This window comes from Limnovirga soli (assembly GCF_013106755.1).
Classification (GTDB): Bacteria; Bacteroidota; Bacteroidia; order Chitinophagales; family Chitinophagaceae; genus Limnovirga; species Limnovirga soli.
The window spans coordinates 1-115,343 of the sequence record NZ_WHPF01000011.1 but is presented as its reverse complement, the minus strand read 5'-3'; the positions used below and the strand labels follow the sequence as shown (position 1 = coordinate 115,343).

At 40.2% G+C, this 115,343-nt stretch carries 99 protein-coding genes (1 of these 99 running past the window's edge); 62 read left to right on the top strand and 37 right to left on the bottom strand.

The features are described from left to right. The 8 genes from GD597_RS15705 to GD597_RS15670 all read left to right on the top strand — a co-directional run. A protein-coding gene (locus tag GD597_RS15705; protein WP_171608840.1) for a sialidase family protein crosses the window boundary here: on the top strand, positions 1-1,265 show its 3' portion. The gene continues 1,129 nt to the left of window position 1, outside the view; 1,265 of the gene's 2,394 nt are visible here — the last part of the coding sequence; its start codon lies off the left edge, out of view; the stop codon is at positions 1,263-1,265. Between the two features lie 338 nt (positions 1,266-1,603). Then, complete coding sequence (locus tag GD597_RS15700; protein WP_216368603.1) at positions 1,604-2,077, top strand: PPC domain-containing DNA-binding protein; 474 nt, start codon at positions 1,604-1,606, stop codon at positions 2,075-2,077. Positions 2,078-2,301: 224 nt separating this feature from the next. Then, the gene (locus GD597_RS15695; protein ID WP_171608839.1) at positions 2,302-3,132 is read left to right on the top strand and encodes an amidohydrolase family protein; all 831 of its coding nucleotides are present in this window, start codon (positions 2,302-2,304) and stop codon (positions 3,130-3,132) included. Between the two features lie 10 nt (positions 3,133-3,142). Further along, positions 3,143-3,925, top strand: coding sequence for an L-fucose dehydrogenase (locus GD597_RS15690; protein ID WP_171608838.1), 783 nt, complete (start codon positions 3,143-3,145; stop codon positions 3,923-3,925). Between the two features lie 175 nt (positions 3,926-4,100). Continuing rightward, on the top strand, positions 4,101-5,552 hold the full coding sequence (locus tag GD597_RS15685; protein WP_171608837.1) for an alpha-L-fucosidase: 1,452 nt from the start codon (positions 4,101-4,103) through the stop codon (positions 5,550-5,552). A 224-nt stretch (positions 5,553-5,776) separates the two neighbouring features. Next, a complete protein-coding gene (locus GD597_RS15680) occupies positions 5,777-6,289 on the top strand; it encodes a DUF5063 domain-containing protein (RefSeq protein ID WP_171608836.1) in 513 nt (170 codons plus the stop codon). A gap of 321 nt (positions 6,290-6,610) precedes the next feature. Beyond that, positions 6,611-7,039, top strand: coding sequence for a hypothetical protein (locus GD597_RS15675; RefSeq protein WP_171608835.1), 429 nt, complete (start codon positions 6,611-6,613; stop codon positions 7,037-7,039). A gap of 377 nt (positions 7,040-7,416) precedes the next feature. Beyond that, the gene (locus GD597_RS15670) at positions 7,417-7,875 is read left to right on the top strand and encodes a YciI family protein (RefSeq protein WP_171608834.1); all 459 of its coding nucleotides are present in this window, start codon (positions 7,417-7,419) and stop codon (positions 7,873-7,875) included. Positions 7,876-8,082: 207 nt separating this feature from the next. Here GD597_RS15670 and GD597_RS15665 read toward each other — a convergent pair whose 3' ends face one another. From GD597_RS15665 to GD597_RS15655, 3 genes are all read right to left on the bottom strand, one after another. Beyond that, positions 8,083-9,849, bottom strand: a complete 1,767-nt coding sequence (locus tag GD597_RS15665) for a T9SS type A sorting domain-containing protein (RefSeq protein WP_171608833.1) — start codon at positions 9,847-9,849, stop codon at positions 8,083-8,085. A gap of 193 nt (positions 9,850-10,042) precedes the next feature. Further along, positions 10,043-12,361: a GEVED domain-containing protein gene (locus GD597_RS15660; RefSeq protein WP_171608832.1), complete on the bottom strand. Its 2,319-nt coding sequence runs from the start codon at positions 12,359-12,361 to the stop codon at positions 10,043-10,045. A 703-nt stretch (positions 12,362-13,064) separates the two neighbouring features. Then, complete coding sequence (locus GD597_RS15655) at positions 13,065-15,539, bottom strand: TonB-dependent receptor (RefSeq protein WP_171608831.1); 2,475 nt, start codon at positions 15,537-15,539, stop codon at positions 13,065-13,067. A 111-nt stretch (positions 15,540-15,650) separates the two neighbouring features. On the opposite strand from GD597_RS15655, the gene GD597_RS15650 reads away from it, so the two are divergent. Both GD597_RS15650 and GD597_RS15645 read left to right on the top strand, forming a co-directional pair. Continuing rightward, positions 15,651-16,310: a metal-dependent transcriptional regulator gene (locus tag GD597_RS15650; protein WP_171608830.1), complete on the top strand. Its 660-nt coding sequence runs from the start codon at positions 15,651-15,653 to the stop codon at positions 16,308-16,310. Between the two features lie 494 nt (positions 16,311-16,804). After that, positions 16,805-17,374: a DUF4256 domain-containing protein gene (locus GD597_RS15645; protein WP_171608829.1), complete on the top strand. Its 570-nt coding sequence runs from the start codon at positions 16,805-16,807 to the stop codon at positions 17,372-17,374. Positions 17,375-17,498: 124 nt separating this feature from the next. Here GD597_RS15645 and GD597_RS15640 read toward each other — a convergent pair whose 3' ends face one another. From GD597_RS15640 to GD597_RS15625, 4 genes are all read right to left on the bottom strand, one after another. Beyond that, positions 17,499-20,507, bottom strand: coding sequence for a LamG-like jellyroll fold domain-containing protein (locus tag GD597_RS15640; RefSeq protein ID WP_171608828.1), 3,009 nt, complete (start codon positions 20,505-20,507; stop codon positions 17,499-17,501). A 212-nt stretch (positions 20,508-20,719) separates the two neighbouring features. Then, a complete protein-coding gene (locus GD597_RS22145; protein ID WP_171608827.1) occupies positions 20,720-21,340 on the bottom strand; it encodes a response regulator in 621 nt (206 codons plus the stop codon). A gap of 181 nt (positions 21,341-21,521) precedes the next feature. Continuing rightward, a complete protein-coding gene (locus tag GD597_RS15630) occupies positions 21,522-23,291 on the bottom strand; it encodes a tetratricopeptide repeat-containing sensor histidine kinase (RefSeq protein WP_171608826.1) in 1,770 nt (589 codons plus the stop codon). A gap of 191 nt (positions 23,292-23,482) precedes the next feature. Continuing rightward, positions 23,483-24,898 carry a Gfo/Idh/MocA family protein gene (locus GD597_RS15625; protein ID WP_171608825.1) on the bottom strand — a complete coding sequence of 472 codons (1,416 nt, stop codon included), beginning with the start codon at positions 24,896-24,898 and terminating at the stop codon, positions 23,483-23,485. A 419-nt stretch (positions 24,899-25,317) separates the two neighbouring features. Between GD597_RS15625 and GD597_RS15620 the strand changes: the two genes are divergently transcribed. After that, positions 25,318-28,077, top strand: coding sequence for a T9SS type B sorting domain-containing protein (locus GD597_RS15620; protein WP_171608824.1), 2,760 nt, complete (start codon positions 25,318-25,320; stop codon positions 28,075-28,077). Positions 28,078-28,259: 182 nt separating this feature from the next. On the opposite strand, the gene GD597_RS15615 is transcribed toward GD597_RS15620, so the two are convergent. The 4 genes from GD597_RS15615 to GD597_RS15600 form a co-directional block, all read right to left on the bottom strand. After that, on the bottom strand, positions 28,260-28,508 hold the full coding sequence (locus tag GD597_RS15615; protein WP_171608823.1) for a hypothetical protein: 249 nt from the start codon (positions 28,506-28,508) through the stop codon (positions 28,260-28,262). Between the two features lie 6 nt (positions 28,509-28,514). Continuing rightward, positions 28,515-29,072 (bottom strand): sigma-70 family RNA polymerase sigma factor, encoded by a 558-nt coding sequence (locus GD597_RS15610; protein ID WP_171608822.1) that lies wholly within the window; start codon positions 29,070-29,072, stop codon positions 28,515-28,517. A gap of 87 nt (positions 29,073-29,159) precedes the next feature. Further along, positions 29,160-29,939, bottom strand: a complete 780-nt coding sequence (locus tag GD597_RS15605) for a M90 family metallopeptidase (protein WP_171608821.1) — start codon at positions 29,937-29,939, stop codon at positions 29,160-29,162. A 26-nt stretch (positions 29,940-29,965) separates the two neighbouring features. Further along, on the bottom strand, positions 29,966-31,246 hold the full coding sequence (locus tag GD597_RS15600; protein WP_171608820.1) for a serine hydrolase domain-containing protein: 1,281 nt from the start codon (positions 31,244-31,246) through the stop codon (positions 29,966-29,968). Positions 31,247-31,509: 263 nt separating this feature from the next. On the opposite strand from GD597_RS15600, the gene GD597_RS15595 reads away from it, so the two are divergent. Together GD597_RS15595 and GD597_RS15590 are read left to right on the top strand one after the other, a co-directional pair. Continuing rightward, a complete protein-coding gene (locus GD597_RS15595) occupies positions 31,510-32,532 on the top strand; it encodes an alpha/beta hydrolase (RefSeq protein WP_171608819.1) in 1,023 nt (340 codons plus the stop codon). A gap of 14 nt (positions 32,533-32,546) precedes the next feature. Continuing rightward, positions 32,547-33,242, top strand: coding sequence for a 3-keto-disaccharide hydrolase (locus GD597_RS15590; protein WP_171608818.1), 696 nt, complete (start codon positions 32,547-32,549; stop codon positions 33,240-33,242). A 761-nt stretch (positions 33,243-34,003) separates the two neighbouring features. Here GD597_RS15590 and GD597_RS15585 read toward each other — a convergent pair. The 4 genes from GD597_RS15585 to purD all read right to left on the bottom strand — a co-directional run bounded on the left by GD597_RS15585 (position 34,004) and on the right by purD (position 38,450). Beyond that, complete coding sequence (locus GD597_RS15585) at positions 34,004-34,192, bottom strand: hypothetical protein (protein ID WP_171608817.1); 189 nt, start codon at positions 34,190-34,192, stop codon at positions 34,004-34,006. 297 nt (positions 34,193-34,489) lie between these two features. After that, positions 34,490-35,581, bottom strand: coding sequence for a hypothetical protein (locus GD597_RS15580; protein ID WP_171608816.1), 1,092 nt, complete (start codon positions 35,579-35,581; stop codon positions 34,490-34,492). Positions 35,582-35,591: 10 nt separating this feature from the next. Then, on the bottom strand, positions 35,592-36,863 hold the full coding sequence (locus tag GD597_RS15575; RefSeq protein WP_171608815.1) for a DUF2130 domain-containing protein: 1,272 nt from the start codon (positions 36,861-36,863) through the stop codon (positions 35,592-35,594). A gap of 306 nt (positions 36,864-37,169) precedes the next feature. After that, entirely contained in the window at positions 37,170-38,450 is a 1,281-nt protein-coding gene (purD, locus tag GD597_RS15570) for a phosphoribosylamine--glycine ligase (protein ID WP_171608814.1), read from the bottom strand. Positions 38,451-38,579: 129 nt separating this feature from the next. Between purD and GD597_RS15565 the strand changes: the two genes are divergently transcribed. Then, positions 38,580-40,244 (top strand): peptide MFS transporter, encoded by a 1,665-nt coding sequence (locus GD597_RS15565; protein ID WP_171608813.1) that lies wholly within the window; start codon positions 38,580-38,582, stop codon positions 40,242-40,244. 397 nt (positions 40,245-40,641) lie between these two features. Next, the gene (locus GD597_RS15560; RefSeq protein WP_171608812.1) at positions 40,642-41,100 is read left to right on the top strand and encodes a VOC family protein; all 459 of its coding nucleotides are present in this window, start codon (positions 40,642-40,644) and stop codon (positions 41,098-41,100) included. Between the two features lie 92 nt (positions 41,101-41,192). Here GD597_RS15560 and GD597_RS15555 read toward each other — a convergent pair whose 3' ends face one another. Both GD597_RS15555 and GD597_RS15550 read right to left on the bottom strand, forming a co-directional pair. Further along, positions 41,193-43,181, bottom strand: a complete 1,989-nt coding sequence (locus GD597_RS15555; protein ID WP_171608811.1) for an alpha-amylase family protein — start codon at positions 43,179-43,181, stop codon at positions 41,193-41,195. Positions 43,182-43,300: 119 nt separating this feature from the next. Continuing rightward, entirely contained in the window at positions 43,301-44,269 is a 969-nt protein-coding gene (locus GD597_RS15550; RefSeq protein ID WP_171608810.1) for a glycoside hydrolase family 5 protein, read from the bottom strand. Positions 44,270-44,778: 509 nt separating this feature from the next. Here GD597_RS15550 and GD597_RS15545 point away from each other — a divergent pair. Then, the gene (locus GD597_RS15545; RefSeq protein ID WP_171608809.1) at positions 44,779-46,488 is read left to right on the top strand and encodes a PQQ-dependent sugar dehydrogenase; all 1,710 of its coding nucleotides are present in this window, start codon (positions 44,779-44,781) and stop codon (positions 46,486-46,488) included. A gap of 6 nt (positions 46,489-46,494) precedes the next feature. Here GD597_RS15545 and GD597_RS15540 read toward each other — a convergent pair whose 3' ends face one another. Next, positions 46,495-46,995: a flavin reductase gene (locus GD597_RS15540; protein WP_171608808.1), complete on the bottom strand. Its 501-nt coding sequence runs from the start codon at positions 46,993-46,995 to the stop codon at positions 46,495-46,497. Positions 46,996-47,106: 111 nt separating this feature from the next. On the opposite strand from GD597_RS15540, the gene GD597_RS15535 reads away from it, so the two are divergent. Beyond that, positions 47,107-47,823 (top strand): SDR family oxidoreductase, encoded by a 717-nt coding sequence (locus GD597_RS15535; RefSeq protein WP_171608807.1) that lies wholly within the window; start codon positions 47,107-47,109, stop codon positions 47,821-47,823. On the opposite strand, the gene GD597_RS22210 is transcribed toward GD597_RS15535, so the two are convergent. Beyond that, positions 47,816-47,965: a DUF2256 domain-containing protein gene (locus GD597_RS22210; RefSeq protein WP_394353249.1), complete on the bottom strand. Its 150-nt coding sequence runs from the start codon at positions 47,963-47,965 to the stop codon at positions 47,816-47,818. The two genes, GD597_RS15535 and GD597_RS22210, sit on opposite strands and share 8 nt — an antisense overlap. 278 nt (positions 47,966-48,243) lie before the next feature. On the opposite strand from GD597_RS22210, the gene GD597_RS15525 reads away from it, so the two are divergent. The 11 genes from GD597_RS15525 (at position 48,244) to GD597_RS15475 (ending at position 58,902) form a co-directional block, all read left to right on the top strand. After that, a complete protein-coding gene (locus GD597_RS15525; RefSeq protein WP_171608805.1) occupies positions 48,244-49,122 on the top strand; it encodes a MerR family transcriptional regulator in 879 nt (292 codons plus the stop codon). Between the two features lie 466 nt (positions 49,123-49,588). Beyond that, on the top strand, positions 49,589-50,089 hold the full coding sequence (locus tag GD597_RS15520) for an RNA polymerase sigma factor (protein WP_171608804.1): 501 nt from the start codon (positions 49,589-49,591) through the stop codon (positions 50,087-50,089). Between the two features lie 33 nt (positions 50,090-50,122). Continuing rightward, positions 50,123-51,616, top strand: coding sequence for a phytoene desaturase family protein (locus tag GD597_RS15515; protein WP_171608803.1), 1,494 nt, complete (start codon positions 50,123-50,125; stop codon positions 51,614-51,616). Positions 51,617-51,679: 63 nt separating this feature from the next. Beyond that, entirely contained in the window at positions 51,680-52,516 is an 837-nt protein-coding gene (locus GD597_RS15510) for a phytoene/squalene synthase family protein (RefSeq protein WP_171608802.1), read from the top strand. Positions 52,517-52,634: 118 nt separating this feature from the next. Then, a complete protein-coding gene (gene idi / locus GD597_RS15505; protein WP_171608801.1) occupies positions 52,635-53,159 on the top strand; it encodes an isopentenyl-diphosphate Delta-isomerase in 525 nt (174 codons plus the stop codon). Between the two features lie 4 nt (positions 53,160-53,163). Continuing rightward, positions 53,164-54,699 (top strand): 1-hydroxycarotenoid 3,4-desaturase CrtD, encoded by a 1,536-nt coding sequence (crtD, locus tag GD597_RS15500; RefSeq protein WP_235954318.1) that lies wholly within the window; start codon positions 53,164-53,166, stop codon positions 54,697-54,699. Between the two features lie 135 nt (positions 54,700-54,834). After that, on the top strand, positions 54,835-55,521 hold the full coding sequence (locus tag GD597_RS15495; RefSeq protein ID WP_171608800.1) for a carotenoid biosynthesis protein: 687 nt from the start codon (positions 54,835-54,837) through the stop codon (positions 55,519-55,521). 1 nt (position 55,522) lies between these two features. Beyond that, positions 55,523-55,993 (top strand): sterol desaturase family protein, encoded by a 471-nt coding sequence (locus GD597_RS15490; RefSeq protein ID WP_171608799.1) that lies wholly within the window; start codon positions 55,523-55,525, stop codon positions 55,991-55,993. Positions 55,994-56,142: 149 nt separating this feature from the next. Beyond that, positions 56,143-57,312: a lycopene cyclase family protein gene (locus GD597_RS15485; RefSeq protein WP_171608798.1), complete on the top strand. Its 1,170-nt coding sequence runs from the start codon at positions 56,143-56,145 to the stop codon at positions 57,310-57,312. Positions 57,313-57,408: 96 nt separating this feature from the next. After that, positions 57,409-58,332, top strand: coding sequence for a 1-phosphofructokinase family hexose kinase (locus GD597_RS15480; protein ID WP_171608797.1), 924 nt, complete (start codon positions 57,409-57,411; stop codon positions 58,330-58,332). A 54-nt stretch (positions 58,333-58,386) separates the two neighbouring features. Then, positions 58,387-58,902, top strand: coding sequence for a YceI family protein (locus tag GD597_RS15475; protein ID WP_171608796.1), 516 nt, complete (start codon positions 58,387-58,389; stop codon positions 58,900-58,902). A gap of 110 nt (positions 58,903-59,012) precedes the next feature. Here the strand turns inward: GD597_RS15475 and GD597_RS15470 are convergent, their stop codons facing one another. Continuing rightward, positions 59,013-59,612: a DUF1684 domain-containing protein gene (locus GD597_RS15470; RefSeq protein WP_216368602.1), complete on the bottom strand. Its 600-nt coding sequence runs from the start codon at positions 59,610-59,612 to the stop codon at positions 59,013-59,015. Between the two features lie 28 nt (positions 59,613-59,640). Continuing rightward, positions 59,641-60,177, bottom strand: a complete 537-nt coding sequence (dcd, locus tag GD597_RS15465) for a dCTP deaminase (protein WP_171608795.1) — start codon at positions 60,175-60,177, stop codon at positions 59,641-59,643. A gap of 134 nt (positions 60,178-60,311) precedes the next feature. Here dcd and GD597_RS15460 point away from each other — a divergent pair, with 134 nt between their 5' ends. Both GD597_RS15460 and GD597_RS15455 read left to right on the top strand, forming a co-directional pair. Continuing rightward, positions 60,312-60,959 (top strand): 4'-phosphopantetheinyl transferase family protein, encoded by a 648-nt coding sequence (locus GD597_RS15460; RefSeq protein WP_171608794.1) that lies wholly within the window; start codon positions 60,312-60,314, stop codon positions 60,957-60,959. Positions 60,960-61,084: 125 nt separating this feature from the next. Beyond that, the gene (locus GD597_RS15455; protein WP_171608793.1) at positions 61,085-63,268 is read left to right on the top strand and encodes a penicillin acylase family protein; all 2,184 of its coding nucleotides are present in this window, start codon (positions 61,085-61,087) and stop codon (positions 63,266-63,268) included. 161 nt (positions 63,269-63,429) lie between these two features. On the opposite strand, the gene GD597_RS15450 is transcribed toward GD597_RS15455, so the two are convergent. The 4 genes from GD597_RS15450 to GD597_RS15435 form a co-directional block, all read right to left on the bottom strand. Beyond that, a complete protein-coding gene (locus GD597_RS15450; protein WP_171608792.1) occupies positions 63,430-63,828 on the bottom strand; it encodes a DUF7670 domain-containing protein in 399 nt (132 codons plus the stop codon). A gap of 238 nt (positions 63,829-64,066) precedes the next feature. After that, complete coding sequence (locus GD597_RS15445; protein ID WP_171608791.1) at positions 64,067-64,597, bottom strand: rod shape-determining protein MreD; 531 nt, start codon at positions 64,595-64,597, stop codon at positions 64,067-64,069. 2 nt (positions 64,598-64,599) lie between these two features. Then, the gene (gene mreC, locus GD597_RS15440; protein ID WP_171608790.1) at positions 64,600-65,454 is read right to left on the bottom strand and encodes a rod shape-determining protein MreC; all 855 of its coding nucleotides are present in this window, start codon (positions 65,452-65,454) and stop codon (positions 64,600-64,602) included. 72 nt (positions 65,455-65,526) lie between these two features. Further along, positions 65,527-66,552, bottom strand: coding sequence for a rod shape-determining protein (locus GD597_RS15435; RefSeq protein ID WP_171608789.1), 1,026 nt, complete (start codon positions 66,550-66,552; stop codon positions 65,527-65,529). Positions 66,553-67,136: 584 nt separating this feature from the next. Between GD597_RS15435 and GD597_RS15430 the strand changes: the two genes are divergently transcribed. From GD597_RS15430 to yihA, 3 genes are all read left to right on the top strand, one after another. After that, on the top strand, positions 67,137-68,642 hold the full coding sequence (locus tag GD597_RS15430; protein ID WP_171608788.1) for a redoxin domain-containing protein: 1,506 nt from the start codon (positions 67,137-67,139) through the stop codon (positions 68,640-68,642). Between the two features lie 9 nt (positions 68,643-68,651). Next, positions 68,652-70,580 (top strand): foldase protein PrsA, encoded by a 1,929-nt coding sequence (locus GD597_RS15425; RefSeq protein ID WP_171608787.1) that lies wholly within the window; start codon positions 68,652-68,654, stop codon positions 70,578-70,580. 167 nt (positions 70,581-70,747) lie between these two features. Beyond that, complete coding sequence (gene yihA / locus GD597_RS15420) at positions 70,748-71,362, top strand: ribosome biogenesis GTP-binding protein YihA/YsxC (protein WP_171608786.1); 615 nt, start codon at positions 70,748-70,750, stop codon at positions 71,360-71,362. A 55-nt stretch (positions 71,363-71,417) separates the two neighbouring features. Here the strand turns inward: yihA and GD597_RS15415 are convergent, their stop codons facing one another. Then, positions 71,418-72,674, bottom strand: a complete 1,257-nt coding sequence (locus tag GD597_RS15415; RefSeq protein WP_171608785.1) for a DEAD/DEAH box helicase — start codon at positions 72,672-72,674, stop codon at positions 71,418-71,420. A 497-nt stretch (positions 72,675-73,171) separates the two neighbouring features. Between GD597_RS15415 and GD597_RS15410 the strand changes: the two genes are divergently transcribed. Further along, positions 73,172-74,218, top strand: a complete 1,047-nt coding sequence (locus GD597_RS15410) for a nucleoid-associated protein (RefSeq protein ID WP_171608784.1) — start codon at positions 73,172-73,174, stop codon at positions 74,216-74,218. A gap of 111 nt (positions 74,219-74,329) precedes the next feature. Here the strand turns inward: GD597_RS15410 and GD597_RS15405 are convergent, their stop codons facing one another. After that, positions 74,330-74,689 (bottom strand): hypothetical protein, encoded by a 360-nt coding sequence (locus tag GD597_RS15405; protein WP_171608783.1) that lies wholly within the window; start codon positions 74,687-74,689, stop codon positions 74,330-74,332. Between the two features lie 260 nt (positions 74,690-74,949). Here GD597_RS15405 and GD597_RS15400 point away from each other — a divergent pair, with 260 nt between their 5' ends. The 3 genes from GD597_RS15400 to GD597_RS15390 all read left to right on the top strand — a co-directional run bounded on the left by GD597_RS15400 (position 74,950) and on the right by GD597_RS15390 (position 76,935). Next, entirely contained in the window at positions 74,950-75,183 is a 234-nt protein-coding gene (locus tag GD597_RS15400; RefSeq protein WP_171608782.1) for a DUF3820 family protein, read from the top strand. A gap of 82 nt (positions 75,184-75,265) precedes the next feature. Continuing rightward, complete coding sequence (locus GD597_RS15395) at positions 75,266-75,922, top strand: CAP domain-containing protein (RefSeq protein ID WP_171608781.1); 657 nt, start codon at positions 75,266-75,268, stop codon at positions 75,920-75,922. A gap of 158 nt (positions 75,923-76,080) precedes the next feature. Then, a complete protein-coding gene (locus tag GD597_RS15390; protein WP_171608780.1) occupies positions 76,081-76,935 on the top strand; it encodes a cyanophycinase in 855 nt (284 codons plus the stop codon). 193 nt (positions 76,936-77,128) lie between these two features. Here GD597_RS15390 and GD597_RS15385 read toward each other — a convergent pair whose 3' ends face one another. Together GD597_RS15385 and ileS are read right to left on the bottom strand one after the other, a co-directional pair. Further along, complete coding sequence (locus GD597_RS15385) at positions 77,129-78,034, bottom strand: TraR/DksA family transcriptional regulator (protein ID WP_171608779.1); 906 nt, start codon at positions 78,032-78,034, stop codon at positions 77,129-77,131. A gap of 4 nt (positions 78,035-78,038) precedes the next feature. Continuing rightward, on the bottom strand, positions 78,039-81,377 hold the full coding sequence (ileS, locus tag GD597_RS15380) for an isoleucine--tRNA ligase (RefSeq protein ID WP_171608778.1): 3,339 nt from the start codon (positions 81,375-81,377) through the stop codon (positions 78,039-78,041). A gap of 466 nt (positions 81,378-81,843) precedes the next feature. On the opposite strand from ileS, the gene paaA reads away from it, so the two are divergent. The 9 genes from paaA (at position 81,844) to GD597_RS15335 (ending at position 87,888) form a co-directional block, all read left to right on the top strand. After that, on the top strand, positions 81,844-82,797 hold the full coding sequence (gene paaA, locus GD597_RS15375; protein ID WP_171608777.1) for a 1,2-phenylacetyl-CoA epoxidase subunit PaaA: 954 nt from the start codon (positions 81,844-81,846) through the stop codon (positions 82,795-82,797). Between the two features lie 9 nt (positions 82,798-82,806). After that, positions 82,807-83,193 carry a 1,2-phenylacetyl-CoA epoxidase subunit PaaB gene (gene paaB, locus GD597_RS15370; RefSeq protein ID WP_171608776.1) on the top strand — a complete coding sequence of 129 codons (387 nt, stop codon included), beginning with the start codon at positions 82,807-82,809 and terminating at the stop codon, positions 83,191-83,193. A gap of 47 nt (positions 83,194-83,240) precedes the next feature. After that, positions 83,241-84,020 (top strand): 1,2-phenylacetyl-CoA epoxidase subunit PaaC, encoded by a 780-nt coding sequence (gene paaC, locus GD597_RS15365; protein WP_235954317.1) that lies wholly within the window; start codon positions 83,241-83,243, stop codon positions 84,018-84,020. A gap of 105 nt (positions 84,021-84,125) precedes the next feature. Then, on the top strand, positions 84,126-84,626 hold the full coding sequence (gene paaD / locus GD597_RS15360; protein WP_171608775.1) for a 1,2-phenylacetyl-CoA epoxidase subunit PaaD: 501 nt from the start codon (positions 84,126-84,128) through the stop codon (positions 84,624-84,626). A 170-nt stretch (positions 84,627-84,796) separates the two neighbouring features. After that, the gene (locus tag GD597_RS15355; protein ID WP_171608774.1) at positions 84,797-85,303 is read left to right on the top strand and encodes a GbsR/MarR family transcriptional regulator; all 507 of its coding nucleotides are present in this window, start codon (positions 84,797-84,799) and stop codon (positions 85,301-85,303) included. Positions 85,304-85,403: 100 nt separating this feature from the next. After that, entirely contained in the window at positions 85,404-85,793 is a 390-nt protein-coding gene (locus GD597_RS15350) for a hypothetical protein (protein ID WP_171608773.1), read from the top strand. A 10-nt stretch (positions 85,794-85,803) separates the two neighbouring features. Then, positions 85,804-86,178 (top strand): hypothetical protein, encoded by a 375-nt coding sequence (locus GD597_RS15345; RefSeq protein ID WP_171608772.1) that lies wholly within the window; start codon positions 85,804-85,806, stop codon positions 86,176-86,178. After that, positions 86,160-87,158, top strand: a complete 999-nt coding sequence (locus tag GD597_RS15340; protein ID WP_317170316.1) for a TIGR01777 family oxidoreductase — start codon at positions 86,160-86,162, stop codon at positions 87,156-87,158. The genes GD597_RS15345 and GD597_RS15340 overlap by 19 nt, the downstream gene beginning before the upstream one ends. A 10-nt stretch (positions 87,159-87,168) precedes the next feature. Continuing rightward, positions 87,169-87,888 carry a YqjF family protein gene (locus tag GD597_RS15335; RefSeq protein ID WP_171608771.1) on the top strand — a complete coding sequence of 240 codons (720 nt, stop codon included), beginning with the start codon at positions 87,169-87,171 and terminating at the stop codon, positions 87,886-87,888. A gap of 90 nt (positions 87,889-87,978) precedes the next feature. On the opposite strand, the gene GD597_RS15330 is transcribed toward GD597_RS15335, so the two are convergent. Continuing rightward, a complete protein-coding gene (locus GD597_RS15330; protein WP_171608770.1) occupies positions 87,979-88,566 on the bottom strand; it encodes an ankyrin repeat domain-containing protein in 588 nt (195 codons plus the stop codon). A gap of 154 nt (positions 88,567-88,720) precedes the next feature. Here GD597_RS15330 and GD597_RS15325 point away from each other — a divergent pair, with 154 nt between their 5' ends. The 4 genes from GD597_RS15325 (at position 88,721) to GD597_RS15310 (ending at position 90,896) form a co-directional block, all read left to right on the top strand. After that, entirely contained in the window at positions 88,721-89,122 is a 402-nt protein-coding gene (locus GD597_RS15325; protein ID WP_171608769.1) for a hypothetical protein, read from the top strand. After that, a complete protein-coding gene (locus GD597_RS15320) occupies positions 89,082-89,450 on the top strand; it encodes a CoA-binding protein (protein ID WP_171608768.1) in 369 nt (122 codons plus the stop codon). Before GD597_RS15325 ends, GD597_RS15320 begins: the two co-directional genes overlap by 41 nt. Before the next feature lie 287 nt (positions 89,451-89,737). After that, a complete protein-coding gene (locus GD597_RS15315) occupies positions 89,738-90,535 on the top strand; it encodes a HipA family kinase (RefSeq protein WP_171608767.1) in 798 nt (265 codons plus the stop codon). Next, entirely contained in the window at positions 90,513-90,896 is a 384-nt protein-coding gene (locus tag GD597_RS15310) for a DUF3037 domain-containing protein (protein ID WP_171608766.1), read from the top strand. Before GD597_RS15315 ends, GD597_RS15310 begins: the two co-directional genes overlap by 23 nt. Here GD597_RS15310 and GD597_RS15305 read toward each other — a convergent pair. Both GD597_RS15305 and GD597_RS15300 read right to left on the bottom strand, forming a co-directional pair. Further along, entirely contained in the window at positions 90,877-91,557 is a 681-nt protein-coding gene (locus GD597_RS15305; RefSeq protein ID WP_171608765.1) for a class I SAM-dependent methyltransferase, read from the bottom strand. The genes GD597_RS15310 and GD597_RS15305 overlap by 20 nt on opposite strands. Before the next feature lie 190 nt (positions 91,558-91,747). Beyond that, entirely contained in the window at positions 91,748-93,598 is a 1,851-nt protein-coding gene (locus GD597_RS15300; RefSeq protein WP_171608764.1) for a T9SS type A sorting domain-containing protein, read from the bottom strand. Positions 93,599-94,000: 402 nt separating this feature from the next. On the opposite strand from GD597_RS15300, the gene GD597_RS15295 reads away from it, so the two are divergent. Continuing rightward, the gene (locus GD597_RS15295) at positions 94,001-95,557 is read left to right on the top strand and encodes a M20/M25/M40 family metallo-hydrolase (RefSeq protein WP_171608763.1); all 1,557 of its coding nucleotides are present in this window, start codon (positions 94,001-94,003) and stop codon (positions 95,555-95,557) included. Between the two features lie 152 nt (positions 95,558-95,709). On the opposite strand, the gene GD597_RS15290 is transcribed toward GD597_RS15295, so the two are convergent. Then, positions 95,710-96,744 (bottom strand): 2-oxoacid:ferredoxin oxidoreductase subunit beta, encoded by a 1,035-nt coding sequence (locus GD597_RS15290; RefSeq protein ID WP_171608762.1) that lies wholly within the window; start codon positions 96,742-96,744, stop codon positions 95,710-95,712. A gap of 47 nt (positions 96,745-96,791) precedes the next feature. Beyond that, positions 96,792-97,142: a carboxymuconolactone decarboxylase family protein gene (locus GD597_RS15285; RefSeq protein ID WP_171608761.1), complete on the bottom strand. Its 351-nt coding sequence runs from the start codon at positions 97,140-97,142 to the stop codon at positions 96,792-96,794. Between the two features lie 312 nt (positions 97,143-97,454). Between GD597_RS15285 and gndA the strand changes: the two genes are divergently transcribed. The 4 genes from gndA (at position 97,455) to pgl (ending at position 101,857) form a co-directional block, all read left to right on the top strand. Continuing rightward, a complete protein-coding gene (gene gndA, locus GD597_RS15280) occupies positions 97,455-98,867 on the top strand; it encodes an NADP-dependent phosphogluconate dehydrogenase (protein ID WP_171608760.1) in 1,413 nt (470 codons plus the stop codon). A 31-nt stretch (positions 98,868-98,898) separates the two neighbouring features. Next, positions 98,899-99,348, top strand: coding sequence for a VOC family protein (locus GD597_RS15275; RefSeq protein ID WP_171608759.1), 450 nt, complete (start codon positions 98,899-98,901; stop codon positions 99,346-99,348). A gap of 122 nt (positions 99,349-99,470) precedes the next feature. Further along, entirely contained in the window at positions 99,471-100,997 is a 1,527-nt protein-coding gene (gene zwf / locus GD597_RS15270; protein ID WP_171608758.1) for a glucose-6-phosphate dehydrogenase, read from the top strand. Positions 100,998-101,119: 122 nt separating this feature from the next. After that, the gene (gene pgl / locus GD597_RS15265) at positions 101,120-101,857 is read left to right on the top strand and encodes a 6-phosphogluconolactonase (RefSeq protein ID WP_171608757.1); all 738 of its coding nucleotides are present in this window, start codon (positions 101,120-101,122) and stop codon (positions 101,855-101,857) included. On the opposite strand, the gene GD597_RS15260 is transcribed toward pgl, so the two are convergent. The 3 genes from GD597_RS15260 to GD597_RS15250 form a co-directional block, all read right to left on the bottom strand. After that, positions 101,858-103,576 (bottom strand): T9SS type B sorting domain-containing protein, encoded by a 1,719-nt coding sequence (locus GD597_RS15260; protein WP_171608756.1) that lies wholly within the window; start codon positions 103,574-103,576, stop codon positions 101,858-101,860. A gap of 125 nt (positions 103,577-103,701) precedes the next feature. Beyond that, positions 103,702-105,282 (bottom strand): DUF1501 domain-containing protein, encoded by a 1,581-nt coding sequence (locus tag GD597_RS15255; protein WP_171608755.1) that lies wholly within the window; start codon positions 105,280-105,282, stop codon positions 103,702-103,704. 18 nt (positions 105,283-105,300) lie between these two features. Beyond that, positions 105,301-106,971 carry a DUF1800 domain-containing protein gene (locus GD597_RS15250; RefSeq protein WP_171608754.1) on the bottom strand — a complete coding sequence of 557 codons (1,671 nt, stop codon included), beginning with the start codon at positions 106,969-106,971 and terminating at the stop codon, positions 105,301-105,303. A 384-nt stretch (positions 106,972-107,355) separates the two neighbouring features. On the opposite strand from GD597_RS15250, the gene GD597_RS15245 reads away from it, so the two are divergent. From GD597_RS15245 to GD597_RS15215, 7 genes are all read left to right on the top strand, one after another. Continuing rightward, complete coding sequence (locus GD597_RS15245) at positions 107,356-107,856, top strand: DUF5606 family protein (protein ID WP_171608753.1); 501 nt, start codon at positions 107,356-107,358, stop codon at positions 107,854-107,856. Between the two features lie 204 nt (positions 107,857-108,060). After that, positions 108,061-109,782 carry a M3 family oligoendopeptidase gene (locus GD597_RS15240; protein ID WP_171608752.1) on the top strand — a complete coding sequence of 574 codons (1,722 nt, stop codon included), beginning with the start codon at positions 108,061-108,063 and terminating at the stop codon, positions 109,780-109,782. A 256-nt stretch (positions 109,783-110,038) separates the two neighbouring features. Beyond that, entirely contained in the window at positions 110,039-110,548 is a 510-nt protein-coding gene (locus tag GD597_RS15235) for a MarR family winged helix-turn-helix transcriptional regulator (protein WP_317170314.1), read from the top strand. Positions 110,549-110,575: 27 nt separating this feature from the next. Beyond that, positions 110,576-112,135 (top strand): glycoside hydrolase family 10 protein, encoded by a 1,560-nt coding sequence (locus tag GD597_RS15230; protein WP_171608751.1) that lies wholly within the window; start codon positions 110,576-110,578, stop codon positions 112,133-112,135. A 146-nt stretch (positions 112,136-112,281) separates the two neighbouring features. Then, positions 112,282-112,782: a hypothetical protein gene (locus GD597_RS15225; RefSeq protein WP_171608750.1), complete on the top strand. Its 501-nt coding sequence runs from the start codon at positions 112,282-112,284 to the stop codon at positions 112,780-112,782. A gap of 178 nt (positions 112,783-112,960) precedes the next feature. Then, positions 112,961-113,542 (top strand): hypothetical protein, encoded by a 582-nt coding sequence (locus tag GD597_RS15220; RefSeq protein ID WP_171608749.1) that lies wholly within the window; start codon positions 112,961-112,963, stop codon positions 113,540-113,542. A 623-nt stretch (positions 113,543-114,165) separates the two neighbouring features. Next, entirely contained in the window at positions 114,166-114,681 is a 516-nt protein-coding gene (locus tag GD597_RS15215; protein WP_171608748.1) for an Imm26 family immunity protein, read from the top strand. The last annotated feature ends 662 nt before the right edge of the window (positions 114,682-115,343 follow it).

Here is a 115,343-nt window from a genome sequence, read left to right as displayed (position 1 = left end):
CAGCTTTTGGTGGCGAGTTTATACAATTAGCCGATGCCGGCGTGTACCCGCATAACGGCAATATATGTGTAATTACAGATTGGTACCGGGTAATGAAAACCATGGATGGCGGTAATACCTGGCAGCAAATCTATAGCAAGCCTGCTGCAGATGGCACTTTTAGCAGTGGCGGACTTGACGTTACTACGGCCTATGGTGTGCATGTTGACCCATTTGATAGTAATCATGTTGCGATTAGTTTTACTGATATTGGGTATCATCATTCTTATAATGGGGGTAAAAGCTGGCAACGTAGTGTTAGTGGCGTACCTGCGGCTTGGGTAAATACCTGTTACTGGGTGGTCTTTGACCCTAAAGTAAAAAATAAATTATGGGCAGCATGGTCGGGTATGCACGATATACCACGCGGCAAAATGACCCGCAACCCAGCCTGGAAAACCAATTTTAAAGGGGGCATTTGTGTTTCGGAAGATGGGGGCAATAACTGGGTACCCCAAACCACCGGTATTGGTGATGATGCTTTAACCACCTGCATTGCAATAGATACCAGCTCAGTGTCGGGTAACCGCACCCTGTATGCGGCCATTTACAATAAAGGCATATATAAATCAGTGGATGATGGTAAAACCTGGCAGTTAAAAAACAATGGTATTGAAGCCAATACCTGCGTCTTTAATATTAGCATAGCAGCTAATGGAACACTTTTTATAACAGTAGCCCCCACTCCTGAACATGCAGATGGTAAAAAGGGCATGGCTTATTATTCCGGCGCCGTGTACCGTTCCATCAATGGGGGCGATAGCTGGCAACCATTAAACGTAACATCCCATCCTTTTTTCCCGGTAAATATTACAACCGATCCGGGAAATTCCAATACTATTTATCTGGCCTGCTGGGCCAGTATTGACCTAAGCGATTTGGTGGGTGGCGATATTACAAAGGCCAATGGAGGCAATACAATGATACCTATGAACGGCGGCATCTTTCGCTCAGTGGATGGTGGAAATACCTGGTCGTCCATTTTCGATAAAAACCAATATGTATATGCAGTTACGGTAGATCCTTTTCACAAGGGCAGGTTCTATTGCAATACATTTAATAAAGCGGCTTACCGCAGCGATGATAATGGTAATAGCTGGCAAACCATTAAAGGGTACGATTTTCATTGGGGGCACCGCATTATTGCAGATCCTATTCATCCCGATAAAATATATATCACCACCTATGGGTCTGGTGTATGGCATGGTACGCCAATGGTGCAATAAAATATTACAACATTGTTGGCCGGACACTGGTAATGCTATGCCGCAGCCGTTGCGTCGCACGCTTGTGCGTGCTGTATTTGAATCGGCAGTTTGCAGTTATCTAAACAGCCCAGACTTATTCTGCGGCACAAGTGTGCGACGCAAGTAAAGCTCAGTGTATGCTATTAGTCTGGCTCCTAAAAGTGTTAAACATCTATGTATTTCCCGCAGGTATTAGTTACAAACCAGTCCTTGGCAAAACCAAAGAGGAAGCAATGGCAAAATAGCCCATCCTGTTTTGCTTTAATTATTGAAGTATTGTTTTAGGGTTTATATTGCGCCCTACTAATTGCTGAAACATGAAATATTACTTATTGTTGCTGCTGGCAGTTATTTCACTGCAATGTAATACCACACCCAATATGCAACAAACACCCGTTACCATACACGCCATTAGGTTAAAACCCGGGCAGGACCTGCAACAGGAAATAGATAGCCTGGTTGCCAGAGAACATATTACCGCCGGCTGGATTATGACATGCGTAGGCAGCCTTACCCAAACCAATCTTAGGTATGCCAACCAACCCAATGGCAGCAGCCTGCAAGGGCATTTTGAAATAGTATCTTTAACCGGTACCGTAAGTATTAATGGCTCGCACCTGCACATGAGTATCAGCGATAGCACCGGCACCACCATTGGCGGCCACCTGCTGCCGGGCAATATAATTTATACCACTGCCGAAATTGTAATTGGCCAAAGCCATCAGCATATTTTTACCCGTGAAAAAGATGGCACCACACCATGGGAGGAACTGCAGATTCAAAAACAATAGTCGTAATTTTTTAACAGTCATTATTATGATACCGGCTGTATCGCAGGCAGCAACTGCACTTGCGTCGCACACTTGTACGTTCCTGAACTATGGCAGCAAAAACCAAATAGCATGGCAGTATTACAAAACCAAGACACCCGCGGTAAAATTCGCTGCAAAATGGGTATTTTCAATAATGGTTAAGGCATAAAAAATATGTACTTTGCTATACTAACAGGTAAACCATGAAAATAGACAGTCATCAGCATTTTTGGCAATACAATGCTGTTAAACATAGCTGGATAGACGATAGCATGTCTGTACTGCAAAAAGATTTTTTGCCTGCAGATATTTTTCCGCACCTGCAACAAAATGGTTTTGATGGTTGCGTTACCGTACAATGCGAAACCTCTGCTACAGAAATTACTGATTTGCTGCAATATGCAGCCAGCAATAGTTTTATAAAAGGCGTAGTAGGCTGGGCAGATTTTACTTCCAGCGATATTGCCACACAACTGCAACACTATGCACAGTTTCCGTTACTAAAAGGTTTCAGGCATGTGGTACAAGCTGAGCCTGATGCAGATTTTTTATTGCGCGCCGATTTTTGCAACGGTATCGCTCAGCTGCAGCCTTATGGGTTTACCTATGATATTTTAATTTACCCCCACCAATTTCCTGCAGCACTAAAATTTGTACAACGCTTCCCCAACCAGCTTTTTGTAATTGATCATATTGCCAAACCTTATATCAGCAAACAAACAATAGAACCATGGGCTACCTATATAAAAGCACTGGGCGCCTTTGAAAATGTATACTGTAAAGTATCGGGCATGGTTACCGAAGCCGATTGGCATAATTGGCAACCAGCAGATTTTACACCTTATCTGGACGTAGTATTTGGTGCTTTTGGTACACAAAGAACCATGTTTGGCAGCGATTGGCCGGTATGCAATGTGGCCGGTGGGTACAAAGATATTTGTTCTATTCCCACAGCTTATTTGTCAGGTTTTTCTGCAGAAGAACAAGCAGGCTTTTGGGGTGGTAATGCCAGTAGATTTTATCAGTTAATTTAAATATAGCCATATGGAATTAGGGTTACAAAACAAAGTTATTATTGTTACCGGCGGCGCCAAAGGTATTGGCGAAGGTATTGCACATGTATTGGCCCGGGAAGGCGCTATCCCCGTTATTATTGGCCGCGATAAGGCTGACAATGAACGCACAGTACAACAAATTACTGCTGCCGGTGGACAGGCTTTTCAGGTAGTGGCGGAGTTAACCCGCGAAGCCGATTGTAAAAATGCCGTTGCCGCTGCTATACAACAGTTTGGACGTATTGAGGGCCTGGTAAATAATGCCGGTGTAAACGATGGTGTTAGCCTCGAAAATGGCAGTTACGAAGGTTTTATGCAATCTCTGCACCGCAACCTGGTACATTATTACCTGATGGCACATTATGCATTGCCTTATTTAAAACAAAGCAAGGGGCATATTGTAAATATTAGTTCAAAAACTGCCGAAACCGGTCAGGGCGGCACATCGGCCTATGCCGCCGCCAATGGTGGGCGCAATGCACTAACCCGTGAGTGGGCCGTAGAATTACTGCCCTATGGTATTAGGGCCAACGCGATTATTGTGGCAGAATGTTATACCCCTCTGTACGATTCCTGGATAAAAACATTTAGCAACCCCCAGGAAAAATTAAAACAAATAACCGAGCGCATACCATTGGAAAAACGCATGACCACCGCCGAAGAAATAGCCAATATGGCCGCATTTCTGCTCTCCGAAAAATCGAGCCATACCACGGGGCAGCATTTTCATATAGATGGTGGATATGTACATTTAGACAGGGCCATTCAATAACCAGATTACTATTTTCGTTATGAGCCCAGCAACACAACATAGCTGGTCTTTACTTGCGTCGCACACTTGTACCGCAAAACAACAGGCAACAAAAAATAACAGCTATTTACACCACAGTAGTTGTATGCATCATTGGTAACTTAACTAAAACAATTATCTAACAAACCCAAGCAATATGAAAAAAATACTCTTAACATGTGCTGCAGTAATAGGCTTTTGTGCTGCATTTGCACAGCAGTTTCAGCCCAACTGGGCATCGCTAAACACCCGTAAAATGCCCGCCTGGTTTCAACAGGATAAATTTGGCATTTTTATACACTGGGGTGTATATGCTGTGCCCTCCTATGCACCGGTAATTCCGAATAGCGGCTATAGCTATAGCGAGTGGTACTGGTACCGCCTAAACGAAAAACAAAAAGACTTTAAAGCTTTTCACGATAAAAATTTTGGGGCCGATTTCTTATATCCTCAATTCGAAAAACAGTTTAAGGCAGAATTATTTAACCCCGATCAATGGGCCGATGTATTTAAAAAATCGGGTGCCCGTTATGTGGTACTTACTTCCAAACACCATGAAGGCTATTGCCTTTGGAACAGTGCCGAGGCCGACCGTACCTGGAACCGGCCCTGGAACGCCGTTACCGGTACTCCCCAACGCGATTTGCTGGGCGATCTTACCAACTCCGTAAGAGCTGCAGGTTTAAAAATGGGCTTTTACTATTCCCTGTACGAATGGTTTAATCCGCTTTGGTTAACCGACAAAAAGCGCTATGTAAACGAACATATGATACCCCAGTTTAAAGACCTGGTAAACACCTACAAGCCTTCTATCATTTTCTCTGATGGTGAGTGGGACCTGCCCGATACCGCCTGGCATAGCGAAGAATTACTGGCCTGGCTATTTAACCAGTCGCCAGTGGCAAATGAAGTAGTGGTAGACGACAGATGGGGCAATAATACCCGTAGCAGAAATACAGGTGCCACCTATGCCACATCAGAATATGGCAGCGGTATGGATGCCAGCGTAATTTGGGAAGAAAGCCAGGGCATTGGCCACTCCTACGGCTATAACCGCAACGAAAAGTTGGAAGATTATAAAAGCAGTTACAACCTAATATTAATGCTGGTAGATATTGTTTCCCGCGGCGGTAATTTATTGCTGGATATTGGCCCTACAGCCGATGGCCGCATACCCGTAATTATGCAGCAACGCCTTACCGATATGGGTAACTGGCTGCAAACCAACGGAGATGCCATTTATGGCACCAAAGCCTATAAACAATCCTATCAATGGAGTGCAGGTAAAATGCCCGAGAAAAAAACCGAAAGTTTTATGGCCGGCTACAGCATTGCCGAAATGGTAAAACCACGCCCCAATCTGGCCCATGTAGAAGCATTTTTTACCACAAAGGGCAAAGACCTCTATTGCACTTTACCTGCTTATATGCCACAGTTTACCCTGCGCAATTTTACAGCAGGTGCAGGGGTAACTGCCACCCTTTTGGGCTCCAATAAAAAGCTGGCTTTTAAAAATGCCGGCGGCAATTGCACCATCAATTTATCCAGTTTGCAACCCGGCGATGCACCGGGCCAATTACTGGTAATAAAGCTGGCCAATGCCTTATAAATCTATTGGCCCGGCCAATGAATTGTAATCAGCTTTACTTGCGTCGCACTCTTGTACGGTGGGGTACTTTATTGGGCTTTTATGAAGGCTATTAAAATAGATTGATGTTAAAAAAATACATACTGTATAATTGATAATCAATGATTATCAATTATACAGTAATACGTTTAATAGCATAAATCATGGAATTACCAGCCATATTACATTGACACAACTTGCTTATAATGTTAGTAGACAAAATCGTTCAGACAAAAGACTTTATTACGTTTGTGGACAGTGCCAAAGACTTCTGCACTTTTCTTGAGACACATCAAAGTGACAATTACAAAACGTTCATATCGGATATTCAAAAGCTACTGATTAAACTTTACACTTTTGGTCAAACATTACCCGATTTTGACTTGCCGGACAGAGATGTAGAAGAAACAGATATAACTGATAAAGACATCAGAGATTTACTTTCTTTTATTGCCGACAGATTACGTGACCCGTTTTATTGGGTGGTTTTTGACCCAACAAACCATAACGACACATCATCAGTTTGTGGCGACTTAATTGATGATTTAGGTGACATGTATAAAGACATCAAAACGTTTTTGAAAGACTTTAGCGACCCAGATGACGATGTGAAGCAAAATGCATTATGGCACTTAAAATGGAGTTTTGACAACCACTGGAATGACCATTGTATGAATGCTATTTATGCAATCCATTATTTGTTGAAACATGTCGACTGACACAATATGGCTGGTAACAATCAGTTTGGCGTTATGGCGGGGCGACGAACAAGCCAGCAGCATTTGTTCTTTAATCAGCTTTAATTCCAGGAGACATCATGCTATTGAGCAGTAAAATATGTTTTGTACTTTCTTTATTCGGCTACGGTTGTTGGCTGACGTATTTTAAATACCACCACAAACGCCAAGCCGTCCAACGTTACCAGCAATACAAGCCGACCAATTAATAACGACTGTTTACAATCAAGTTAAGTTAGGCAATCAGTTGTGGCTATACAATCATTTATAGCCCGAAGGTATGATATAAATAAATTTAGGAGGATGAAGAAGGCTATTGCAAATGACAAACAAGTTGACAGAGAAATTGAAAAAGCTATATCAAAATTCTCTCAGCATCTTATGTCTAACGCTAAGTGGGTTCGGCTTATTGACAAACTTGCAAATAGTTTTGATATTGTGAAAAGAGTTGAATTTAAGAAGGTTCAAAACGACCTTGTTGGAGAGCTGTATTTAAATGCTGACACTACTATTGGATTTGACTATTGGCAAAATGGTTTTGAAGGACACAATTCACTTGGTGGGTGGCTGACATTTAAAGAAATAGAATTTCTCATTTTTCCAAGAAATGTTGACAGAGACAACAACATTGTGCAGGACTTAGACCAGATTATGCAATTAGTAATTAGTATTGGGGAGTTTTCAATTGACTTAAATGAAGATAGATTAAAATTAAACTGCTACCAAGATTAAACAACTGCTGGAACATTGCATTTTTGTTATGTCGACGGACAGATGCAGTCTCTTCAACTGTATCCTACATTCAGCTTCTAACCCAGCACAATGTTATTAATTGTGAAATAGAATAAACAATGAATTTTTGTTTTTTTTACTGCTGTTGCCAACCACATTGGAATTTAGTTAATTTACAAGAAAGTTATTCATGTGCATCTGCCGCGTTTTACAAAAACAATAATTCAGGAGATTTTAAATGTACTACATATAATAAAGATTAACGATAGTATTTACCTTCATCTTTTGGCGGATACGCCAACGGTTGCATTAAAAAGGCATTTACAATATATACCCAAATTGAGTAGATAATTATTCATGTTCAAAAATTAAATAAAATGAAATATTTGCTGTTGCTACTTTTAACCATCGCATATTGCGGTACTGGTTTCTGTCAATCATCAAATCCAAATTATGATAAAGTATTAGCAGATTCTTTAGGTGGAGATGATTATGGCATGAAAAGTTATATACTGGTAATACTTAAAACAGGGCCTAATAAAATTGAAGATAAAAAAATCTTAGACAGCCTTTTTAAAGGACATATGGAAAACATAGTACGTTTAGCGGCAAGTGGCAAATTAATTGTTGCGGGGCCTTTAGGAAAAAATGATAAAACCTATAGAGGAATATTTATCCTAAATCTTAAAACAATTGATGAGGCTAAAGCGATATTAGACACAGACCCCACCATAAAAGAAAAAGTATTGGAAGCCGAAATATATAACTGGTATGGATCAGCAGCATTACCAACCTACTTACCCAATCACAATAAAATTGAAAAGAAACAAATGTAGTTGGGTAAGTGGCAGAATGGCGGAGCTTACAAATTGCCGAAACGAAGCTAACTCTTTTTAAAAAAAAATGTATTTGTTGCCCAAGGCTATGTTGTACAAGTGTGCGACGCAAGTAAAACCTTATAGATGCACTGCTGCCCAGTTAAAAAAATATCACCGGCCGCATTTGCAACCGGTGATATTTGGAATTAGCCTTTGGATAAAAGCTTATTGTATAACTACAATTTTCTTTTTGGTGATTGCTGTAGCTGATGATAGTTGTAGCAGATAAGTACCCGGTAATATCTTGCCTGGTAATTGTATGGTGTTATTGGAAGTAGTGCCCTTTACTATGGATTGTCCGCTAATGGTATACAGGTTATAAGTTGCCTTACCAATAATACCTTGCAAAAATAAAGTTCCATTAGCCTTTATGGGGTTTGGATATACATTGATATTATTGGCAGTTGTTGTACGGGCATTATCTATTTGTGGAAAAGCACCGATTGCAAAACATGTTGCAGTAGTAAAATTTTGTACTGCCGAGAATGCAGATATATTGGTGGCAGTGCTATCGCAAATGGTTCTAATTTTCCAATCATATGTAGTGCCACAGCTTAGCCCATTTAGGTTAAGGAAATTTTTATTGCCGGGTACCAGCACTTTTTTCCAACGGGTAATAGAACTTGGTTTTGCCCAAACCTCGTATTGTACGGCACCTGTTACCGGCGCCCAGTTTAATTTGGCTTTTACGGTGGTAATATTGGTAGCGGTTGTACCTGTTGGTGTGGTACACACAAAAGCGGTTGGCTGAACAAATTTGGCTGTATTGCCACCCACTACATACACATTATTATCTGTACCAATATCAAACCCATAAGCAAAGCCGCCCGGAGTTGTTTGTGTCCACGCGGCTACCCCATTGCTGTTTATTTTACAAATAGCCATATCAAATAAAGTGCCTGCAGCCAAATAGGCATTGCCACTTGCATCCAACTGCATTTGCGAATGAAGCAATAATGCCAGTGATGGCCCGTCGGCATCCAAATTGGCCCAAACAACATTACCATTGCCATCATATTTCATAAATGCGGCACCGGCACTACCATCGTTGGGGAAACCGCTGATGATGGGGTTGTTATCGTTACCTACTTCTACCCTGTAGCCCACCATAGTATGAAAGCGTTCCCATAATAAAGTACCTGTTGGAGATAGTTTTTTTATTTCGCCACGGCCATTAAATACATATTCTTCGTGGGTGATATAGGTATTGCCAAAACTATCGCCTGCTGCATCGCCGGTATAGATGCTAAAAACACCGGCATAATTCCAGATATTGTTTCCATTCAGGTCTATTTTGGCAAACCCATTTGCAACTGAACCCCTGCATACTAAAACAATACAATTATCGGGTGTAAATTTAAAGTTCAATGGTGCGCCAATTCCAATATTATCATAGTAGGTCCAGATGGTACTGCCATCGGGTGCAAATTTTTTCACTTTGGTTACAAAGCCTAAAGGCCCTGTGCCGGCGCCTAAAACATAAATATTATTGGCTGCATCTACTATACATTTTTTGGTATAGGAACCATCAAAAGTGGTTTCATATACTTTTCGCCAAAGCAGGTTGCCATTGGTGTCGAATTTCATTAATATACTGGCTGCATTTACCGGATTGGAAAAACCGGATTGAATGGTGCCGGAAACTAAAATGTTGCCCAGATGATCTGTTTCTACCCAGGTAGCAACTTCACGGGTAGTTACATCTGTATTATCATAGGGCACCTGCCAAATGATAGCGCCTGAGGTGTTGCGTTTGGTTAGAGTAATATCACCTGCAGGGTTTGCATCCCAATTGGCGGTATATACATTATTAGCTGCATCTGTTGCAATTGAAACACCACCGGGCTGGTTAACCCATGCCGTACTAACCTGTGCTGATAAACTGAATGCAGCTAGCACAAATGCTGCAATAATGAATAAATACTTTTTCATAAAAACTAATTTAAAAAATGGATGAAGTGTTGTATAGTTATAGTTGTTTTGTTTGTCATGATTATAAAAGCATTGCATTTGCTGCCCACTGCTTTGGCGTACAAGTGTGCGACGCAAGTAAAGCCTTATGGATGCACTGTTGCATGGTTCAAAAAAAATCACCGGCCGCATATGCAACCGGTGATGATATTAATTAGCGTTGTATTATAAGTTTTGATTGTTTAATGTTTGGACCCTGCGTTAACTGCACCATATAAAAACCAGCAGGTAGCGCACTTATATCCAACTTATTGGTGGTTAGTTTTTGTGCCAGCACGGTATTACCAGCTGCATTAAAAATGGTTAGGTAAACAGGAGCGTTACCTGTAAAATTATGTTGTATAGTTATCAGGCTTTTTGCCGGGTTTGGTGCTATGGCAAATATGCCCGGTAATTGCTGTACATTATTGGCGTTATTAAAACTAATAACCGGTGCGGCGGCTATGGCTTTTACGGTAAAGGTGTAATCTTCTGTTTCTCCCGAAGCATAAGTGCCGCAAGCCGGCGGCGCTATTTGGTTTTGCATAGCCACACGCATTCTGTTATTGCCTGGTTTTGCTGTTGCCGGAACAACAAATGATACTGCAAAATCACCAATGCCATTAGCTGGCGTTTCAATTACTTTTTCGCCAACATCGTTAAAATCACCATCCATATTAAAGTCGATCCATACCCTGAAAACCTCATTAAATATTGGGGCAAAATATGAAGCACTTAAAAAGCCATTCACTGTTTCGCCGGGGGCCGCTTTGGTAGAAAGATAGGTAAAGTCTGCATAACCATTATTACTGCCGCTGCCATTATTAATACCATCTACATAACTGCCAAACTGCACATGGGCAATATAATCGGTAGTTCCATCCAAAGCACCGGTAGTACAATAAGGAATACCAGCGGTAGTAAACTGCCTGATGCTTGCATAGCCCGATGGGCCACTGCTGCAAACATTTTCTATACGGTAACTATAGGTGGTGGCGGGTAATAAACCTGTTAATGTATATTTTGGTTTATCTGTAGAAATGGTGATCCATTTGGGTGCGTTGGCTGCCTTGTATTGTATATGATACACCATGGCTTTTGCACTTTTTGCAAAGTTGATGATAGCCGTAGTTTTGGTGATATTACTTACCCGTGCAGTATCACTAATACCACAGGTACCGGTGGTAGTATGATCAAAATAATGCAGCACCGTGGCATAATTAGACCCTAAAGTATAAATGCTGCCATTGCCTGCCAGACTAATGGCCGTGCCACGGCTGGCAGTAGAATCGTATAGTGCTGTCCACGAAATGGTACCATTTGCCAGGTATTTACGGGTAGCCATGGCCAAATACCCGGGGAAGGGTTTTCCACTTGGTTTATAACCGGTAACAAACAGCTCGCCCTTAGTATTTCCTACCAGATTGTTGGCGGCCACATCGTAAGAACTATTGGTATCTGTTTTACTCCATTGCAATGCGCCGCTGCTCATATTTACTTTCATTACCAGCCAGTCTGCCGCGCCTCCAAAATATCCATAGCCCGATATACCTAATTCGTTGGTACCTGTTCTGCAAAGGCGGTAGCCTACTTCAGTAGTGGCAAAATTATACTTGTACCGGGCCGTTTGTGCACCATTGCTATTGTATTGCATTAAAACAATATCCAATCCGCTGGTGGGGCTTACTTCATTGTAATTGCCGGTAAGAATATAGGCATTGCCGTTATCGTCCAGTTCAACATCTTGTCCACCACGTTCAGTGGTAGTGGCACGCCATTGTTCATTGCCCAGGGTATCAAACATTACAGTAGCAACATTACCAAAATAAGCTGCTGATGAACCGGTTAATACCACCTGATTATTTTTTAAACGCATAGATAAAAAGCCGCCAGCGCCACCGCCGGTGCTGGTACTGTTCCATACCATTGTACCGGCAGGATTTAATTTTAGTAACACAAAACCCTGTGTTGCATTACCAGTAATATTGCCAGATGTAGCCACATATAAATTACCATTCAAATCTACTTCGCTTCTAAATTGCAAGGCAGAATAGCTATAGGGAATAGTAAGACCAAAAGAACCCGGTAAAATAAATTTCCATAATAGGTTACCGGCGGCATCGTATTTTAAAACCACTATGGCATTGGGAAAATGATAAGGTGCCTGTGAACTATAACTATAGCGGTAACCAGTAACATATACATTGTTTTGCGCATCGGTATTGGCCCAGGTAGCTGCTTCATAATTACTTTGAATACCCGATGAGGAACTACGCTCCCATAAAAGGTTACCAAACTTATCGTATTTCTGTGTGTAGATAGCAGAAGTAACAGCGTTGCCTGCAACAATTATATTATCTGCTTTATCTCGTGCAAGCATAGATCCGCTTTTTAAATAGCTGTCTGCAGTACGCAACCAGTCCAGTGAAAATGTTTGCGCATAGCCAGAAAAGCCAATTAAAAAAGCAACAAAAGCAGGTAATAATTTTTTCATACGGTTAAATTAAAAATGTGAAATATTTCATTTTGCAAGGTAATAAACTAGTAGTAGCGGAATGTTACACTTTGCTTCGTAAAATATGATTTTAGTCATAATATATTTACAGTGCATACATAATATACCGCTCTAACTATCAGTATCTACAATACACTTTTTTGTAACCAAAAATTTGTTTGAATAAATGCAATAAACAAAAATGAGTATACATATTCTTTTGTGCCATGCATTAGCGTAGAAATAAGGCTTTACTTGCGTCGCACTCTTGTACTGTGAGATACTTTATTGGGCTTTATAAGTGCACACATTATTGCAAAAGATAATAATTCATAGTACAAAATAATAATTCACCGGCAGTAAATAGTATAATAAAAATGGATACATGTTATAAACAATACAGAATGTGTAAGATAAGTTTCATGATGATGAATGATTCACTTATAAAATATATTATTTAATAGCATGTATAGAGGTGTTTGGCGGCATGCTATCTTATTGTTTTTTGACATAGCCAGCAACCCGAAAAAAGCCAATAGATACTAAGGAACATTTGGAAGGCACACTGTGCCGAAACAAAAAAGCCAACCTTTCAAAAGATTCTTCATCTACCAAGGCTGCTGACCAGCAGACGACTTTCAATTGGCTAATCAGCAAAACAGTAACGGCCAAAGCCGAGCTAACAAACATAATAACGATAATACTAAAATAGGACAATGGCTTTTAAACAAATATTTCTACCCATACTATACATTCCTACATATCCGTTTGGTGAACTTTCATAATACTCAAAATATTTTAACCTGCTAAGGTTAGATTGATAGGCTTTGTCAAACATATTATTTACCTGTAACTGAAATTGTAAAGTGTTGGTTTTTGAATAATTTATTTGTGTATTTATTGAAAAATTAAAAAGTGTAAAAGTTGGCGTTGCAGTTTCAGTATTATTCAAAGCCAAATAACGATTTTGTGCAGCATTATATTCAACCTCTGCTTGTAATTTAATAGAAGAAAAAACTGTTGATTTCGTTTTAAATTCCTGATTTATGCTGCTTAACAATTTTGCAGGTGGAATTAAAGGCAGATATTCACCTTCAATGCCCTTTCCTTTAAAATCAGCCTTTCTATTATAGGCATAAATCAATGAAAAAGAATTGTCAAACGAGAAGCCTTTAATGGATGTTGGGTGTAAACTAAACGTTGCTTCCAAACCATATAATTGAGCCTTAGCCTGTTGATATTGATAAGTTTTATTTCCTTGTGCATCCAAAACAGCATTTCCATTTACATCAGTTAATTGCGATAAATAAATATAGTGTTCAATGTTATTGTTAAATACGCTTGCTGTTACCGCAACATCTTTATACCGAATATCTACACCAATATCTTCCTGAAAACTAAATTCGGGAACAAAATTCCTATTCCCCAAATATATGATGTGAGCTCCGGGGTCTAAACCATTTGATGCAAATTCTGTAATGCCTGGTGATCTGTAACCTCTTGAAACATTGACTTTCAGGTTTATGTGTTCGTTTAGTTGGCAGGTTGCACCAATGCTTAGTGAAGCGCCATTAAATATTTTATCAAAAGCAGAAAACTGTAAATAAGCCCCAACGGTATCAGGCAGAAAAACTTGTTTAGTAAAACCATTAGCAGGGTTAGTGGCCGTATAAATATCATTTCCTTTCAGGTACCGGGTATCATATCTCAAACCGCCACTTATGGTCAATCTGCCATTTTTCCATTTCGCAAAAACAAAACTGCCGATATCAAATAAATTATAATCAGGAATAGGAAAATCAGTAGCATCTTTGCTTTTACTATTTTGATACATTCCATTAACACCAGCCGAAATTTCAATATTAGCAATAGTTGGTGCATTATATCTAAAGCCATAATTAAAAGTGTTCAACCTAACAAAAAGCCCTGCTTGCTTTGCTGCTGTTGGGTGGCTGTATTCCCTGCGAATATTTTGCTGGAATGCCAACAAAAAATCTACATCACCATTGCCTGCTTTATAATGGCTGTTACTATAAATCCTGTAATGTTGAATATGTTGATGCAAAGGGCTAAGTGTGTATGAATTTAATTCAGCATCCGAGACAATAAGGCGGTTTTTTATATCATCATTGCTGCCTTCATACATTTGTTTGGTAAATTTTCTTGTAAGCGAATCACGGCTGCCATCAGGTATTCCTTGTAAATTATCATACAGGGTTTGGTTCAAATTAGAGTAACCATACTTGCTGAAATATTGTATGGTTGACGAAGCGTTTATTTCTCTAAAACCCGTGTTATAAACGCTTCCATCAATATTATTGGTATAATTTTTTGCAATTCTATAAGAGCCTCTTAATGCATAAGCCCAATGATTTTTTGAATAAGTAAATCTTATTCCATTGCCCACTAAACCATTGTTACTTTGATACTCACTAAAATATTTTCCTTGAATTTTTTCATCATTATTTACACACATTTCAGGTATCAAACTTACCACTCCTGCAACAGCATCCGAACCATACATAATACTTGCAGGACCTTTTACTACTTCGGCTTTGCTAATGTTATAGGCATCTACTTCGATACCATGTTCATCGCCCCATTGTTGCCCCTCTTGCCTTATGCCATCGTACAAGGTAAGCACCCTGTTATAACCCAAACCACGGATAAAAGGTTTGGAAATATTTGGACCCGTTTTTACAGCATTCAAACCAGCAACATTTTTTACCAATACATCTATAATATTACTTTCTATTGTGCTTTCAATGGCTTTAATTCCTACGCTAACAATAGCAACGGGGTTTTCTCTCAAAAGCATGGCTTTAGAAACACCGGTAACCACTACTTCGTTTAAAATACCTTGTGTAGGTGTTAAGAATATTTCATAAAAATCCTTTTCTCCAAAAATTTGAATAGTATCAGATGCGTGGCCCAAAGATGAAAAAACCAGTTTTGCAGTAGAGATATTTTTAGGAAATCCAATTTTAAATTTCCCAAAGGCATCAGTTGTTGTGCCTACACCCGACCTTAAAATTAGCACATTGCAGGAAAATATAGGTTGCTTTGTAGCTGCATCTTTTACAACACCAGCAATACTTTGAGCCTTTGCAGATAGCTGAAAAACAATAGCCATAATTATAAATACTAAACCCTGTTTATAAAAATACCTTTGCAACATATTTACATTTTTGAAATACAAAAGTAATAAGTTAGAGTTATCTAACTATTTTATTTTCTTTACAAAACATTATATACCTATTCAGGAAACAAATTTTATTAGCTTTGCGCTATGTATTCACTCACAGAAGAAAACTATTTAAAAGCATTATTCAACATTTCCAACGGTTCAGGAGAAGTAAATGTTGCCGAACTATCCAAAACCCTTGACATTAAGATGCCTACTGTAACCAGTATGATGAAAAAGCTATCCGAAAAAAAGTTGGTTCATTATGAAAGCTACAAACCATTACGTTTAACAGAAAAAGGCAGAAAAGAGGCTGGGTTAATTATCCGTAAGCATCGCCTGACCGAGATGTTTTTAGTAGACAAAATGAAGATGGGTTGGGAAGATGTACACGATATTGCAGAGCAAATAGAACATATACAATCTCCTGTTTTTTTTGATAAAATGGATGAACTTTTAGGTTACCCAAAAGTAGACCCTCACGGCTCGCCTATACCAGACAAAAACGGAAAAATAGTTTGGATAGAATACAACAAATTAAGCGATTGCAAAGTAGGCGAAACAGTAAAATTAGCCGCCGTTATAAACACTTCATCCGATTTTTTAAAGTTCCTCAATGCCCGTGAAATGCGTTTAGGCTTAAAAATAAAAATCAAATCAATTGAACAGTTCGACAAGTCAATAGTAGTTAGTTATGGCAAAAGACAAAAAGAAGTATTAAGCAATGTTGTATGTGAAAGGTTGTTGGTAGAAAAAGAAAACTAAAATGTTTCTTGGAATCATTTTCTAACCTATAAATGGGCAACACACAAAGTCCAACCTTTCAAAAGAGCACTTTTACTTTGCTTACACCAGGCAAACACCCATGGTTTGACAGGGAACACATTGTATGGATGGACGAGGTTGAAGCACAAAGGTCTACTAGAATAAGGAAAGGGGATTTCACCCCTGATTATCACAGAACAGTATGTAAACATTTAGTGTTCTTCTTTCCAAACAACAACTCCTATTTAGTATAAGGTTTAATTAAGCTGCATAAAATTCCCACTGTACAAGTGTGCGACGCAAGTAATGTTGAGTAAATGGTCCAACTGACTGGCTCAAAAAAAATATATTCATTTGTTTGCTGTTTGTATTTTGGTAATAAATTTTTAGTGCGCCAGGTTTTTGCAGCTACCAGTATTAACAGGGTGTAATTAGTAATAGCAGCTTTTGTAACTTTAATATGATATAGGGCAGAAAATGTAAAATAATATGTTATGGCAGCAGCAAGTAAAAAGAAGTTGTTACCCGCGCAACAGGAGGAACTACTTATCATAGTAAAAAACCGTTTTGAAAAAAATATGCAGCGGCATAAAGGTATTGCCTGGGCTCAGGTACTGGCCAGACTGGAAGCCAATAAAGAAAAAATGTGGTGCCTGCACCAAATGGAGAATACCGGCGGCGAACCTGATATTACCGGCTATGATAAAAAAACAGACGAATATATTTTTATTGATTGCGCCGCAGAAAGCCCCAAGGGCCGCAGAAGTGTTTGTTACGACCGCGAAGCGCTGGAGGCAAGAAAAGAATTTAAACCAGCCAATAATGCGGTTGATATGGCTACGGCCATGGGTTGCACTCTTTTAACAGAAACACAATACCGCGAATTGCAGCAACTGGGCAGTTTTGATACCAAAACTTCCAGTTGGGTACAAACACCGGAGGAGATAAGAAAACTGGGTGGTGCCCTATTTTGCGACAGGCGCTATAATGCCGTTTTTTTGTATCATAACGGTGCAGAATCGTATTATGCTGCAAGGGGGTTTCGTGCCGCACTTAGGGTATAAAAGCATAGCATTGAAAAAGCTGCCGTTGCCACCTATTGCCGGGTACCAGATGTTTTATAGATTTTAAATTATAAGGGCTTCCTTTTATTGGAAGCCCTTATTTTATATTTTGCTTTTACAGCTATTAATCTTTGATAATTTTTATTACCTGATCCTGTGTTTTTAGTAAATACAGCCCCGCCGGCCATTGGGCTATATGGAGTGTTTGACTGCCATTGATTAATGTAATGGTACGCATTGTTTGTCCGGCAGCATTGGTAATAATACCTTGCTGATTTTTATGACTATTGATGGTAACTACAGCTGATGCAGGGTTTGGATAAACTGATACTATTGTTTGCGCATTGCTATTTATTTTAATGGTATTGCTATATACCCAACGGCCATCATTATCAATCATTTTTAGCCGGTAATATTGCGTGGTGCCGGTGGTATATGGTGTTGCATCCAGCAGCTGATATGCGGCCCCTGCCATATGGCCTGATGCTTTTACCTGACCCATGGCGGTAAAATTGTTATTGCCATTACTTCGTTCTACCACAAAGCTGGCAGTGTTTATTTCATTGCGGGTTGTCCATTTTAATTGCACACTATTATTTTGTTTGGCGGCAGTAAATGAAAGGAGTGTTAATGGCAATGCAATATCTGTTTTACCTAAAAGATACTCTGTATGTTCCCCGCTAACGGTAATGGTTTTTGCTGTGGTATTTGGTACCGCAGGCAATGGTGCCCAACTTGTTATTGCATTATCTGCCCGGTTATATAATTGCAGGTTGGCCTCGTTTAGTGCAGTTACTGAAGGGTTACCAAGATAATTATACACGGCGGTGTATTGTGGGTTGGTACCATTTACCTGGAAGACACCAAAGTAGGCATCGCTGTTGCCAATTGTATTTATTCCATCCAATGTATTGGGTTGTTCGTTTACGCTGTATAACTGTATGCCATCCGGATTACCATTAGTTGATGTGATGGCGATGCTTTCTCCATTGGCCTGCGTAATGCTGGCTGCTTTAATTGTATTGGAATAATCGTGGCTGCTGGCATTGCCAATAGGTGCTCCACTGGTTACCCTGGCAGGATTGTTGGCAAGGGTACCATTATTGGCATTAACAGTACCATCAAACACTGTGGTGCCGGAACTTTCGTCAAAATTATAATAGGCTACCAGGTTGATGTATAATGGATCGCTGGAAGTAATTTTATGACACATGCGATCTCTTAATTCTGATTGACTGAGGGCTATATTCCAGATTTCAAATTCATCTATTTTACCTTCAAATAAACCTCCACCAGCAATAAATGGAGCACAAGCACCGGTAGCAATAGTTAATGCGGCTGAGTTGTTTACATTAATGGGTGTTGCGCTATGATTATCTACCTGAATACCATCTCGAAATCCGGAAAGTTGAGTACCATTTCTAATAAATGATATGTGATGCCATTTGCCATCTAATACATTGGGAACAGAAATTCTTTGGTTAATATTCCCCGGATTATGAAGTTCCAGATAAACTGTACCGGAAGGTACTTTATAAACTCCCCATAATTGACCATCACCACAACCATCATCTCTTTTCGACATTAATATTTCATCTCTGTCTGTGCCAGAAGAATTTAACCAAAATTCCACCGAAAAATTTCCACTACCAAAATTGCTTGCAGCAGAATTGGGTATGCTTACAGATTGGGTGAATCCATCAAAACTAATAGCATTGCCACTGCCAGGTTTGCTAACTGCTAAATTATTGGTAACACGATATTTTTGGTTCAAATAAGTTTCTACCTGCAGCCGTTCTGCATTGGTTAATGCACGGTCGTAGATAATTATTTCGGCAATATCACCTACTGTACTCTCATCAATGGCACCACCGGTGCCAATTTGCAAAGTATCATTGGGCAGCATGCTGTTATTACTGTTTCGTTGTCTTAATAATGCGCCATTTATAAAGGTTTGCATACCATTGGTGGTATTAGATTTCCAGCGTGCAGTACCAATTTGCAATGCACTATTATTATAAAAACCACAATTAAGGCCATTGAATTCACCGCCATCATTGCTAACACAAAAACCGTTTTCGGCACCCTGATGCGTATAGCCATATATTACATATCCGGTAGATCCGGGATACACATTTTGAAACCTAACCGCCGAGGAAATATTGGCTCCCTGTGCAACAACAAATATGGTTATTTCTTCTGTATTAGGTCCACGGTAATTAGTGCTTAAAAAATCACTTACCCCTTCTGCATAACGCACTACCGCATGGCCATTAATCACATTGCGTACCCAAACCGGCTGACTGGTGGGTATGGTTTGGGTAACCTGGCGGCCAGCAGCGCTTTGATCAGCCCAGGCACTAATTTTGTTGTTTATATCTTTGGTTATACCATCATCGCCCCTTAACCATAATTGTAATGCAGTGGCAGGTATGGGCGATTGTGCGTTGTTAGCATATTCAGCCTGCACCTGTTCCGAAGTTAAAGCCAGGTTATAAATTTTTACTTCATCAATTTTTCCATTCCAATAATGGGTGGGATCAAAATCCTGACCCCCAATTTGAAAAGCAGTTACAAAAGCGTTTGGGTCGGCAGTAAATGTATTAGGTGCCAATACACCATTAAGATAAAATTTAGTTACCCCATTTTCACGTACCATGGCTACATGATACCAAGTATTAACGGTACTAAAAAAGGCGCCACTCGGCAACCAGGATACCAAATTATATAAGCCCCCCAACTGATTACCTCCGCCGGACCCATTATTATTGCCCATACCCATATTATATCCATTTTCGCCGGGGCCCAGGCTTACAATCATTTTATTGAATTGATTTGCAGGATCAAACAGGGCTGGATTAACCCATGCCATCAGGGTAAAATTATCTGTGTTGGTCATAGGCAAAGCGGCAAAGCTAATAGCATCATCCACCCCATCAAAACTATAAGCACTATTGGCATTGCCAAACCGGTCTGTTGTAAGCATAGCACCATGTACAGTACCATTTAATGTTCCTGTTGCATCATTGGCATTACCACTAAACGGGTAATAGGCTACAGGTGTTTGCGCCATTAGAAAATTGCAGCAAAATAAACAGGCTGCCCATAACACAATACGATCAATATTTTTCATAAAAGAAATTATATCGTAAAGATGCAACCTTAAGAAAAATACAGCATCACTAATTATAGTGATTTAAAGCGGATTTTTTAATCGGGTGTATTGGCTGCTAAAAGCTCCATTATTTTCCGAACGTACAAGTGTGCGACGCAAAGAACGATGATGAAAGAACCGAAATTTGGTTCAAAAAAATGGCTACCCAAAATTTGGTTTAACAGGCAGCGCTAATGCAGGTTTTTATAGTAAAAGGCAATGGCTTCGCCCAAAGAAGAAACATGCAATTTTTCGTAAATATGCTTTACATGGGTATTAACGGTATTAAAACTTAAAAACAATTTATCGCCTACCATTTTATAACTAAGACCTTCTGCAAGTAATTCTAATACCTGTGTTTCCCTTGCCGATAATGGATTTTCTTTTTTGCCCGGTTTAAAATAATCAAGCACTTTTAAGGCAATGCTGGGGTTCATTACAGCACCACCTTCATTTACTTCCTGTATGGCCTGTAATATGCGCTGTGGTGCATCTTTTTTTAAAATATAGCCACTGGCACCGTTACGTATACATTCAAATACATTATCATTATCATCAAACACCGTTTGCATCAACACCTTAATATGGGGAAACTCCTGCTTAATTAATTTTAAACCTTCAATACCATTTGCCCCCGGCATATTTATATCCATCAGTACCACATCCGGAAAATGGGTTTGCATATCATTCAATACATTCAGGCAGTTAATGCCCTCACCGGCATATAGCAGCTCCGGACTAAGCTCAATAAGCGCCTTAAGGCTATCACGCCTGGCCGTATTATCATCGTATATAAACACTTTTATCTGCACTTGTGTAAAATTATCTGTTTATCCCGCTGCCAACATCCCTAATTATAGTTAGTTACCCAAAATGGTAGTTGGCAGAGAATAGATTTATATGTACCCGGCTGCATAGCTGTATGGCAGCTTTACTTGCGTCGCACTCTTGTACGGTTAGATTATATAGCAGCATAAAAAATACATAACCTGCCTACACAGGGAAAATACTTCTGATAATAGTTCCTTGCCCGGCTGTACTTTCAATGCTTAACTTACCTTTTAATTCAAGGGCTCTGCGTTCCATATTCATCAGGCCATTACCGGGCGTAATTGTTGTTCTGTTAAAGCCTACGCCATTATCAGTAATGTTTAAAATGCAGTTGCCGTTTATAACTGATAACTCCAAATACGCTTCCGTTGCTTTGCTGTATTTGGCTATATTGTTCATTGCTTCTTTTATAATCAGCAAAATATTTTTTCTGGCAATCATGTCTTTCAAATGATGTTCAATACCTGCAGCTATATGGTAATGCAGCAGAATGTTTTTATCACTTAACAATTCTACACCATAGTTTTTAATTTTTGCTTCCAAAGAAACCGTTGCCATTGCATGAGGCTTCATACTCCAAACAATATCATTCATGTTCTCCATTACCTGTTTGCTCTGATCAGATATTTTCTTAATCATCTTCATCGCTTTATCCGGGTCTTCGGTTAATGTTTTTTCTGCAATGGCACCATAAATCTGCAAACTACTTAGCGATGCACCAATATCATCATGCAGGTCCTGACTAATCTTTTGCCTTATTTTAGAAACTGCCAGTTTTTGATTTTGAAAATAACGGTACACCAAAAATCCAATGGCCAGAAAGGTAAAGCCAATTAATGCCAGTATTAACCTGGTATTGGCCAGTTCCTGTTTACGTTCTGCTTCAGATACCTGCAGCGTTAAAATGCGTTTTTCATTTTGCATACTGGCATTTAAAATGGTTTGCAGCTGCCGGTTATTATCGTCAATATTTTCCTTGCCTATTTTAGATTTTAGTTCAAGTGCTGCTACCAGGCGGTGCAATTCTTTTTCTGTTGTATAAATATCAATGGCGGTATTTAAAAAAACCAATGCATAAAACCTGTTTATATTGGGCTGCCGGGTTAATAAATCAAAACCGGCATCAAGGTTGGTTAATACACTGCTATACTGCTGCATTGCATGAAAGCATTTGGCCATGCCACCATAACAAATAAGCGCCACATCAATATCGTTCGATGCAATGGCGGTATTGGCTCCCTCTGTATAATGCATTAATGCACTATCAATACTATGTAATGCAAAAAAAACATCGCCCAGGCCGCTATGGGCAACGGCAATACCCCTGTGCCAATTAATTGCTGCTGCTTTTTGCAAGGATAGATAATAGTGATAGGAAGCACTATCAAAATGGCCTAGTTTAAAATAGGCTTCTGCCAAATTACCATGCAGGTGATGTGGTTTTGATAAGCTGATATATTGCTTAGGGTTGGGTGGCTGCTTGGTAAACCGCAACCCCTTATTAAAAACTTTTACCGATTGTGCTGCACTGTCAATATTCATAAAAAACAGGCCAATAAAATTATAGCTGTCTGCCAGTAAAATACTATCGTTCAAGGCTTCGGCCATGGCCAGTCCGCGGCGGCTTTCCTGTAACCCAAGTTGTTGAAGGTTATTGTAATAATACACTTCGGCCTGCCGGGTAAGTAAAAAATAATTATCCAGCGATATATTTTTAACCGGTAATAAGGCATGTATTTTATTCAGCCATATTTGTGCGGAGTCGTACTGCTCCGCATCCATAAATTCATCGGCAGTATTAAAGCAGTTTTTTATATAGGCGCTGATATGTTGTGCAGACTGGTCATCTTGCTGTAGCTGATTTTGTTGTGCAGATATGCCCATGGCAAAGCACAAACAACACATTAGTATCAGACAGCTTTTATAGATCATAAAGGAAAGATAATATAAACATCCGATTACTGTAAATGCCGTTGCCCTATTTGCATAAATCAAAATAGCCACTGCGGGTGGCTATTTTGATTATAAGTGTTTTATTTTTTGCTGCATAGCATTACATCAGTAAAAGAGTGCGACGCAAGCGGCGATGCCAATGGCATTAAAGCTGGGTTAACACTATGTATTTACATTAATACTTTGGTGGTACCACCTTTTTCCAGTGTAATATCCACCGGCTGATTGTTTTGCCAGGAGCCTCCGGTAAAATCGGGTACCGTAATAGCGTTTGACCGGTTGGCCACACTCCACTCGCTTAGCGGTGCCACTGCACTCCACAGAGCAGCATCATATACGTCCTGATCCAACGGCAGGCCATTGCGCAAACAATCTATGGTACGCCAATCCATTATAAAATCCATACCACCATGGCCACCCACTTGTTTGGCCATTTCGCCAACTTTTTTTACAATGGCTGGCTGGTATTTTTCTTCCAGTTGTTTATAGGCCTCATCGGTAAGCCAGTCTTCATCGCCAAAAGCTATACGGGCCGGACCTGGATATTTTAAGGCAGAACCCTTGGTACCATTTATTTTAAAAATACGGGAATAAATATTGGGCGAGCTAACATCGTGCTGCAACATGATGGTGCGGCCCTTATTGGTACGTATGGTGGTAACATTCATATTACCCCTAAAACTTTTGCCGGCATAGGGGGCATAAAAGCTATCGTTGGCAGCTAGTTCTTTGGCCATGGGCGCCATCATAAAATCGTTGCTTTGCATGGCATTTAGGTAATCCATTTTATCGCCGCGGTTTAAGTTCATTACCTGGGCAACTGGGCCTAAACCATGCGTGGGGTATAAATTACCATTGCGTAAGTTTTCTTTTAACCGCCACATATCGTAGTAGGCATCTTTAGAAAAATTACTCTTTAACAGGTCGTGGTTATAAGCACCTTCGCCATGAATAATTTCGCCAAGCAAACCCTGCCTGGCCATATTAAGGGTAAGCAATTCAAAAAAATCGTAACAGCAGTTTTCCAGCATCATACAATGTTTGCGGGTACGTTCCGATGTTTCTACCAGCTGCCAGCATTCGTCAATGGTTTTGGCGGCGGGTACTTCTACACATACATGTTTACCATGGTTCATAGCATAAACAGCCATGGGTGTATGCAGGGCCCAGGGGGTGGTAATATATACCAGGTCAATATCGGGTCTTTCGCATAATTTTTTCCATTCTTCTTCTTTGCCGGTATAAATATCCGGGTTATGTATAGATCCTTCCAGCGATTTTTTTACCTTATTCACTTTTTCTGGTCTTATATCGCACAGGGCTTTAATTACAGTGCCTTCAATATGGCGCATACGTTCTACTGCACCGGGGCCACGGTTACCCAAACCAATAAATCCAATACGCACAGCGTCTAATTTGGGGGCCGCATAACCACTCATGTTAAACAGCTGTTTACGGGGGGTAGATACATTATTTACCAATGCATCCTGCGTGGTGGCGGCATAACTATTCATCATATTGGCGCCTGCTATGCCAATTCCCGTAAGACCTGAGTATTTTATAAAATTTCTGCGGTTGCTTTTCATTGCTGTAAATTTTAGTTTTATTTTTTGTTGAGCCTGGCTGTATTAATACCATGCAGCATCCTTGCGTCGCACTCTTGTACTGTAGCGCTTTGGGCAACTATTTAACAACGGGTGTTTATACCGCAAGCAAATGTTATTTTAAATGTAGCATTAACCACCTGAATAATACTGCGAAATCGTTTGCGCCATTTTATGCTACACCTGCTGCAGTAAAAATAAACATATTTCTTTGCTGCCACAGGGCCCGAACCCTGCAGTGTGCGACGCAAGTAAAGCCAAATAAATGCTTTATAGCCGGTTACAATACAATGCAGCTAAAACATTAATTTACACAGCCATTAGATTGGTACTTAGGCATGCTTCAAAAATTCATCCATATTTACTTTGCTCCTGCAAGGATGTTTTTCATATTGGCATGCTTGTTTTTATTACAGCCAAAATTTACTTTGGCCCAATGCGCCGGTGCCGTTAGTGCTTACCCCTACACTGCCGATTTTGAAACCTCGAACGATGGGTGGGTGCCCGGAGGTTCACAGTCTGATTGGGCCTGGGGCAAACCAGTAAAGCCGGTAATTAATTCCGCAGCTTCGGGTACCAAATGCTGGATTACCGGTGGACTAACCAAAGCAGCCTATAACGATGGGCAAAAATCATGGTTAAAAAGCCCTTGCTTTAATTTTTCTTTGCTTAAAAACCCATACATCATTTGCAAGGTTTTTTGGGAAACTGAATTTGGTTTGGATGGCGCCAACCTGGAATACTCTACCGACAATGGCATTAGCTGGCAAATTGCCGGCGACATTAGAGATGCCAGCACCTGTAATACCGAAAACTGGTATAATGCCTCAGTACTACCCGGACTGGCCAATCAGAATGGTTGGTCGGGCAATACACAGTCTTCAAGGCCCGGTTGTTTTTTGGGTGGTGGAAGCATAAGCTGGATAACGGTAAAACATAGCCTCCCCATGTTAGCAGGCTTGCCCAATGTATTGTTTAGGTTTGTATTTGCTTCAGGAGCAGGCTGTAATAATTTTGATGGCTTTGCGATTGACGATTTTATGGTGCAGGAATCACCAGCCAATAAGGCATCTTTTACCTATAAATGTTCCAGCAGTTTACGGGTAAATTTTACCAGTACTGCATCGCCCTGCACCAGTTCCTATCTCTGGAACTTTGATGATACGGCTTCGGGTGCTGATAATACTTCTACACTGCCCAATCCAACACATGCCTATACCGCCGGGGGCAATTATAAAGTACGTTTAACAGTAAATGGCCCGGGCAATACCTCGTCTACAGTAGAATTGCCCGGTTTTGAAATTTATAAAGATGTGGTAGCTACAATTGTTACACCCCTGCGCTGTAATGGCGATAGTACAGGATCGGCCACAGTAAATTTTAGTGGTGGCAGCAGCTTTTATAATTACAGCTGGGATACCAAGCCCGTACAAACCACCAAAACTGCCGAAAACCTGCATGCCGGCTTTTATAATGTTACTATTTCCAGTGGCATTGGTTGCCCGGCATCGGCAAATATTCTGTTAACTGAGCCGCCACCAATTGTACCCAGTTATAGTATAGTAAAACCCAATTGCACACTTAGCAATGGCAGCATTGCTATTGCAGTGGCAGGGGGCGTTGCACCCTATACTTTTAGCTGGCAGCCTAATGTAAGCACTGCTGCTACCGCCAACAACCTGCCATCGGGTATGTATACCGTTACCATTAGCGATAAAAATGGCTGTAGTAAAGTATTGCGTATTAATTTACCCGGCTTAAGCAATTTGGAAGCCATTGCCAATACCACAAAAAATGTAAGTTGTTTTGGCGGTAACGATGGTGCCGCTATACTAATGGCCACCGGAGGTAAAACGCCATACCAATATACCTGGCCTACGGGCCAAACCACTGCTGCCCTTGCTAATTTGGCGGCAGGAAGTTATGCGGCCATTGTTACCGATGCTGAAGGCTGCCAGGCTTTTGCCACTGCCTTGATTGAACAGCCCGATAAACTGGCCTCTTTTATACAAACAAAACAAACCTATTGCGGATTGGCTAATGGCAGTGCGGAGATTAATATACTGGGTGGCACCAGCCCCTATCAAATTCAATGGAGCCCGGGTATTTTCAATACGGCAAGCATTTCAAGTCTGGCACCGGATAATTATGTGGCCAGCATTACTGACAAGCATGGATGTATACTGTTAGATACAGCTACAATACAGCCTTCAGATGCGGTTACGGTGCAGTTAACGCATACCAATGTGTTATGTGCCGGCAAACAAACAGGTACTGCCAATGCAATGGTTAGCGGAGGCACTTTGCCCTATATTAGTTCCTGGAAAAAAGACAGTACACTTTATACAGATAGTATGATGCAACATGCCGGTGCGGGCAATTATTTATTTACCGTAAAAGATGCGGTAGGTTGCAGTGTACAAGAAGCATTTACCATTACTGAGCCCCCGGCCCTGCATGTTGAAACCAATACCACACCCTCTTATTGCCATTTTAATAATGCCGGTGCCAATGCAATTGTAACGGGCGGTGTGGCGCCCTATAGTTATTTGTGGAGCCTGCAAAATGCTACTTCAGATTATATTAACAATGTAAGTTCTGGTAATTACCAGCTTACTGTTACGGATAGTAATCATTGTATAGTAAATACGGTTGCGGCCATTACCAATATTGATCCGCCGCCAATTTTTATTGGTAACGATACAACTTTATGCCCCGGCAATTCCATTACACTTAAACCGGGTAATTTTAGTGCCTACCGCTGGCAAAATAATGCTACTGACCCGCAGCTTACCATTACATTGGCGGGCACTTATATGGTGCATGTAACAGATAACCTGGGTTGCGTTATATCTGATACCATCCATATTACCGGCGATTGCGGCTTGATATTTTTTCCAACTGCTTTTTCCCCAAATAACGACAGGCTAAATGATTTTTTTGGACCGGTAGGCATTTTAGCAACCGTGCAGGATTATTCGCTCTTGGTATTTAGCCGCAATGGCCAACTGGTTTTTAAAAGCAATAACCCTTTTGCCAAATGGGATGGCAAAATGCCGAATAGCCATATAGCACCCGGCACTTATGTGTGGATTGCCCGCTTCTCTAATAAGGGCGAAAAAAACCTGGTACAAAAAGGAACGGTTACTGTAATTTATTAGTTTATTGGGCCCGGCTGTTGGATAAGTAGGTGGCTTTACTTGCGTCGCACTCTTGTACGGCAGCATAGGCCTGGGCAAAGGGTTTACATAAATACCGATGGAAATTCATAAAGCACAAGAGTGCGACGCAACGGCTGCTGCCATTAATACCTTATGCTAGGCTAATAATAAAAAATATAGTTTTAGGAAGTACTGTTTTCGAGCTGGTTGATGATGGCTTGCTTGTCCTGCGTGCTAAGTTCGTCGTGAATATGCTGGTGTAATTTACCGGCTTGCTTAATGATGAGTTTGTTTTGTTTATTAAAGAGCGAGCACATTTTACAAATAGATAAATGATACCATAAACGCAGATAGCCGGGCAGGGAAATTTTTCCCTCCTCTTTTTTAGAGATCATGTTAGTGGCTTCTTTACAGGTAATCATCCATTTCATACGCACTTATTGAATAAACCAGTTTTTTTCGAGACAAGCCCTTAATTGCAGCTTGGCCCTGTGTATTAACACCCAGTAGTTAGACGCGGTAATATTTAGTTCCTTACATATTTCTTCGCTTTCCATGCCTTCGAGGTATTTTAAGCTAAATACGGTGTTTTGTATATCTTTTAATTTACCCTTGCACTTGCGCAGGATATCGTAAAACTCTTTTTTCTCCAGGGCATCGCTACTGTTTTGCCAGCCTGCAGGTGAGGCGGCTTCTGTCCAGTGTGCTGCATCATCAAAATAGGGGTCGTCATCTGGAACGCCAGGTAGGCTATCTGTTAATCTGTTGCTAGCCTTGCGAAAATGATCGATGATTTTATTTTTAAGGATGGCATACAACCAGTTTTTTTCTGAGGTTTCTCCCTTAAAACTTTCGTGATTACGCCAGGCAGCCAGAAATGTATCCTGCACCAGATCCTTTGCAATTTCTGCATTGTTTACCCTTGGTAAAGCAAAACGATACAGCATATCGCCATATTCGTTTACCCACCTGGTAGCATTTAATTGTGCAGACATATTTCAAATGTAATGTTTTAAACAAGGCAGCAATGTACGTTGGGTGTATATCTGCCATTTTAAAGATTTATTAATAAGTTGTACGGATTATTTGGTAGCAGGTTGTTGTATAAAAGCCTTTTCCATTAAGGCAAATAATTGTGGGTGCTTGGTTTTAAAAAGGTCGGGCCGTTCAAAAAAATATTCAGCGGCTACCGCAAAAAATTCTGTTTTGCTCACGGCGCCATAGGGGTTAATATCAGAACTGCCTTTTTGTATGGCGGCAATTTTTTCGTTCATCAGGTTAATCCAGGGGATGGTGTATTGTTTGCTAAGCAATTGTTCGGGAATACCATCTGTTTCGCCATCGGCCTTATCCAGTAAATGTACAAACTCGTGAATGCCGATATTGCTTTTATCAGTTTCGTTTAAAAAGCCCTGCTGCAACGCGTGTTTGGATAAGATCATCATGCCTTCCATAGCACCGGTACCTACCATGCCCAGTGTGTGGGTATCTTCTCCGCTGGTAGAGAATTTTTGGGCATTAAAAGCGCCATCGTATAGCAGTACATCAGTAAGGTTAAAATAGCGCCAGTTACCAAAACCAAAAATGGGTATTACCGCACTGCAGGCTACCATTAATTTGTCAAGCTCATTAATAGTAGTGTTTACGCCTTTGATATTTACATAAGAAAGAAAGTCTTTTACCTTATCTACAAACAAGCTTTGCTTTTCTGCAGGTAATGAGCGGTAATAGGCAATATTTTCCTCCAATAGTTCATCAATGTTTTCTGGCAATACTACCTCTATTTTTACAGGTGGTTTTTTACGTGCCACCAGCCATACCAAAAGAAATCCACTGATTAGAAATATGATTAAACCTGTCATCCCTGTTACTTATTTAGCTGTTTTAATTATTTAAGGCTGGAGTACACCATGGATTCAAATTTTTCCATTACCTGGTAATGGCTGTTTGGTGATTGTTGCGTAAGGATTATAGCTATTAATTTGGATCTAGGATCAGCCCAGTAGGTGCTGCCAAAAAATCCGCCCCAACCAAAAGTACCTTTATGTCTGGTGCCTTTACGGGCACCTTTCTCGGCTACTATTTCAAAGCCTAAACCAAAATTATTGGTATCGTTAAACAGGAAATCCAATTGTGGGGTAAGCATAGCTTCTACTGTTCTGGGGGAAAGTATGCGTTTGCCATTGTAAATGCCTCCATTCATGATCATTTGCAGAAATACAGCATAATCATAACCGGTTGAGGAAAGATCTGCGCCGCCAGAAAAATAGGTTTTGTTTTGCAGCGGGAAATTAGGATCGGTATTAAAATTGCCTGTGGGCCATGGTATTATTTGATGTGTGGAATCTTCGGTATACACGGTTGTTAACCGGCTGGCTTTGGCTGCTGGCACATTAAAATAAGTGTCTTTCATACCCAATGGAGTAAAAATTTCTTTGGTTAAGAAATCCTGCAGACTCATGCCACTTACTATTTCAATAATACAACCCAATACATCGCAGTTTAGGCCATATGTCCATTGTTCGCCGGGTTGGTGTACCAGGGGCAAGTTGCCCAATTGTTTCATTTTTTGCAGCAGGCTGGCGTCTTTTGTTATGCCAAAACCTGGTGCCAGTTTTGCTTTGGCATAAATGGCTTTCATGTTTTCGCTGCCAATACCGGGGTAATCGAGCCCCGAAGTATGAGTAAGTAAATCGCGAATGGTAATAGGCCTTTTGGCAGGCACAGTGGTATAAGTAGTATCGACCGCATTAAAGGTATTGAGAACATTTTGCTGTTTAAATTCGGGGATAAAATCGCCTACCTGTTCATCTAACTGCAATTTACCCTGCTCGTATAATATGAGTATACCGGCACTTGTAATAGCTTTGGTTTGTGAGGCGATACGGAAAATGGCATCTTTTTCCATGGGCTTATTTGTGGCGGCATCGGCCATACCATAGCCCTTGTATTGTACCAGCTGATTGTCTTTTACAATTATAGTTACGGCACCTTTAATCCAGTTGTGCTGCACATAATCATTTACCATACTATCTATACGGGCCAGTCTGGTATAATCTATGGCTTTGCTTTGGCTAACTGGTGTTATTACCTGTGCATACAGGCAAACGGGTAAACAGGCCAATATAAAAAACAAGCCCATTATTTGGCGACGTATATTGAAATACATAGTAAAAAATTTAGTGCAGTAAGATACGGTTTCTTGCCCTTGGATAAAAACAGAATAGCATTTTAGTTTACAGATAATTGATGTTAACTGTATTTGTGCTTTTGCTGCCATAATTGTTGCCGCACAAGAGTGCGACGCAAGTAAAGTAATATTAATAATCTTTTGTCTGGCTAATATAAAGGTTGTTACTGGTTTAGAATATATTCTGCACAATTTTAATAGCCAACACTAAAATTACTTTAGCTTTAAAGCAAAATTGATATATGCGTTTTGTTAAATGGTTAATAGCAATTCTTGTTGTTTTGGTAATAGTGTATATGCTTGGGCCGGCACCCGATGCACCTGTTTACAATTATACCTTACCCACGGTGCCTGCCGCACCGGCTGCGTTGGAAACCTATATAAGCAATAACGAAGCGCAGCATACCATTAAACCCAGTAATGAAGCCCGTATTGTATGGGCCAACGACTCGCTTAAACAAAAAACTCCCTATGCCATTGTTTACCTGCACGGATACTCAGCCTCGCAGGAGGAGGGGAGCCCCATACATACCAATATTGCCAAAGCCTATGGTTGTAATTTGTATTTATCCCGCTTATCGCAACATGGTATTGATACAGTAATGCCCATGATGTATTTAACCGCAGAAAATTATTGGGAAAGCGCCAAACAGGCATTGGCCATTGGCAAACAACTGGGCGATAAAGTTATTTTAATGGGCACATCAACCGGTGGCACCAATGCACTGCAACTTGCGGCAGCTTATCCTAATGATGTGGCGGCACTTGTTTTATTAAGCCCCAATATTGCCATTAACAATCCCAATGCCTATCTGTTAAACAACCACTGGGGATTACAGCTGGCCAATTTAATTACCGGCAGCGATATGGTTATCGCTGGCGATAGCACCGCCATATATAAAAAATACTGGTATTACCAGTACCCTATGCAGGCTACCGTACAATTACAGGAAATGCTGGAAACTACCATGACGCCTGACAATTTTGCCAAAGTAAAACAACCCGTTTTATTACTTTACTATTATAAAGATGAAACCCATCAGGACCCTGTTGTAAGTGTGCCTGCCATGCTTACCATGTTTGATCAGCTGGGTTCGGCGGTTAAAATAAAACAGGCTATCCCCAATGCGGGTGACCATGTAATTGGCAGTTATATAAAATCGAAAGATTTATTATCTGTGCAACAGGCCATTGATGGCTTTATGGGCAATACACTAAAATTACCCAGGGCACAAACCAATATTGTAACTATAACCACACCATAATTTAAACCAGCCAAATGAAAAATTGTATCGCCTTATTAGTTCTTGCCGCCATGCTGTTGGTGCAGGCAAACGCTACTGCACAAACCCGCAGCCTGTTTAATGGAAAAGACCTTAGTGGCTGGCATGTAGATGTACCCGCCATGGATACCGATGCCAAAGCAATCAACCCTTTTATTATCCGTAATGGTTTATTGGTTAGTCTGGGTACACCCCAGGGCCATTTAATTACCGATGCCGTTTATCAGAATTACCGTTTGCAGGTAGAATATCGTTTTGCCGGTGTGCCGGGTAATTGCGGGGTACTGGTATTTGCATCTACGCCAAGGGCTTTGTACAAAATGTTTCCCAAATCTATTGAAGTGCAAATGCAACATGGCGATGCCGGAGATTTTTGGTGTATTGTAGAAGATATAGCTGTAAAAGATATGGAAACCCGCCGCGGACCCAAAGCCAACTGGGGCATTACCGAAGGCAAAGAACGCCGCATAAAAAACCTTACCGATACCTCAGAAAAACCATTGGGCGAGTGGAACAGCATGACCATTGAATGTGTGGGCAATACCATCCGCGTTTGGGTAAATGGAGACCTGGTAAATGATGGCTTTAACTGCACAGCCGCCAAAGGCAATATAGCCTTACAGGCCGAAGGTTCAGAAGTAGAATTTCGTAAGGTAGAACTTACCCCCATTAAAAAGTTAAGCCCTTTATAAAGGCAGAACTATTTTGTACCCAGCTGTTGTAACAAAATGCAGGTTTACTTGCGTCGCACTCTTGTGCGGTGGGTTATTAATGGGGCATTGAATACAGCGGTTAAAAAGTTTATAAGGAGGTAATTGCAAAAAAATTCCTGATAAAACAAAAGTTGTTTTTAAAACTATTAACTAGCAATAATTTTAATAAAACAGTTATTGAAAACCAAATGCTGTTTGTACAGCCCCCCAAAGTACCCGACCGCTCAATTATATTTTGCAAGTATAGCAGCTTTACCATTTATTACAGTGCTATACCAGATGTAACTTTCTGTTTCTTAAAGTGGGGAAATGAAATAATTTTTAATGCACCCATTTTAATTGAAGACAGTTGTATTCACTACTTCAAATTGTCTATGTCATCTAAATCCCTAGGGCGGCCAGATTCCAATTTATTTTTTAATAAATCTTCATACCCGATAAAGTTTACGGCAAGGTTAGCAATAACAACTTCTTTTCGGTTTTTATAACATTCTTCAAATGTTACGCCATCTATTTCTGTTAGCAAATCTATCCTCAATGGCGGATATCCTAATTGAATAACATTACCTTGTTTAATAAAATCTGCTTGAGTAAGTCTGTAGGAAGAAAATCCAAATTCATTAACGCATGTAAGAATTAGCGTTGCATTTTCGGGAGTTGGGTTAAGCCATATATCCTAGTCTCCGGTATATCTTGGATGACCATGCACACCCACCGCATAACCGCCAACAATTAAATATTCAGCCTTGTGTTTTATTAACAATTCTATAAACTCTCTGAAGTCTTGGCTGAACATCGCTTTTAAATTTTATATATTGTTGTCTTAAAGTTTCTACAGCTTGAAGTCTTTGTAAATCAGTTTGCGTTTGCCAAAATGCAAAGTCAGTATTTCTGTCTTTTAGGTTTACTATTTTCAGCATTTTATCCATAATCAAATATACATAATTTCATAGCTTTTTAGTGAATGTCAAATTCCTTTAAAATTCTGGCAATGGTGTACAACTTAATTAAAGTAGTAGTTCGCGGTAATTTCTGAGAATATATCACTGATTATTTTTAGCAACTTAGTTACTAAAGATTTATATCCGATTGACAATTTGGCTGTTTGTACCGCCCCCCAAAGTACCCGGCCGTACAAGTGTGCGACGCAAGTTGGATGCCCATAGCTGCAATAGCCAGGCTCATAAAAAACATAAAAAAAAGGTAAGTGCCGAGTATTATGCAGACTAATCATCAAAACGGGTACGGTTGCGGGGCAATACATACAGGCTTTTGCGCAGCGATTGTTTTAGCTGCAGCCTTAATATTTCGCCCATATTTTTTTGGCGCAGGTAGGCAATGTTTTGAAAATGATCGGCCAGCTCAATTCTTAACTGGTCTATTTTTACGGGTGTTGAAATATTGTCCCTGTTCATATTGTCAAGCAACTCTTTTATACGATAGCGGGAGGAGATTAACCTAAATGTCATTAAAGTTCTTTCCTCGGCCTGGTATTGTGCAATAGATTCTGTGTTTAAGTGTTTTAATACCAGCTCTACAAAGGCCGCATTTTCTTTAAAAAACTGTGGGCGGTACAGGTTTTTGCGGCCTTCATAACTTTGCTGGTCAAAATCTATAGCACGTATGCGATATTGCGAGTCTTCGTCTATATCGGGGGTAATGTTTACCACAAAATTATAGCTGCGCATATCGCCCAACAGGCGTATAAAACAGCGTTCATTAAATTTTACAAACTCTTTGGCAAATCGTACCGCATTGGTACTGGGTTTTTGCAAAAAATGCTCCGCAAAAATATCGCCGGGTATGCCGGGTATGTGTTCCTCAACCAGTGTATTGTGATTGGTAAAATAGGTAATGCGGTTGGGCGATAAAATATGTTCCAGCTCCAGCCCGTAAATGCGGCTGGCATCGGCCTGTTTAATATAGTAGTGGTCGTGGTTTTCGTTAAACTTATTTACAATGCGTATGCGAAAAGGCTGGCTATTTCCAAAAACACAAAAATCTATGCCGGCCACATCCAGGTGGTCTACAAAGCTAAGATCGCCCTCGGTTTTTAAAATGGCGTAAATGCATACCAGACTTTCCCGCAGGTAGTTCCATTCCCGCATGTCGTACGAAACTTTTTCCCATAGCGAATACTTGCCGTTTTTATCCAGTATGGGGGTAGAATAGGTAAAATGCCGCAGATCGCTATAAGTAGCGGGCAGCCTTATTTCCCGGCCATGACGTATCAGGTATTGGCGCAACTTTTCATTCACCGGAAAAATGGGTTTCTTACGCGAAGGCCTGATATTTTCTGTTAGTTCTTTCTGGTACATATTGCCGGCTTTACATCAGCAGGTTTAACTCATTATCATCCTGCAGGTTCAAATTTACGGCATCTGCACCAGCAATTCCTTCAATAGAACCCCTTATATGCGCTGCATTTAATAACACCTTTTCCAGTTGCTTTTCACGTGCCTTCCACAGTTTTTCCATAGCATCCCTTTCTTTTTGAATGCTTAGTTTCATGCTCATAAAACCTTCGCGTATGGCTTTCCATTGCTCGCTAAATTCGCTGCCAATAAGGTAGTCGTACAGCATTACCATTTTATCGCCCTTATTTTCCTGGCTTTTACGGGCATCGGCAATTTTTAATATGGCATTACGCAATACCAGCGCCACACTTCTCACCTCGCTAAAAGAGCAAATGTATACGCCATCTTTTTCACCAAAACGGTCCATATCTTTTGGAAAAGCTTGTGTTACAATTACGGCCACATCAGCACCCAGGTTGCGCATATCGGCCTTTAATTTATCAATCCAATCGTTACTAAAGTCTTTGGTGCGTTTGCTTTCGTAAATAATTTTTCCGGCCTCGTTACCAAACTGGTTGCGTACCACCTGTGTGCAATCTGCACCACGCACTCCTTTTCCCACTTCCTCAATTTTATCAAATGGAAAAGTAGCCTGTAAAATTTCTTCCAGCAATAGCTCCTGTACCTCGCCCTGTAATTGCATACTACCTTGTTCCGATTTGCGTTTCATTTCATCTATCAACCGGTTTTGGTCTTCTATCTGTTTATCCCTTTCTTTTAACCGCAGCTGAAATTCTTCTTCTTTCATTTGCAGTTTATTTTGCTCATCTTTTTGTAATTGCTCTTTTAGTTTTTCCCGCTCTGTTATAAGTTGGCGTTGCAGGGTAAGCTGCAATTCTTCTTCCTTTACTTTAAGCGCCTGTTCTTTTTGTAAAAATTCCATCTCCCTGGCACGGGCCTGTTGTAATTTTTCTGCATTCTCGGAGGCAGTTTGCTGTAATAGCTGTAACTGATTTTGATAATCAGCCGATACAGATTTGCGGATGGATTCTTCTATTTGCTGGTTGCGTTGTTTTACAGCATCGTCCAGCTTTTTTTGAAAGCTATCTTCCTGTAATTGTTTCTGACGGGTAAAGTCTTCTTCTTTTTTACGCAGTTCATCTTCTTTGCTGCGTTTATAATCCTGCATTTGCTGGCGCAGCTGTTGTTTTTCTTTTTCTATAGCATCTTTCAGTTCATCATTCAGGGCTTCTTCCAGCGGAAATTCAAAAGCGCAACTGGGGCATTTTATTAGCGTTGACATAACACAATTTTACATAAATTAAGCCATATTGTACAATAGATTTTTGGGGCCGGGCAACAGCAATATTATTTGGCTTTACTTGCGTCGCACTCTTGTACAGCAGTAACACTATGCTGCATTTTACAGCCAAAAAACTACAAAAGCATAGCCAATTTGCCGTGCGAAAATCAAATGCCGGCGCCAACGCTTTTGGTATACCTAAAAGCTTATATACATACGCGTATGCCTGACCATAGTAAGCAGAAAGATGCAGTGAGTGACACAAGTAAAGCTGACCGATGTTTTACAGCCGGCTAACCATTGTATTTAAAATTCGTAGCCAATATCGTGGCGGTAATACATGCCATCGAAATGTATTTGCTCCAGTACTGCCTTGGATTTTTGTACTGCGCTGCCTATATTATCCGCATAAGATGTTACTGCCAGCACCCGGCCACCATTGGTTTGAATTACATTGTTTTGCAAACTGGTGCCTGCATGAAACACAATGGTATCGGCATGGGTATTAGCCGCGGGTAAACCGGTAATGCCATAACCTTTTGTATAATTACCCGGGTAACCGCCGCTTACAGCCACCACGGTGGCGCAGGCACGTTCATCGAACTGTATTGTAGTATTGGCCAGATTGCCATTGTGAATGGCTAAAAACAATTCTACCAAATCGTTGCTTAGGCGTGGCATTACCACCTCGGTTTCGGGGTCGCCCATACGGCAGTTGTATTCAATGGTATAAGGCTCACCTTGTACATTTATTAGTCCAAAAAAGATAAAGCCTTTATAAGTGATATTTTCAGTAGCCAAACCATTTACTGTTGGCTCAATAATACGATCTATGGCTTTCTGCATAAACTCGCCCTGTGCAAATGGTACGGGGCTAACGCAACCCATACCACCAGTGTTAAGGCCTGTATCGCCTACGCCAATGCGTTTATAATCTTTGGCATGGCCAATAATCTGGTAGCTGGTACCATCGGTAAGTACAAAAATGCTTACTTCAATACCATCCAGAAATTGTTCTATTACCACGCGGCTGGAGGCATCGCCAAATTGTTTATGTACAATCATTTCTTCAAAAACCTGCAGGGCTTCTGCATGGCTGGTGCAAATAACTACTCCTTTGCCAGCAGCCAGGCCATCGGCTTTTAAAACAATGGGTAAGCTATGTTGTGCTATGTATGCTTTGCCTTCTTCAAAATTGGAGGTCTCAAATTCGGCATAAGCAGCGGTGGGTATATTATGACGCTGCATAAATTTTTTAGAGAAAGCCTTACTGCCTTCCAGCTGGGCACCATATGCGGCCGGGCCAATTACAAGTATATGTTGCAGGGCAGCATCCTGCTGGTAATAATCGTATACCCCTAAAACCAATGGGTCTTCAGGACCAACCACTACCATATCAATTCCCTGTTCCAGGCAAAACTGTTTTTGTGCTTCAAAATTGGTGGCACTAATGGCTATATTGGTGCCAAATTGCATGGTGCCGGCATTGCCCGGTGCTATAAAAAGCTTGCTACAATGGGCACTTTGTGCCAGTTTCCATGCCAGTGCATGTTCTCTTCCGCCAGCACCCAGTAAAAGTATATTCATGCTTAATTTTTTGCAGAAGCGAATGTAAAACCGATTTTACAAATAAGCGGCGTGTATTTACAATTAATCTGTATTTTGAACCCCTAAATAAAAAGTTAGTTCCTCTATTTTTAAAGAAAATATTTTTTTATGGAGCAAAAAGCAGTTAGTGCAAAACATCCCAAAGGCTTATATGTACTGTTCTTTACAGAAATGTGGGAACGCTTTGGCTATTATCTTATTGTAGGCATATTACTGTTATACTTAAAAGATACTCCCGCCAAAGGCGGTAAGGGAATGGATACCTCTATGGGCGTTGATATTGTTGGTACTTATGTAGCCCTGGTATACCTAACCCCTTTTATTGGCGGTTTAATTGCCGACAGATATTGGGGGTATATTAAGTCAATTTATTTTGGCGGTGCATTAATGGCGCTGGGATATTTTTTACTGGCCATACCGGGTAGTAATACCTTATTATACCTGGCCCTGCTTTGTGTAATTGTGGGTAATGGCTTTTTTAAGCCAAACATAAGTGTGCTATTGGGCAACCTGTATAATAAAGATGAGCTGAGGAGTAAAAAAGATGTGGCCTATAATATTTTTTATATGGGAGTAAACATAGGCGCTTTTGTGTGCAATTTTGTGGCCGCTTATTTAAGGGTTAATTATAGCTGGGGCTATGCTTTTGCAGCAGCAGGTGTAGGTATGGTGCTGGGGTTAATTATTTTCTCTGGTGGGCTTAAACATATTAAGAGTGCCAATATCATTAAGCCGGCCAATAAAGAGGATATGCCTTTATCGAAAATTTCGATGTATGTGTTTTTACCTGCTGCCATTGCAGGGGCTATTGGATGGTTTATACCGGGCAACCTGATTGGCTCCGATTCAAATGATGCTTTTGTTTTTGCCAGCATACCGGTAATCATTTTTTACTTTAGCCTTTGGTACCGTGCAAAAGGGTTTGACAAACAAAGGCTGGGTACCTTACTTACCATTTTTGGAGTAGCTATAATTTTCTGGAATATCTATAACCAAAATGCTACCGCCCTTACTATTTGGGCAGATACTTATACCAACAGGGAAACATCACCTGCTGTAGAAAAAGTATTAAAGCCATTTGAGTTTTTACAAAATGTAAATACCAAACCACAGGAAGTGCCTATTCTTGACCAGCAGTTTAGGGCACAACAAGGGCCCGATGGTAAAGTGTTAACCCATATTGGTAACGACCCCTATCTGCAGAATTTACCAAAAGACCAATGGCCCAAAGATGGGGAGGATATGAAGCTGATCTCCACCGAAATTTATCAATCTATTAATCCGTTTTGGATTATTGTGCTTACGCCCGTTATAGTTGGTTTCTTTGGTTTTTTAATGGCCCGCAAAAAAGAAATATCCACGCCCAGCAAATTTGCATGGGGTACCATTATTGCAGGCTTGTCGTCGCTGGTAATGGTATTTGCCTGTCTTAGCACCAATATTTATATAGATAAAGTATCCAGCGGCTGGATATTTGCGAGCTATGGTGTTTTTACCATAAGTGAATTGTTTATGAGTCCTGTTGGCCTGTCGCTGGTATCTAAAGTGGCCCCACGCAGGTTTACGGCCCTAATGATGGGTGGCTGGTTTTTAACTACCTCTCTGGGTGGTAAAATCTCCGGAATTTTAGCGGGTTTCTGGGATCAGTTTGATAATAAAGCCGTGTTCTTTGCTATCAGCGTTGTTGCAGCTATTGTTGCCGGTTTATTATTATTCCCGCTTACTAAAAAATTAAATAAAGTTGTAGAAGAAGCCACCACTATGGCCGATTAATAACTACTCCCATTTTTAAAAAAGCAATGCCATTATGCGCATTGCTTTTTTTGTGCCAATAATAAATAGGTTGTGAAACGCTTACGCTATTAAGTTGGTAAAAACTTGAGTTGTGAAGTATACTTACATCAGTTTTTTTGGCCAGGCAGAAGTATCATTATGGGGCTTTACTTGCGTCGCACACTTGTACGGCAACAATGCTATGCAACTGTAAACAGCCCATTTAACATAGAAAGCATTTTGTTACATATAGCAGTTGCCATTGAACTTAAATAAAATTCAAAGCCTGGTACTAGCCAATAGCAAATTTTAAGTAATATATTTATTGGCTGCTCCATTAACCGGGAACAGTTTTTTTAAAAAATACACACAATTACACCAACTAAAATTATGTATCATGGCCAGAACAAGTACGTACCTGAATTTCCCCCGCAATACAGAGGAAGCTTTTAATTTTTATCAATCAGTTTTTGGTGGCGAATTTGGCAATGGCGGCATTGCCCGCTTTGGCGATATACCGGTTGTAGAAGGCATGCCCCCAATAGCAGAAGCAGATAAAAACCTGGTAATGCATATTGAACTGGTAATTACCGGCGGCCATATTTTAATGGCAACCGATGCGCCGGAAACCATGGGCTTTAAAGTAAACTTTGGCAATAATGTACATATAAATCTGGAGCCCGATACCCGGGTAGAAACCAAACAATTATTTGATGCCCTATCTGCCGGTGGTAAAATTACCATGGATTTACAGGATATGTTTTGGGGTGCCTATTATGGCAGCTGTACCGATAAATACGGGGTGCAATGGATGTTTAATTGCATAGAAGAGGCAAGCCCTGATGGACTAAGTTAATACCCGTATTTGCTGCATAATGTACCTGCCGCACAAGAGTGCGACGCAACGGCTGCTGCTTATACCACAACAGCCGGGAATATAAGTCCACACTATTCATTTACCTGAATAATTTCGTAAATACCTACCTGTCGTAACTTAACCGTTGCCACGCCATTGGCATAGCTAAATGGCAATATGGTATGCGATGGCTGCAATACCAAACTGGCCGGTTTTTTAGGCAGGCGAATAGTAAGCGTAACTGCACCAACTGGTGCCACTTCGCTATAGGTAGTTATATTGGGGTTACTGTGGCCACCACCGCTATTAATTAGATGGATAAACAAATGCCCGTCTTTTTTAGCCAGCACCATATGCAGCAATTTACTGCCTTGTACGGTTACGGTGGGTTGTGCAAACAGGGTTTGCATTGCTGCACCCACCATATCTCTTAATTGCGCACTTTGCCGGTGAGTATAGGCATCACCAATATTGGCGTATATGGCCGCAATTTTTCCTTTGCCATAATTGGCTACTGTGGCCATCGCCAAACTATCGGGAAAACGCAGATCATAGTTCTGTAGCAAATAGCCAATGGTTTGTGTACCCGGCAGGGCTACAGCTTTTTGTAAAGCTGATTGCAAGGATTCACTGTTATAATTAAAGGCATAATGCAACATTTCACCTTCGGGTTTTTTACCATAGGTATTAGCGCCTAATTGTTCTTTAAACAATGATGCCGCATCGGCACCAATTACCAGCAGGTGGCCACCATTATTTACATATTGCAGTAAAAGGGCATGTTGTGCAGGATCAATAGTTTGCCACTCGGGAAACACCAACACCGGGTATTGGTTAATACGCTCTGGCAATTGATGATCCATAATAATTTCTACAGGTAACTGGTTATCTAATAATGCAGCCAGTATGCCCTTTATAGCTCCGCTGCCGCCGCCATTGTACAAACCTTCTGATGGTATTCTGCGCCAGGCATAAGAGGAATACAACAGGCCCACCTGCGGCACAATGGCTGCTTTATGTGTGTAGGCCTGCCGTTGCCTGCAAAAGGCAATAATTTGTTGCATATTACCAAACAGGTGGGGCGGTAAACTGCCGTCGGCATTTTGGGTCCAGTAAGTTTGGTAGCCACCACCCATGGCAATAACTTCCGCAGCTTCCTGTGCCAATTGTACAAAAGGTTTGGTACCCCTGAAATTATCCTTATTACTAAACGACCATGACATCAGATCCCAGGGTTTTCCCTGCAGGGCCATACAACGGCTTTCAAAGGCTGAACTGTATAAACTGTTGCTACCTGCTACATCGCCCGATAAAAAATCAACTGGCACATCTACCTTTTCGGGTATAAAAGAAGAGAAGCTCCAGTTGCTGGTTATTTGAAAACCCGGACTGGCCTTGTGCAGTGCATTTACATAATTGGAAACATAGGTATGAAACTGCCTGCGGTTAAACTCAGCCAAGGCAAAATAATTGCTATCAGTAATAGCTATTGGTAAAGTAGTAATGCCGGTGGCTTTAGTAAATGCGGCGGCGGCGACGGTACCATAATCGGGTGCCAATGTCCAGCAATCGCCGTCAACCCAGGCGCCGTCAACTTTATATTTAAGGGCCAGTTCTTTTAGTTGTGGTATCAATAATGAATCTGCATAAGGGCCAAAAACTGAAGTGGCATAAGCATCTGGTTTGCCATCGCTATTTACCCTTGCCCAGCCGGGATGTTGGGCTACGGCATTATAATCCCAAATGCCGGAGTAGTGTACAAATAAAGCCACATGATGTTTGTTGGTTAGTTGCCGCCATTGCAGCATAATGTCTTTGTCTATATCCGGTGCCGGAGTACCCACTTTTGTTGGATAACTGGCAATACCGGGGTGGCCTTTACAGTCTACCTGAATATAATCCGGTTTTGTAAGGCTAAGCATAGAATCTATAGCTTCATAACTAAAATACTGGCCAATATGGGTAGATTGAAACCCTGCATGAAAATCGAAATGCAGGCCAACAAAACTATTGGCACGGGTAAGCGTTTGGGCTTGTGCACTGGTACCTATACAAAAAAATATCCATACAAGGTTTTTCATATTGCAAGTTTGTACTTCTAAAATAGCTATAATACAACAGCCTGCAAATTCAATTTACAGGCTGTTGTTCGGTGCCAAAAAATCTAAGGCAATATTGTTATGTATAACCGCTTATAATTCTATTTCAACCCGGCATAGTGCCGCAGTAATCTACGTGCTTTTATACCCGATTCTTTTAAATCAGCCGTTTGCCAATGGCCGTTTGCTGAGGCATTTTTGTTTAATACCGAACAGGTTTCATCCTTTGGTGATACGGACCAGGTAATCCAGCTGATATGGCGTTTTTCACACCATTTTATCCAGGTATTCCATTCAGCATCATCAAGTGGGCCATCGCCGCTTGCAGACATGCCTGCAGATTCTGATATAAATATGGGTATGCCTTTATTCAAAGCATATTCGCAACGGTCTCTTAGCGATTGTTTGTGTGTTGCTGCATAAAAATGCACGGTATACATGATATTCGAAAAACCGGTTAAAGGCTCATCGGCCACCAAATGTATATCCTGATCCCAATGCGGGCTACCCACCAAAATAATATTGTCTTTATCAATGGTTCTTATGGCCGAAACCACTTCATTGGTATAGTCTTTTACATCAGACCAGCTTTCCTGATCCGGCTCATTAAACACTTCATAAATAATATTGGGGTAGTTGCCATATTTGGTTGCCATCTCTGTAAAAAAGGCAATTGCTTCGGGGAGGTTTATATTATGGCTATGCCAATCGATTATTACATATACGCCCTCTTTAATGGCAGCATCTACAACGGTCATAATGGTTTGTTTAGACCATTCCGGTTTTTCCTTATATCCGTTTTTTGGTTCAACACCCATGGCGGCCCTTATAACGGTACAGCCCCAATCCTTATGCAGCCATTCTACCGTGCCGGGGGTATAAAAATCAGGCCAGAAACAATGCCAGCCAAAACTCATTCCGCGCAATACGGTAACCTTATTATGTTCATCCAATAATTGTGTGCCTTCCACATGCAATGCACCATGTTGCTTAACGGGTTGGGCTACTACACCGGTGGTATACAAAACCAATAATATTACCAGCACTTTTGAAAACAAAAAATTTTTCATAGCATATGCGTTTATGGTTATCAAAGGTCCAAAGCTTTTACTAAAAAATGCCAATCAGCTAATATATCAGTCAATTTAGCTAAAATAACTGTGAATTGCCATTGCACAGCAGCCAAATTGTTTATTGAGCCCGGCAGTGGAAATACTATTCAACTTCCCTTGCGTCGCACTCTTGTGCGGTAGGGAAGGCTATGCGGCTTTTGGGGGAAGGGGAACTTTATTTAGTCAGGTAATAAATAACTCTATAAGATGGAGTGAGATTTTGATAAAAGACCTATTGAAATCAACCCTTGTTTACCAGAATGCCTGCTGTTTTTAGAGGAACAACTTTTTAGCTGTACTGTACCAGCCAAGAGGATATGCATTAAACTACCCTTCGGTAAAAGCTGCACAAAGTATCTAACCGCACAAGAGTGCGACGCAAGTAATGCCTCATTATGATTGTACTGCAGGGCCCATTAATTTCATAAACTTTTTAGTAATAGATTTGAGGATAATACTGATTGCTTATGAATTACAAATGGCTGGCTTTGCCGTTAATGATAGTACTATTTTGGACTGCCTGCATGCCCAGGCATATTGATACTAGCACTATTGCTACCGATAGCATTAGCATTGCCAAAGGGCAGCAGCTTTTTATGGCCAATTGCAGTAGCTGTCATAATTTTTTGCGGGATGGTATTGGTCCGCAATTGGGCGGTTTAACTTCACAGGCAGATAGTAAATGGATTGCCAGTTTTATTAGTAACCCCAATGATCTTATTGGCAATGGTGATGAACGGGCCAATGAACTATATAAAAAATATATGGTAATGATGCCCTCCTTTGAATCGTTGGGTGATAGTGCCATTAACTACATAATTGCTTACCTGCATACCCAGGCTGCACCAGCAGCAAACAGGGATACTACTGCTGAAAATGCCATACAAAACCCCATTGCAGATACCATTGCAAACAGCACACTTACTGTATCCCTTAAAGTGTTGTTGCAGGTGCCGGCCTCCAGCGATAGTGGACGATTGCCTTTGACAAGAATTACTAAATTGGGCAATAAACCAGGTACCGATGATTTGTTTTTACTTGACCTGAATGGCAAACTATATCACTTACAAAATAACAAACCACAGGTGTATATGGATTTAGCAGCTCTAAAACCAGCATTCATGCACCAACCTGGACTTGGAAGTGGTTTTGGCAGTTTTGCGTTTAGTCCAAATTTTGCGCAGGATGGTTTATTCTATACTACCCATACAGAAAAAGCGCATACCGCACCCGCCGATTTTGGTTATGCCGATAGTATTGATGTTGCCGTACAATGGGTACTTACCGAATGGAAAACAAATACCCCTGTTGCCAACACTTTTACAGGTAAGGGCCGAGAGTTATTGCGCATTAATATGGTGAGTGTGATACATGGCATACAGGAAATAATGTTCAATCCATTATCCAAACCAGGCGATGAAGATTTTGGCCTTTTGTATGTGGGTATTGGTGAAGGTGGTTGTGTAGAACATGGGTATCCGTTTTTGGCGCATAATAAAAAAACCTTGTATGGTACCGTTATACGCATTAACCCTTCAGGTAATAACAGCCAAAACGGGCGTTATGGTATTCCACCGCAAAACCCATTTGTAAAAGATAGCAATGCTTTGGGTGAGATTTATGCCTATGGTTTTAGAAACCCGCACCGCATAACCTGGAACAAGAATGGCGATATGCTGGTATCGAATATTGGACATGGCAATATAGAATCTATTAACCTGGTACAAAAGGGTAACGATTTTGGTTGGCCCATCAGGGAGGGTAATTTTGTATTAAACCCTTATGCCGATATGAATAAAGTATATGCTTTACCTACCGATGACAGCATTTTTAATATTACCTACCCGGTAGCTGAGTACGACCATGGCGAAGGTAAAGCTATTAGCGGCGGTTATGAATACACGGGCAATGCCATACCTGCTCTAAAGGGTAAGTTTTTGTTTGGCGATATACCCACCGGCCGTTTATTTTATGTGGATGTGAAAGACCTGCAAAAAGGCAAACCGGCCACCATTAAAGAATGGCATATAAGTATAAATGGTACCATACAAAATTTAAGAAAGTTATGTGGTTCTGACAGGGTGGACCTGCATTTTGGCCGTGATGCAAATGGTGAAATGTATATTATGACCAAGGCAGATGGCAGGTTATATTTATTGAGCAGCGCTACTGAATAAGATGGTTTAGATACGTATTAAATGCTTTTGCCTGAGTATATCCAGCGTAAGTGGTTCGCCGGTATGCAGATTTTTATATTCGAGCACATTGCATAAGAAAATGGTATGATCGGGGCTTGCCGTATTTGGCAATAGTACTGGTAGTGCCTCCATTTCTATAATGGCCAATGCATCAGATAATACATAATAATCTTTCCATTGCTGTACCAGATTTCTTTTTTGTAAATAGGCCATTTTATTGATTTGGTGGCCAGATTTTTTGCCCAGCATATTTACCAGATTATACTGCTGTGCACTTAATAGTTGTAATACAAATTTATTGTGCTGTGTAATGTTTTCCAGTGTTTTTGTACCACGATATACCCCACAAATAAACTGTTTGGGTTGCATGCTGATGGCCGTAGCATAAGTTATGATATGCATGTTATGATTGCCCTTGCCGTTATGGCTGCTGATGGAATATACCGGCAGGTTAACCCTGTTCCATGGTTTTTTACGTAAACTCATACATTGGTGTTGTAGCTAAATCTTACACAAGTTATAATTGCAAACTGCTTTTGATTTTTACAACAAAACCTACCTGTTTTTGTTGTATCTGTTAATTGATACACAACATATATGCAAACTATAAAAGGGAAATATATTCTGGTTACCGGTGCAACAGGTGGTATTGGTGCGCAAACAGTTAAGCTGCTTGTTACAGGCGGCGCCCATGTTTTTATAACCGGCCGTAATGCAACTACATTGGCAGCCATTGCTGAACAATATAAAATAAGCCCTGATAAAATGTTTGCAGCAGATTTAAGCAAGTCAACTGATGTTGCTGCCCTGCAGGCTGCTTATTTTGCTGTTTTTCCAGGTATTGATATACTTATAAATGCGGCCGGTATTGGTATTATAAAACCCATTGAAGTGTTAACCGAGGCTGATTTTATGCAATCGCTTAATACCAATTTGCTGGCTTCTTTTTTATTGGTAAAGGCTTTTTTACCAGCCATGAAAGCGGTTAAAGCGGGGTTAATAATAAATATTCCAGGTGTGTTGGGTAAGGTGCCCATGGCAGGTGCCGCTGCCTATAGCGCCAGTAAATATGGTTTGGTAGGTATGATGCAAAGCATAAGGGAAGAATTAAAAAGAACAGATATACGCATTACCAATTTATTTATGGGTGGGGTAGATACAGGTTTTTGGGATACCATTGACCTGAGGGTGCAAAGAGATAAAATGATTATAGCCGAAGAAGCTGCCAAAGCCATTTGGTTTCTTTGCCAGCAACCGGCAAGTGGCGTAGTTAGTGAAATGGTATTGCAGCCTTTTAATCACCAGGCTATTTAGTTGTTGGTGCAGCCGGGCGTTGATGCCGGCATTTATTGCTGCAATATTTTACCTCATCCCAAACCTTTTCCCATTTTTTGCGCCAGCTAAAGGGCCTGCTACATACCACACAAATCTTTTGGGGCAGGTGTTGTTTTGACATATGTTTCATGATAATGCATTAACGTATTTGTGGGCTTTTGGTTCTGCTGTACATGCAACAGCTTATATATAGTGGTATTCTGTTTATGGCTGTTACTGCCGCCATATAAACGGAACCATGAACGGATTGCGACGCAAGAGGCGATGCCATTTACAACACTGCTGGTATCCTAATAATTATTTTGAGGCGGTTTTATTGGCTTTTTTTTACTTATTTCACTGTTTAAGAAAATAATTAGAAATATTAAACAATTTGATATTGCTTTTTGTAATTATACCATGAATGCCTTTACTATTAAAGATCTGGAAAGCCTGTCTGGCATAAAAGCCCACACTATACGTATTTGGGAACAGCGTTATTCTTTTCTAAATCCGCATAGAACAGAAACCAATATCAGGTACTATTCAAACGAAGAATTGAAAATGGTACTTAATATTTCTTTGCTGAATAAGTATGGCTATAAAATATCTCATATAGATAAGATGAGCGAAGGGGAAATGAAGGAGAAAATTCTTACCCTTAGCAATGCACAGGCTCAGCAGGAACGTATTATTAATGAGATGATACAGCATATGGTGGATATGGATATTGACGCCTTTGAAGCTGTGCTGGACCGTTATATTAATGCCAAAGGCATAGAAAAAACCATTACCTATATTTTGTTTCCTTACCTGGAGCGTATTGGCATTTTGTGGATTACCAATCATATTAATCCCGCACAGGAGCATTTGGTAACCAATATTATTCGCCAAAAGCTAATTGTGGGTATAGAAAGTGCATCCAGTTCCATTATATCTCATAAAGTAGCCCTGCTATTTTTACCCGAAGGCGAACACCACGAACTGGGTATTTTATATATGTATTTTCTACTTAAAAGCCGTGGTATTAAGGTGCTGTATATTGGCGCCAATGCACCTTTACAGGATATTGAATATGTTGCAAAAGTTAAAAAGCCCGACTTTATTTATTCGCACCTTACCTCACTTGCCAGCAATTTTAATTTTGATAAGTTTTTAATGAAATTAAATATGCGTATTCCCAGTTTACCTGTTGTATTATCGGGTGCGGTAACACAATCTTACAAAAAGAAAACACCCGCCAATATTTACCTAAAAAAATCTTTGGCCGAAGTAATGGAATACATTTCTCTATTATAATTGGTTAGTTAAATTTTATTGGACCGGCCATATAACAGCATTCAGCTTTACTTGCGTCGCACACTGCAGGGTTCTGCCGGTTACTCAGCTATTGCTTTCCCCACTAACTGGTCTATTATTATTCTAATGTGGCTTTAGCCTTACATTCTTGCATTTCTAAATACAATAAAACGGGAATTTTACCCTTTTTGTATCCTGAAACAAGCCTAACCATACCCGTTGGTTACCTGCACTTCAAATATTCGATATTTGATAAACAATGCCCCCATTTTAAGTAACACTTTAATAATCAATTAGAAACCTGTTTTTCTACATGGCACCCACATGCCTTGAGGTGCATAAAACATAAAACCAAGTGTTAAAATCTGTTTTGTTTAATTTATTCTATAAAAAAATAAACAAAAATAAATTGCCACTAATGTATTTTGTTTAACTTTGACTTATAATAATTTAAACACTCTTTCAAATGTCTACCTTAGATTTTAACCAGATGCTGTTGAGCAATGCGGAGTTTTTAAGGCCTTTTGCCGTTACATTGACAAGGGATAGCGAAACTGCCAAAGATCTTTTTCAGGAAACCCTGTATAAAGCACTGGCCAACAAAGAAAAATATAATGTAGGCACCAATATAAAAGCATGGTTGTATACCATCATGCGTAATATTTTTATTAATAATTACCGCCGCAAAGCCAAGCAAAACACCGTTTTTGATAATACCCCCAACGATTTTTTGCTGGATTATAATCAGGCAACTACAGCCAATGCAGCCATTAGTAATATTAATATGAAAGAGGTAAATGAAGCTATTTATAACCTGCCCGAAATATTTAAAAACCCTTTTATGCTATATTACGATGGTTTTAAATACCACGAAATTGCCGACATGCTGGGCGAACCATTGGGTACTATAAAAAGCAGAATACACTTTGCCCGCAAACTACTTAAAGCCCAAATTGAAAGATATTAATTAGCCATTCCATTTTTTTCTATAATTTGAAAAATGCCTGATAAAAAAGTTACCATTATTGGCAGCGGCTTTGCCGGCTTGTCTGCAGCCTGTTTTATGGCAAAAGCCGGTTGGCAGGTAACTGTATTGGAAAAACACGATATTCCCGGTGGCCGGGCCCGGCAAATGAAAGCCGCTGGTTTTACTTTCGATATGGGACCCAGCTGGTATTGGATGCCCGATGTTTTTGAACATTTCTTCAACTCATTTGGTAAAACCGTAGCAGATTATTATACGCTTTTACGTTTAAATCCATCCTACAGGGTATATTGGGAAGATTCTTTTTCTGATATACCTGCCGATTACGACAATTTCAGACAATTATTTGAAGATATAGAACCCGGCAGTGGCCAACAGCTGGATAAATTTTTGGACGAAGCTGCTTACAAATATAAAGTTGGGGTTCAAAAGCTGGTGTTTAAACCCGGCCAGTCGCTGGCGGAGTTTTTAGATTGGCAATTGGTTACCGGCGTCTTCAGGCTGGATGTATTTAATTCCATTAAAAAGCATGTAAGCAAGCATTTTACCCATCCTGCCTTACAGCAACTTATGGAGTTTCCGGTATTATTTTTAGGCGCTTTGCCCGAAAAAACCCCCGCACTCTACAGCCTGATGAACTATGCCGATATAAAAGGTGGCACCTGGTATCCGGCCAAAGGCATGTATTGCATTGTAGAAGGCATGTTTTCGCTGGCTAAAGAATTGGGCGTTCACTTTGAATTTAATCAGGATGTACAACAAATTCTAATAGAAAAAGGTAAAGCTACCGGTATTATTACCCACAATACAAACACACAATCAACACACCAATTTGAAGCAGATGTTATCATTGCAGGTGCTGATTATCACCACGTAGAAACCAAATTATTGCCACCCGCCTATCGCTCTTATTCCGATAAATATTGGGATAAAAGAGTAATGGCACCCAGTTGCCTTATTTACTATGTTGGGCTCAATAAAAAACTTAAAAATATTCTGCATCACACCCTTTATTTTGATACTTCCTTTAAAGTACATGGTAAAGAAATATACGAAACCAAAGAATGGCCGGTTAATCCGTTATTTTATGTTAGCGCCACATCGGTAACTGATGAAACTGCAGCGCCTCCAGGTTGTGAAAACTTGTTTTTTTTAATACCTGTAGCAACAGGTTTAACAGATGATTCAGAAGAATTACGTGAACGTTATTTTGACATGATTGTTACCCGCATGGAGCAAAGAACTGGCGAGTCTATTAAGGATAGCATCGTATATTATAAAAGCTATGCCCAAAGCAATTTTATTGAAGATTATAATGCGTTTAAGGGCAATGCTTATGGGTTGGCAAATACCTTATTACAAACGGCGATCTTAAAACCATCCTGCCGTAGTAAAAAAGTAAGTAACCTTTTTTATACTGGTCAGTTAACTGTGCCGGGTCCAGGTGTACCACCCAGTTTAATTAGTGGCGAAGTGGTGGCAAAAGAAGTAGTTAAGGCTTTTGGTTGAACAAAACGCTAACTGCTTTGTATTATGATATTATAAAATCTAAAGAGAAAATTATACCTTGCTATGATGCAAATTTTTCATGAAGTAAGTGAAGCCTGCAGTAAAATTACCACAGAGCGCTACAGCACTTCTTTTTCATCGGCTATTAAGCTGTTACACAAACAGTTGCGTCCGCATATCCATAACATTTATGGGTTTGTGCGTTTTGCCGATGAAATTGTTGACACATTTCATGGTTATAACAAAGAGCAGCTTATTGCCGAATTTAAAAAAGAAACCTATACTGCCATCGAAAGGGGTATCAGTTTAAATCCCATTTTACATAGCTTTCAAATTACGGTAAATCATTACAAAATAGATCATGCTTTAATTGATGCATTTTTTCATAGCATGGAGCTGGATTTGAATCAATACCAATACGATGCCAACGGATACGAGGAATACATATATGGCAGTGCAGAAGTAGTAGGCCTAATGTGCCTCTATGTGTTTTGCGAGGGGTGTAATAATTCCTACCATGCATTAAAACCTGCCGCACGTAGCCTTGGTGCCGCATTTCAAAAAGTAAATTTTTTACGGGATATAAAAAACGATTTTGAAGGACTAAACAGAACCTATTTTCCCGGATGCGATTTTAAAAACTTTTCCGAAGCCGATAAAAAAACCATAGAGCAGGATATACAAAACGATTTTAACCACGCTTACCAAGGCATATTGCAATTGCCAGTAAAAGCACGTTTTGGCGTTTATGTTGCATACAAATATTACCTGTCGCTATTTAATAAAATTAAACGTTTGCCATCAGTAAATATTCTGGAAGAGCGGGTGCGCATACCCAACTATGGCAAAGCACTTATTGTAGCCAAAGCAGGTTTACGCAGCCAGCTAAATTTTTTGTAAAAGCCTGTTAGCCGGGCAAAACAACACCCATGAAGCTTTACTTGCGTCGCACTCTTCAGGGTTCAGGTTTCATGGCAGCAAAATAAACATCCATAGTACACCATAAGCAATTTACTACATGGAAAAAGTAATACTGGTAAACGAACATGATGAGGAGCTGGGCGAAATGGAAAAAATAGAAGCCCATGAAAAAGCATTACTGCACCGTGCTATCAGTGTATTTATTTTTAATCAAAAAGGCGAAATGCTTTTACAGCAAAGAGCCCTAAAAAAATACCACAGTGGTGGTTTATGGACAAACGCCTGCTGCAGTCACCCACGCCCCGGCGAAGATGTGGCCGCCGCAGCCACCCGCCGTTTAAAAGAAGAGCTGGGTTTTGAAACAGCCATTCAAAAACAATTTACTTTTACCTATAAATCGCCTTTTGAAAATGGCCTTACCGAACATGAATTTGACCATGTTTTTATAGGTACCTACGACGGTGCAATACATCCCAATGCCGATGAGGTAAAAGACTTCTGTTATAAAAGCATGCACGATATTGCTTTTAACCTGAATAATCAAAGCAATAAATACACTTCCTGGTTTAAAATTGCCTTCCCCAGAATTATGGAATGGTGGAAAGTGCAACCCTTAAACTAATTAAATGCAAATAGTTCCTAATTTGCCTGCAGATACCTATTCTATGCATCAAAAAAAAGCAGCTGTAATTGGCAGTGGGGTAGCTGGTTTAGCCAGTGCCATCCGTTTGGCCGTGCAGGGTTTTTCAGTAACAGTATACGAAAAAAACGAATACCCCGGCGGCAAACTAAGCCATTTTGAAAAAGACGGCTTTCATTTTGATGCAGGTCCCAGCTTGTTTACCCAACCCCAAAACATAGCTGAATTATTTACCCTGGCCGGAGAAAATATGCAGGACTATTTTAGCTACAAGCAACTGCCCATTTCCTGTAACTATTTTTACGAGGATGGAACCATTATAAATGCCTGGGCAAATGCAAACCAGCTGGCCAAAGAACTGCACGATAAAACCGGGGAAGATGAAAATGCAGTCATGCAATACCTCAACGGTGCAGCCACATTATACCAAAATGTGGCAGAAATTTTTTTAAATTATTCTCTGCATAAATTAAATACCCTGTTTAAAGCACCCATTTTAAAAGCATTACAAACTGCAAAGGGCAGGCATTTATTTGGCAGCCTGCATACACTAAACAACAAAGCTTTTACCAAACCTCATACGGTACAATTGTTTAACCGCTATGCCACCTATAATGGCAGCAACCCGTATAAAGCACCGGGCATGTTAAGTCTTATCCCCCATTTAGAACATAACGAGGGTAATTTCTATCCCAAAGGCGGTATGATAAGTATTACCAATGCACTGTATGCTCTGGCACTAAAAAAGGGTGTTAACTTTAAATTTAATTTGCCCGTTGAAAGAATTATTGAAAGCGGAGGAAAAGTGTTGGGGTTGGTAGCCGATAAAAAAAATATCCCGGCAGATGTAGTAATTAGCAATATGGATATTTATGGCACATACAAATACCTGTTGCAAAACCCCGATAAAGCCACTGCCATATTAAAACAGGAACGTAGTAGTAGCGCCCTTGTATTTTATTGGGGTATTAATGGCACTTTCCCGCAATTAGACTTACACAATATTTTTTTTAGCAACGATTATAAAACCGAGTTTGAGCATTTGTTTGTGCATAAAACCATGCAACCAGATCCTACCGTTTACATTAATATAACCAGTAAATGCGAACCCGGTGTACAAGCCCCAGATGGTAAGGAAAACTGGTTTGTAATGGTAAATGCCCCTGCCAATATTGGCCAAAACTGGGAAGAAATAAAGCCCGCTATTAAGCAGCTTGTGCTGCAAAAATTAAGCAGGCTATTGCAAACCAATATTGAACCTTTGATTGAGACTGAAGAAATTTTAGACCCCATTAGCATCGAAACTAAAACAGCATCCTATATGGGATCTTTATATGGCAGCAGTTCCAATTCAAAAATGGCGGCTTTTTTAAGGCATCCTAATTTTAGCAAAAATATTATGGGCTTATATTTTGCAGGTGGCAGTGTGCATCCCGGTGGTGGTATACCACTTTGCCTAAAAAGTGCAAAAATTATGAGCGAACTGGTAGCAGCAGATTTTTCCAAACAAAAACAGCATTGATAAAATTCATCCAAACGTTTTTTGAATTGGGGCAATCTTTAGCTGCCATATCATACAAATGTACAAGAGTGCGACGCAAGTAAAGCCGACATTTGCTTCAAAGCCGGTAACAAAAAATTGAATGTATTTAACGCAATGACAGAAAACCAAAAACTATATATAGCTGTTTTTATTGCCTTGCTATTCCACATTAGCGGTGCCATTGGTATTCTTTGTACGCCTTACCGGGATTGGTTTATACAAAATACATCCCTAAACCTGTTGCTGATGGCTGTATTGGTATTGTTTACCCAACCTATCCGAAATAAAGCATTTTTTGTATTTGCCGCTACCTGTTTTATAACCGGCATGGTGGCAGAAGCCATTGGCGTAAATACAGGTTGGTTGTTTGGTAATTATGTATATGGTGCAGTAATGGGTTTTCAAATAGCCGGGGTACCACTATTAATTGGACTGTATTGGTTTATTACCGTATTTGGCGCAGCCACCACCATTAGAAAATTAAACCATTGGGCCTATACAAAAATGACGGGTGACACCCCTCCATCTGCAAGGGTTATGGTATTTGCCTATGTAGCAGATGCCGCATTACTTACCACCTTTTTTGATTGGGTAATGGAACCGGTTGCCACCGAACTGGGTTTTTGGAAATGGCTGCCCGATGGCAATATTCCTTTTTACAATTATGCATGCTGGTTTATTATTAGTGCCCTGCTGGTACTGCTTTTTAATAAACTGTGTTTTAAACAAGACAACCAATTCGCAGTACATTTGTTTATAATTCAACTATTGTTTTTTCTGGTACTGCAATCATTTTTGTAATATGATATATATAGCTATAACACTGCTGGTTTTTGGTGCCATGGAAGGCATTACCTGGCTTACACATAAATATGTAATGCATGGCTTTTTATGGTATTTACATGAAGATCATCACAAACCTACCAAAGGATTTTTTGAAAAAAACGATGCCTTCTTTCTCATATTTGCCATACCCAGCTGGCTATGTATTATGCTGGGTAGTATGGCCCAAAACTATGTGGCAGTAAGTATTGGCGCAGGTATAGCCATGTATGGTTTTGCTTATTTTCTGGTACATGAAATTATTATTCACCAACGTTTTAAATTATTTACCAAAAGCAATAACAAATATATTAAAGCCATTCGCTGGGCGCATAAAATGCACCACAAACACCTGGATAAGGAAGAAGGCGAAAGTTTTGGAATGCTGATAGTAGCTAAAAAATACTGGGATAAAGTAAAACGCGACGAAGCATTCCAACAACAGGCTTAAACAATCCTGATTCTATTTTTGTAGCCCGGCGCTTTTGCCAGCAGGCAGCATACTTGCGTCGCACTATTGTACAGCAGTAATACTATGCAGCAAATAAACCTCTATATAATCTACTCTGCACTGTTGCATAACAATTATATTGCCTGCCATTGAAAACTCAGTACGATTATATTATCAGTGGCGCAGGCTGTGCAGGACTTAGTTTACTGTACAGAATGATGCAGCACCCCTTTTTTACAGATAAGGAAATATTGGTAATAGATAATATTTCGAAAAACACCAACGACAGAACCTGGTGCTTTTGGGAGCAACAAACAGGCCCTTTTGAGCATTTGGTACACCATCAATGGAAGGATATATCCTTTTATTCCAATAATTTTTCCGGCCGCTTTAATATTGCCCCCTACACTTATAAAATGATTAGGGGCATTGATTTTTATACCCATATCCTGGAACAGGCCCATAAAGCACCCAATATATATTTTGCAACAGAAAACATATTGTCAGCAGTAACCAATGCCAACACTGCAACAGTTATAACAGATAGAAACACTTATACGGCCGGTTATGTTTTTAACAGTATTATTTTCCCTGATCATTTTTTAAAGCAAGCCTCACCACAACATCCCAACGCACCCTATAAATTATTACAGCATTTTAAAGGCTGGTTTATAGAAACTGAAGAGCCCTTATTTGAAAAAGAACTGGCAAGGTTTATGGACTTTAGGGTGCACCAGCAACACGGTACCAGTTTTGTGTATGTATTGCCATTAAGTACCCAAACAGCATTGGTAGAATACACACTTTTTACTTCATCCCTCTTAGCATCCGAAGCTTACGATGATGCACTGGCAAATTATATGCAGGAAAATTATCCCGGTAAAGCCTATAACATCCAACAAAAGGAATTTGGTGTAATACCCATGACCAGTTTTCAATTTTCTCCGGGAGATGATAGATTGGTGGCATTGGGTACGGCCGGCGGACAAACAAAAGCCAGCAGTGGTTTTACTTTTCGCTTTATTCAAAAACATAGCGATGCCATTATTGCTGCCTTGCTAAATGGGCATTCGCCAATTATAAAAAAATCATGGCTGCAAAAGCGTTTTGATCTTTACGATGCCACCTTACTACATATACTAACCACCAATAAAATGGGTGGAGATGCCATTTTTGAAACTCTTTTTAAAAAAAATACCCCCCAATCTGTTTTGCGCTTTTTAGATAATGAATCTACCCTGTTACAGGATATGCGATTAATGAGTACGGTGCCCACCTCCATCTTTTTACCAGCCGCACTGCGGCAGCTTTTACATTAATTTCTTAAACTAAAGTTTTAAGAAAAGAAATGATACATATCATAAAATTGTAATGTGCTTTAGGCATTACTTTGCACTTCAATTTAATTAACCTTTATGGAAAAGATTGTAACTATCACCACTAATGCAGCCATAGATAAAAGCACTGTTATAGATTCTATTGCGCCAGAGAAAAAACTTAGATGCTCACAACCCAAATTTGAACCTGGTGGCGGCGGTATCAATGTTTCCAGAGCCATAAAAAAACTGGGCGGTAATTCAACAGCTTTATTTTTATGTGGTGGCCATACCGGCAATTTTTTTCAACAACTCATAAAGCAGGAAGAAATAGATGCCATTGCTATACCCTTTAATGGCTATACCAGAGAAAACCTGATTGTACTCGATAGTTCCACCAACCAGCAATACCGTTTTGGTATGCCAGGCGGTATTCTGCAGGAACATGAATGGCGTGCTGTACTGGATGAATTAAGAAATAGTAACGGGTATGAATACGCCGTAATAAGTGGCAGCAATGCCCGGGGCGTTCCTCTAACTTTTTACGATGAGCTGGCCCAAATAGTAAAAGAAAAAAATGCCAAACTGGTAGTAGATACCTCAGAAGAAGCCCTGGAACATGCTTTGCAATGTGGCGTTTATCTGGTAAAACCAAATTTGGGTGAATTAAGTACACTTTGCGGCGTAGCAGAATTAGACTCTACCAATGTAGTAGAAGCTGCCCGCAGCATCATCAATAAAGGCGGTTGCGAAATTATGGTAGTATCAATGGGTGCAGCAGGCGCCATGCTTATTACAGCTACAGAATATGTGCATGTAGCCGCACCGGCCGTTAAGCGCAAAAGCACAGTAGGTGCCGGCGATAGCATGGTGGCAGGTATATTGGTAGCTTTAACAAAAGGCTGGCCACTTAAGAATGTATTGCAATATGGTGTGGCATGTGGTACGGCCGCTACTATAAACGATGGTACCGCCCTGTGCAATATTACAGATGTAGAAAGAATTTATAATTTTATGCAATAATTACTCCGTTACGGAAAAAAGGAATAATTGTTGTACACACACTCCAAAAAAAGAATGAAGAAATTAGCCTTACTTATTTTACCGGTATTTTTATTTGCTTTCACAATAACCGATCTTAAACCTGTTGACACAACTGATGCAGTAACTTTTACCATCAAAAATTTTGGCATACCCACCAAGGGAAATTTTAAAGGTTTACAGGGCAATATCAAATGGGATAAAGACAACCCCGCCACCGCAGTTTTTGATATGTCTATAGATGTAAAAACAGTTAACACAGGCATCGATAGCCGCGATGGACACCTGCGTGGAGAAGAGTATTTTAATGTAGAAAAATTTCCGCTCATCCGTTTTAAAAGTACAGCCGTAACCAGCAGCAATATAACCGGAACGCTTACTATAAAAGGAATTACTAAAACCATCAGCTTTCCTTATACATCAGTTGCATCGGGCAAAGGCTATTTGTTCCAGGGCAGTTTCTCCATCAGCCGTAAAGATTATGGTATTGGCGGCACTACGCTTACCCTTTCAGATGAAGCCATTATCACACTAAAAGTACAGGCAAATTAAAATAACTGTCAAGTTATTGTACCCGGCAACAAAGCAATAATCAGGCTGCTCTTGCGTCGCACTCTTGTGCGTTTGGTAATGCTATGCAGCAGTGAGAGTCAATGGGATTTTTACAATTTTACACCTGCCAGCACTTTAACAGGTATATAATTCTCCCTGGGTGGAATAGGGCAATTATACCCTTCTGTATAAGCACAGTAGGGGTGATAAGCTTTATTAAAATTAATAACAATCGTTTCGCCTTCTGGTATTAAAACGTCAATATAACGGCCGGCACCATAAGTTTCTTTGCCGCTGCTCGCATCCCTGAAAGGAATAAAAAGATAGTTCCTGTATTTTTTATTGCTTAGCAAGGCAATTGACTGGTATAAAGACAATTTGTATTCCTGCCCCAATAAACTAAAACTGGCAATGCCATATTTTACATACTGCTTTTTAACATCGCCACTGGTAGCCATTTCAAAAATTTTCTCATTGGGTGTTCGGGTAAACTTCGCGGTTACAATATAACGGGTATCAATATCAAAAAAATGTATGCCTTTAAACTTGGCAGCACTTTCCGGCTTTATGGGCGATAAGGCCGGGTCGGCATATTCATGTAACAATTCTTCCTGAAAGCTTTTAATATCATTTATTGCAGCCGTATCCTTCTGCGCAAAACTACCCATCGTAAAACAACATATCAGCAAAATCAACACCGGCTTTTTCATAATTATTTCTCCTTCTTAACACAAGATATTAAAACACATTCTTCCACATCATGCTTTCTACCGGCTTGCTAATTTGTCCGCTATATTTGGCGCCCTTTTTCTCATTGTATTTCACTTCCACAATACCATCCACAGGAAAATAAATCAGCTGGCCAATGGGCATGCCTTTATATACTTTTACCGGTTGCTTTACAGATATTTCCAATGTCCAGTTGCCGCAAAAACCCACATCGCCCTTGCCGGCAGTGGCATGTATATCAATACCCAAACGGCCCGTAGAAGATTTACCTTCCAAAAAAGGCACATGGGCATGGGTTTCTGTATATTCTTCTGTAACACCCAAATAAAAAATATGCGGGTATAAAACAAAACCCTCTTCAGGAATTTCAAAATGCTCTATCTGGTTATGTTTTTTGGCATCTATAATATGCTCTTTGTACGTGGCAAGCCATTTACCCAAATGCACATCGTAACTATTACTTCCCAAACATTCTCTGTTATATGGCACTACTTTAATTGTGCCTTTATCCATCTCTTCCAAAATACGGCTGTCAGATAAAATCATGATCTGTTCATTTTATGCTTTTGCTGCCTGGAGCAGCAGGTTTATATGTAAGGCTATATACTGCCCCTTCTTAAATAAGGCAAATGTTCTGCAAATAAATCGTAAATCTGCAATCTAAATCTGTAAATATTAGCATGCCACTGTTTTATCAACATAATATTAACCAAACAACAAAACTGGGCATTTGGAAAATTGAAGAACCACTTTCTTTTTTTCTGGACAAAGTGCCTTTACAGGCAGCTATTCATCATCCACATAAAAAATTACAACACCTTGCAGGCAGGTTTTTATTGCAGTATTTATTTCCTGATTTTCCTTACGAAGAACTATTAGTGGCCGATACCCGTAAACCTTACCTGCCGAATGAGCAATACCATTTTTCTATTTCGCACTGTGGTAATTATGCGGCAGCCATTGTAAGCAGCCAAATGCGGGTAGGTATAGATATTGAAATACCCACCCAAAAACTATATAGCATTAGTAAAAAATTTCTGCATACTGATGAAATAACCGGGTTTGGACTAAACACTAATTTAGCTGACCATGAGGAAGCTGGCTTTAATTTACAACAACTTACTTTATTGTGGTGCGCCAAAGAAGCGGTGTATAAATGGTGGGGGCTTGGTGGCGTAGATTTTAGTGAACATATGCTGCTTTTGCCATTTAACCTTGCCCAAAAAGGGGTTTTTGGTGCCTTGTTCAACCATCCTCAATTACAAAAGGCATTACAGGCCAATTATACCTGCTTTGATGAAATTTGTTTGGTTTGGGTTTGTAATTAACTAGTGTATTTTTTGCTGCATTATACCCCAAACCCTGAAGTGTGCGACGCAAGCGGAGATGCCATTTGTATAAAAGTTGGGTACAACAATAATTTTAAAATAAATTGCCCATACAACTTGTTGATATGAAGAAATTATTAGTGCTACTGCTTTTGCCCGTACAATTATTGGCGCAGCATTTTACCCCTGCCGATGTACAGCGTTGTGCGAAAATGGCCGCCAATGTTACCATTATTCGCGATAACTGGGGCATTCCGCATATCTATGGCAAAACGGATGCAGATGCAGTTTTTGGACTTTTATATGCCCAATGCGAAGATGATTTTAGCCGCGTTGAAATGAATTATATAGAAAAACTGGGCCGCGTAGCAGAGGTGAAGGGTGAAAGCGAATTATATAACGACCTGTTGATGCGGCTGATTATTGATAGTGCCGATGCAAAAACCGACTACAATAACAGTGCCCCCTGGATGAAAAAACTGTTGGAAGCTTTTGCCGATGGCATTAATTATTATTTATATAAACACCCCAATATACATCCCGCATTACTTACCCATTTTGAACCATGGTATGCCTACTTGTGGACCGATGGCAGCATTGGCGCCATTAATACATCAGGCATTACCGCAGATGATGTTAAAAATTTTTATACCGGTATAACGAATAAAACCAGCGCTGCTATAGTAAATACCGAACGTCTACAAACCGGCTCAAATGGTTTTGCCTTTTCGCCATCTGTTACTGCATCGGGCAATGCTATCTTGTATATTAACCCACATGTAACTTTTTATTTCAGGCCCGAAGTGCAAATGGTTAGCGAAGAAGGACTGAATGCCTATGGCGCAGTAACCTGGGGACAGTTTTTTATTTATCAGGGCTTTAATGAACATTGTGGCTGGATGCATACCTCCAGCGGAGTAGATGTGGCCGACTTGTATACAGAAAAAATTACGCGGAAAGACAAAACACTTTTTTATAAATACGATAATGCGGAAAAACCCGTAATACAAAAACCCGTTAGTCTTCGCTATAAAGCCGGCAATACACTGCTAACAAAAAATATTACTACCTATTATACAGGCCATGGCCCGGTAATGACAGAACGCAATGGCCAATGGATAAGTGTAAAAGCTGAAAACCGCATAAAGAATGGGTTAATACAATGCTGGCAGCGTACCAAAGCCAATAGTTTTGCCGACTTTAAGCAAGTGCTTAATCTGCACAGCAATACCAGCAATAATACCGTATATGCCGATGCTGAAGGCAATATTGCTTATTGGCATGGCAATTTTATGCCCAAACGCGATACAAAACTGGATTGGAACCAACCTGTTGATGGTACAACTTCGGCTACTGAATGGAAGGGGTTTCATGCGGTTAGTGATTTATACCAGGTAATAAACCCGGCAAATGGCTGGCTGCAAAACTGCAATTCAACGCCATTTACAGTAGCCGGGGCTAATAGTCCGGCAAAAGAAAATTATCCCGCCTATATGGTACCCGATGGAGAAAATTACCGGGGTATTAATGCAGTAAGGGTTTTGGGCAGTTACAACCAATACACTTTAGATAAAGTAATAGCCGCTGGTTACAATACCTATTTAGCGGGTTTTGAAGATTTGCTGCCAACCCTGTTTGCTGCCTGGCAAAAAACAGCCCTTACTAATGCGGCCCAATACAATGCCCTGGCACAACCAATTGCTGTTTTACAGGAATGGGATAAATATGCCACTGCAAACTCTATTGCTACAACACTTGCTGTAGAATGGGGTGAGCAATTATTACCTGCCATTTTTAAAGGGGTACGCGATGATGAATTTCCTGATGAGCCACTATTTTTTAAACGCTATACCGATACTGTGTCTGCCGCTACGCTGATGAATGCTTTGCAGCAAACCGTAACCAGCCTTAGCAACCGTTTTGGCACCTGGCAGGTAAGCTGGGGCACAATAAACAGGTACCAGCGTAATGGCGCTTACCCCAACGAAATGTTTAGCGATAGTTTGGAAAGTATGGCGGTGGGCAGGGCAGCTTCTACCTGGGGTTCTTTGCCATCCTTTGTAAGCAGGTATTATCCGGGTACCAGCAAGCGTTATGGCTTTAATGGTAATAGTTTTATTTGTGCTGTAGAATTTGGTAAAAGAATAAAAGCAAAATCTTTACTTACCGGCGGGGAGAGTGGAGATCCTTCCTCCTCACATTTTACCGATCAGGCCAATATGTATATCAATGGCCAATTTAAGGAGGTACTTTTTTATAAGGAAGATGTGTTGCAGCATGTACAAAAAACCTATCACCCCGGCGAGTAGGGTGCTAATTAGTAGCCCGGCAATAGCAACAATGGGCTGCTTTACTTGCGTCGCACTCTTGTACGGCATAGCTGTGGGCAGCAGGCTACGTTAGTTATTTAGTTAACTATTTAACAGTAGATTGTATTTCCTTATAATTGTTTAGCGGTATTAGCAATTGTTTAGGTGCCTCGCAAAATGCCCATTTTTTTATGTTTAAAATGGCTGACAATAAACAGTACTCCCACTACCATAAACGGAACAGTAATCATTGATATAATACCCACACATTGTGTTACAGAAAAGTGGTTTACGCTGTAATTATGGTAAAAAATAACTGGTGTCATAACTAGTCCAAGCACTGTAAAAATAATACCCCCAATAAATTCCCATTTCCACGCAATCAATAAAAAGCCCAGCAAAATAAAAGAGGGTATCAGGTGAATGGCAAAATCTGCTAATTGTTCTCCAATTGAAAAATTTGATTGAAATGCATCGGCTGCAAACAGGCTTACAAATAAAATGGCAAGCATACAAATAATCCTTGGCAGCCAGTAAAATAACTTAACTGAGGTTTTCATTGCTTATAATTTTGAAACACCTAATGTAATAGGTTATAAGCAGGATAAAAATGATGTTGCTCAGGTTTGTGGAGGATAGCCTTGTTAGGAAAGGCCTAACAAAACGAATTTGAGGCTTTGCCAGAAGATTTTACAATAATTTACTTCTTAAAAAGTCCAATAAAGTATCTAACCGCACAAGAGTGCGACGCAAGTAAAGTTGCTTATTCTACTACAGCCGGGCCCATACTATTTTGCCTTAGGCATTGGTACGGTATTTAGCCTTACGGGGGAATAATAATTCTGTTACAAAAATGAGCAGTAAACTAATGCCGGTGCAGGCGGCTACTTTGGCTACAAAATATAAAAAGTCACCAAACTCTAACCATTCTATAAATACCAGGCAACTATGGTGGATAAACGTAAGTATTAGAATATACACTGCATAGGGCACCAGACCCAGGCTTTTAATACTGGGTTCGGCATAACTTACTTCGGTGGTTTCGCGGGGTAATAATATGTTTAGTAAAAATGGACGCAGATAGGCAATTAATACGCAGGGTATAGCATGCAGGCCGGGCGTACCAGAAAAGTAATCCATGCTTAAGCCAAAGGCAAAAGCAATAATCATTTGCCAGCTGCGGTTAATAGTAAAGGGCAGCCATAGTATAAACAGGAAATAAAAAATGGGTTTTACATATTGATGCAATGGCGGCACTTTATCTAATATAAATGCCTGTACCAGTATAAAGCATATAAAACGAATAATATTTTTAAGCAGGCTGCTCATGATTAGTCTTTAGGTGTTTTATCTTCTAAGTCCTGCTGTTCTTTACCTAACAGGTTTCCGGTTAAATACACATATTGCAGGCTAAAGAAATTGGTGGCCGAGCGTATTTTTAAAGTAAGAAAACTGCTTTCTGTATCGGGTATAATAGCTTCTACCGTACCTACTACCAGACCGGGAGGGAAGCTAAGTTTTTCTGAAATATTACTTGTTAACACCGTATCACCCTTTTTTGGCTGGGCGCTTTTGGAAATTTTGCTAAGGGTTAAAAAGGCCGGGTTACCGCCATCCCACTCCAGATCGCCGGAGTAGAAGCCTTTTTTTAGCATGGCACTTACCTTGCTTTTACGGTTTAGCAAGCTCATTACCCGGCTGTAATTATCGCTTACCATAATTACTTTGCCTACAATACCCTCTGGACCAATTACGGCCATATTGGTAGTTACGCCCTGTAAGGCACCGCGGTGCAGGGTTATATAATTATTTTCCTCAGTAAAAGAATTGTTTACCACTTTGGCGTAAAGAAAATTGTACTTGCGTACTAAACCCAATGTATCTTTTAAAAGGGAATCAGTTTTAACTACCAGTGCTGTATCGGGGTTATCGAAACTGGATTTTAGCTGGTTTCTTAACTGTGCATTTTCTTTAGCCAGCGCCTCGTTGGTTTTCTTTAGCTGAAAATAATACTCCACATTATTATACTGCTGGCTAATATTTCCCGTAACCTCGTTGGCTACGGCGCCTAAAACTGCTTCGTGTGTTTTATTATAGGTTGCAAGTATATATATGGCCACCCCCTGTAATACAAAGAAAAGTATCAGGTTAAAAAAACGACGTATAAACAAAAAGATGTTACGCACAGATATGTTACCGGTTGCATGTTTACTGCCGCTGCCTGCTAACAATAAGGGTGGACGGCAGTAAACAAAGATTTATCGCATAATAAAAGGATAACGAAGATAATTTTTAAGTGCAAGGCCAGTGCCACGTACCACACTTTTTAGTGGATCGTCTGCCACATGTACCGGTAATTTAATTTTTTGGCTAAGGCGTTTATCAAGTCCACGCAGCAAGGCACCGCCACCGGTTAAGTAAAGGCCACGGCGGTAAATATCAGAAGCCAGTTCGGGTGGTGTGGTTTCCAGTGCTTTTAAAATGGCTTCTTCAATTTTAAAAATAGATTTATCCAATGCTTCGGCTACTTCCTGGTAGCTTACCATAATTTGTTTAGGAATACCGGTAACCAGGTCTCTTCCATTTACAGGAAGATCGTCTGGCGGGGTTTCCAGGTCTTTCATGGCAGCCCCAATTTGTATTTTAATTTGTTCTGCTGTTCTTTCACCAATTAATAATGAATGGTAACGGCGCAGGGCTTCCATAATATCGGCCGTAAACTCGTCACCGGCAATACGTATAGATTGATCGCACACTATACCAGCCAGGGCAATTACGGTAATACCGGTGGTACCACCGCCAATATCAATAATCATGTTACCAACGGGCTCTTCTACATCAATACCAATACCCAACGCTGCTGCCATAGGCTCGTGCAACAGGTACACTTCTTTGGCGCCGGCTTGTTCGGCACTATCGCGTACAGCACGTTTTTCTACCTCGGTAATAGAAGAGGGTATACAAATCATCATACGCCAGCTGGGTGGGAATAATGGTTTTTTAGGGTAAATCATCTTTATCATTTCCCTAATCATTAGTTCGGCGGCATTAAAATCGGCAATTACTCCGTCTTTTAATGGGCGTATGGTTCTTATGCTTTCGTGTGTTTTTTCGTGCATCATTAATGCACGTTTACCCACAGCCAGTACTTCTTTTAAATTATTTCTATTTAATGCCACAATGGATGGCTCGTTTACTACTATTTCGTCGTTATGTATGATGAGGGTATTTGCAGTACCCAAATCCATCGCAATTTCCTGCGTGAAAAAATTAAAAATGCCCATTATATTGAAGGATTCCTGTGTTTAGATAAAATTTGTTGAGTGCCTGCAAAATTGACGTAAATAAACCGAAATAACAAAGTGAATACCACCAATTTTTTTAGTGCCAGGTGGAATTAACAACATTATTTGTCCAATGCCCTTGTTTTTGCAAATCAATTTGTTTGTTAAGATAACCCATAAACTGCAGTTTACAAATGATCTTACCACGAAAACGCAGTAATAATGGAAAATAGTATGCCATAAAATGGTATTGGCCCGGCATCAAAATGGCTATGATGCTGCACTTGCGTCGCACTCTTGTGCGGCAGGTAATACTATGCAGCATTAAACAACTGCTTATGTGTTGTGTGTTTGGGCAGTTACTTTTTACCTAAAACATAATGCCGGTAACAATTATAGCCGGGTAAAGAACGGTACCCCGCAGTGTGCGACGCAACGGATGCATCACTAAAGTTATACTGCCGGCTTACCTAAAAAAGGCATTACATTAAATGGCTAAACTGCCAATAAACACAATTCTTTTACACAGGTTTAACAAGCGCAATATTCTATTTGAATATATTTACGTTTTAATAGGCAATACCATGAGAGCATTATACATTTTTTTGATAGCCGTTTGCATGCAGTATGCAGGTGCTGCACAAACCACTGTGCAAAAAACACCCGCCAAGCCGGCTACCCAACCCAAAATTGCAGCAGATGATAGTTACCAGCTTGATGTAGTAATTAAACCATTGAAAAACTGCTGGATTTACCTGGGTACCTATTATAGTAAAAATAAAATACTGGTAGATAGTGCCTGGTTTGATAATAACAGCAAAGGCACTTATAAAGGCAATAAAAAATTATATGAAGGCATTTATTTTTTTGTTTCTCCTTCGCACACCTTATTATTTGAAATATTGATTGATAAAACACAACATTTTTCTGTTATTGCTGATAGCGCACATCTGGAAAATCTTGCCATTGCCGGCTCGCCGGAAAATGAAATTTTTGCCGGTTATACCCGCTATCTTACTAAAATTACACCACAGCTTAATGAACAACGCAGCCTGATGGCCAACGCAAAAACAGCTGCAGATTCTGCTGCCATTGATAGTAAACAAAAAGCACTAAACAAAGCATTAAACGATTACAGACAAAGCCTGATTGATAATTACCCCGAATCGATGGTAGCTAGCTTTTTTCAAACACTAAAAGTGCCTGAAATAAAAACATGGCCATTAAAACAAGATGGCACCCGCGACTCGCTGGCTGCCTGGCAATATATGAAAGAGCATTTTTGGGACAATGTAAACTTTAGTGATAACAGCCTTGTGCGTACGCCATTCTTTGACCCCAAACTGGATGATTATTATAAAAACTATGTTTCTCAGGAGCCTGATTCGGTAATAAAAGAGGTAAATTATATGATGCTCTCTTCACGCGGCGGAAAAGAGATTCACCATTTTTTACTGGGTAAGTTTACCGATAAATATATTAACCCTGCCATTATGGGGCAGGATAAGGTATTCCTGTTTTTATTTGATAATTATTTTTCGAAAGGTGATACTTTATGGCTAAATGAAAAACAGCGCAAATACATATTCGACAGGGCATACAGCCTTATGGCCAATCAGCTTAATTTGCCTGCACCACAGTTGGATTTAAAAGATATGCAGGGTAAAGTGGTATCGCTTTACAGTATTAAAGCGCCATTTACTTTTGTTGCTTTCTGGGATCCCACCTGCGGCCATTGTAAAACAGAAATACCCCTGGTCGATTCTATTTATAAAGCCAAATGGAAGGCATTGGGTGTAGCAGTATACTCAGTAAACACCAATGAAAATACATTAGAAGAATGGAAAAAATTTATTCAGGATTACCATCTGGATAACTGGCACCATGTATGGCAAACCAAAGAAGAAAGAACAGCAGATGAAAAAGCCGGCCGTGCCAATTACAGGCAATTGTATGATGTGTATCAAACACCTACCATGTACTTGCTGGATGCTGATAAACAAATTATTGCCAAAAAGCTAAGCATAGACCAATATGATGCATTAATTGAAGCCAAACTGAAACTCACCAATAAGAAAACTACCAATTAAAAAATTAATATGATTAAGCAATGTATAGCTGTACTTACTACAGCAGTGTTGTATTGTAATGCAGTCAGCAGCCAAACCCTGTTTACCTATGGCGCAAAAGCTGTAAATAAAACAGAATTTCTACAGGCTTTTAATAAAAACCCTGATACTACCGGGGGCAGGACTCAAAAATTAAAAGAGTACCTGGATATGTATATCAATTTTAAATTAAAAATACAGGCTGCCAAAGATGAAAATCTGCATAAAAGCTCTTTGTACAAACTGGAGTCGGATAATTTCAGGGCACAGTTAACTGATAACTTTATTAATGAACAGGCCGATTTTAATGGCCTTGTTGAAGAAGCATTTAATCGCAGCCAGAAAGATATTTTGCTGGCGCATGTTTTTGTTGCCGTACAGCCGGGCCAGGATTCTTCAGCTGCTTATACCCAAATAAAACTGGCACAGGCAGCATTGGAAAGTGGTAAAAGTTTTGAAGAAGCTGCTGCTAGTTTTTCAGGAGATGATTATACTAAACAAACCAAAGGACTTATTGGATATATAACAGTTTTTACCCTGCCATATGGTATTGAAAATGTAGTATACCATTTACAGCCGGGTACTTATTCTGCAATTTATAAAAGCAATATCGGGTATCATATTTTTAAGAATGTAAGCGAAAGACCAGCGATAGGAAAAAGAAAAATTCAGCAAATATTATTGGCTACACCCGAAAGCTTTGATAGTACCGAGAAAAAAGCGGTAGCGTTACTGGCAGATTCAATTTATACGCAATTAAACAATAGCGCTTCCTTTGAAACGCTTTTACAAAAATATAGTGCCCCCATTAGCAATTACGAAGCCTCAAATATTACTGAAGTAGGTGTAGGCCAGTACAATGCCGATTTTGAAAATCAGGTATTTGCTTTGGCTAAACCGGGCGATATAAGCCTGCCATTTACAACAGCCTATGGTTATAACATTATTAAACTTATAAGCATTAGCCCGGTAAATAAAGATGATAACGATGTGGTTGCAAAATCAGCCATACAGGAAAAAGTGCAACAGGATAACCGCCTGGCTGTAGCAAAAGATGCCCTGATACAACAATGGATGCAACAAGCAAATTTTAAAGCTGGTAATTATGCCGCTGCCAATTTATGGGCTTATACAGATAGCTCACTTGTTAAAGGAAAACCATTGGCAGCATTTAAAAATATTACCCCGCAAACAGTTTTGTTTTCTTTTACAAAACAAAATATTACTGTTGCCAATTGGCTGCAATATGTAACAGAAGCCAAACAAACCGGAGCATCTTATGACCAAAGCAGTTATAGCGATTTATTACAGCAATTTATTAAAAGCAATTGCAGCAGCTATTACAGGGAACATATAGAAGATTATAACAAAGCAATTGCCGGCCAGGTAGCAGAATTTAATGAGGCCAATCTTTTATTTGCAGTGATGGATAAACATGTTTGGACTTTTGCAGCACAGGATTCTGTAGGGTTAAAGAAATATTATGCAGCACACAAAACCAATTATACCTGGCAGCCGGGTATTGGTGCATTAGTAGTATCTGCCATTACAAAAGAAGTGATAGATAGTATTGCTGCGCAACTTAGTGTTAACAGCAGTAACTGGAGAAATATTATTGCCCGATACAGCAATAGTGTTTCGGCAGATAGTAGCCGGTTTGAAAACGGGCAATTGCCTGTTAAACAAAACATACCCATGCAAAAAGGGTTTATTTCGTTACCTGAACAAAATGAAAGTGGTGATGCTTTTACCCTGGTATATATATTTGATGTTTACCCGCAAACTGCACCACGTAATTTTGATGATGCACGTGGTATGGTAATTAATGATTATCAGCAGGTATTGGAGCAAAAATGGATTACCGAACTTAAAAAGAAATATCCGGTAAAAATTTATGATGCTGTTTTAAAGTCGCTATAAATACAACTGTTGCCTTTAAAGCTGCATAAACAGTTGCAGTACAAGAGTGCGACGCAAGCGTTGCTAAAGCGTATTGTTTGGCTGGGTAAATAAAGGTTAAAGAAACTATTGGGTAAAAGGGTTTACAGTAATGATAAAGCTGTAAACCCTTTTCTGTTACTTTGCATATGATTATAAAAGAAGCTTTATATGTTATATCGAGCCCAACAGTAGAAACTTGCCCCAAGCCCGATAAGCCTGAATATGCTTTTATTGGCCGCAGTAATGTGGGCAAATCCTCGCTTATTAATATGCTATGTAATCGGGAAAAACTGGCCAAAACATCGGCTACGCCGGGAAAAACCAAAATAATTAACCATTTTTTGATTAATAAATCCTGGTACATAGTGGATTTGCCGGGCTATGGATATGCAAAAATTTCTCAAAGCCAGCGCCGCCAATGGGAACAGATGATTGAAAATTATTTGCGTAAACGCGAAAACCTGGTAAATGTATTTATACTAATTGATGCCCGCCATAGCCCCCAGGCCAATGATTTGGAGTTTATACATAACCTGGGTAAATGGGAAATACCTTTTACACTGGTATTTACAAAGGCTGATAAAGAAAAACCAGCTGTTGTAGAGCGCAATGTGAAAGCTTTTGCTGATAAACTTAGAGAAAGCTGGCAGTTTTTACCCCGCCAGTTTATTACCAGTGCCGAAAAGAAAACAGGGCGTGACGAAATTTTACAATTTATAGATGAATGCAATAAAGCCATAGAAGCAGCTAATAAACCATAGCATCTAAACAAACAAAAAGGCCCTGCAGTTTGCAGGGCCTTTTTGTTTAAATGTATTATTGTGGCCTGTTATTATTTGGTCTTGGCCGGTTATTACCATGTTTTGGTTTACCACCGCCATATCTGCGGTTTTGTGGTGAATTGCCCGACCTGGCTGTTCTTGGTGAATAAGCAGGTGTTGGTCCCAGTGCTTCGGGTACTACTGCTTTGGGTACTTCTTTACCAATCAGCTGCTCTATACGGGCAAATTTGCTTTGCTCTTTTTCTATAATAAATGTATAAGCTGTGCCTTCGCTGGCAGCACGCGCCGTACGGCCAATTCGGTGTACATAATCTTCACCATCGTTTGGTACATCAAAATTTATTACCAGGTCTATATCTTCAATATCTATACCACGGGATAAAAGATCGGTTGCCACCAAAATGCGTAATCGCTTACTTTTAAAATCCATTAGCACCTGTTCTCTTTGTTCCTGCAGCAAGTCTGAATGTATTTCTTCGGCCGGTAATTTGGCCCTTTTTAGTTCGCGGGTTAGGGCTTTTACATTTTGCTTTTTAGAACAAAAGATCAACACACTATTAAACTCTTTTTGTTGTAAAACATGTTTTACCAGCGGTATTTTTTGGGGTTCGTATACCACAAATGCTTCCTGCACAATTTTCTCGGGTGGCCTTGAAATGGCAATATTTATTTCCTCGGGGTTATGAAGAATTTTACGGGCCAAATCCCTCATTTTATAAGGCATGGTTGCCGAGAACAAGAGGTTTTGGCGCTTTTTAGGTAAAAACGAAATTATTTTTTCAATATCATCATGAAAGCCCATATCCAGCATACGGTCGGCCTCGTCTAAAATAAGATAACGTAAACCAGCCAGTTTTACATAACCCATATTTAAATGGGCAATCATACGGCCGGGGGTACAAATAACAAAGTCTACCCCGGTGGATAAAGCTTTTTTCTCAGCTGTAAACAAACTGCCATCGCCTCCGCCATAAACGGGGATAGAGCTTACCGAAGTAAAATAAGAAATGCCTTCCAGCGTTTGGGCTATTTGTATGGCCAGCTCACGGGTGGGTACAATAATCAGGGCGTTTACCTGATTTGATTCGTGTGGCTCGGTAAGTAATTTGTTTAATACGGGTAATAAAAAAGCGGCTGTTTTGCCAGTGCCTGTTTGTGCCGATGCGATAATATCCTTGCCGGCCAATATAGAAGGTATTACCTGTTCCTGTACCGGGGTGGCCTGCTCATAACCCATAGCTTCAATTCCTTCCAGCAGCCTTTCATCAAAACCAAAATCTTTAAATGTCAAAATATAAATGCTTAATTTTTTAAGTAATACGTAAAGATAAGATGATAAACCCGTAATGTGGGTTTTACCTCATTTACCAATTATGGCCTTAAACTATAAAAAGCTACCGTTGCAGGTAGCTTTTATATGGTGCTTTTAAGTAGTTTAAACGGCCGTAGAAAGGAGTATAAATACTATATAAAGGTGCTACAGAAAGATGTTACATAATATACCCAATGCAGGGTATACTTTGGGCAAATGCTATGTTGGACCCGGCAAAATTTCATTTATTGGGCTTTACTTGCGTCGCACTCTTGTACTGCCGTAACTAATGGCAACTGTAACTTTTATGTAATTAACAAAATGGAGTTTCCGGTAAAACGGTTATGCTACGCCGCACCGCTACATTTTGGTTGATGCCATAAAGAGGAACCCTGAACCGAGCGTGGCAAGTAAAGCTGCATTAATGTACCGGCAGTTGGTGACCAAAACATTCTGCAACTTATCTTCGCGGCATTATGACAGGGATAGACAGCGTTGTTTTAAAAGAAGTAATGGTACACAAAGTGGGCAATCCCACCCGTGGCGAGGAATTAAAATTATCGGCAAACACCTTATCGTTAAACGATACCGATGTTCAAAAACTGTTAACCAAATATTTTTTGGGTGCGTTTAACGAGCATGAGCAATACCATTTTACCCATTTAAGCGATGTAAATATGAACGAAGTATATACCTATGCTTCGGCCATTTTTGAAAAACCAGACAGTTTTGTGCCTAATACCGCTTTGCTGGCCCATTTTTTATATACCAAAAGCACCCATGTAAAAGTAAAAGAAGGCGAAATGTATATTGCTTTGTTCGATCAGGTGCCCTTTGGTAACGAGTATGTACAGGCGCTGGGTATTTTTAAAAGCGAAACCAAAGAAACATTTTTAAAGGTATTTCAGCACGGCCAAAGCTGGGAAGTAATTCAGGAAGAAGGCATTAATATTAATAAGGTTGATAAGGGCTGCCTGATTTTTAGAAAAAATAAAGGGCAGGGATATCATGTTTGTGTGGTTGATGCCACCAACAAACAAAACGATGCGCAATATTGGGTAAATGAATTTTTACAGGTTACTCCCTATGCAGATAGTTATCATAATACCGATAAATACCTGGGGTTATGCAAACAGTTTATAACCAATGAATATGCCGAAAAATTTGAAGTAAATAAAAGCGAGCAAATTGATTTGTTAAACCGCTCTATGGACTATTTTAAAACCAAAGAGCAGTTTAGTATGGATGAATTTACCAAAGAAATTTTGCACCACACCGAAGTGGTTGACAGCTTTATGGAGTATAAACAAACCTACGAAACCGCTAAAAACTTTACCATAGAAAATGAATTTGATATCAATCTGGCAGCAGTTAAAAAACAGGCCAAGGTTTTTAAAACCGTGCTAAAGCTGGATAAAAATTTTCATATTTATATTCATGGCCGTAGAGACCTGGTAGAAAAGGGTTATGATGAAATGAGCGGCAAACATTATTATAAATTGTATTTTGAACAGGAGAGCTAATCTAATAATCACCCGTAATGGGCTTTAACCGACCATTTTTAAAAAATAAAAGCACCAAAAGAAATATCATGTAATGTTTCTATTGGTGCTTTGCACTTGTACTTGTATATCTTATGCAGGCATAGCTTCTTCTTCAGCTATTTCCGGGGCATTTATTTTACCGCAATGTTTTAAACTAAGTTGAAAACGGGTATTTAGAGATATTTCGTAATTGTTTTCCTGTATTAACTGGAAAATAATTTCATCGGCAAGCATTACAGTTGCCAAATCGCTGGCCAATAGTGAACTACTGATTAAATTAGCCACTTTACCCTTTGTAAACTCGATGGTAAATTTATAACCTGCTTTACGGCCACTGCCGGCTCTTTCAAAATCAATTCTGTTAAGAGATAATGTTTGCGCTTCAGTTACTGATCGCTTCAAAAGAATCCTAATCACGGGCAGATACTTGCTCCAGGTTGTTGTATACATAATATTTTATTTTAGATGGAATTAATTCCTGTAAAAAAGGCCAAAGTAATAAAACAGATGAACGTGTAATTGTCACTTGTAATAGTGCGAATATGCCTTACATCATATAGCCAAGAACCACAAAGGTAAGCTATACAAGGCATGTAGCGGCAAAAGCTTGCAGGTATTTTAATTCTTAACAGGCTTTGTAACCAAAAAGGCAAGGGAGTATTATATTTGGCACTACAACAATATACCAGCACTTATACATTCTTAGCAATATGTCATTACCATTACCCATGCCCGATGCGGGCCTTTTATTAGAGCTGGTATCTGTTAAAATGCCATTTGGTAAGTATAAGGACACGCTTATTTGTAATATACCCGTGTACTATTTAGAATGGCACCAGCGTAAAGGCTTTCCAAAAGGCAGAATTGGTGTTTTACTGGCAACGATGTACGAAATAAAACTAAACGGCCTTGACTATTTACTAACCCCCTTAAAGAAAAAATGATTTTGTTAAAAAATATCCTATCCCATACAATCGGGCAATAATTACCCTTTAAATGCGTACTAATTACACAAAACCCTGCAGTATGTACCTGTATAAAAAATTAGTATTTTCCGTATTTGTACTAACGACCTTGTTAATTGTTAGCAGTTTTTCACCAAAGCCTCCGGCCCTCGCTATTTCTCCATTAAGTGCCTATGGCGAAGAATGGAATAATGCCAAATATGCTGTTTGTAATACTGCCAAAAATGCAAAATACCTCAGTGCATCTGAAAAAGAACTTATTTATATTCTAAACCTGGCACGTATTAATCCAAAGCTTTTTTGTAAAACGGTGGTAGCCAAATACCCCATTATCAATAATAAGGGGTATCTAAAAAACTCCAATTATTATACTTCGCTGGTAGATACCATGAGTAAACTGCAACCACTTAAAATTTTGGCGCCCGACTCTTTGTGTTATGTAAGTGCCCAGTGCCATGCCTATAATTCAGGTTTAACAGGGTATACAGGCCATACCAGAGACACCGATAAATGCGAGCAATTAAAACATTTTTATGGTGAGTGTTGCGATTATGGATATAGCAATCCACTCGATATTATTATGGCGCTATTGATAGATGACGGCGTAGCCTCATTAGGCCACCGGTATATTTGCCTGGGCGATTACACCGCCATAGGCGTGTCTATTCAGCCGCATAAAACCTATGGTACCAATGCCGTTATGGATTTTTATTATTAGCCTGGCGATAGTTTTTCAATGAGGCATCACTTGCGTCGCACTCTTGTACTGTATCACAAAAGGCGGCTTTCTATACAAAAAACCTAACTATATAGATTCTATAAAACCTATATAGCCACTACTTACATTTGCATTAATCATTCTTTAAAATCCTGATTATGCAAATAAAATCAAGCTTGTTTTTATTACTATTCCTATTAGTTGTATTACCTGTAATTTCTTTTGGCCAGCAAAAAATACCCAAAGGCAATTTATTTATTATAGGCGGCGGCAACCGTTCAGATGAATTAATGAACACCATGTTAGCCACTTCAAAACTGGGTACAAATGATTATATGGTAGTATTACCTATGTCTGGTGCCGAACCCGATACCTCATACTGGTACTTTGCCAAGCAAATGCAGCGTTTATGTAAAAACACTATTGCCAACATAAATTTTACAAAAGAAAGTGCGAATAATACCCAGTGGTTAGATTCTTTGGCCCATGCCAAACTAATATTTATTACCGGTGGCGACCAAACCCGGTTTATGAATATTGTGTTGCATACACCCATTTATACAGCTATACATAATGCTTACCAGGCCGGTGCTACCATTGCCGGTACCAGTGCAGGTGCAGCCGTAATGAGTAAAAAAATGATTACCGGCAACCATTTACTGGGCGATACCAGTTATAGTGCCACTTTTGACGTGTTAATTGACAAGAATATTGAAATAGCCGAAGGATTGGGTTTATTAGATTCAGTAATTGTAGACCAGCACTTTATTGTGCGCAGCCGATATAACAGGTTATTGTCGGCGCTGGCCGCCTTTCCAACCTATAACTTTATTGGAATTGACGAAGCCACCGCAATAATTGTACACCAGAAAAAAATTACTGTTACAGGTGAAAGTCAGGTAATTCGTTTTGTACAGCCAAAAAACTTAAAAGTGCTGGCCAACGGTATTATAAAATTCAATGATGTACAGTTTAGTATTTACAGCAGCGGCGACAGTTTTGAACTACCATAGCAAGTAAGAATTGCAGGTTGTTTTTTATTATATAGCCTGATACTTGCCTTTGCTGCCATAAAAGTGGAACCTTGAACCGAGCGTGGCAAGCGGCGATGCCCATTGAACTAATGCTGACTTCAAAAAAATTCTCATAAAAAAAGAAAGGCTACCAGTATAGGTAGCCTTTCTTTTATAAAAAAAATTTACAATACTATTGTTCAACTGATTTTACCAAACCAAGCTTTGCTTCTAAACTTAATGTGGCATGTGGTACAGCACGTAAACGGGCTTTGTCAATTAGTTTACCTGTTACGCGGCAAATACCATAGGTTTTATTTTCAATTCTGATAATGGCTTTTTCCAAATGATCTATATAGGTTATCTGGCGGCTGGCCATTTGGCTAAGTTGTTCTCTTTCCATGCTCATGCTACCGTCTTCCATTGTCATATAACGGTTATCGTTATCATCGCTTCCCATATCGTCTTTCCGCGTAATAAGACCCTGCAAATAAGCCAGTTCCTTTTTGGCGGCTTCCATTTTTTTATTAATCAGGTCTCTGAAATCGTTTAAGTCACCATCACTATATCTTACCAAAGGTTCGCTTGGCTTTGTATTTTCTACCCTTTTTTCCAGGGGGGTGTATACTGGCTCGTAAGGTACGCTGGTTTTAACGGTTGTTTTTGGGATTTTCACCTCTTTAATAGGTTCTTGTTTAGCAGGTTTTGCTTTTGCTACCGGCTTTACTTCTGATGTTTTTGCTGTCTCTACTTTTTTTGGCACAGGTGTTTCTTGTTTTTTTACAACTTTTGTTTGCTCTACTTTTTCCACTTTAGCTGGCTTGGCAGGTGCTTTTTTTGCTGGTGCTGCTTTAGCAGGTGCTGGTTTGGCAGCAGCTACCTTGCTAACCGGGGCAGCTTTTGATGCGGCCTTTTTTACTGGGGTAACAACCTTGGCTGCGGCTTTTTTAGGAGGCGCAGCTTTTACAGGGGCTGCTTTTGCCGGGGCAGCTTTTTTTGCTGGTGCTGCTTTTGCAGCCGGTTTAACTACTTGTTTAGATGTAGACACTTTAACGGCAGCTTTTGCAGCTTTTTTTGCCACAGGTTTTTTGGTAGCCATACGCTTAGCGTTTTTTTGTTACTCGCACTTGTAAAAGCATTTCATTAACCTCAATTTCGGTACTATCCTCCATTTTAGTAACCCAAACAAGGTCATCAGCTAAAATTTCCGCGCAAATATAGTTTTTAAATTCATTAATGGACGGCATGATAGCGCCGTATTCAAGCATTTCTACGAATATACGGTCTGTTAAATCAAAACCATTCTCTTTTCTAATATTTTGTACACGATTTACAAACTCACGGGCATCTCCTTCCATTTTAAGTGCTTCACTAATAATTATATCAAGCGCAACGGTTAGGCTGCCTTTGGAAGCTACGCTCCAGCCTGGAATATCTTCTGCAGCTATTTCTACATCAGCAATAGAAATAGCAATAGGTTCATTGTCGATAGTGATATTTATGGAGCCATCTTTTTCAATGGCGGCTATTTCATGTTGTGTAAAAGCGACAATGGCTGCATTGGCCGCTTTCATTTTACCGCCCAGTTTAGCTCCAAGCGATTTAAAGTTGGCCTTTATTTTCTTTTTGATAAAGCCCTCAGTTTCGGTGATATAGGCAATTTCCTTCACGTTTACTTCCGCCTTCAGCAGGTCTTCTACCTTTTCCAGCTGAATTTTCATATCTGGATTTAAAACCGGAATCAACACTTTCTGTAATGGCTGGCGAACTTTAATATTTACCTTTTTGCGCAGCGATAATACCAGCGAAGAAGCATCCTGTGCCAGTTGCATCCTTTCTTCTAATAAGTTGTCAATCACGGTAGCATCGGCTACCGGAAATTGTACATGGTGTATAGAGGCTGCAGTAAATCGTTTAGTGCCCTCATTCAGGTTATTAAAAACAGCATCACTAAAAAATGGTGAAATAGGTGCAATAAGCCTAACTACTGTTTCAAGACATTCGTACAGGGTTTGATACGCACAGATTTTATCATGTTCATATTCCCCTTTCCAAAAACGGCGGCGGCATAAACGCACATACCAGTTACTTAGCTGCTCATCCACAAAAGATTCTACCGCCCTGCCGGCCAGCGTAGGCTCGTAATCATCCATATAGGCTGTTACTTTTTGTATCAGGGTATTTAGGGATGATAATATCCAACGGTCTATTTCGGGCCTGTCTCTCACCGGTATATAAGTTTCAGCAAATGAAAAACCATCTACATTGGCATATAAAGCAAAAAACTGATAGGTATTATACAGGGTACCAAAGAATTTGCGTTGTACCTCTTTAATACCATCCATATCAAATTTCAGGTTATCCCAGGGAGAAGCATTGGTAATCAGGTACCAACGGGTGGCATCTGCGCCAAATTTTTCAATAGTTTCAAACGGGTTTACCACATTCCCCAGGCGTTTACTCATTTTATTGCCGTTCTTATCCAACACCAAGCCATTGGATACAACAGATTTATAAGCAACGCTATCAAATAATAATACTGCCAGTGTGTGTAATGTATAAAACCAACCACGGGTTTGGTCTACCCCTTCACAAATAAAATCTGCAGGAAAGGCAGCACCTTTATCTACCAGATCTTTATTTTCAAAAGGATAATGCCATTGGGCATAGGGCATTGCGCCACTATCAAACCAAACATCTATCAGGTCTGGCACCCTTTTCATGGGTTTACCAGTAGCACTTACCAGAATAATATCATCTACAAAAGGTTTATGTAAATCCAAAATCCCCTCGTGTAAATAGTTTTTGTTTACATCGCCACCCAAAACTTTACTGGCTTCACGTATGCCTTCATTTAGTTCTTCTATGGAACCAATACAAGTTTCTTCACTTCCATCCTCGCTGCGCCATACAGGTAATGGGGTGCCCCAAAACCGGCTGCGGCTCAGGTTCCAGTCTACCATATTCTCTAACCAATTGCCAAAACGGCCTTCGCCGGTTGATTTGGGTTTCCAGTTTATGGTTTTATTTAATTCTACCATTCTATCTTTTAAGGCGGTAGTTTTTATAAACCATGCATCCAGCGGATAATAAAGAATGGGTTTATCTGTTCTCCAGCAATGTGGGTAGCTATGTTCGTATTTCTCAACTTTAAATGCCCTGTTCTCTTTTTTTAGTTTCACGCATATATCCACATTCACATCAACATAGGCCGGATCATCTTTATAGTTTTTTACATAACGATTGCTAAACTCACCCAAACCATCTACAAATTTGCCCTGGCGGTCAACCATGGTTAAAATACCAATTCCATATTTTTTACCCACTTTATAGTCATCTGCTCCAAAAGCCGGGGCGGTGTGCACAATACCGGTACCATCTTCGGTGGTTACAAAATCACCAGATATAATTCTAAAAGGGTCGCCACCGGCATTGGCGGCACTATTGGCTTCATAAGGCATTAATTGCTCGTAACGGCAACCTTCCAAATCTGCACCTTTGCATTGGTGAAGTATTGACCATGGCAACAGTTTAACTGTTTCGTTATAATTTTCAAAATCGCCATTTTCTCCTTCTTCCTTAAAATATTTGCCCAATAAAGCTTTTGCAAGTATAACCGTAACGGGTAAATGAGTATAGGGATTAAAAGTTTTAACCAGCACATAATCAATATTGGGGCCTACAGTTAAACCCAGGTTGGATGGTAAGGTCCAAGGCGTGGTTGTCCAGGCCAGAAAAAACAGTTCTGAATCCTTGGCAACATCAAATAAAAAGCGGCTTTGCTCATTCTCTACTACTTTAAACATGGCCACTGCACTGGTATCTTTTACATCCTTATAAGTACCGGGCTGGTTTAATTCATGAGAGCTTAAACCGGTGCCTGCAGCCGGCGAATACGGTTGTATACTAACACTTTGGTATAGCAAGCCTTTTTTATAAAGCTGACTTAAAATCCACCAGAGCGTTTCAATATAGTTGTTTTCAAAAGTAATATAGGGGTCATTTAAATCAACCCAATAACCCATTTTCATGGTTATTTCATCCCATTTGTCTTTATAGCGCAGTACGGCTTCTCTGCACTTTTGATTGTACTCTTCAACCGATATTTTTTTGCCAATATCTTCCTTGGTAATACCCAATTCTTTTTCAACACCCAGCTCAACTGGCAATCCATGCGTATCCCAGCCACCTTTACGTTTTACCTGAAAACCCTGCATGGTTTTATAACGGCACACCATATCCTTTAGCGTACGGGAAATTACGTGGTGAATACCGGGCATACCATTGGCACTGGGTGGCCCTTCATAAAACACAAAGGGTGTGGCACCTTCCCTAAGCGATACGCTTAGTTCAAAAGCCTGCTCCCGGTTCCATTTGGCCAATATTTCCTGTTCTATTGCCGGCAGGTTCAATCCTGAAAACTCTCTGTATGTTGCACTCATAACCTTCGCACTTAATGTTCCTAAATTTTAAAGGCTGCAAAGTTAATAAATATAGCGCAGCCAATTAAACAAGATAATCGATACCAAAACCTGCCGCAAAAGGGCAAAAAGGCATAAATTATACCTTAAACTTCAACACAGCACTGTAAACTGCGGGGCTAGTAAGTATATTTACATTGCTAACAAATGTTAGCGCCGAGATGAAAGCTATTATTTGAGTTTTTGAACCTGGCTTTTGAAGTTTAATGGTGCACACTTGCGTCGCACACTTGTACTGCAACAAAGGTGGCAGCAAAAGCGGCAAAGAGTAAGTATAAATAGCTTTTTAGCTCAATATGGTTCCAATTGCACAAGAGTGCGACGCAAGAGGCGATGAATAGGGCTATAAAAGCCTGGCACATAAAACAGTGAACCGCCCATTTGCGTAAATATTGATAATTTAGTAACCGCTGACAAAATAAATTGTATGCAAATACATGATCTTGAAAAAGTTTTCCTTGACAAAATTGAGGAAGAAATAAAAATAGAACCACGCGACTGGATGCCGGATGCCTACCGTAAAAATCTGGTTAGGCAAATTAGCCAGCATGCCCATAGCGAAATTGTAGGTATGCTGCCCGAAGGCAACTGGATAAGCCGTGCACCATCGTTAAAACGCAAAGCAATTTTAATTGCCAAAGTGCAGGATGAAGCCGGCCATGGTTTATACCTGTACTCAGCTGCTGAAACCCTTGGCACCTCGCGGGAAGAAACGATTAATGATTTGCATAGCGGTAAGGCTAAATATAGCTCCATTTTTAATTATCCTACCACCAGCTGGGCCGATATGGGTGCCATTGGTTGGCTGGTAGATGGGGCTGCCATTATTAATCAGGTAATGTTGTGCAGAACCAGTTACGGCCCTTATGCCCGTGCCATGGTGCGTATATGCCGGGAAGAAAGTTTTCATCAACGCCAGGGATTTGAAATTTTGCTGGTTTTATCGCGTGGCACAGCTGAACAAAAAGCCATGTGCCAGGATGCTATTAACCGCTGGTGGTGGCCATCGCTAATGATGTTTGGCCCCAGGGATGGTGAATCTACCCACTCCGATCAAAGCATGAAATGGAAAATTAAGCGCATGAGCAACGATGAGCTGCGCCAGAAATTTATTGATATGATTGCTGAACAGGTAAAAGTATTGGGTATGACATTGCCCGACCCCGACCTTAAATGGAATGAAAGCCGGCAACATTATGATTTTGGTGAAATTGACTGGAACGAATTCTGGAATGTAGTGAAAGGAAATGGACCCTGTAACAAACAAAGAATAGAAGCCCGCAAAAACGCCTGGGACGAGGGCGCCTGGGTTAGAGAAGCCGCTGCCGCCTATGCCAATAAAAAGAAACTAAAAACCAACAATGGCTTAGAAGCCGCTTAAATATATTGTATGATGATCAGGATAACCAAACAGTATTATGGAGATTTTGGTGAAAGTGCAGCAGATGTTTCTGCAAATGCGCCAAAAGAAATAATACAGGCCACAAGTAATATTGGCCACGATTGGCCATTATGGGAAGTATTTATACGCAGCAAGCAAGGGTTAGATCATAAACATGTGGGCAGCCTGCATGCTGCTGATGCACAAATGGCCATTGAAAATGCACGGGATGTGTATACGCGCCGTATGGAAGGCGTGAGTATTTGGGTAGTAGAAAGCACTTATATACATGCCAGCAACCCCGATGAAGCTGAAAGTTTATACGACCCAGCCAGCGACAAAGCTTACCGGCATCCTACATTTTATGATTTACCCGATGCAGTAAAACATATGTAAATGCTTAACCAATTCTTAGCCACCGGCTCACTAATATGCTTACAACAATGATCAGTAACGGATCAATGCTACATACCGATTCACTAATACATTATACACTGCACCTGGCAGATAATGCCTTAATACTTTCGCAAAGAAACAGCGAATGGTGTGGGCATGGCCCCGTGCTGGAACAGGATATTGCCATTACCAATATTTCTTTAGACCTGCTGGGCCAGGCGAGAAATTTTTACCAATATGCAGCAATACTTATAGGTGGTACCGCTTCAGAGGATAAACTGGCTTATCACAGAAATGAAAACGAATTTAAAAACTGTTTACTGGCAGAACAACCAAAGGGAGATTGGGCAGTAACCATATTACGCCAGTTTATTTTTAGTGCCTACCAATACCTGCTGTACCGGCAATTAGCGAAAAGTACTGATCACCAATTAGCAGCCATCGCTTCCAAAGCAGTTAAAGAAGTAACCTATCATTTGCGCTGGAGCAGCGAGTGGGTAATAAGGCTGGGCGATGGTACAGCAGAAAGCCATGCAAGAATGGTAAATGCAATACAGGATTTGTGGATGTTTACAGGCGAATTGTTTTTACCTGCCCCTTACGAAACCGAAATACAAAATCAAGGCATTATTACCGGTGTAGAAAAGTTACAACAGGAATGGATTACAACCATAGAAAATACTTTTTCTGAAGCAACCCTGGCACTGCCAACTGATACCGGATGGATGCAAACCGGCGGTAAAACAGGCAGGCACACAGAATATTTGGGTCGTATTTTGGCCGAGTTGCAGTATATGCAAAGAATTTACCCCAATTGCGAATGGTAAATAATTTGTTGCCCGGCAGCAGAAAATGAATGTTGCTTTACTTGCGTCGCACACTTGTACTTTTAGATTAAATAGCAGCAAATAATTTCACAACACTTACAACAAATGGATGCCGATACAATACAAATAAAAGCTGCGTGGAAAATACTGGAACAGGTGGCAGACCCTGAAGTACCTGTTTTAACTGTGATAGATTTGGGAATTATAAGGCATATTGACATAGTTGAACACCGCTTACAAATAACTATTACACCAACTTATACCGGCTGCCCTGCCATGGATGTAATGAGTATGGGTATCCGTATGGCATTACTGGAAAACGGTTTTAAACATATTGAAATTAAGCAAGTGTTATCGCCTGCGTGGACAACCGATTGGATGAGTGAAAGCGGTAAACAAAAATTAAAAGCCTATGGTATTGCGCCCCCAAATACCACACAGGCAGTTTGCACCCCGCAAAGCTTTCAACAGGAAGAAAGTATACAATGCCCCCTATGCAATTCCTACCATACCCAGCTTATTAGTCAGTTTGGATCTACGGCCTGTAAAGCATTGTATAAATGCGATGACTGTAAAGAACCTTTTGATTATTTTAAATGCCATTAAAAAGGCTGGCATATTCACATTATTTATACAATTTTTGCTGTTCTTCTACCTGCCGCCCAAAACGGTGCAGTACAAGTGAGTGACACAACGAAGATGCCATATAATAAATAGCCGGTAAAATAAGTTTCAATATATTTTGAAAGTTCAGAAATGATGCATAGCTTTACGGTATGAAATTGAATGAGGCCAAACAGCAGTTTATTCAAAGCTGGGGTATTTTAGCCACCCAATGGGGTATTAACAGAACGATGGCCCAGGTGCATGCTTTATTACTGATTGCCGGCGAACCTTTAAGTACCGATAACATTATGGAGGAGCTTAGTATTAGCCGGGGTAATGCAAATATGAATGTCCGCGAATTGATGAATTGGCAATTGGTAGATAAAGTAATTATACAAGGCGACAGGAAAGAATATTTTGCTGCCGAAAAGGATATATGGAAAGTGGCTACCTGTATTATGTATCAACGCAAAAAACGGGAGCTGGACCCCATGATTAAAGTGCTTAATCAACTGTCGGATGTGGAAGGTGATAAACGAAATGCAGAAATAAAAGCTTTTACAGAAACCATTGAAAGCATTAAAAAGTTTGCCGCACAAGCTGAGAAAACAATGGATGTAATGATTAAAGCAGAAGAAAACTGGTTTTGGAGCAGTTTTATTAAACTGCTGAAATAAGCAAAACAGCTTTAAACTACCGGGTTACCCGGTTTTTTTAAAGGCTATATTTTCATATTTTTCTGAAACTATCATATATATAAAACTAAAATCAATTAACATGAACTACATTATTCTTACCTACTGCATTTATTTAGCCATTACCATTTCGCTTACTATTTGGGTGGCCAAAACCCTGTTCAACAACGGCAAAGTTTTTCTGATTGATATTTTTCATGGCAATAAAATCTTATCCGACAGTGTAAATAATCTTTTACTGGTAGGGTTTTACCTTATCAATATCGGGTATGCTGTATTTACGCTACAGGAGGAAGATAGCATTGCCAATATTCAGGGAGTAATAGAAAGATTAAGCATCAAAGTTGGATGCATTATTCTGATTCTCGGAGTTATGCATTTCTTTAACCTGCTTATATTTTTCAAACTTAGAAAAAGAGCGCAGGATGAATTACATATAGGCAATCGTACCATTCAACCCACCAACCAATAATATAATAATTATGAAAAGCTATAAACGTGCCGACTGGATATTGCAATTAATGCTAATGAGCTATATTATTTTACACATAGCAATAACTCAAGAGGCTACTATTTTATTTGTTGGCTACTTTTTGGTAGGCGGCTGGCAATTGCTAAGTATGCTATTACATGAATACGCAGGAAGTTTTACAGCCAAAGGCAGCAGAAGAAGGTATTATCATAATTCTGTTTACATAATACTTCTAATAGCGTTAACAGGTATTTTAATTCCACAACTGTTACTGATATTTTACCTGCTATTATATATTTCACCTTTTATGGCAATATGGTATACCTATTTATGCTTTGATGAAACAGAGCACCATATGCGAAGGCCATTATCACAATTAAAATAGGCGCAATCACAAACAAAAAAATTGTAATTGCTGGGGGCACGGGTTTTATCGGCACTGCATTGGCTGCTTATTTTGGAAACGAGAATACCATTACTATTCTTACCCGTAACACTAATAAACCAGATAATAACACATATGGCTTAACTACCCAGCCAACCAATCAATGCAAATATGTCGAGTGGAATGGCAAAGACCCCGGCGAATGGTGTAAAGAAATTGATGGCTGTGATATTGTAATTAATCTTACTGGCAAAAGTGTTAACTGCCGTTATAACAATAAAAACAAACAGGAAATACTAAACAGCAGAGTAAACGCCACACTTGCTATTGGCCATGCGATTCAGCAGGTAGTAGTACCGCCCAAATTATGGCTCAATGCATCGTCAGCTACCATTTACAGGCATGCAACAGATCAACCGCAGGATGAATACAATGGTGAAATTCAGGATGATTTTAGTGTACAGGTTTGCAAAAAATGGGAGGAGGCATTCTTTAGTCAAAGAACTGCCTTTACAAGAAAAATTGCGCTGCGTGCTGCCATTACGCTTGGTGTGGGAGGTGTTTTGATGCCTTATCTACACTTAGCTAAGTTTGGTTTGGGTGGCTATCAGGGAAATGGTAAACAGATGTATAGCTGGGTACATATTAATGATGTATGCAGGTGCATAGCATTTTTTTGGCAGCATACAAACCTGGAAGGCGTATTCAATATCAGTAGCCCTAATCCTGTAACAAATAAATACTTTATGCAAAGCCTGTGTGCAGCCATTGGTCAAAAATTTGCCATCCCTGCATTTACATGGGTATTAAAAGCAGGTGCTGCAATTATTGGTACAGAAACAGAACTACTATTAAAAAGTCGGTGGGTATTGCCAACCAAATTGCTGCAAAATGGTTTTACTTTTCAATACCCACAACTAAATGATGCAATAGAAAATATTGTAGCATCACTGCCGCGTAAGGCCATTAGTATTTTTTAAGTAAATTATTATGAAAAAAACATTTCTCACCGCCCACTGGAAACAATTATTATTTATAAATTATACAGTTAATCCTGATATACTAACCCCTTATTTACCCAAAGGCACACAGGTTGATTGCTGGAATAATCAATGCTTTGTTAGCCTGGTTGGCTTTATGTTTCTTGATACACGAATAAAAGGAATTCCTATTCCTTTCCATACCAACTTCGAGGAATTTAATCTCAGGTTCTACGTAACATTTAATCAGGATAACACAACAAAAAGAGGAGTGGTTTTTATAAAAGAAATTGTTCCCCGCAGAATGATTTGTGCGGTAGCAAAATTGTTGTATGGAGAGCATTATTATTACCATCCCATGCAACATCAAATATTGCAAAGTGAAGAAACTATAAAGGTTTCCTATGGGTTTAAACATAATAAACAATGGAATCAAATTGCTGCGGTGGCAACAACCAATACCTTTTTGGCACCAGCCGGAAGTGAAGAAAATTTTATAACCGAACATTATTGGGGTTACACAAAAGTATCAGCAGATACCACCTCTGAATATCAGGTAGTGCATCCGCCATGGGCTTTGCATCAGGTGCTCAGTCATCAGGTTAATTGCGATGTATCAAGCCTTTACGGACCAGCATTTACGCCGTTCCTGCAACAACCACCCAGTTCTGTTTTCCTCGCTTCAGGTTCGCCTGTTAGCGTATTGGGGCGCAAACTGTGGCAATTTTAAATTCAATGATGGCCCCGGCAATAGCAAAACAATACAGCTTTGTTGCGTCGCACACTTGTACGCCAACAAATACAGCAGGAGAAAAATAAGCTAAGGTTTATTTCCGGTCGCTTTTAGCAGAATAGCAATGGTAGCGGCTTTATCAACTTTGCTTTCAGGCATAGATTTTATCGTATACTCATCAACCTGTGCTTTATTGGCATAATCAAGTGCTGTTTTTCCCTGCGCATCTTTGGCAGCAGCAATTGCACCGTGTTCTAATAAATAGGCTACCAAATCAGATTTGGCACTTTGGGCTGCCATCATTAGTGCAGTTACTCCATCGTTGGTAACAGCATTAATATCGGCACCATACTGCAATAATAAACGCACCATGGGTATACCACCATAATAGGCAGAGGCAATTATTAGTGTGGTTCTGCCTTTTGGAGATCGTGGATTATCTGGATTAGCACCATGTTGCAAAAGAAATTTTTCCATAACCGTATCATAGCCATACCGGCAGCTTTGCATTAAAACGGTAGAGCCATAACTGTTAAGCAGATTAATATTTTCGCCTGATTTTAGCAGTTCAACTGCTTTAACAGTATCCTTTTCTGCAATAGCAGAAAAAAGTGGCTGGCTGTATGCACCTATATAAAGGAAAAGCAACAACAGAAGCAGTTGAATTTTTTTCATTTACTTAATTTAAGTTGATCGGATAAAATAAGATAAAACGTTTTATAAACCCCTTATTAATTGGAAAGCTAATTAAATGTTTGTATTTTAAAAATACCCAATACTACTTATACTATTCTCCTGCAATAAACAGAACTTACATTAAAATAAAAACATGCTAAGAAAAATAGACTTTTACGGGCAAATTCTGTTAATTGTAGTGGCATTAGTGGCCGCAGCAGCTGCAATTTTCGAAAGTGGATATATATTTCTTGCCTTGTTTTTATTGTTGCCTTTAGGTATTTGGCAATTGATAAGCGCCATTGTTTTTACAGCTAAAAATGCAAACAATGCCAAAACAATTTTAAAAATATACTGGCTTTGTGCCGGCGCTTGCCTTATTGTTTTTTTCTCAGGCTTTCTCTTCCGCAATTTTGCAGATAATACCGTAGCCATGATGATGATTGGAACAGCAATGACCGGCAGTTTTTTTACTGCCCTGTATTACCTGTATCTTTATAAGAAATTTTTGTTGAATGACACCGCAAAAGAAAACAGTAGTATTGGGAGCCTCTGAAAATCCATCAAGATATAGCTATCTGGCAGTAAACAAATTATTGGCCCATCAACATCCTGTGGTGGCCATAGGCAAAAAAGAAGGTAATATAAATACAACACCCATCATCAATAATCTGCCAGCCTTAACTGATATAGATACGGTTACAGTTTACCTTAATCCCATACATCAAAAAGCGTATTACGATTACATCTTATCGCTACACCCCAAACGCATTATTTTTAATCCCGGTGCCGAAAATGATGAACTGGCTACACTGGCTGTTAATAATGGAATTGAGCCTGTAGAAGCCTGTACTTTAGTGCTGTTGAGTACCGGGCAATATTGATACTATTTTGAGGCAATTGGTAAATTTTATTATAGCAATTTTTTATGCCTTTTATTAGCTGCATAGTATTACCGAACGCACAAGTGTGCGACGCAAGTAATGATGCCACGTGTATTTTGCCGGGATAACAGCCTGACTTTTAATTTACTTAAATGGATAAGTAAGCCATAACTATACCTTGGCCGATATTGCAATTTAACACAGCTAAACACTAATTTTATATTATAATGTAGAACGCGGTTTTTATTATTAATTTATTACAATTTGATTTTGGTTTTACTATACATATGCATACACAAGAAACTGAAATAAGAACTGTTACAGTAACCCGGTATATTACGCCTTTAAGAGAAGGTGGTTCTATGCCTGCCATTACCGAAGCCGATGATGGATTTATGTATGTATTAAAATTCCGCGGGGCAGGGCAAGGAATTAAAGCATTGATAGCAGAATTAATTGGTGGAGAAATTGCCCGTACGTTGGGCTTAAAAGTACCAGAAATTGTTTTTGCGATCCTGGATGAAGCCTATGGCCGGGCAGAACCCGATGAAGAAATTCAGGATTTGCTAAAGGCAAGTGTTGGACTTAACCTGGCCTTACATTATTTATCAGGCGCTATCACTTTTGACCCGGCTGCTACTGCCATTGACGCCACAACTGCATCTATAATTGTATGGCTGGATTGTTTAATTACCAATGTTGACCGTACCAGCCGTAACACCAATATGCTGATATGGCACAGGGAATTGTGGTTGATTGATCATGGTGCAGCTTTGTACTTTCATCATAACTGGGCTAATTGGGAGGAGCAGATTACCAAACCTTTTGCACTGGTTAAGAACCATGTATTATTACCTTTTGCCAGTGAGCTGGATGCGGTTAACCAGCAACTCACCATCCTGTTATCACCAAAAAGAATACAGGAAATTGTACAATTAATACCTGATGCATGGCTGGGTAATGAACCTGTTTTTGAAAGTGCGGAAGCACACAGGCAGGCATATGCCAGGTTTTTAACTGATAGAATTGCACATTCAGCCAATTTTGTAAAAGCAGCCCAAGATGCAAGAGAAACACTTATTTGAGTATGCCGTTATTCGCGTTGTGCCATTGGTAGAACGCGAAGAGTTTATGAATGTGGGCGTAATATTGTATTGTGCCAAATTGAAATATTTACAGGTACGCTATCAGCTGAACAAAGAAAAATTGTGCGGCTTTAACAATGCACTGGATATAGAAACTATTGAACATTACCTGGCCGCATTAGAAGGAATATGTGCAGGCTTACCCGGGAGTAGCCCCATTGCCCAATTACCCATTCCCGAACGTTTTCGCTGGTTAACAGCCACACGCAGTACCGTGGTACAAACTTCTAAAGTTCACCCCGGATTTTGCTCAGATGCAAATGCCATGCTGCAACAACTATTTACCCAATTGGTGCTTTAGTTTTTTGTAATACCATTATGCTACATACAACATGTGGTGTAACATCGGTAACAATTGTTTCTTGCTGTAAAATGCAATAGGGTAATAACTGAGCTATAAACGGTTTTGCCATTAACCTTTGGGGTGTGCTTAACAATATGGTTGTACCTGCCTGTAAAAATTGCTCTATTACACCTAAAATATTGGCAAAAGCGGCAGGTTCGTAATTAATATCACTTAGTAAAAGCACCTCGGTACCAAGAGTTGGCGGCAGTTGGTTCCAATCAAGTACAATGGCTTCTACATTTTTTAATTGCATAAGTGAAATAGACTGCCGCATCATCTCTACCGCTTCGGGTATATAATCGCTGCATATAATAGATTGGGCCCATTGCGCACTTAGCATAGATGGTAAACCCAGCCCCGCAGCCAGTTCCAGTACAGTTTTATTGTTTACCCAATGTGGTTCATTTGATAAAAATTGGCATAATGCCTTTGCAGCTGGCCAAACCTGCGACCAATATGGCGAAGGTGCATTGGCATTTTGTTGTTGCATATGTGTATACCATTGCTGCATTATAATGGCATCTGGCACATACACTTGTATGGTGGTTGCTCCAAAAATAAACTGCTGTATATTGGCTGTAAGCTGCATTGGCGCAAAGAAAATAAAACTATTCATGCGGCTTTGTAAAAATCGACAAATCTTAGGCTGTTGTATTTTGTTGCCACAAGGGTTGAACCCTGAACCGAGCGTGGCAAGAGCAGCTTAATAGCAGTACAATAGCTAAGTACATAAATTGTATTGGATATATATCAATAAAAAGCCACCGCAAATATTGCGGTAGCTTTTGTAAAAGACATGTAATTATTTATTGTACTACCAGTTTAACATTGGTAACACCGGTATTTGTAATCATTCTAATCATATATAAACCACTGGTTAACCTGCTGGTATTAACCGGTAGGGAATGGTACCCTTGCTGCAAATCGCTGTTTACAACAGTCATATTTTCTTTACCACTCATATCGTACACTTTAACAGCCACATGTGTAGATTGCGCTAAAGTAAATTGCAGATTGGTTTGATTTTTAGCCGGGTTAGGATATACTGCCGCTGCTTTAACATCGGTTACCTGTGCAGTTATAGCTGCTGCTGTTTCGGCAGAGGTAATGGCAATTTCAGGAGTGTTACTGCTAAAGGCACTTGCTGGCACCACAACTGGTGTAGAAGCAATACCATTGGCAACTACTGAAATAGAATAAGGCCCCGCTGTTAAACCTGCAGGCAGGGTAAAGAAAGCTGTATCAGCCGCCGCACCGCGCATAACACCGGTACTGTTCCAGTTAAAAGTACGGGCATAAAAAACATTGGCACCTGCAGTAATTCTAAGCAAAGGATAATTGCTGGCCATTTGCCAGTCGTCACCATAACAGGCACCTTCTGAAATTCCATTAAATAATTTGCCGGTTATTCTGTACGATTTGGACCCAGCTACTTTTTTAATAGTACTTAATGTTGGCTTACCAGCAGCTATTGCTGCACCTGCAGGCGTATATACATAATAAGTGGAAGAGCCCTGGAAAGACACTAATACTTTGCCATCTGGTAAATCTACCATATTAGATACATAGCAAGGTGCATTGTAGGTTAATCCGCCGGTAGGGGCATTTAACCTAAGAAAAGTATTGGTTAAATAATCAAACTCATAAAAAGAAGTAGGTGAAGGGAAATGGTTGGCGGATGTTGGCGCCGGAGAAACAGTACATAAAACTTTACCATTTACCATCATAGCCGCAGGGGCATCTGGTGCACCCTGTGCATTTGGAAAATCCGGACCGGCAGCCCAGCTACCAGGTGCTGCAGAACCAGATGGCGTGTAATACGCTGTATGGCCGGTAGAACCTATATAAAAAGCCCTGCCATCAGGTAATAATAAACCAGCCCCTGTTTCAAGACCAAAAGGGTCGTATAAAGAAACGGGAACATTAGCATCGGCTACCCATTGGTTAAGCGATGGAATATACCGTTCAGAGGTAACAGCATTTCTATCAACCTGTAAAATACTTTCATCTGGCAGCTTTACCCAGGTAGATTCGTTATGTATCCCCAAACAGGAAGGCCCAGCTGCATAAGTATTGGTAACCGGGTCATAAATTTTATTGGGTTTTAAATTGCCAGTTACCATGGCCTGTAATACTTTTCCATTAGGTAAAATAGCCGAATTGGCATCGCTTAAAAAAGCACCCGGTGGCGGTGCAGCAGTCCATGTATTGGTTAAAGGGTTATAAGTTTCGCCCTGAGATCCACCGGTTCCATATTCACCACCGGCTACGTATACCCTGCCATCTTTTAATACCTGAGACGAAAAATATAAACGGGTATTAATCATTGGGTTTAATGGCGACCAGGTGCCATTAATATAACTGCCTGTAGCATCTGGTTTTAAACGATACCAGGTATTACCAATGCCATCTGTACCACCTGCAGATGTTTTACACATCACTGTCCCGTCAGATAATATCAGCATTACACCAGCATTAGCCGCCGGGCAAATATTGGTTACTGTAGACCAGGTACCCTGTGCCTGCACCTGTTGAATGGCAAAAGAGCAGCATAATAAAAACAAGAGCATCAATCCTGGAAAAGTAGTTTTGGCTTTTGCTGTATGGCCATTGCTTGCCGCCATACACACATTCAGTTGAAGTAAATTTTTTTTCATGTTTGTTGTTTTATCGGTTATAAGAAAAAGATGGTTAAAAATTGGGGCGTTACCCTGCGGGTCGGGCTTTCCACTGCAAGTCCTCACTGCGCTACGCTGCGTTGCGGGCTTTACGTTTCAATCCCTAACGCAGAAATATTACATTCTTTAAAAAATGAATAAAAACAGTTAGCAATCGGCTTTACCTATGCAATTAATGCATATGCTTATGGGATAATATTGAAAAGAGATTTTTAATGGGATTAGCGTTGGCTAATTAAAGTTGTTGCTTATAAAAACAAAACCTGGGTTTACTTGAAAGCGATGATTTTGTTGAATGCAGGGCTTCAAATACCCAACATAATTACACAAAAATTTTATACCTTATCATTAATTTGGATTTAAATTTCAAAAAAATAAAACATGAGAAAAATACTGGCCACCATTATTGTATTGTTTTCCGTACAAAGTCTGGTTTATGCACAGGAAAATATTGACCTCCAAATGATGGAGAAAATAAAAAAGGAAGAAAAAAACAATTCTCAAATAGCCAGTATTGCCTACAACCTTACTGATGTTTGTGGTGCAAGGCTTACCAATTCGCCCGGATATAAAAGAGCTATTGCCTATACCACCAGCGCTTTAAAAAGCTGGGGCTTGCAAAATGCCGGCCCGGAGTCCTGGGGCCAGTTTGGCAAAGGCTGGAGTACCGAGCTTTCTTATATAGCCATTACAAAACCATATTACCAACAGCTAATTGCCAACCCCGTTGCCTGGACCAGCAGTACAAATGGCATGGTACATGCACCCGTAGTATTATTAAAAAACCTTGATTCCGCCTCCATACAAAAAATGGGTACTGCGCTAAATGGGGCAATAGTACTGGTACAATCCAGAGACTCACTCATTCGCAGCGCTTTTATCGCCTATGCATCAAGGCTGGCAGATAGTACCCTAAACACATTACCCGATACCTATATGCTGGGCAAGGACATGGTTAGTTTTTATATGAACTATATTACCAGAGAATACCAAACCAAATTATACCTGCAACAACAAGGTGCGGTTGCTTTATTATCAGTTAACAACACGGGCCGCGATGGTACCGTTTTCGTAGATGGTACCCCTGCATATGATACCCGCTATGCCCCAGCCTTACCCGAAATGCTAATTTCTACCGAAGATTATTACAGAATGCAAAGGCTGTTAAAGGGTAATACCGCTGTTACACTTGACCTTAATGTACAAAACAGTTTTTACGCTGATGATTTAAACGGATATAATGTAATAGCAGAAATTCCTGGCACTGACCCACTACTTAAATCGCAGGTGGTAATGCTGGGCGGCCATTTAGATTCATGGCATAGTGGTACCGGTGCAACAGATAATGCTGCCGGTTGTATTGTAATGATGGAAGCGGTAAGAATATTAAAAGCATTGGGTGTTAAACCCAAACGAACCATACGTATTGCGTTATGGGGCGGGGAAGAACAAGGATTACTGGGGTCTTTTGGCTATGTAAAAAAACATTTTGGCAACCCAATAGATATGAAGCTAAGTCCCGAACAGGAGCAAATTTCTGCCTATTATAATTTGGATAATGGATCGGGGAAAATAAGGGGTGTTTTTCTGCAAAATAACCCTTTGGTAAAAGACATTTTTAGCGCCTGGATGGCACCTTTTGCCGATATGGGTGCAACAGGCCTTACCAGCAGCAATACAGGCTCAACCGACCATTTGTCTTTTGACGCGGTGGGGATTCCCGGTTTTCAATTTATTCAAGACCCGCTGGAGTATGAAACCCGCACCCACCATAGTAATATGGATGTGTACGATCATTTGTCTATTCCAGACCTGCAACAGGCGGCCACTATAGTTGCGGCATTTGTTTACAATACGGCCATGCGGCCAAACATGTTGCCTCGTAAACCCTTACCTCAACCCGAGCGGTTTATTTTTGATACTGATTTGCCATTTTAATTTAAACCCCATCAGCTGCCAGCGGTATCGGCAGTACAAGAGTGCGACGCAAGTAAAGCCGCATTGGGTTATAGGCCGGGCTACAAACTGTATTTTATGCATAAAAAAAGCTGCAATAATTGCAGCTTTTTTCTATTAGTTGAATGGTTAAATTATTGAATTTCCCATATTTCATTTCCGCGAAGCAGTTTATCCAAATTACCGGGGCCTTTGGCGGCAATGGTTTCTTCAATTTGCATGCGTAAAAGATCTTCGTAACATGGCCTGTCTGTTTCGTAAAATACACCAAATGGCCTTGGGAAATGGCCGGCATTTTTTGGATTATCAAACATACGAATTAACAACTGGGCTTTGTTTATATCACGTTCATCGTGTATCCACAAATCATCGGCGCTAACACCTTCACCCAATTCTACAACAACGGGTTTAAAACCGTCTAGCTTTATACCTTTATTTTGGGCGGCACCAAAAATTAATGGTTTGCCTTGTTCCAAAAACAGGGTTTCTTCTGCCTTAGTTGATTTTTCGGTAAATATTTCAAATGCACCATCATTAAAAATGTTGCAGTTCTGGTATATTTCTAAAAAGGAGGCTCCGCGGTGTTGGTGGGCACGTGTAAGCATGGCCTGCAGGTTTTTAGGGTCGCGGTCCATACTGCGGGCAATAAAAGTAGCTTCTGCACCCATAGCAAGTGCCAATGGGTTAAACGGATGGTCAATAGAACCAAAAGGAGTGCTTTTGGTAACTTTATGCTCCTCAGAGGTAGGAGAATATTGGCCCTTGGTTAAGCCATAAATCTGGTTATTAAACAAAAGAATATTTACATCAAAATTTCTGCGCAGCATATGAATGGTATGGTTGCCGCCAATACTTAAACCATCTCCGTCTCCGGTAACAATCCATACACTTAGTTCGGGGCGGGCTGCCTTTAAACCACTGGCTACAGCTGTTGCACGGCCGTGAATGGAGTGCATGCCATAGGTGTTCATGTAATAAGGAAAACGGCTGCTGCAACCAATACCGCTGATAATAACAATATTTTCCTTAGGTACACCAATGCCTGGCATTACTTTTTGTACCTGAGCCAGAATAGAATAATCACCACAACCCGGGCACCAGCGTACTTCCTGGTCGGTAGCAAAATCTTTGGCAGTTAATAGGGGCGCTTCGTTAGTTAATGTACTCATGATTCTTTGATATAGTTTGCAAATGTAAGCATTTACACAATTTACAGTTACTGATGTTTATCATGCAAAGCCTCCCAATATTCTGCGGCCCTGCGGGTATGTGGAATAACGATAGAACCGCCTACAATATTGGCAACTGAAAATATTTCGTACAGCTGCTCAGTACTAATACCCAGTTCAAAACATTTACCCAAATGGTATTTAATGCAATCGTCGCAACGCAATACCATACTGGCTACCAGGCCCAGCATCTCCTTGGTTTTGGTATCAATGGCACCGGCTTCGTAGGTATTGGTATCCAGGTTCCAAAGCCTTTTCATTACCAGATTATTCTTGCTCAAAATCAGCGTATTCATCCGCTGGCGGTATTCATTAAAATCGGTTACCAGTTGATTCATTGTATAAAATTTGCCTAAAGGTAGTATTGCCAAAATATTGCAGGTGGTAGTGATTAACCAAAAATTTCGCTTTTCGCAAAAGCTAATGTTTTTAAAACTGGGCGTTACCCTTTGGGTCGGGCTTTCCGCTGCAAGTCCTCGCCACGGGCGTGGCTGTGGGCTTTCCGCTGCAATCCCTAACGCAAAATGTCATTACAAAGCAATGCTAATGTTTAATAATGGTTTGGTAAAAAAAACAGTCATATCAGGCGGGCAAATACATCTTATACAGCATTTGGCTAACTTGCAGCCTCAAAAATCAATACCAGCAATATGCAACAAATGCTATACGATTTTGGAATGATCGGCCTGGGTGTAATGGGTCGTAACCTCTTACTTAATATGGCCGATCATCAGTTTCCCGTAATTGGCTTTGATCTGGACGCCCAAAAACTAAGTGCCTTAGAAGCTGCAGCCACGCCAGGTACTACCGTAAAAGGGGTAACCACCCTTGCGCAAATGGTAAACAGCCTGCAACAACCCCGTAAAATTATGATGCTGGTGCCTGCCGGTAAACCGGTTGACGATGTAATAGAAAGTTTATTACCCTTATTACAACCAGGCGATATTGTAATTGATGGCGGCAACTCCCACTATACCGATACCAACAGAAGGGTGGCCTACCTGCAACAAAAGGGACTACATTTTATGGGTATGGGTGTATCCGGTGGCGAAAAAGGTGCCAGAACTGGCCCCAGCATTATGCCCGGTGGCGATGTAAAAGCCTGGCACGAAGTACAACCTTTACTGGAAGCTGTTTCAGCAAAAGTAAACGGAGAACCCTGTGTGGCTTATATGGGCAAAGATGCTGCCGGCCACTATGTAAAAATGGTACACAATGGTATTGAATATGCCATTATGCAATTAATAAGCGAAGTGTACGATATTTTAAAAAGAGGCGCCGGCCTTTCCAACGATGAATTACATGCTGCTTTTGCCCAATGGAATAATGGCGAATTACAATCTTATCTGGTAGAAATTACCCGGGATATATTTCTGCAAAATGATACAATTACAGGCAACCGGCTGGTAGATATGATTCTGGATAAAGCCGGTAGTAAAGGCACTGGTAAATGGACATCGCAGGATGCCATGGAGTTGCCGGTAGCCATTCCAACCATTGATATTGCTGTGGCCATGCGCACCATTTCGGCCTTTAAGGAGGAACGGGTACAGGCCGCCGGCATATTTACACCTGCCACCAATACCATTGATGCTGATAAAGCAACATTAATACAGGAAACCGGTGAAGCTTTATACGCTGCCACTATTTTGTGTTATGCACAAGGTTTGGCCATGTTACACCAGGCTTCAGCCGCACTTAAAATGGATATACCCTTACAGGATGCAGTTAAAGTATGGCGCGGTGGTTGTATTATACGCTCCACTTTATTAGAAACATTTTATGCGGCTTATGTAAACAACCCGCAATTACCCAATATTTTATTAAGTGATACCTTGGCAGCTATTGTAAAAAACAGGATAGAAAGCTTAAGGGCTATAGTGATAAAAGCAGCACAATCAAAAATTGCTGCTGCCGGATTAATGACAGCCCTGGGCTATTTTGATGCCTATACTACTGAAAGATTACCCACCAATATTATTCAGGCTCAAAGAGATTGTTTTGGCGCCCATACTTACGAACGTACGGATATGCCGGGAAAATTTCATACAGAATGGAATTGATAGCAATGCAGATTTCTAAAACAACATAATTATGGAAGTAAATCCTATTCCACAGGGTTTTAGCAGTATTACCCCCTACTTGCATGTGCAGGGTTTGCCCCATTTAATGGGCTTTCTTACACATGCATTTGGTGCCAAAGAAATAAGTGCCACCAAGCTGCCCGATGGCATGGTAATAAATGCATGTATGCAAATTGGTAATGCCGTTATTGAAATTAGTGAAGTACATGGCGGCTTTTACCCCATGCCCTGCGCTATTCACCTATATGTAGCAGATGTTGATGCCGTTTACGCTCAAGCGGTAGAAGTGGGTGCAGAACCTGTAATGGAGCCTACTAACCAATTCTATGGCGACAGAGAAGCATTTGTAAAAGACCCTTGTGGTAACCACTGGTATATTGCCAGCAGAATAGAAAACGTACCAGAAGAAGTTTTGCAACAGCGCATGATTGAAATGACACAACAAATGGGTGAAAGTTAGTTTGGTTACTTCGCTCTTATTTACCTGGCTGTTGATGCTGCTATTTAACCCGAACGTAGAAGAGTGCGACGCAAGTAAAGTTGAATAGCAGGTGTATGCCTGGCTCAAAAAAAAATTATAATATGTCAACACACAATAACAATACTAAAAAACCACCCGCCTCAGTAATTTTTATTTTTGGGGGCAGTGGAGATTTGAATAAAAGAAAACTGGCGCCGGCTCTGTTTAATTTATACCTGGACAGCTGGATGCCCGAAAAATTTTCTATTGTAGGCTTGGGCCGAACGCCTTATTCCAACGATCATTTCAGGGATCATTTACTGGAAAGTGTGCAGGAGTTTAGTCGCCGTAAAAATGAACCAGAAAGCTTATGGAACGAGTTTGCCCAATACATTAGCTACCTGGAAATGGATGCCGAAGACGCCGCCTCGTACAGCAAAATATCTGATTATGTAAAAGAACTGGAACAACAGTGGGGCGAGCATCCTAATGTTATTTTTTATTTGGCCGTAGCACCACAGCTGGTTCCTGATATTGCCAGCAAACTGGGTGCCTTAAATATTTGTGCCGATACCCGCTGCACCCGTATTGTTATAGAAAAACCATTTGGACACGATCTTAAAAGTGCCCATGAACTTAACCAGCAATTAACCGGTTTATTTGCTGAGGACCAGATTTACCGTATAGACCATTATTTGGGCAAAGAAACCGTACAAAATATTTTGGCCCTGCGTTTTGCCAATGCTTTATTTGAACCCATTTGGAACCGCAATTATATAGATCATGTTCAAATAACCGTGGCCGAAACGGTTGGTGTAGAAGGTCGTGGCGGCTATTACGAGCAAAGCGGCGCCTTAAGGGATATGTTGCAAAACCATATTTTGCAACTGTTGTGTATGATTGGTATGGAAGCACCGCTTAGTTTTGAAGCCAATGAAATACGCAATAAAAAAGTAGACGTATTAAATGCCATACGCAAAATAACCCGCGACCAGGTGCATGAATATGCTGTGCGTGGCCAATATGCAGATGGCTGGATGAAGGGCGAAAAAGTAAAAGGCTACCGCCAGGAAGATAAAGTAGACACCAACTCACCGGTTGAAACTTTTGCTGCTGCCAAGTTTTTTATTGATAACTGGCGCTGGCAGGATGTACCCTTTTATGTACGTACCGGCAAATTCTTACACCAGAAAACTTCTATTATCACCATTCAGTTTAAAGAAGCACCCCATTTCTCTTTTCCACCCGAAGCAGCAGAAACCTGGCGTTCTAACCGTTTAACCATCAGCATTCAGCCCGAGATGGATATTCGCTTACGTTTCCAGGCCAAACGCCCGGGACAAAGCATGACACTTAACCCCGTGGATATGATTTTTAGCTACCACGATGCCTACGATGGACAGGAACCGGAAGCATACGAAACCCTGTTGCTGGATGTTATGGAAGGCAATGCCACCCAATTTATGCGTAGCGATCAGGTAGAAAGTGCCTGGAAAGTGGTAATGCCCATCATAGAAGCATGGGAAGCCCGGCCACCAGTAGATTTTCCTAATTATGCGCCAGACAGTTGGGGGCCCGAAGATGCTGAAGCCCTTATTGCCCGCGATGGCCATAACTGGGTAACTTTGCCGGCACCGCATAAGGATTAATACATTGCCAATACCGGCACCTGTGCACAGGGAATCATCCTTGCGTCGCAATCCGTTCATCGTTCGCCTAAACATGGGGCAAACAGCCAAAACTGGTTTAAATACAACATCAACCAAATTTTATGCAACTACATATATTTCCCGGGTTAAACGATTTAAGCGTGGCTGTGGCAGACTGGATGGTAGAAACCATAAAAACCACCCTGCAACATAAAAACAGGTGTACACTGGTATTATCTGGCGGTAATACACCCAAAAAGCTAAATGCATTATTATGCAGCCCGGCATATATAGATAAAATAGATTGGGCTAAAGTGCATATATTTTTCGGCGATGAACGGTTTGTACCCTTAAACGACGAACGCAATAACGCAAAACTGGCATTAGATACTTTACTACACCATGTGCCGGTGCTAAAGCAAAATATTCATATCATGCGTACCGAGGGTATTAGTCCCGAAGATGCCGCAGCAGCCTACGAAACCATTCTGCAAAGCTATTTTCCCTCGCATACAGCAGGGGAAGAAAAAAGTTTTGATATTGTTTTATTGGGTATGGGAGATGATGGCCACACCCTATCATTATTCCCCGGCAAAACAGATGTTATAGATGAAACCAAAAAGCTTTGCACTTCTTTATGGCTGCAGGCGCAGGATATGTATCGGGTTACATTAACGCATCCCATTGTAAATAAGGCGGCAAATATTGCTTTTCTTACCAATGGTACCGGTAAAGCCGCTTCATTACAGCAGGTATTAAAAGGTAGTTACCAGCCATACATGTATCCATCTCAAATAATTCAGCCGTTGAATGGACAATTACACTGGTTTGTGGATGAAGCTGCTGCCGCATTGTTATAATTAGCGTATCACCACTACTGTACCTGTTCTGTTTTTTCTGGTATTGGTATCTGTATTAATATAGGTTGCCATCCATACATAAGTACCTGTAACGGGAGCCTTACCCAAATAACGTCCATCCCAGCCCAATAAAGGATTAACCGAGGTAAATACCATTTGCCCAAAACGGTTAAAAATACTCATACGGTATTCACTCATTTTACAAGGGTGTAGTGGCCTGAACAGGTCATTCAAACCATCGCTGTTTGGTGTAAAAGCACTTGGCATTAGTAACTCACAATCGCATACCCTAAAATTAATATGTAGCGTAGAAGTATCGGTTGTACAGGCATTGGTAGCAATTACAAAATAGGTGCCTGCCGTGTTTACATCAAAACTGGTAGCGGTAGATCCATCCTGCCAGGTGTAGGTGTTGGCATTGCCGCTAACATAAAGTCGCCAGGGCTCTCCAAGACATAGGGTGGTGTCTTTTAATGGGGCCAGTTGATAATGTAAACTATCGTTATAGGTAATGGTACAACTATCAGTATACACGCAATTACCTACCTGTGCCACCACCGTATAAACAGCTGGTTTGTACACATAAAATGTAGATTGGTCAGTAATATCCTGATCGGGCCTCAGCGGAGGGTTGGCAGACCAATGATAAGATCCTGTACCAAAATCTGCATCAAGTACCAGTGTTTCCCCAACACAAATAGTGCTATCTCTTAAATCCAGTTGTTTATTACCTCTGTAGCTAACAATTACCGTATCCGTAACCTCACAAACACTATTGATATTCACAAAAACCCAATAAGTACCGGCACTGCTTACTGAAATACTTGACTGCGTGCTGCCGATACTCCAGTTATAATTGGTAGCACCTGCAGGGGAGGCATTTAATGTATATATCTGCTGCGGACACAATAAGGTATCGGGTCCTAAACTAAAACTGGGGGCCAATGGGTTGCTGTAAGTAATTACTACCGTGTCTCTGTATATGCCACAGCCAAGTACATCCACTGCCACGGTGTAAGTACCACCCGGACTTACCGTAACTATATTGGCAGTAGTTTCTGGTAAAACCAATCCATTTAATTGCCATTCGTAACTGGCATTCTGGCTCGCAGCATTTAGTTCCAATATTTCGCCGGTGCACATATTATGATTGGCGCCAAGTTCTAATTGCGGTATGCGGCTAAAGAACACGCCTACCGTATCTGTAACAGTACAACCATTTATTTGTACCGTATATGTACCATTATCATAAACCCTTAGCTGGCTGGTATCGGTTTTACCAACATCGTTCCATATATAGGTGGCCCCGGGTATGGAAGGGACCGAAAGCGTTATTGTATCGCCCATGCAAGTAGTAATATCCGGACCAAAGTTGATAGCTACAGGTGCCACAATATGCACAAGGGTGCTAAGATTAAAAACACCCGCAAAATCGTCAACCACATGTAAGGTTACCGTATAAATACCCGGTGTATTGTACACATGGGTAGGCTGAAAAATGGTTCTATCGTCAGAAATATTAAAGGCCCCGGAAGCAGTATCGCCAAAGTTCCAGATAACGGTATCGGGGAAATTGGCCTTTGCAAATACGGTAGCACTAAAACTAACAGCCTGACCTGTACAGGTGGAAGTATAACTAATACTATCTGCCGCCATTTGTGGTTTATACGGACTTGCCTGTAATGGGCCGGAAGCCATAAAATATACTAACAGCAACAAGAAAAAATATTGCCTGGGTATACACATGTGCTGTTTGTTTTTTGCCGATGCATTTGTTGCCGTACAAGTGTGCGACGCAACGGATGCTGCATGTATAACCGGCAGTTTGGCTAATAATTGCATAGTTATTGGGGGCCTTTTAACATGGTTCTAACCTGCTGCACCGCATTATTTTGCAGCCTGGCATAATATACTCCGGTAGCCAATGTGGCACCATAAAATGTAATGGTATAGGTACCCTCCTGCTGGTATTGCTGGTTTACGGGTACGGCTATTAAACGACCCGATACATCGAATATTTGTATAAGCACATGACCTGGTTTTATATGGTATTTGATGGTAGTAGCTGCACTAAAAGGATTGGGATAATTGCTGATAAGGGTAATACCAACATCGTTAAGATCATCAATTGTTGCGGTGCATGCGGTAGTTTTTACTAATGGCAGGTACTGGTAATTTTTGAACAGAATAGATTCAATCTGATCGGCAGGTACACAAAACCAATCCCGCATAATAGTGGCATATACAGAGCGAAAATCGTATTGCATGGGTATGGTATCTTCTGCACCAGTATTGGAACTAATGGGTGGGCTATTGCCCAGTACTCCATTTTGCACATAATCGCCAAAAAGCAATAAGGATTGTGCGGCCCCATGATCGGTACCTCCACTGCCATTGGAGGCCATTCTTCTGCCAAACTCAGAAAATGTGAGCCCTAAAACCCTTTTAGATACATTCAGTTGCTGCAGGTCTTTCATAAAAGCACTAATGGCATCTGAAATTTGTTTTAATAAATCGCTATGCAATCCGGTGCCGGTATTACCGGCAACTACCTGACTGGCATGGGTATCAAAACCGCCCACGGAAACCATGTATATTTTTGTTTTTAGTCCGCCACCGATTAGTTTGGCAACCGTTTTTAGCTGTTGCGCAATATAGGTATCGGGATAAGCTACCTGCTGTGTTACTTTGGCAGCGGCATTGGTAATAGCATCCGCATATTTATTGGTTTGCCGGGCAATTAACCGCAAAAATGATAATTCCTTACCACTGGGTGTATCTGGTACGGGGTCTTCAATACCATTCAGCAAGTCGTAAAAATCAATGCCAGTGTCTACAGCCATTGAGCAATAACCGCCCGGACCAATAAAGGCCGGGGAAAGTACCGAGCCAATTTGTATGGCCAATGGATCTGGCATGGTATCATTGGGAAAACCTACGGGGAAATTGGGATATTCATGGCTTAAAAAGCGGCCAGCCCAGCCGGTATTCAGGTATTGGTCTTCATCGGCACCGGTTAGCCAAATATCCATGGATCTAAAATGTGATTGGTTCGCAGAAGGGTAGCCCACCCCCTGTAAAATGGCAGCTTTTTCTGTATTATATAAATCCCTGAAACCAGTCATGGCGGGATGCAGGCCTGCTTTTTCGTATTTATTCAGGGCCAGTATGGCCGATTCGGGAATGGCAATATTATTTCTTATAGCGGCATAATTGCCATAAATATCAATGGGTATCACGGTATTTAAACTATCGTTGCCACCGGCCATTTGTATAAGCACCAATACGTGATCATTATCGGCGGCACCAGACATGGCTTGCAACAAACGGGTTGCGCCAAATGCCTTTACTGTAAGCCCGTTAATCAATGCCGGAAACAAAGCTGCTGCCGGCACACTGCGTTTTAAAAAATCTCTTCTTCTCATAAGTGGTGTTTATGGTTATTAGGAAAGATGGTATTCTGGCAGGTTCATCAGGTATTTGTAAAAAGCCTGCAAACGGGTTTGTACCAGGCTTTTGGCCATGGCATCATTGGGATTACTGATATAGGCATCCCAGGCATTGGTCCAATAATAATCCGTTGTTTGTCCGCTAAGCAAAATAGACTGCTTGATAAAAGCCTTTGTAGCATCGGATAAAGGATACCTGAATAAAATACTAAGCGAATCGTCCATTAATGCATTGGGGTCTCCCGGGTTGGGTAATGCAGTTGCAAAAGCTATAGGATCAATAATAATAGTTGCCGTATTTTGGGTAATGCCCTGCAAAATCATATTATCCGTAAAAATGGTACGCTCCGTATAGGTAACTGCATTAATCCATGTTTCATGAAAAGAAGGTTCCAGGTAATAGGCATACCAGCCGGCCACTTCGGGTATGGCGCCAATTTGTTGTTGCTGGCGGCTACAAACTGATAAAAGCAGTGCCCACACATCATATTGCCCGGCTGCATTATCGCTGGCTGGCAGACTAACTTCAAATTCACGCAGCAAGCCAATCACCAAATCAATCGGGCTTTTTATAACGCAGGCAGATGAGTAGGTAAGATCATAAAAATGTTCGCTTTTAAACAGTGTACTTAATACCGGCTGAATATTGTAATTGTTGTTTCTAAAAATATCGGCTAAGGGAATAATAATATTGGTTTCAATCGCATCATCAATTGTATAGTAAATAAAAAAGCGGTATAGCTTACGGCAAATAAACCTGGCTGCTTCTTCGGTGGCAAAAATGGCCGTCAGCATATCATCCAGTTCAGTAGCGCCGGGTGCTCCGGTTTTACCCGTAACAATATGATTGCTGTAAAAAGCCGAAAACAATTTATTATCGCTATCATGCTCGCCGGCATCAAAAAAATAGGTGTAGTTATCTGTTCTAACCGTATGCCCCGTAAGTACCCGGGTGGCCGCCCTTACATCGTCTTCTGTATAGGCCGATCCTGCCCCTTTGCCAATGGTATACAATTCCTGTAATTCGCGGCCGTAATTTTCATTTGGGGCGGTTTTCTTATTGGTATTGCCATTTAAAAAGAAAAGCATGGCGGGGTCTAGCGTTACAGCTTTCACCAATTGGGTAAAATTGCCCAGGGCATTATTGCGTAAGCTAAGGTAATGCCCATACCAGTGTTGGGCCCTAATGCTGGCATCCTTATTCATATTCACGGCAAAATGATTGTGCCAGAACAGGGTAAGCTTTTCGTGTATAGAACGCTGGCTATTCAATAACTGCCCCATCCACCAGGCCTGCAGCGATGCAATACGTTTCTGGTTCAACTCCTGATTATATAAAAGCGGAGATGCATTTACCCAGATTTGCCAGGGCGCCACGCCGGTTGCATCAATATACCCATCTACACTATAATTATTTAATGGGGGCAAAACAGGGGCGGCGGTGGGTTGCAATAATTCGTCCACCACCTCCTCCATGGTTTTGGTGGCAAAATAATTAATATCACCCAGCCGGGCACCAAACATGGTACGCTTAAGCAGGTGTACCAGTTGCGGCCTATCCCATGGGCCTGTATATGGCTGCAACCCTGCTGTAGGTGGTGCGGGTATTGCTGAAGCTGCTACTGTTTTGGCATGGCGGTTTAAACCATCTAATTGGTCTTTCATAGAAAAATGCAGTATTTAATAAATTGGAAAACCAGTTGTGCAGCAATGGTTCTTTTAACAAAATTTTCAAACTCTGTGCCAAGATGATAAAAATCACCACCTAATTTGGCCAGTTTTCAAAATAAATACAAATAAGCACCGGCAGTTATAGAACAAATACACCAAAACACATAGAATTTAAATAAAACAAAGTATGGGCGTTGCCCTTTGGGCCGGGCTTTACGCTACAAGTCCTCGTTACGCTGCGCTGCACTGCGGGCTTTTCGCTGCAATCCCTAACGCAAACAGCCTTTGGCAACTGTTTAAAAATTCACAATAAATTTCAAATACCTGCACGTGGGCTTTTTTGCTTTATTTTGCAATCTTGTTATAAAAAAATTATACATGGAATACAGTAAATTAATTAGTGTTACAGGCCTGGGTGGTTTGTTTGAGATGATTACCAGCAAAACCGACGGAGCAATTGTACGTTCTTTAGAAGATAAGAGTACAAAATTCGTTTCCAGCCGTATGCACACGTTTTCGCACCTGGAAAGTATTGAAATTTATACCGTTAGGGATAACGTGAACCTGGTAGATATTTTTAAAGCAATGGAAGCCAGCTCAGAAAGCTTACCATCCGAGAAGGATGCCGCTGCCATTAAAGCCTATTTTTTAAATGTTTATCCCGATATGGATTTTGACAGGGTATACGCCAGCGATATGAAAAAAATGGTAAAATGGTTTGCCGTTTTAAAGAAAAATGACGTAGAAATTAAGCTTAGAGAATTTGCTGAAGAAGAAGAAACCACTGTTGAAGCAGCAGCACCGGCACCAGTTGAAGAAGTAGTTGCCGAAACTGCCGCACCTAAGAAAAAAGCAAAAAAGAAAACTACCGAAGAATAATTTTGATTAAGGGGTTCATTTTTTAATACTGCGTATTGGTGTATTTGCGGGTATTAAGAAATGAACCTTTTTCTTTTGCTTTTGCTGCCACAAAGCCGGAACCTTGAACCGAGCGTGGCAAGCGCCGATGCCATAAAAAGATGGGCCGGTAACATCACCCTGCTTTATTTGATTTGTTCCCTTTTAGCCTAAATACAATACCATATGCCACTAAGTGCCGATATTAAAAAAACCGAAAGACATTTTCTTTCGCCCGATTTTACCGTTACTACCTGGGAAGCGCTGGAACCCTATTTTAAAACCTTGCTGGACAGGGAAATTGATAGCCTGTCTGCCCTGGAACAATGGTTAAAAGATATGAGTGAGGTAGAAGCCGCCGTAAGTGAAGACGCCTGCTGGCGCCAGATACGCATGACCTGCGATACCACCGATAAAGCCCTGGAAGAAGCGTTTACCTATTTCTGCATGGAAATTCAACCAAAACTGCAACCTTATGCAGATGCATTGAATAAAAAGCTGATAAACAATGCGTTTACCCGGCAACTGCCCACAGAAAAATATTTTACTTACCTGCGCAGTGTTAAAAAGAATATTGATTTATTCAGGGAAGAAAATATTCCCCTGCAGGCAGAATTAAGTGTAATGCAGCAGCAGTATGGCGCTATTGCCGGTAAAATGAGTGTAGAGGTAGACGGGCAGGAATATACCCTGCAACAAGCCGCAAAATTTTTAGAAAACCACGACCGTAATTTGCGGGAAACGGTGTACAGAAAAATTCAAACACGCAGGCTGCAGGATAAAGAAGCTATGCATGAGTTATTTGGTAACCTGGTAGAACGCCGGCATAAAATTGCCCTGAACGCCGGCTACGACAATTACCGGGATTATAAGTTTACTGAGCTGGGCCGTTTTGATTATACCAAAGAAGATTGTTATGGTTTTCATGAAGCAGTAAAATTGCATGTATTGCCATTGGTAAATAAAATATATGCCCGCAAAAAAGCCCAATTGGGTGTAGATACCCTGCGCCCTTGGGATATTGAAGCTCAGCCTGCCGGTACAGCCCCTTTGCGCCCCTTTACTGATGGCAAAGAGTTGCTGCAAAAAACTGAGCAATGTTTTGCTGCTTTAAACCCATTTTTTGCCGATTGCCTGCGTAAAATGGATAACATGCAACATTTTGATTTGGAAAGCCGCAAGGGTAAAGCGCCGGGTGGCTATAATTGTCCGCTGGCCGAAAGTGGTGCCCCCTTTATATTTATGAATGCCGCAGGGCAAATGGATGATGTAACCACCATGGTACACGAAGGCGGCCATGCCATACATTCTTTCTTATCGCATAACCTGGAATTAAGTGCGTTTAAAGAATATCCTATGGAAATTGCTGAAGTGGCCAGCATGGCCATGGAGCTTTTTAGCATGAACCACTGGGAAGCATTTTTTGATAAAAAAGAAGATCTGCAAAGGGCAAAAGAACACCAGCTGGAAAGGGTAATTACTATTTTCCCCTGGATTGCCACTATTGATAAGTTTCAACATTGGGTATACGAAAACCCCAATCATACCATTGAAGAACGTACCAATACCTGGCTGACTATTTTAAATGAGTTTCAAACAGATGCTATTGATATCAGCGGCTTATCTGCATTTAGAGAAATAGGCTGGCAGCGCCAGTTACATTTGTTTGAAGTACCATTTTATTATATTGAATATGGTATTGCCCAGTTGGGCGCTATTGGCTTGTGGATGCAGTACAAACAAAACCCACAACAGGCATTGGAAAATTATATAAACGCCTTAAGCCTGGGTGGTACCAAAACATTGCCCCAGCTATACAATGCGGCTGGCTTACAGTTTAATTTTTCGCCAGATCATATTAAAACACTAATGGAATTTGTAAATACAGAAATGGAAGCCCTGGCTTAATTGTGATTGTATTTGCAAAAAAGGTGGTTACTAAATATAACCACCTTTTTTTATGCCGCTTTGTAATTGGTAAATCATTGTATAACTACTGGCCTCAAACCGCCTTGGTATTTAATTTGATAAATGGTATACTTTAACGGCTTTTGCATAGTAATTTTGCAATAATTATTGGTTGTTCGAAAACCAACCTTTTTAACTGGTTGCTTCCACACATATTTGTTTACTGGTGCTGTTTAACGGCACAGAACTTGTATTTGTGAATCGTAAGATTTTTAAACACCAGCTAATCTTTCATCCTACATTAAAAACACTACACATGGGTATTGAACAGGCAATTCAACAAAAGAACTTTAGAAACGAGTATAATAAAGCCATGGTTAACATATTGTATACCCATGACTGGCTGGAGAATAATATCAAAAAATTTCTGGCTACAGAAAGTATTACCCCGCAGCAATACAATATTCTGCGCATACTAAGGGGCAGCAAAGAACCACTAAGCACCATGCAAATAAGGGAGCGCATGCTGGACCGTATGAGCGATACCAGCCGCGTAGTTGACCGCATGCTGCTAAAAGACCTGGTGATAAAAAAAACCAACGAAACAGATAAACGCCTGGTAGATATCAGTATTACTGCAAAAGGCATTGATATTTTGGATAAACTGGATAATAAAAATATTCAGTTAGACCATATTATGGAAACCCTTACCGAAGAAGAAGCAAAAATGTTAAATCAGTTATTAGACAAGCTGCGAAACGATTAAAAAAACGAACAATCTTATCTTCGCTTTATGAAGAAAGGATTAGTGTTTATTTGTTCCCTGTTTATTTTTCTTGAAACAATACCGGCACAACCCAAATACGAATTCAGGGCAGCCTGGATTGCTACAGTGGTAAATATAGACTGGCCATCAAAAAAGGGTTTAGATGTAGCCACCCAAAAAGCAGAATATATTTTTTTATTAGATAGCTTGCAACAGCTGCACATGAATGCGGTAGTGGTGCAGGTGCGTACTGCCGCCGATGCATTTTTCCCTTCCCCTTACGAGCCCTGGAGCGAATACCTCAATGGCATACAGGGCCAGGCCCCGGTACCCTATTACGATCCCTTACAATTTATGATTGAAGAATCCCATAAACGCAATATGGAGTTTCATGCATGGTTAAATCCCTACCGTGCGGTATTTGATAATAGTACTTCTTCCATTTCGCCCACACATATTACCCGCACTCATAAAGAGTGGTTTCTTACCTATGGCACTAAAAAATATTTTAATCCCGGTTTACCCGAGGTGCAGCAATATGTAACCAATATTGTAAAAGACATCATCACCCGCTACGATGTAGATGCTATTCATATGGACGATTATTTTTACCCTTACCGCATAGCAGGTAAAGAATTTCCGGATGCAGCCTCTTACAAAAAATATGGTAAGGGCCTCCCAAAAGAGGCATGGCGCCGCAGCAATTGCGACAGCATTATAAAAATGATACATGTTGCTGTACTGCAAACAAAACCCTTTATCAAATTTGGCATCAGCCCCTTTGGTGTATGGCGTAATATTAGTAAGGATAAAGATGGCAGCAACACCCAGGCCGGCCAAACCAATTACGACGATCTCTATGCCGATATTTTGCTCTGGCTACAACAAGGCTGGATAGATTATGTGGCACCACAGCTATATTGGGAAATAGGCCACCACCTATGCGATTATAATATACTGCTTAACTGGTGGGGCAACCACAGTTATGGTAAACAGGTATATATAGGCCATGGCATTTACCGGGCAGTAGAAAGGCCCACACTTGCCTGGCGCAATCCCAACGAACTGCCCAATCAAATAAAAAACTTACGCAACAATCCCAATGTGCAGGGCAGTATTTATTACAGTTGCACCAACCTATTACATAACCCCAATGGCTGGGCCGATAGTCTTGCCCAAAACTATTACCAATACCCCGCCCTGGTGCCACCTATGGACTATATTGATGTAACCGCCCCATTATCCCCCAACCTGCAACACATAAAAGAAGAAAATAAAAAACAGGCCGATGCAGCCTATATCATCAAAGCAAAACCAAACGATTCTGTTGAAACCGAAGAAGTAAAAACCTATGTATTATACCTCAGCAATAATTTTAAAACCCTGGGCAACCAACCCATAAAACTACTCGCTGCAAAAGGGTTAACAGATATTCAATTCACCATCCCCGCTACGCAAATACCCAATAATGGCGGCACCTGTTATATTGCCATTACAGCGGTTGACCGGGAAAATAACGAAAGCCCCTTAAGCAATGTACAACAGCTAATAAAAACCAATAAAGGCTGGGTAATACCAAAACAATAAAAGTGGGTATAAAGGCACTTATTCTATGAGCCCGGCGTAATCAACGCAAGGCATCTTTACTTGCGTCGCACTCTTGTACGTTCGGATTATAAATCATCTTTCGCAGAAAGGTTTTTATCTTTAGTTTCAGGTCTTGCTTCAAAAAAATGGAACAATGGGGTGTACCGCCTTCGGAAAAGTATGTTCAATTCCCATTACTGCGGCGAGTACTGTTATTGAAGATAAAAGCCATTATAACCATGAAAAATAAAATAATTATAGTAGTAGTTTTTGTTGTTTTTCTTTTGTGGATTGGATGGGGAGTGTACAGAGGATTAGATTTAAGGAATAATTTTGAAATTACAATAGGGCAAATTGATAAAATATCAAAACCTGGCTGGAAAAGTTCTGGTGATTATGCAATTATATATTCGTATAATATAAATGGGCGAATATATAAAGGGGATGATGCTTATAATTATTGCGGTAGTTTAAATAATGAGCAATCAGTAGCAGAACTTATTGTCGGAAAGTCATTTCCAGTTGCCTATTCTACAAAAGAGAATGGTTATAGTGTAATCATCTTAACAAAGGAAATTGCTAAAAATTTTGATTACAATATTTCTGATTCGCTGCTGGTTTATGATTCAATATTGACTTGTAAATAAAAGAGAAAGTTTTGCCTTCTCCGAAGAGTCTCTAAGAATGGCTTTGCGTGTAGAAGGACCTTAAGAAGCAGGTGTTGCGATGAAGGAATGCTTCCTTCCACCAATTTATCAACATTTTAAAATGTTATGCTAAATTTAATAGAGTGTATTTATTATTTAGATGAAAAGAAATTATAAAATGAAAAGAAATTCTGCAATAATTGTAATTGCATTTGTAGGAGTTCTTCTATTCCTTTATTTCAAGTATATATATGGTTGGTTGGAGTTTAGTAGAAATACAGATACACCTGAACAGTATGTAAGTCATATATTGATAAACAATGAGCAGTACAGGAAGGATAAGCAGCAAATTCATCATACAATGAAAACTTTTGTAACAAATCATGAAGGTTTTTTTCATAGTGATGAATATTTTGACTCAACAGAAATAATAATCGATACTATATTGTATAATGGCGAATTTAATAAATTAGCAATATTATTAATTACGAAAAATCCAACCTATCGACAGTTAATACCTGAAAGGAATCATAAATGGTATTATGATGCGACTTGTTATTTAGGTATTCGGCAAAGCGATACTATCGTTTTGAAATGGGTTGGTCCAGTCTTTAGTAATGGCTTTGATTTTAAAAGTATTTCTCAAGACATACAAGAAGCAACCTTCAGGACTTTTGTAACAACAGATACGACTGATATTTATGAATATAATATAGATGATGCTCGTTTCTGGAGCTCTGCTATTTGGAATAAATGGTGAAAGAAAATCAATAAAGAATCATAAGAAACTACATCATATGGTAGTTTTCCTTAACCGAAGAGTCTACTAACAATAGCATTGAGTTTGGCAAGGAATAGAAAGTAGACGCTGAGATGATGTAAGTTTCTGATTTTATAATAAACGCACTGAGGGAAAATGTAAATATTAAAGTTACCATTCAATAAATTTTTATGCGATTTATTATGAATATCTTCGGAGTACTTATAGCCATTTATAGTCTTTATTATCAAGTTGCATTTTTTATTTTTAACAATTTAACTCGCAGTTCTCAAACCGTTTATAACAACTCGTTTTTAAAAGAAACGCTTCCACAACTTTTGATAATTGTTATTTGTTTAATTTTTTTATACTTGAATGTTAAAGCCATAATGCGGGGTATTAAAGGAAAGCAATGCAGAAAAAATAAAACTAAAATGCTGCTTTGATGCAGCTTTCGCATTTTCCTTCTTCGCAGTGTCTCTTAAAAATAGCTTTGCGTGTAGCAGCAACTCTGAAAGCAACCGTGCGGTACAGAATTGTTAATTCATTTTGTTACGCTTTTTGCGTTGCCTCTGCTGCATTTTCCGGCTCATTACAACCTTAGATAGTACAAATTGATTTTTATGAAAAAGCGAATGAAAACTGAACCGGGGGATTTAATTAAAATCCCTTTTAAAGTAGGGTGGCATACCTATGCCAGGATATTATCAGACAACAGTTATGCAATTTATGATTGCATATCTAACATCGAAAGAACGGATTTTGAAGAAATAATAAAATCAGAAATACTATTTATTGCATGCGTTGATGTTTTTGGAATTAAAGAAAAATTTTGGAATATCGTTACTAATATTCCCTTAGAAGAAAAGCTAAAAAACTTTTACCCAAGGTATTTTAATCCTGCACCTCAAAATGCCGAAAATGTAAATTTTTATAGTGTTTATAAAGACGAAATTGAGAATTCGATAAAAAAAGATTGGATAAAAACAGGCAAGATTCAATTAGGTGGAATACACGGCCGCATTCACATAGAAGCTCGTATTAATGATTTTTTTGCAGGTAAAAAGAATGATGGAAATAGAGCAAATATTTGGTTATTTAAAAAGTATTTAGGATTACCTGTAGAAGAGTATCCTTAATTATAACCAAGCCGCCTCATTGCCTTGACACAGCGTACAAGAAAGTAAATTATTTCCCATCCTATTTCATTGTAATTGTGGCATAAAAATCAACTTTTTAATGCCACTATGTCCCGTATATCATTTTATAGGTAGCCATAAATCATTTCAGTGGTATACATAATTCGTTTCATGGGTGACTATAATTCATTTCATAGATATACCATCCGTGTATACCGCACCTACAAAAATCATTTCTAAGCTACCCATAAAACCCTTCCCATCCTTCGCTAACACCTTCCCATGCTCCCATAATTCATTTCATCGGTATTCCAAATCCACCTCATGGTATAGGCAAAACCATTTAAGTAATGCTTCAAAAGCATTTTAGTACCGCTTCTAAAACCTTCATCACTATACATAAATCATTTCATGCTCCTGGCAAATGTATTACATGGCAACACTTCTATTGCTGCAGTAGTTATTGGCTCCGGCAACATATCATTATGGCAACTTTACCTTCACAGTTTACCCCGGACTTGATCCGGGGCACTCTTATACAATCGGATACTTTGGGCAGCAGTTCCCATATCCTTCCTATATCCATATTTTGGAAAACCTCTCCTTGTCGTGGATAATTTGGGTCATGCCAATTTGATAACTCGTTGATTTTCATTGTCTCT

What these genes read in the sequence shown, in the direction of transcription:
- GD597_RS15700 (WP_216368603.1), top strand. Translation starts at nt 1,604, where the DNA reads ATGAAATATTACTTATTGTTGCTGCTGGCAGTTATTTCACTGCAATGT.
- GD597_RS15695 (WP_171608839.1), top strand. Translation starts at nt 2,302, where the DNA reads ATGAAAATAGACAGTCATCAGCATTTTTGGCAATACAATGCTGTTAAA.
- GD597_RS15690 (WP_171608838.1), top strand. Translation starts at nt 3,143, where the DNA reads ATGGAATTAGGGTTACAAAACAAAGTTATTATTGTTACCGGCGGCGCC.
- GD597_RS15685 (WP_171608837.1), top strand. Translation starts at nt 4,101, where the DNA reads ATGAAAAAAATACTCTTAACATGTGCTGCAGTAATAGGCTTTTGTGCT.
- GD597_RS15680 (WP_171608836.1), top strand. Translation starts at nt 5,777, where the DNA reads ATGTTAGTAGACAAAATCGTTCAGACAAAAGACTTTATTACGTTTGTG.
- GD597_RS15675 (WP_171608835.1), top strand. Translation starts at nt 6,611, where the DNA reads ATGAAGAAGGCTATTGCAAATGACAAACAAGTTGACAGAGAAATTGAA.
- GD597_RS15670 (WP_171608834.1), top strand. Translation starts at nt 7,417, where the DNA reads ATGAAATATTTGCTGTTGCTACTTTTAACCATCGCATATTGCGGTACT.
- GD597_RS15665 (WP_171608833.1), bottom strand. Translation starts at nt 9,849, where the DNA reads ATGAAAAAGTATTTATTCATTATTGCAGCATTTGTGCTAGCTGCATTC.
- GD597_RS15660 (WP_171608832.1), bottom strand. Translation starts at nt 12,361, where the DNA reads ATGAAAAAATTATTACCTGCTTTTGTTGCTTTTTTAATTGGCTTTTCT.
- GD597_RS15655 (WP_171608831.1), bottom strand. Translation starts at nt 15,539, where the DNA reads ATGTTGCAAAGGTATTTTTATAAACAGGGTTTAGTATTTATAATTATG.
- GD597_RS15650 (WP_171608830.1), top strand. Translation starts at nt 15,651, where the DNA reads ATGTATTCACTCACAGAAGAAAACTATTTAAAAGCATTATTCAACATT.
- GD597_RS15645 (WP_171608829.1), top strand. Translation starts at nt 16,805, where the DNA reads ATGGCAGCAGCAAGTAAAAAGAAGTTGTTACCCGCGCAACAGGAGGAA.
- GD597_RS15640 (WP_171608828.1), bottom strand. Translation starts at nt 20,507, where the DNA reads ATGAAAAATATTGATCGTATTGTGTTATGGGCAGCCTGTTTATTTTGC.
- GD597_RS15630 (WP_171608826.1), bottom strand. Translation starts at nt 23,291, where the DNA reads ATGATCTATAAAAGCTGTCTGATACTAATGTGTTGTTTGTGCTTTGCC.
- GD597_RS15625 (WP_171608825.1), bottom strand. Translation starts at nt 24,898, where the DNA reads ATGAAAAGCAACCGCAGAAATTTTATAAAATACTCAGGTCTTACGGGA.
- GD597_RS15615 (WP_171608823.1), bottom strand. Translation starts at nt 28,508, where the DNA reads ATGAAATGGATGATTACCTGTAAAGAAGCCACTAACATGATCTCTAAA.
- GD597_RS15610 (WP_171608822.1), bottom strand. Translation starts at nt 29,072, where the DNA reads ATGTCTGCACAATTAAATGCTACCAGGTGGGTAAACGAATATGGCGAT.
- GD597_RS15605 (WP_171608821.1), bottom strand. Translation starts at nt 29,939, where the DNA reads ATGACAGGTTTAATCATATTTCTAATCAGTGGATTTCTTTTGGTATGG.
- GD597_RS15600 (WP_171608820.1), bottom strand. Translation starts at nt 31,246, where the DNA reads ATGTATTTCAATATACGTCGCCAAATAATGGGCTTGTTTTTTATATTG.
- GD597_RS15595 (WP_171608819.1), top strand. Translation starts at nt 31,510, where the DNA reads ATGCGTTTTGTTAAATGGTTAATAGCAATTCTTGTTGTTTTGGTAATA.
- GD597_RS15590 (WP_171608818.1), top strand. Translation starts at nt 32,547, where the DNA reads ATGAAAAATTGTATCGCCTTATTAGTTCTTGCCGCCATGCTGTTGGTG.
- GD597_RS15585 (WP_171608817.1), bottom strand. Translation starts at nt 34,192, where the DNA reads ATGGATAAAATGCTGAAAATAGTAAACCTAAAAGACAGAAATACTGAC.
- GD597_RS15580 (WP_171608816.1), bottom strand. Translation starts at nt 35,581, where the DNA reads ATGTACCAGAAAGAACTAACAGAAAATATCAGGCCTTCGCGTAAGAAA.
- GD597_RS15575 (WP_171608815.1), bottom strand. Translation starts at nt 36,863, where the DNA reads ATGTCAACGCTAATAAAATGCCCCAGTTGCGCTTTTGAATTTCCGCTG.
- purD (WP_171608814.1), bottom strand. Translation starts at nt 38,450, where the DNA reads ATGAATATACTTTTACTGGGTGCTGGCGGAAGAGAACATGCACTGGCA.
- GD597_RS15565 (WP_171608813.1), top strand. Translation starts at nt 38,580, where the DNA reads ATGGAGCAAAAAGCAGTTAGTGCAAAACATCCCAAAGGCTTATATGTA.
- GD597_RS15560 (WP_171608812.1), top strand. Translation starts at nt 40,642, where the DNA reads ATGGCCAGAACAAGTACGTACCTGAATTTCCCCCGCAATACAGAGGAA.
- GD597_RS15555 (WP_171608811.1), bottom strand. Translation starts at nt 43,181, where the DNA reads ATGAAAAACCTTGTATGGATATTTTTTTGTATAGGTACCAGTGCACAA.
- GD597_RS15550 (WP_171608810.1), bottom strand. Translation starts at nt 44,269, where the DNA reads ATGAAAAATTTTTTGTTTTCAAAAGTGCTGGTAATATTATTGGTTTTG.
- GD597_RS15545 (WP_171608809.1), top strand. Translation starts at nt 44,779, where the DNA reads ATGAATTACAAATGGCTGGCTTTGCCGTTAATGATAGTACTATTTTGG.
- GD597_RS15540 (WP_171608808.1), bottom strand. Translation starts at nt 46,995, where the DNA reads ATGAGTTTACGTAAAAAACCATGGAACAGGGTTAACCTGCCGGTATAT.
- GD597_RS15535 (WP_171608807.1), top strand. Translation starts at nt 47,107, where the DNA reads ATGCAAACTATAAAAGGGAAATATATTCTGGTTACCGGTGCAACAGGT.
- GD597_RS22210 (WP_394353249.1), bottom strand. Translation starts at nt 47,965, where the DNA reads ATGTCAAAACAACACCTGCCCCAAAAGATTTGTGTGGTATGTAGCAGG.
- GD597_RS15525 (WP_171608805.1), top strand. Translation starts at nt 48,244, where the DNA reads ATGAATGCCTTTACTATTAAAGATCTGGAAAGCCTGTCTGGCATAAAA.
- GD597_RS15520 (WP_171608804.1), top strand. Translation starts at nt 49,589, where the DNA reads ATGTCTACCTTAGATTTTAACCAGATGCTGTTGAGCAATGCGGAGTTT.
- GD597_RS15515 (WP_171608803.1), top strand. Translation starts at nt 50,123, where the DNA reads ATGCCTGATAAAAAAGTTACCATTATTGGCAGCGGCTTTGCCGGCTTG.
- GD597_RS15510 (WP_171608802.1), top strand. Translation starts at nt 51,680, where the DNA reads ATGATGCAAATTTTTCATGAAGTAAGTGAAGCCTGCAGTAAAATTACC.
- idi (WP_171608801.1), top strand. Translation starts at nt 52,635, where the DNA reads ATGGAAAAAGTAATACTGGTAAACGAACATGATGAGGAGCTGGGCGAA.
- crtD (WP_235954318.1), top strand. Translation starts at nt 53,164, where the DNA reads ATGCAAATAGTTCCTAATTTGCCTGCAGATACCTATTCTATGCATCAA.
- GD597_RS15495 (WP_171608800.1), top strand. Translation starts at nt 54,835, where the DNA reads ATGACAGAAAACCAAAAACTATATATAGCTGTTTTTATTGCCTTGCTA.
- GD597_RS15490 (WP_171608799.1), top strand. Translation starts at nt 55,523, where the DNA reads ATGATATATATAGCTATAACACTGCTGGTTTTTGGTGCCATGGAAGGC.
- GD597_RS15480 (WP_171608797.1), top strand. Translation starts at nt 57,409, where the DNA reads ATGGAAAAGATTGTAACTATCACCACTAATGCAGCCATAGATAAAAGC.
- GD597_RS15475 (WP_171608796.1), top strand. Translation starts at nt 58,387, where the DNA reads ATGAAGAAATTAGCCTTACTTATTTTACCGGTATTTTTATTTGCTTTC.
- GD597_RS15470 (WP_216368602.1), bottom strand. Translation starts at nt 59,612, where the DNA reads ATGAAAAAGCCGGTGTTGATTTTGCTGATATGTTGTTTTACGATGGGT.
- dcd (WP_171608795.1), bottom strand. Translation starts at nt 60,177, where the DNA reads ATGATTTTATCTGACAGCCGTATTTTGGAAGAGATGGATAAAGGCACA.
- GD597_RS15460 (WP_171608794.1), top strand. Translation starts at nt 60,312, where the DNA reads ATGCCACTGTTTTATCAACATAATATTAACCAAACAACAAAACTGGGC.
- GD597_RS15455 (WP_171608793.1), top strand. Translation starts at nt 61,085, where the DNA reads ATGAAGAAATTATTAGTGCTACTGCTTTTGCCCGTACAATTATTGGCG.
- GD597_RS15450 (WP_171608792.1), bottom strand. Translation starts at nt 63,828, where the DNA reads ATGAAAACCTCAGTTAAGTTATTTTACTGGCTGCCAAGGATTATTTGT.
- GD597_RS15445 (WP_171608791.1), bottom strand. Translation starts at nt 64,597, where the DNA reads ATGAGCAGCCTGCTTAAAAATATTATTCGTTTTATATGCTTTATACTG.
- GD597_RS15435 (WP_171608789.1), bottom strand. Translation starts at nt 66,552, where the DNA reads ATGGGCATTTTTAATTTTTTCACGCAGGAAATTGCGATGGATTTGGGT.
- GD597_RS15430 (WP_171608788.1), top strand. Translation starts at nt 67,137, where the DNA reads ATGAGAGCATTATACATTTTTTTGATAGCCGTTTGCATGCAGTATGCA.
- GD597_RS15425 (WP_171608787.1), top strand. Translation starts at nt 68,652, where the DNA reads ATGATTAAGCAATGTATAGCTGTACTTACTACAGCAGTGTTGTATTGT.
- yihA (WP_171608786.1), top strand. Translation starts at nt 70,748, where the DNA reads ATGATTATAAAAGAAGCTTTATATGTTATATCGAGCCCAACAGTAGAA.
- GD597_RS15410 (WP_171608784.1), top strand. Translation starts at nt 73,172, where the DNA reads ATGACAGGGATAGACAGCGTTGTTTTAAAAGAAGTAATGGTACACAAA.
- GD597_RS15405 (WP_171608783.1), bottom strand. Translation starts at nt 74,689, where the DNA reads ATGTATACAACAACCTGGAGCAAGTATCTGCCCGTGATTAGGATTCTT.
- GD597_RS15400 (WP_171608782.1), top strand. Translation starts at nt 74,950, where the DNA reads ATGTCATTACCATTACCCATGCCCGATGCGGGCCTTTTATTAGAGCTG.
- GD597_RS15395 (WP_171608781.1), top strand. Translation starts at nt 75,266, where the DNA reads ATGTACCTGTATAAAAAATTAGTATTTTCCGTATTTGTACTAACGACC.
- GD597_RS15390 (WP_171608780.1), top strand. Translation starts at nt 76,081, where the DNA reads ATGCAAATAAAATCAAGCTTGTTTTTATTACTATTCCTATTAGTTGTA.
- GD597_RS15385 (WP_171608779.1), bottom strand. Translation starts at nt 78,034, where the DNA reads ATGGCTACCAAAAAACCTGTGGCAAAAAAAGCTGCAAAAGCTGCCGTT.
- ileS (WP_171608778.1), bottom strand. Translation starts at nt 81,377, where the DNA reads ATGAGTGCAACATACAGAGAGTTTTCAGGATTGAACCTGCCGGCAATA.
- paaA (WP_171608777.1), top strand. Translation starts at nt 81,844, where the DNA reads ATGCAAATACATGATCTTGAAAAAGTTTTCCTTGACAAAATTGAGGAA.
- paaB (WP_171608776.1), top strand. Translation starts at nt 82,807, where the DNA reads ATGATGATCAGGATAACCAAACAGTATTATGGAGATTTTGGTGAAAGT.
- paaC (WP_235954317.1), top strand. Translation starts at nt 83,241, where the DNA reads ATGATCAGTAACGGATCAATGCTACATACCGATTCACTAATACATTAT.
- paaD (WP_171608775.1), top strand. Translation starts at nt 84,126, where the DNA reads ATGGATGCCGATACAATACAAATAAAAGCTGCGTGGAAAATACTGGAA.
- GD597_RS15355 (WP_171608774.1), top strand. Translation starts at nt 84,797, where the DNA reads ATGAAATTGAATGAGGCCAAACAGCAGTTTATTCAAAGCTGGGGTATT.
- GD597_RS15350 (WP_171608773.1), top strand. Translation starts at nt 85,404, where the DNA reads ATGAACTACATTATTCTTACCTACTGCATTTATTTAGCCATTACCATT.
- GD597_RS15345 (WP_171608772.1), top strand. Translation starts at nt 85,804, where the DNA reads ATGAAAAGCTATAAACGTGCCGACTGGATATTGCAATTAATGCTAATG.
- GD597_RS15335 (WP_171608771.1), top strand. Translation starts at nt 87,169, where the DNA reads ATGAAAAAAACATTTCTCACCGCCCACTGGAAACAATTATTATTTATA.
- GD597_RS15330 (WP_171608770.1), bottom strand. Translation starts at nt 88,566, where the DNA reads ATGAAAAAAATTCAACTGCTTCTGTTGTTGCTTTTCCTTTATATAGGT.
- GD597_RS15325 (WP_171608769.1), top strand. Translation starts at nt 88,721, where the DNA reads ATGCTAAGAAAAATAGACTTTTACGGGCAAATTCTGTTAATTGTAGTG.
- GD597_RS15320 (WP_171608768.1), top strand. Translation starts at nt 89,082, where the DNA reads ATGACACCGCAAAAGAAAACAGTAGTATTGGGAGCCTCTGAAAATCCA.
- GD597_RS15315 (WP_171608767.1), top strand. Translation starts at nt 89,738, where the DNA reads ATGCATACACAAGAAACTGAAATAAGAACTGTTACAGTAACCCGGTAT.
- GD597_RS15310 (WP_171608766.1), top strand. Translation starts at nt 90,513, where the DNA reads ATGCAAGAGAAACACTTATTTGAGTATGCCGTTATTCGCGTTGTGCCA.
- GD597_RS15305 (WP_171608765.1), bottom strand. Translation starts at nt 91,557, where the DNA reads ATGAATAGTTTTATTTTCTTTGCGCCAATGCAGCTTACAGCCAATATA.
- GD597_RS15300 (WP_171608764.1), bottom strand. Translation starts at nt 93,598, where the DNA reads ATGAAAAAAAATTTACTTCAACTGAATGTGTGTATGGCGGCAAGCAAT.
- GD597_RS15295 (WP_171608763.1), top strand. Translation starts at nt 94,001, where the DNA reads ATGAGAAAAATACTGGCCACCATTATTGTATTGTTTTCCGTACAAAGT.
- GD597_RS15290 (WP_171608762.1), bottom strand. Translation starts at nt 96,744, where the DNA reads ATGAGTACATTAACTAACGAAGCGCCCCTATTAACTGCCAAAGATTTT.
- GD597_RS15285 (WP_171608761.1), bottom strand. Translation starts at nt 97,142, where the DNA reads ATGAATCAACTGGTAACCGATTTTAATGAATACCGCCAGCGGATGAAT.
- gndA (WP_171608760.1), top strand. Translation starts at nt 97,455, where the DNA reads ATGCAACAAATGCTATACGATTTTGGAATGATCGGCCTGGGTGTAATG.
- GD597_RS15275 (WP_171608759.1), top strand. Translation starts at nt 98,899, where the DNA reads ATGGAAGTAAATCCTATTCCACAGGGTTTTAGCAGTATTACCCCCTAC.
- zwf (WP_171608758.1), top strand. Translation starts at nt 99,471, where the DNA reads ATGTCAACACACAATAACAATACTAAAAAACCACCCGCCTCAGTAATT.
- pgl (WP_171608757.1), top strand. Translation starts at nt 101,120, where the DNA reads ATGCAACTACATATATTTCCCGGGTTAAACGATTTAAGCGTGGCTGTG.
- GD597_RS15255 (WP_171608755.1), bottom strand. Translation starts at nt 105,282, where the DNA reads ATGAGAAGAAGAGATTTTTTAAAACGCAGTGTGCCGGCAGCAGCTTTG.
- GD597_RS15250 (WP_171608754.1), bottom strand. Translation starts at nt 106,971, where the DNA reads ATGAAAGACCAATTAGATGGTTTAAACCGCCATGCCAAAACAGTAGCA.
- GD597_RS15245 (WP_171608753.1), top strand. Translation starts at nt 107,356, where the DNA reads ATGGAATACAGTAAATTAATTAGTGTTACAGGCCTGGGTGGTTTGTTT.
- GD597_RS15240 (WP_171608752.1), top strand. Translation starts at nt 108,061, where the DNA reads ATGCCACTAAGTGCCGATATTAAAAAAACCGAAAGACATTTTCTTTCG.
- GD597_RS15230 (WP_171608751.1), top strand. Translation starts at nt 110,576, where the DNA reads ATGAAGAAAGGATTAGTGTTTATTTGTTCCCTGTTTATTTTTCTTGAA.
- GD597_RS15225 (WP_171608750.1), top strand. Translation starts at nt 112,282, where the DNA reads ATGGAACAATGGGGTGTACCGCCTTCGGAAAAGTATGTTCAATTCCCA.
- GD597_RS15220 (WP_171608749.1), top strand. Translation starts at nt 112,961, where the DNA reads ATGAAAAGAAATTCTGCAATAATTGTAATTGCATTTGTAGGAGTTCTT.
- GD597_RS15215 (WP_171608748.1), top strand. Translation starts at nt 114,166, where the DNA reads ATGAAAAAGCGAATGAAAACTGAACCGGGGGATTTAATTAAAATCCCT.